The organism is Stutzerimonas kunmingensis (assembly GCF_002929225.1).
Classification (GTDB): Bacteria; Pseudomonadota; Gammaproteobacteria; order Pseudomonadales; family Pseudomonadaceae; genus Stutzerimonas.
In genome coordinates this window covers 1-115343 of record NZ_PISM01000001.1, presented here as the reverse complement: position 1 = coordinate 115343, position 115343 = coordinate 1, and the positions used below count along the sequence as shown (strand labels likewise).

Annotated in this window: 94 protein-coding genes, 2 tRNA genes, 1 other RNA gene and 9 pseudogenes; 56 read left to right on the top strand and 50 right to left on the bottom strand. The window is 58.6% G+C overall.

The genetic code is table 11. The features are described 5' to 3' along the window. Positions 1 to 104: 104 nt before the first annotated feature. Together sfsA and CW305_RS00525 are read right to left on the bottom strand one after the other, a co-directional pair. Complete coding sequence (sfsA, locus tag CW305_RS00530) at positions 105 to 812, bottom strand: DNA/RNA nuclease SfsA (protein WP_104096835.1); 708 nt, start codon at positions 810 to 812, stop codon at positions 105 to 107. Then, entirely contained in the window at positions 812 to 1984 is a 1173-nt protein-coding gene (locus tag CW305_RS00525) for a pyridoxal phosphate-dependent aminotransferase (protein ID WP_104096834.1), read from the bottom strand. The genes sfsA and CW305_RS00525 overlap by 1 nt, the downstream gene beginning before the upstream one ends. Before the next feature lie 191 nt (positions 1985 to 2175). On the opposite strand from CW305_RS00525, the gene dksA reads away from it, so the two are divergent. The 16 genes from dksA to CW305_RS00445 all read left to right on the top strand — a co-directional run bounded on the left by dksA (position 2176) and on the right by CW305_RS00445 (position 20937). Further along, positions 2176 to 2622: an RNA polymerase-binding protein DksA gene (dksA, locus tag CW305_RS00520; protein WP_003284903.1), complete on the top strand. Its 447-nt coding sequence runs from the start codon at positions 2176 to 2178 to the stop codon at positions 2620 to 2622. 90 nt (positions 2623 to 2712) lie between these two features. Continuing rightward, positions 2713 to 3618 (top strand): tRNA glutamyl-Q(34) synthetase GluQRS, encoded by a 906-nt coding sequence (gene gluQRS / locus CW305_RS00515; RefSeq protein WP_104096833.1) that lies wholly within the window; start codon positions 2713 to 2715, stop codon positions 3616 to 3618. 95 nt (positions 3619 to 3713) lie between these two features. Further along, positions 3714 to 3890 (top strand): hypothetical protein, encoded by a 177-nt coding sequence (locus CW305_RS00510; RefSeq protein WP_003284901.1) that lies wholly within the window; start codon positions 3714 to 3716, stop codon positions 3888 to 3890. Next, the gene (locus CW305_RS00505) at positions 3874 to 6828 is read left to right on the top strand and encodes a sensor histidine kinase (protein WP_104096832.1); all 2955 of its coding nucleotides are present in this window, start codon (positions 3874 to 3876) and stop codon (positions 6826 to 6828) included. Before CW305_RS00510 ends, CW305_RS00505 begins: the two co-directional genes overlap by 17 nt. A 61-nt stretch (positions 6829 to 6889) precedes the next feature. Beyond that, complete coding sequence (locus CW305_RS00500; protein WP_044315871.1) at positions 6890 to 8302, top strand: sigma-54-dependent transcriptional regulator; 1413 nt, start codon at positions 6890 to 6892, stop codon at positions 8300 to 8302. A 736-nt stretch (positions 8303 to 9038) separates the two neighbouring features. After that, the gene (locus tag CW305_RS00495; RefSeq protein ID WP_104096831.1) at positions 9039 to 10433 is read left to right on the top strand and encodes a polynucleotide adenylyltransferase PcnB; all 1395 of its coding nucleotides are present in this window, start codon (positions 9039 to 9041) and stop codon (positions 10431 to 10433) included. Between the two features lies 1 nt (position 10434). Beyond that, positions 10435 to 10962, top strand: coding sequence for a 2-amino-4-hydroxy-6-hydroxymethyldihydropteridine diphosphokinase (gene folK, locus CW305_RS00490; RefSeq protein WP_045666542.1), 528 nt, complete (start codon positions 10435 to 10437; stop codon positions 10960 to 10962). Positions 10963 to 11089: 127 nt separating this feature from the next. After that, positions 11090 to 11890: a 3-methyl-2-oxobutanoate hydroxymethyltransferase gene (panB, locus tag CW305_RS00485; RefSeq protein ID WP_014819250.1), complete on the top strand. Its 801-nt coding sequence runs from the start codon at positions 11090 to 11092 to the stop codon at positions 11888 to 11890. Next, positions 11887 to 12747 (top strand): pantoate--beta-alanine ligase, encoded by an 861-nt coding sequence (gene panC, locus CW305_RS00480; RefSeq protein WP_014819249.1) that lies wholly within the window; start codon positions 11887 to 11889, stop codon positions 12745 to 12747. The genes panB and panC overlap by 4 nt, the downstream gene beginning before the upstream one ends. Positions 12748 to 12830: 83 nt before the next feature. Beyond that, complete coding sequence (panD, locus tag CW305_RS00475; RefSeq protein ID WP_014597581.1) at positions 12831 to 13211, top strand: aspartate 1-decarboxylase; 381 nt, start codon at positions 12831 to 12833, stop codon at positions 13209 to 13211. 361 nt (positions 13212 to 13572) lie between these two features. Continuing rightward, the gene (gene pgi, locus CW305_RS00470) at positions 13573 to 15237 is read left to right on the top strand and encodes a glucose-6-phosphate isomerase (protein WP_014819248.1); all 1665 of its coding nucleotides are present in this window, start codon (positions 13573 to 13575) and stop codon (positions 15235 to 15237) included. Between the two features lie 143 nt (positions 15238 to 15380). Then, a complete protein-coding gene (locus CW305_RS00465; RefSeq protein WP_104096830.1) occupies positions 15381 to 16256 on the top strand; it encodes an oxygenase MpaB family protein in 876 nt (291 codons plus the stop codon). 64 nt (positions 16257 to 16320) lie between these two features. Further along, positions 16321 to 17337, top strand: a complete 1017-nt coding sequence (locus tag CW305_RS00460; protein WP_104096829.1) for a class I SAM-dependent rRNA methyltransferase — start codon at positions 16321 to 16323, stop codon at positions 17335 to 17337. Positions 17338 to 17422: 85 nt separating this feature from the next. Then, a complete protein-coding gene (locus CW305_RS00455) occupies positions 17423 to 20311 on the top strand; it encodes a DUF748 domain-containing protein (protein WP_104096828.1) in 2889 nt (962 codons plus the stop codon). Further along, on the top strand, positions 20311 to 20607 hold the full coding sequence (locus CW305_RS00450; RefSeq protein WP_014819244.1) for a DUF2845 domain-containing protein: 297 nt from the start codon (positions 20311 to 20313) through the stop codon (positions 20605 to 20607). Before CW305_RS00455 ends, CW305_RS00450 begins: the two co-directional genes overlap by 1 nt. Positions 20608 to 20625: 18 nt before the next feature. Then, positions 20626 to 20937 carry a DUF2845 domain-containing protein gene (locus tag CW305_RS00445; RefSeq protein WP_042924350.1) on the top strand — a complete coding sequence of 104 codons (312 nt, stop codon included), beginning with the start codon at positions 20626 to 20628 and terminating at the stop codon, positions 20935 to 20937. A gap of 73 nt (positions 20938 to 21010) precedes the next feature. Here the strand turns inward: CW305_RS00445 and CW305_RS00440 are convergent, their stop codons facing one another. From CW305_RS00440 to ftsH, 15 genes are all read right to left on the bottom strand, one after another. Further along, complete coding sequence (locus CW305_RS00440) at positions 21011 to 21379, bottom strand: BON domain-containing protein (protein ID WP_041016127.1); 369 nt, start codon at positions 21377 to 21379, stop codon at positions 21011 to 21013. 264 nt (positions 21380 to 21643) lie between these two features. Further along, on the bottom strand, positions 21644 to 23749 hold the full coding sequence (gene pnp / locus CW305_RS00435; protein ID WP_014819241.1) for a polyribonucleotide nucleotidyltransferase: 2106 nt from the start codon (positions 23747 to 23749) through the stop codon (positions 21644 to 21646). Positions 23750 to 23913: 164 nt separating this feature from the next. Beyond that, entirely contained in the window at positions 23914 to 24183 is a 270-nt protein-coding gene (gene rpsO, locus CW305_RS00430) for a 30S ribosomal protein S15 (RefSeq protein ID WP_003293213.1), read from the bottom strand. 114 nt (positions 24184 to 24297) lie between these two features. Next, positions 24298 to 25215: a tRNA pseudouridine(55) synthase TruB gene (truB, locus tag CW305_RS00425; RefSeq protein ID WP_104096827.1), complete on the bottom strand. Its 918-nt coding sequence runs from the start codon at positions 25213 to 25215 to the stop codon at positions 24298 to 24300. 2 nt (positions 25216 to 25217) lie between these two features. Then, entirely contained in the window at positions 25218 to 25607 is a 390-nt protein-coding gene (rbfA, locus tag CW305_RS00420; RefSeq protein WP_003280893.1) for a 30S ribosome-binding factor RbfA, read from the bottom strand. A gap of 101 nt (positions 25608 to 25708) precedes the next feature. Continuing rightward, on the bottom strand, positions 25709 to 28210 hold the full coding sequence (gene infB, locus CW305_RS00415; protein ID WP_044315672.1) for a translation initiation factor IF-2: 2502 nt from the start codon (positions 28208 to 28210) through the stop codon (positions 25709 to 25711). Between the two features lie 28 nt (positions 28211 to 28238). Next, positions 28239 to 29720, bottom strand: coding sequence for a transcription termination factor NusA (nusA, locus tag CW305_RS00410; protein WP_014819237.1), 1482 nt, complete (start codon positions 29718 to 29720; stop codon positions 28239 to 28241). 47 nt (positions 29721 to 29767) lie between these two features. Continuing rightward, positions 29768 to 30226 carry a ribosome maturation factor RimP gene (gene rimP, locus CW305_RS00405; RefSeq protein WP_023446161.1) on the bottom strand — a complete coding sequence of 153 codons (459 nt, stop codon included), beginning with the start codon at positions 30224 to 30226 and terminating at the stop codon, positions 29768 to 29770. Positions 30227 to 30353: 127 nt separating this feature from the next. Beyond that, positions 30354 to 30430: transfer RNA gene (locus tag CW305_RS00400), tRNA-Met, on the bottom strand. A gap of 94 nt (positions 30431 to 30524) precedes the next feature. Further along, positions 30525 to 30610 (bottom strand) — tRNA-Leu (locus tag CW305_RS00395). A gap of 7 nt (positions 30611 to 30617) precedes the next feature. Continuing rightward, positions 30618 to 31001: a preprotein translocase subunit SecG gene (gene secG / locus CW305_RS00390; RefSeq protein WP_104096826.1), complete on the bottom strand. Its 384-nt coding sequence runs from the start codon at positions 30999 to 31001 to the stop codon at positions 30618 to 30620. Positions 31002 to 31005: 4 nt separating this feature from the next. Continuing rightward, positions 31006 to 31761 (bottom strand): triose-phosphate isomerase, encoded by a 756-nt coding sequence (gene tpiA, locus CW305_RS00385; RefSeq protein WP_104096825.1) that lies wholly within the window; start codon positions 31759 to 31761, stop codon positions 31006 to 31008. A 65-nt stretch (positions 31762 to 31826) separates the two neighbouring features. Beyond that, positions 31827 to 33164 (bottom strand): phosphoglucosamine mutase, encoded by a 1338-nt coding sequence (gene glmM / locus CW305_RS00380; protein WP_023446163.1) that lies wholly within the window; start codon positions 33162 to 33164, stop codon positions 31827 to 31829. A 10-nt stretch (positions 33165 to 33174) separates the two neighbouring features. Then, complete coding sequence (folP, locus tag CW305_RS00375; RefSeq protein WP_104096824.1) at positions 33175 to 34026, bottom strand: dihydropteroate synthase; 852 nt, start codon at positions 34024 to 34026, stop codon at positions 33175 to 33177. A gap of 173 nt (positions 34027 to 34199) precedes the next feature. Continuing rightward, complete coding sequence (gene ftsH, locus CW305_RS00370; protein WP_042924365.1) at positions 34200 to 36110, bottom strand: ATP-dependent zinc metalloprotease FtsH; 1911 nt, start codon at positions 36108 to 36110, stop codon at positions 34200 to 34202. Positions 36111 to 36586: 476 nt separating this feature from the next. On the opposite strand from ftsH, the gene yhbY reads away from it, so the two are divergent. Continuing rightward, the gene (gene yhbY, locus CW305_RS00365; RefSeq protein ID WP_041016118.1) at positions 36587 to 36898 is read left to right on the top strand and encodes a ribosome assembly RNA-binding protein YhbY; all 312 of its coding nucleotides are present in this window, start codon (positions 36587 to 36589) and stop codon (positions 36896 to 36898) included. A 33-nt stretch (positions 36899 to 36931) separates the two neighbouring features. Here yhbY and CW305_RS00360 read toward each other — a convergent pair whose 3' ends face one another. The 8 genes from CW305_RS00360 to grpE form a co-directional block, all read right to left on the bottom strand. Beyond that, the gene (locus CW305_RS00360) at positions 36932 to 37363 is read right to left on the bottom strand and encodes a hypothetical protein (RefSeq protein WP_014819229.1); all 432 of its coding nucleotides are present in this window, start codon (positions 37361 to 37363) and stop codon (positions 36932 to 36934) included. Beyond that, the gene (gene greA / locus CW305_RS00355; protein ID WP_014819228.1) at positions 37341 to 37817 is read right to left on the bottom strand and encodes a transcription elongation factor GreA; all 477 of its coding nucleotides are present in this window, start codon (positions 37815 to 37817) and stop codon (positions 37341 to 37343) included. The genes CW305_RS00360 and greA overlap by 23 nt, the downstream gene beginning before the upstream one ends. After that, complete coding sequence (gene carB, locus CW305_RS00350) at positions 37814 to 41035, bottom strand: carbamoyl-phosphate synthase large subunit (RefSeq protein ID WP_104096823.1); 3222 nt, start codon at positions 41033 to 41035, stop codon at positions 37814 to 37816. The genes greA and carB overlap by 4 nt, the downstream gene beginning before the upstream one ends. 36 nt (positions 41036 to 41071) lie before the next feature. Continuing rightward, positions 41072 to 42220, bottom strand: coding sequence for a glutamine-hydrolyzing carbamoyl-phosphate synthase small subunit (gene carA, locus CW305_RS00345; RefSeq protein ID WP_090523100.1), 1149 nt, complete (start codon positions 42218 to 42220; stop codon positions 41072 to 41074). Positions 42221 to 42436: 216 nt separating this feature from the next. After that, complete coding sequence (gene dapB, locus CW305_RS00340) at positions 42437 to 43243, bottom strand: 4-hydroxy-tetrahydrodipicolinate reductase (RefSeq protein WP_014819225.1); 807 nt, start codon at positions 43241 to 43243, stop codon at positions 42437 to 42439. Positions 43244 to 43320: 77 nt separating this feature from the next. Then, positions 43321 to 44451, bottom strand: a complete 1131-nt coding sequence (gene dnaJ, locus CW305_RS00335) for a molecular chaperone DnaJ (protein ID WP_003280872.1) — start codon at positions 44449 to 44451, stop codon at positions 43321 to 43323. A 122-nt stretch (positions 44452 to 44573) separates the two neighbouring features. Beyond that, positions 44574 to 46487, bottom strand: a complete 1914-nt coding sequence (gene dnaK / locus CW305_RS00330) for a molecular chaperone DnaK (RefSeq protein WP_104096822.1) — start codon at positions 46485 to 46487, stop codon at positions 44574 to 44576. Positions 46488 to 46586: 99 nt separating this feature from the next. Then, positions 46587 to 47156, bottom strand: a complete 570-nt coding sequence (grpE, locus tag CW305_RS00325) for a nucleotide exchange factor GrpE (RefSeq protein WP_104096821.1) — start codon at positions 47154 to 47156, stop codon at positions 46587 to 46589. 201 nt (positions 47157 to 47357) lie between these two features. On the opposite strand from grpE, the gene recN reads away from it, so the two are divergent. After that, positions 47358 to 49031, top strand: a complete 1674-nt coding sequence (gene recN / locus CW305_RS00320; RefSeq protein ID WP_104096820.1) for a DNA repair protein RecN — start codon at positions 47358 to 47360, stop codon at positions 49029 to 49031. A 56-nt stretch (positions 49032 to 49087) separates the two neighbouring features. Here recN and fur read toward each other — a convergent pair whose 3' ends face one another. Beyond that, the gene (gene fur / locus CW305_RS00315) at positions 49088 to 49492 is read right to left on the bottom strand and encodes a ferric iron uptake transcriptional regulator (RefSeq protein WP_003280866.1); all 405 of its coding nucleotides are present in this window, start codon (positions 49490 to 49492) and stop codon (positions 49088 to 49090) included. A 95-nt stretch (positions 49493 to 49587) separates the two neighbouring features. Here fur and CW305_RS00310 point away from each other — a divergent pair, with 95 nt between their 5' ends. Further along, positions 49588 to 50103, top strand: a complete 516-nt coding sequence (locus CW305_RS00310) for an outer membrane protein assembly factor BamE (RefSeq protein ID WP_014819220.1) — start codon at positions 49588 to 49590, stop codon at positions 50101 to 50103. A gap of 41 nt (positions 50104 to 50144) precedes the next feature. Here the strand turns inward: CW305_RS00310 and CW305_RS00305 are convergent, their stop codons facing one another. Then, entirely contained in the window at positions 50145 to 50459 is a 315-nt protein-coding gene (locus CW305_RS00305) for an RnfH family protein (protein WP_104096819.1), read from the bottom strand. Continuing rightward, positions 50452 to 50886, bottom strand: coding sequence for a type II toxin-antitoxin system RatA family toxin (locus CW305_RS00300; RefSeq protein WP_023446175.1), 435 nt, complete (start codon positions 50884 to 50886; stop codon positions 50452 to 50454). Before CW305_RS00300 ends, CW305_RS00305 begins: the two co-directional genes overlap by 8 nt. A gap of 210 nt (positions 50887 to 51096) precedes the next feature. On the opposite strand from CW305_RS00300, the gene smpB reads away from it, so the two are divergent. Continuing rightward, positions 51097 to 51579, top strand: coding sequence for an SsrA-binding protein SmpB (gene smpB / locus CW305_RS00295; RefSeq protein ID WP_003299438.1), 483 nt, complete (start codon positions 51097 to 51099; stop codon positions 51577 to 51579). Between the two features lie 71 nt (positions 51580 to 51650). Here the strand turns inward: smpB and CW305_RS00290 are convergent, their stop codons facing one another. Continuing rightward, positions 51651 to 52436 carry a GntR family transcriptional regulator gene (locus tag CW305_RS00290; protein WP_041016108.1) on the bottom strand — a complete coding sequence of 262 codons (786 nt, stop codon included), beginning with the start codon at positions 52434 to 52436 and terminating at the stop codon, positions 51651 to 51653. 267 nt (positions 52437 to 52703) lie between these two features. Between CW305_RS00290 and CW305_RS00285 the strand changes: the two genes are divergently transcribed. From CW305_RS00285 to CW305_RS00240, 10 genes are all read left to right on the top strand, one after another. Then, complete coding sequence (locus CW305_RS00285) at positions 52704 to 54398, top strand: L-lactate permease (protein ID WP_041016107.1); 1695 nt, start codon at positions 52704 to 52706, stop codon at positions 54396 to 54398. Between the two features lie 169 nt (positions 54399 to 54567). Next, positions 54568 to 55389 (top strand): (Fe-S)-binding protein, encoded by an 822-nt coding sequence (locus CW305_RS00280; protein WP_104096818.1) that lies wholly within the window; start codon positions 54568 to 54570, stop codon positions 55387 to 55389. Beyond that, the gene (locus tag CW305_RS00275; RefSeq protein WP_104096817.1) at positions 55386 to 56846 is read left to right on the top strand and encodes a LutB/LldF family L-lactate oxidation iron-sulfur protein; all 1461 of its coding nucleotides are present in this window, start codon (positions 55386 to 55388) and stop codon (positions 56844 to 56846) included. The genes CW305_RS00280 and CW305_RS00275 overlap by 4 nt, the downstream gene beginning before the upstream one ends. Further along, the gene (locus tag CW305_RS00270; protein ID WP_104096816.1) at positions 56843 to 57514 is read left to right on the top strand and encodes a LutC/YkgG family protein; all 672 of its coding nucleotides are present in this window, start codon (positions 56843 to 56845) and stop codon (positions 57512 to 57514) included. Before CW305_RS00275 ends, CW305_RS00270 begins: the two co-directional genes overlap by 4 nt. Further along, positions 57511 to 60363 (top strand): FAD-binding and (Fe-S)-binding domain-containing protein, encoded by a 2853-nt coding sequence (locus CW305_RS00265; protein ID WP_104096815.1) that lies wholly within the window; start codon positions 57511 to 57513, stop codon positions 60361 to 60363. Before CW305_RS00270 ends, CW305_RS00265 begins: the two co-directional genes overlap by 4 nt. A 181-nt stretch (positions 60364 to 60544) precedes the next feature. Next, on the top strand, positions 60545 to 60850 hold the full coding sequence (locus CW305_RS00260) for a hypothetical protein (RefSeq protein ID WP_104096814.1): 306 nt from the start codon (positions 60545 to 60547) through the stop codon (positions 60848 to 60850). Between the two features lie 133 nt (positions 60851 to 60983). Continuing rightward, positions 60984 to 61362, top strand: a transfer-messenger RNA (tmRNA) gene (ssrA, locus tag CW305_RS00255). 98 nt (positions 61363 to 61460) lie between these two features. Next, a complete protein-coding gene (locus CW305_RS00250; protein ID WP_026006482.1) occupies positions 61461 to 63902 on the top strand; it encodes a site-specific integrase in 2442 nt (813 codons plus the stop codon). A gap of 162 nt (positions 63903 to 64064) precedes the next feature. Next, positions 64065 to 65324: a site-specific integrase gene (locus CW305_RS00245; protein ID WP_011914403.1), complete on the top strand. Its 1260-nt coding sequence runs from the start codon at positions 64065 to 64067 to the stop codon at positions 65322 to 65324. Positions 65325 to 66419: 1095 nt separating this feature from the next. Further along, on the top strand, positions 66420 to 66785 hold the full coding sequence (locus CW305_RS00240) for a histone-like nucleoid-structuring protein, MvaT/MvaU family (protein ID WP_017243953.1): 366 nt from the start codon (positions 66420 to 66422) through the stop codon (positions 66783 to 66785). A gap of 125 nt (positions 66786 to 66910) precedes the next feature. Here the strand turns inward: CW305_RS00240 and umuC are convergent, their stop codons facing one another. Both umuC and CW305_RS00230 read right to left on the bottom strand, forming a co-directional pair. Further along, positions 66911 to 68191: a translesion error-prone DNA polymerase V subunit UmuC gene (umuC, locus tag CW305_RS00235; protein WP_017243954.1), complete on the bottom strand. Its 1281-nt coding sequence runs from the start codon at positions 68189 to 68191 to the stop codon at positions 66911 to 66913. Further along, the gene (locus CW305_RS00230) at positions 68178 to 68609 is read right to left on the bottom strand and encodes a LexA family protein (RefSeq protein ID WP_104096813.1); all 432 of its coding nucleotides are present in this window, start codon (positions 68607 to 68609) and stop codon (positions 68178 to 68180) included. Before CW305_RS00230 ends, umuC begins: the two co-directional genes overlap by 14 nt. Before the next feature lie 82 nt (positions 68610 to 68691). Here CW305_RS00230 and CW305_RS00225 point away from each other — a divergent pair, with 82 nt between their 5' ends. Then, on the top strand, positions 68692 to 69405 hold the full coding sequence (locus CW305_RS00225; RefSeq protein WP_011914413.1) for an SOS response-associated peptidase family protein: 714 nt from the start codon (positions 68692 to 68694) through the stop codon (positions 69403 to 69405). 585 nt (positions 69406 to 69990) lie between these two features. Here the strand turns inward: CW305_RS00225 and CW305_RS00215 are convergent. Both CW305_RS00215 and lnt read right to left on the bottom strand, forming a co-directional pair. Beyond that, a pseudogene (locus tag CW305_RS00215) lies at positions 69991 to 70645 on the bottom strand (IS5 family transposase); the annotation flags it as partial. Positions 70646 to 70745: 100 nt separating this feature from the next. After that, entirely contained in the window at positions 70746 to 72185 is a 1440-nt protein-coding gene (gene lnt / locus CW305_RS00210) for an apolipoprotein N-acyltransferase (protein WP_017246079.1), read from the bottom strand. A 590-nt stretch (positions 72186 to 72775) separates the two neighbouring features. On the opposite strand from lnt, the pseudogene CW305_RS00205 reads away from it, so the two are divergent. Further along, positions 72776 to 72895: pseudogene (locus CW305_RS00205) on the top strand (Cd(II)/Pb(II)-responsive transcriptional regulator); the annotation flags it as partial. A gap of 122 nt (positions 72896 to 73017) precedes the next feature. On the opposite strand, the gene CW305_RS00200 reads toward CW305_RS00205, so the two are convergent. The 3 genes from CW305_RS00200 to CW305_RS00190 all read right to left on the bottom strand — a co-directional run bounded on the left by CW305_RS00200 (position 73018) and on the right by CW305_RS00190 (position 76701). Further along, positions 73018 to 74391, bottom strand: coding sequence for a heavy metal sensor histidine kinase (locus CW305_RS00200; protein ID WP_104096812.1), 1374 nt, complete (start codon positions 74389 to 74391; stop codon positions 73018 to 73020). Continuing rightward, positions 74388 to 75062, bottom strand: coding sequence for a heavy metal response regulator transcription factor (locus CW305_RS00195; RefSeq protein ID WP_008569962.1), 675 nt, complete (start codon positions 75060 to 75062; stop codon positions 74388 to 74390). Before CW305_RS00195 ends, CW305_RS00200 begins: the two co-directional genes overlap by 4 nt. Before the next feature lie 319 nt (positions 75063 to 75381). Next, positions 75382 to 76701 (bottom strand): OprD family porin, encoded by a 1320-nt coding sequence (locus CW305_RS00190; RefSeq protein ID WP_104096811.1) that lies wholly within the window; start codon positions 76699 to 76701, stop codon positions 75382 to 75384. A gap of 391 nt (positions 76702 to 77092) precedes the next feature. Here CW305_RS00190 and CW305_RS23140 point away from each other — a divergent pair, with 391 nt between their 5' ends. From CW305_RS23140 to CW305_RS00170, 5 genes and pseudogenes are all read left to right on the top strand, one after another. Beyond that, on the top strand, positions 77093 to 77482 hold the full coding sequence (locus CW305_RS23140; RefSeq protein ID WP_128119964.1) for a hypothetical protein: 390 nt from the start codon (positions 77093 to 77095) through the stop codon (positions 77480 to 77482). A 58-nt stretch (positions 77483 to 77540) separates the two neighbouring features. Continuing rightward, entirely contained in the window at positions 77541 to 78848 is a 1308-nt protein-coding gene (locus CW305_RS00185; RefSeq protein WP_014822256.1) for a TolC family protein, read from the top strand. Between the two features lie 9 nt (positions 78849 to 78857). Beyond that, positions 78858 to 80204: an efflux RND transporter periplasmic adaptor subunit gene (locus CW305_RS00180; RefSeq protein WP_021210272.1), complete on the top strand. Its 1347-nt coding sequence runs from the start codon at positions 78858 to 78860 to the stop codon at positions 80202 to 80204. Between the two features lie 16 nt (positions 80205 to 80220). Continuing rightward, on the top strand, positions 80221 to 83391 hold the full coding sequence (locus CW305_RS00175; protein WP_014822258.1) for an efflux RND transporter permease subunit: 3171 nt from the start codon (positions 80221 to 80223) through the stop codon (positions 83389 to 83391). A 269-nt stretch (positions 83392 to 83660) separates the two neighbouring features. Further along, positions 83661 to 83866 (top strand): annotated as a pseudogene (locus tag CW305_RS00170) (IS3 family transposase); the annotation flags it as partial. A 168-nt stretch (positions 83867 to 84034) separates the two neighbouring features. On the opposite strand, the gene CW305_RS00165 reads toward CW305_RS00170, so the two are convergent. Then, positions 84035 to 84364 (bottom strand): hypothetical protein, encoded by a 330-nt coding sequence (locus tag CW305_RS00165; protein WP_080950630.1) that lies wholly within the window; start codon positions 84362 to 84364, stop codon positions 84035 to 84037. A gap of 389 nt (positions 84365 to 84753) precedes the next feature. Between CW305_RS00165 and CW305_RS00160 the strand changes: the two genes are divergently transcribed. Then, on the top strand, positions 84754 to 85674 hold the full coding sequence (locus CW305_RS00160) for a cation diffusion facilitator family transporter (RefSeq protein WP_003292671.1): 921 nt from the start codon (positions 84754 to 84756) through the stop codon (positions 85672 to 85674). 215 nt (positions 85675 to 85889) lie between these two features. Here CW305_RS00160 and CW305_RS00155 read toward each other — a convergent pair. The 4 genes and pseudogenes from CW305_RS00155 to CW305_RS00140 all read right to left on the bottom strand — a co-directional run. Further along, positions 85890 to 86351, bottom strand: a pseudogene (locus tag CW305_RS00155) (methyltransferase family protein). Between the two features lie 4 nt (positions 86352 to 86355). Further along, positions 86356 to 87036 (bottom strand): DsbA family protein, encoded by a 681-nt coding sequence (locus CW305_RS00150; RefSeq protein WP_003291201.1) that lies wholly within the window; start codon positions 87034 to 87036, stop codon positions 86356 to 86358. Further along, positions 87033 to 87467, bottom strand: coding sequence for a disulfide bond formation protein B (locus CW305_RS00145; protein WP_181063838.1), 435 nt, complete (start codon positions 87465 to 87467; stop codon positions 87033 to 87035). Before CW305_RS00145 ends, CW305_RS00150 begins: the two co-directional genes overlap by 4 nt. Positions 87468 to 87673: 206 nt before the next feature. Continuing rightward, positions 87674 to 87862: pseudogene (locus tag CW305_RS00140) on the bottom strand (integrase core domain-containing protein); the annotation flags it as partial. Positions 87863 to 88754: 892 nt separating this feature from the next. Here CW305_RS00140 and CW305_RS00135 point away from each other — a divergent pair. The 6 genes from CW305_RS00135 (at position 88755) to CW305_RS00110 (ending at position 97686) form a co-directional block, all read left to right on the top strand. Further along, on the top strand, positions 88755 to 89609 hold the full coding sequence (locus tag CW305_RS00135; protein ID WP_042925935.1) for a TnsA endonuclease N-terminal domain-containing protein: 855 nt from the start codon (positions 88755 to 88757) through the stop codon (positions 89607 to 89609). Then, complete coding sequence (locus CW305_RS00130; protein WP_042925937.1) at positions 89606 to 91774, top strand: Mu transposase C-terminal domain-containing protein; 2169 nt, start codon at positions 89606 to 89608, stop codon at positions 91772 to 91774. The genes CW305_RS00135 and CW305_RS00130 overlap by 4 nt, the downstream gene beginning before the upstream one ends. Then, the gene (locus CW305_RS00125) at positions 91771 to 93231 is read left to right on the top strand and encodes an ATP-binding protein (protein WP_042925938.1); all 1461 of its coding nucleotides are present in this window, start codon (positions 91771 to 91773) and stop codon (positions 93229 to 93231) included. The genes CW305_RS00130 and CW305_RS00125 overlap by 4 nt, the downstream gene beginning before the upstream one ends. Positions 93232 to 93246: 15 nt before the next feature. Further along, complete coding sequence (locus CW305_RS00120) at positions 93247 to 94911, top strand: TnsD family Tn7-like transposition protein (RefSeq protein ID WP_042925940.1); 1665 nt, start codon at positions 93247 to 93249, stop codon at positions 94909 to 94911. A gap of 290 nt (positions 94912 to 95201) precedes the next feature. After that, complete coding sequence (locus CW305_RS00115; protein WP_104096810.1) at positions 95202 to 96878, top strand: TniQ family protein; 1677 nt, start codon at positions 95202 to 95204, stop codon at positions 96876 to 96878. A 508-nt stretch (positions 96879 to 97386) separates the two neighbouring features. Continuing rightward, positions 97387 to 97686 carry a hypothetical protein gene (locus CW305_RS00110; RefSeq protein WP_085987739.1) on the top strand — a complete coding sequence of 100 codons (300 nt, stop codon included), beginning with the start codon at positions 97387 to 97389 and terminating at the stop codon, positions 97684 to 97686. Between the two features lie 219 nt (positions 97687 to 97905). On the opposite strand, the gene CW305_RS00105 is transcribed toward CW305_RS00110, so the two are convergent. Then, on the bottom strand, positions 97906 to 98235 hold the full coding sequence (locus CW305_RS00105; protein WP_024162553.1) for a four-helix bundle copper-binding protein: 330 nt from the start codon (positions 98233 to 98235) through the stop codon (positions 97906 to 97908). Positions 98236 to 98420: 185 nt separating this feature from the next. Next, positions 98421 to 98786: pseudogene (locus CW305_RS00100) on the bottom strand (ATP-binding protein); the annotation flags it as partial. Between the two features lie 66 nt (positions 98787 to 98852). Here CW305_RS00100 and CW305_RS00095 point away from each other — a divergent pair. Both CW305_RS00095 and CW305_RS00090 read left to right on the top strand, forming a co-directional pair. Further along, positions 98853 to 99053 (top strand): annotated as a pseudogene (locus CW305_RS00095) (transposase); the annotation flags it as partial. Between the two features lie 80 nt (positions 99054 to 99133). Beyond that, positions 99134 to 100504 (top strand): transposase, encoded by a 1371-nt coding sequence (locus CW305_RS00090; RefSeq protein WP_104096809.1) that lies wholly within the window; start codon positions 99134 to 99136, stop codon positions 100502 to 100504. A gap of 37 nt (positions 100505 to 100541) precedes the next feature. Here CW305_RS00090 and CW305_RS23310 read toward each other — a convergent pair whose 3' ends face one another. Together CW305_RS23310 and CW305_RS00085 are read right to left on the bottom strand one after the other, a co-directional pair. Continuing rightward, positions 100542 to 100712 carry a hypothetical protein gene (locus tag CW305_RS23310; RefSeq protein ID WP_181063837.1) on the bottom strand — a complete coding sequence of 57 codons (171 nt, stop codon included), beginning with the start codon at positions 100710 to 100712 and terminating at the stop codon, positions 100542 to 100544. A gap of 152 nt (positions 100713 to 100864) precedes the next feature. After that, positions 100865 to 101854 (bottom strand): arsenic resistance protein, encoded by a 990-nt coding sequence (locus CW305_RS00085; protein ID WP_074857882.1) that lies wholly within the window; start codon positions 101852 to 101854, stop codon positions 100865 to 100867. A gap of 226 nt (positions 101855 to 102080) precedes the next feature. On the opposite strand from CW305_RS00085, the gene CW305_RS00080 reads away from it, so the two are divergent. Further along, complete coding sequence (locus CW305_RS00080) at positions 102081 to 102641, top strand: hypothetical protein (protein ID WP_009686162.1); 561 nt, start codon at positions 102081 to 102083, stop codon at positions 102639 to 102641. 467 nt (positions 102642 to 103108) lie between these two features. After that, a complete protein-coding gene (locus CW305_RS00075) occupies positions 103109 to 104353 on the top strand; it encodes a helicase/relaxase domain-containing protein (RefSeq protein ID WP_079328581.1) in 1245 nt (414 codons plus the stop codon). Between the two features lie 40 nt (positions 104354 to 104393). On the opposite strand, the gene CW305_RS00070 is transcribed toward CW305_RS00075, so the two are convergent. Then, on the bottom strand, positions 104394 to 105257 hold the full coding sequence (locus CW305_RS00070; protein ID WP_020307701.1) for a DUF6685 family protein: 864 nt from the start codon (positions 105255 to 105257) through the stop codon (positions 104394 to 104396). 243 nt (positions 105258 to 105500) lie between these two features. Here CW305_RS00070 and CW305_RS00065 point away from each other — a divergent pair, with 243 nt between their 5' ends. Next, positions 105501 to 106142, top strand: coding sequence for an SOS response-associated peptidase (locus tag CW305_RS00065; protein ID WP_017246258.1), 642 nt, complete (start codon positions 105501 to 105503; stop codon positions 106140 to 106142). 407 nt (positions 106143 to 106549) lie between these two features. Beyond that, a pseudogene (locus CW305_RS23610) lies at positions 106550 to 106975 on the top strand (DNA cytosine methyltransferase); the annotation flags it as partial. A 125-nt stretch (positions 106976 to 107100) separates the two neighbouring features. On the opposite strand, the gene CW305_RS00050 reads toward CW305_RS23610, so the two are convergent. After that, positions 107101 to 107994 (bottom strand): cation efflux transmembrane domain-containing protein, encoded by an 894-nt coding sequence (locus CW305_RS00050; protein ID WP_026006648.1) that lies wholly within the window; start codon positions 107992 to 107994, stop codon positions 107101 to 107103. Between the two features lie 101 nt (positions 107995 to 108095). On the opposite strand from CW305_RS00050, the gene cadR reads away from it, so the two are divergent. The 6 genes from cadR (at position 108096) to CW305_RS00020 (ending at position 112453) form a co-directional block, all read left to right on the top strand. Further along, positions 108096 to 108503: a Cd(II)/Pb(II)-responsive transcriptional regulator gene (cadR, locus tag CW305_RS00045; protein ID WP_017246254.1), complete on the top strand. Its 408-nt coding sequence runs from the start codon at positions 108096 to 108098 to the stop codon at positions 108501 to 108503. A 107-nt stretch (positions 108504 to 108610) separates the two neighbouring features. Then, entirely contained in the window at positions 108611 to 108958 is a 348-nt protein-coding gene (locus CW305_RS00040; protein ID WP_017246253.1) for a DUF3703 domain-containing protein, read from the top strand. Further along, positions 108955 to 109464, top strand: a complete 510-nt coding sequence (lspA, locus tag CW305_RS00035) for a signal peptidase II (RefSeq protein ID WP_017246252.1) — start codon at positions 108955 to 108957, stop codon at positions 109462 to 109464. The genes CW305_RS00040 and lspA overlap by 4 nt, the downstream gene beginning before the upstream one ends. Beyond that, on the top strand, positions 109461 to 110207 hold the full coding sequence (locus CW305_RS00030; RefSeq protein WP_026006647.1) for a helix-turn-helix transcriptional regulator: 747 nt from the start codon (positions 109461 to 109463) through the stop codon (positions 110205 to 110207). Before lspA ends, CW305_RS00030 begins: the two co-directional genes overlap by 4 nt. Before the next feature lie 68 nt (positions 110208 to 110275). Next, positions 110276 to 111184 (top strand): sterol desaturase family protein, encoded by a 909-nt coding sequence (locus tag CW305_RS00025; protein ID WP_023083085.1) that lies wholly within the window; start codon positions 110276 to 110278, stop codon positions 111182 to 111184. A 21-nt stretch (positions 111185 to 111205) separates the two neighbouring features. After that, on the top strand, positions 111206 to 112453 hold the full coding sequence (locus CW305_RS00020) for a cytochrome P450 (protein ID WP_038663091.1): 1248 nt from the start codon (positions 111206 to 111208) through the stop codon (positions 112451 to 112453). A gap of 157 nt (positions 112454 to 112610) precedes the next feature. Here the strand turns inward: CW305_RS00020 and CW305_RS00015 are convergent, their stop codons facing one another. The 3 genes and pseudogenes from CW305_RS00015 to CW305_RS00005 all read right to left on the bottom strand — a co-directional run. Beyond that, positions 112611 to 113195 carry a protein-disulfide reductase DsbD domain-containing protein gene (locus tag CW305_RS00015; protein ID WP_017246245.1) on the bottom strand — a complete coding sequence of 195 codons (585 nt, stop codon included), beginning with the start codon at positions 113193 to 113195 and terminating at the stop codon, positions 112611 to 112613. Between the two features lie 17 nt (positions 113196 to 113212). Continuing rightward, positions 113213 to 114403, bottom strand: a complete 1191-nt coding sequence (locus CW305_RS00010; protein WP_017246246.1) for a protein-disulfide reductase DsbD family protein — start codon at positions 114401 to 114403, stop codon at positions 113213 to 113215. 360 nt (positions 114404 to 114763) lie between these two features. Then, positions 114764 to 115343 (bottom strand): annotated as a pseudogene (locus CW305_RS00005) (IS5-like element ISPsp6 family transposase); the annotation flags it as partial.

Genomic DNA, 115343 nt, shown 5'->3' with positions numbered 1-115343 from the left:
CGTATGTGATGGATGTGGTTTCCAGCCTCGTTGAGGCCAGACGAAAGGCGCTTTGTTCCCGAGCCGGGCAGAAAAATTTTCCAACCGTCACGACCGTCCACCCATCAGCGCAATACCGGCAATCGGCCAGCAATACGCAACTCCTCGACGGAAAGATCGACGCCGTAAGCCAGTACTTCCACGCCTGCCGCCTGCGCTTCCCGCAGCGCAGCGGCATAGGCCGGATCGATCTCCTCGGCCGGCCGCACTGCTTCGATGCCGCTTAAATTGACGCAGTACAGCTGCACCGCACGCACACCGGCACGGGCCAGCGTCGCCAGCTCACGCAGGTGCCTGGCGCCGCGTGTCGTTACGGCGTCGGGAAAGGCCGCCACTGGCGTTTCGGCAAAGCCAAGGGTGACACTCTTCACCTCGACGAAGGCGGCAGTTCCGGCGTAGTCGAGACGAAAATCCACTCGGCTGTTCTCCACGCCATAAGCCACCTCGCGCTTGAGCGTCGTGAAACCGGCCAATTCGGCGATATGCCCATTCAGCAGCGCCTCCTCGACCAGCGGATTGGCCCGCGCCGTGTTCACGCACGCCAACCGCCCCTGCGGGGTTTCGACCAGCTCCCAGGTCCCCGGCAATTTGCGCCGTGGATCGCTGCTGCGCTGGAACCACACTCGCGCACCCTCGCCCATGCAATTGAGCATCGAGCCGGTGTTGGGGCAGTGGATACACAGCGCTTCGCCCTCGTCGGTGATGATATCGGCAAGAAAACGCTTGTAGCGCCTGACCAGTCGCCCCTGCTCCAGCGGTTGCGCAAAACGCATCAGGATTGCCAGCTGCGCAAGCCGCGGGCAATGCGCTCGACAGTCTGCTCCAGGCGCGGCAGGTCCTGGGTGTAGGCGAAACGCACATGATGTCCGGCCTGGAAACGACCGAAATCCAGGCCTGGGGTGATCGCGACGAACTCCGTTTCCAGCATGTGCTGGCAGAAGGCATAGGCATCGCCGCCAAAGGCGCTGATGTCGGCGTACAGATAGAACGCGCCCTGCGGCTCGACCGCGATACCGAAGCCGAGCTCCCGCAAGGCTGGCAAGAGGAAATCACGGCGGCGGGCGAACTCGCCGCGGCGTGCCTCGAGAATCTCCAGCGTCGGCGGCTGGAAACACGCCAGGGCCGCGTGCTGAGCCATGCTCGGGGCGCTGATGTAGAGGTTCTGCGCAAGCTTCTCCAGCTCCGGAACCGCTGCCGGCGGCGCCACCAGCCAGCCCAGGCGCCAGCCGGTCATGCCGAAATATTTGGAGAAGCTGTTGAGCACGAAGGCGTCGTCGTCGACTTCCAGCACGCTTGCCGCGTCCACGCCATAGGTCAGTCCGTGGTATATCTCATCGACCACCAAATGGCCGCCACGCGCTTTCAGCGCTGCCGAAAGCCCAGCCAGCTCCTCGCGATCCAGCAGCGTCCCGGTGGGATTGGCCGGCGACGCGACCAGCGCACCGACGCTGTCGCGATCCCAGTAGCGCTCGACCAGCTCCGGAGTCAGCTGATAACGAACCTCCGGGCCGACCGGCACCAGTTGCGCGGCACCTTCGACCAGGCGCAGAAAATGCCGGTTGCAGGGGTAACCCGGATCGGCGAGCAGCCAGTGCTTGCCGGGGTCCACCAGCAGGCTGGCAGCCAGCAGCAACGCGCCAGAGCCGCCGGGCGTAATCAGGATGCGTTCGGGGTCAATGGATAATCCGTAGCGCTGCGCATAGAAACCGGCAATGGCTTCACGCAGCTGCGGCAGGCCGCGCGCCGGGGTATAGCGCGTGTGCCCGGCGGCCAGCGCGGCCTGCCCTGCCGCTACGATGGGCGCCGCGGTGGTGAAGTCCGGCTCGCCGATTTCCAAATGAATGACGTCGTAGCCTTGAACTTGCAACTGGTTGGCCCGCTCCAAAAGCGCCATGACGTGGAAAGGTTCGATTGCGCGGCTGCGCGCACTGTATGACGAGGTCATCTGACCTTCCTGTTGAGAACGAAACGTGAATTCTACCCAAGGTCCCGATACCGCTGCAGTTACTGTTGGATTCGGGAGTAGCGCGCCCCGATCCGATCTGGTAAGTTCGCCCGCTTGCAGCCGCAGGGCCGGCACGGGCCGGCAAGGGACAAATCATCCTGCGCAATGGACATAGCGAGAGGCGTTCATCCATGCCCATTACCAAAGAAACACCGTCGAGCAAGCAACTGATTCGCGCCTTCGAGCCCTATAAGGAAAGCAAGGGCGAGGAATACATGAGCGACAAGATGCGCGCCCATTTCACCGGCATCCTGAACAAGTGGAAACAGGAGCTGATGGAAGAGGTCGATCGCACCGTGCACCACATGCAGGACGAGGCTGCCAACTTCCCTGATCCGGCCGACCGTGCCAGCCAGGAAGAAGAGTTCAGCCTGGAACTGCGCGCCCGCGACCGCGAGCGCAAGCTGATCAAGAAGATCGACGAGACGCTGCAGCTGATCGAAGACAACGAGTACGGCTGGTGCGATTCCTGCGGCGTCGAGATCGGCATCCGCCGACTGGAAGCCCGCCCTACCGCTACGCTCTGCATCGACTGCAAGACGCTGGCGGAGATCAAGGAAAAGCAGATCGGTTCCTGATCCCGAACGGGGCGCTTCGGCGCCCCGCTTCATTTCCAGGCTCTGCAGCGTTTCATCCGCCCCGCCATCCCAGATAGCGCCGGCCCCAACATGCCCTTTCCTGCCCCGTCCAAAGCCCATCGCTACGTCGGCCGTTTTGCCCCGACACCCAGCGGCTATCTGCATTTCGGCTCACTGGTGGCCGCCCTCGCTTCCTATCTTGACGCCCGCGCGGTCGGCGGCCGCTGGCTGCTGCGCATGGAAGACATCGACCCGCCACGCGAGATGCCCGGCGCCCAGCGAGCCATCGTCGAGACGCTGTCGAGCTACGGATTCGAATGGGACGGCGAAATGTTGCGCCAGAGCGAGCGTCAGGTCGCCTACGGCGCAGCCATCGAGCGCCTGCTGGATGAAGGCTTGGCGTATGCCTGCACCTGCTCGCGCAAGCAGCTCGAAGGCTATCCGGGCCCCTACCCGGGTTTCTGCCGCAACGCCGGCCACGGTCTTGACGACGCCGCCATCCGCCTGCGGGTGCCTGATCGCGAGTACGGCTTCAGCGACCGAGTGCAGGGCGAATTCCGCCAGCACCTGGGTCGCGAGGTCGGCGACTTCGTGATCCGTCGTCGCGACGGCTTGATCGCCTATCAGCTGGCGGTAGTGCTGGATGACGCGTGGCAGGGAGTAACCGACGTCGTACGTGGTGCCGATCTGCTCGACTCCACGCCGCGCCAGCTGTACCTGCAGGAAGTGCTCGGTCTACCCCAGCCGCGCTATCTGCACCTGCCGCTGATCATCCAGCCGGATGGACACAAGCTGGGCAAGAGTTACCGCTCGCCACCCTTGCAGCCTCACGAGGCCAGTCCGCTGCTGCTGCGTGCTTTGCGCGCGCTAGGCCAGCAACCGCCCACAGAGCTGAACGACGCACTGCCAGCCGACATCCTCGCCTGGGCGGTGCTGCACTGGGACGCTCAGCGCATCCCTCGCACACGGACACTGGCCGAATCGCAGCTGCGCTAGGCGGATTGCCACGCTGCGCCAGCTTTTGCCTGCCGCAGGTGGCTTGCCGCCCGCCGCTGCTCTACCATCGCCCCACTTCCGACACGAGACCCGGCATGTATATCTACCGACTGGTGCTGCTCCTGGTGGTGGGGATCTATCTGTTCTCCCCCGCCATCATGGACTGGTGGATCGACCCCAACGGGGCCTGGTATCGGCCCTACGTGCTGTGGCTGATTCTCATCGTGGTGACCTTCATTCTCCAGAGCCAGCGTGATGCAGACGAGCTTTAGCCTGAGCCACCTGATCCTGATCAGCGTTGCCTACCTGATCATGCTGTTCGGCGTCGCCTGGGTCAGCGAGCGCGGATTGATTCCACGTTGGGTGATCCGCCACCCGCTGACCTACACATTGTCGCTGGGCGTCTACGCCAGCGCCTGGGCCTTCTACGGCACGGTTGGCCTGGCCTACCAGTACGGTTACGGCTTTCTCGCCACCTATCTGGGGGTCTGCGGCGCGTTCCTGCTGGCGCCAGTGCTGCTCTATCCGATCCTGCGGATCACCCGCACCTACCAGCTCTCGTCACTGGCCGATCTGGTCGCCTTCCGCTTTCGCAGCACCTGGAGCGGGGCGCTGACCACGCTGGTCATGCTGATCGGCATGCTGCCGTTGCTCGCCCTGCAGATCCAGGCGGTGGCCGATGCCATCGGCATTCTCACTCTGGAGCCGCTGCAGGAGCGCGTGGCGCTGGGCTATTGCCTGATGATCATGCTGTTCACCATCCTCTTCGGCGCCCGCCACATCGCCACGCGGGAGAAGCACGAAGGCCTGGTGTTTGCCATCGCCTTCGAATCCATCGTCAAGCTGGTGACCTTCGGTGCCATCGGCCTCTACGCCCTGTATGTGGTATTCGGCGGCCCGCATCAGCTGGAGATCTGGCTGCTACAGAACCAGTCGGCGCTGCAGGCATTGCACACGCCCTTGCAGGAAGGGCCCTGGCGCACACTGCTGCTGGTGTTCTTTGCCTCGGCCATCGTGATGCCGCACATGTATCACATGACCTTCACCGAGAACCTCGATCCTCGCGGCCTGGTGAGCGCCAGCTGGGGCCTGCCGCTCTATCTGCTGCTGATGAGCCTGGCCGTGCCGCTGATCCTCTGGGCCGGACTCAAGCTGGGGGTCAGCACCAACCCCGAGTACTTCACCTTGGGCCTGGGCATCGCCGCACAGAGCGAAACCCTGGCGCTGCTGGCCTTCGTCGGCGGTCTCTCGGCATCCAGCGGGCTGATCATCGTCAGCACCCTGGCACTGTCGGGCATGGCGCTCAACCACTTGGTGCTGCCGCTGTATCAGCCATCCAGTGAAGGCAACCTCTACCGCTGGCTGAAGTGGACGCGCCGCAGCCTGATCTTCGCCATCATCATGGCCGGCTACGGCTTCTACCTGCTGCTCGGTGCCGAGCAGGATTTGTCCAACCTCGGCATCGTCGCCTTCGTCGCCACCCTGCAGTTTCTGCCGGGCGTGCTGTCCGTGCTCTACTGGCCGACCGCCAATCGCCGCGGCTACATCGCGGGCCTGCTGGCCGGCATCGGCGTCTGGGTAGTGACCATGCTGCTACCGCTGGTGGGCAACCTGGACGGCTTCTACATTCCGCTGTTCAACGTCGTCTATGTACTGGACGACACCAGCTGGCACCTGGCGGCAATCGCGTCACTGGCGGTCAACGTCCTGGCGTTCTCGCTGTTCTCGATCTTCAGTGAAACCAGCCTCGAGGAGCAGAGCGCTGCCGAGGCCTGCGCCGTAGAGAACGTCCGCCGCCCGCAACGGCGCGAACTGATCGCCGCCTCACCACAGGAGTTCGCCACCCAGCTGGCCAAGCCACTGGGCGCCAAGACCGCGCAACGGGAGGTGGAACAGGCCCTGCGCGATCTGCAGCTACCGTTCGACGAGCATCGCCCCTACGCGCTGCGCCGCCTGCGCGATCGTATCGAAGCCAATCTCTCCGGCCTGATGGGCCCCAGCGTAGCCCAGGACATCGTCGAGAATTTCCTGGCCTACAAGAACGGTGCCGACGGCTACATCACCGAGGACATCCACTTCATCGAAAGCCGGCTGGAGGAGTATCACTCGCGCCTGACCGGCCTGGCCGCAGAATTGGACGCCCTGCGCCGCTATCACCGGCAAACACTGCAGGAGCTGCCCATGGGCGTCTGCTCGCTGGCCAAGGATCAGGAAATCCTCATGTGGAACCGTGCGCTCGAGGAACTCACCGAGATCCCCGCGCTGCAAGTCGTCGGCTCACGCCTGACGACCATCGCCGAACCCTGGCGCAGCCTGCTGAGCGACTTCATCGAGCAGGCCGATGAACACCTGCACAAGCAGCGGCTGGCGCACAACGGCCATCGCCGCTGCCTCAACCTGCACAAGGCAGCCATTGCCGAGCCACTGGCACCGGGCAACAGCGGCCTCGTGCTGCTGGTCGAGGACCTGACCGAAACACAGCAGCTCGAAGACCGCCTGGTTCACTCCGAACGCCTGGCGAGCATTGGCCGCCTGGCCGCCGGCGTGGCGCACGAGATCGGCAACCCGATCACCGGCATCGCCTGCCTGGCGCAGAACCTGCGGGACGAACGCGAAGGCGACGGGGAGATCGTCGAGATCAGCGGCCAGATCATCGAGCAGACCAAACGCGTATCGCGCATCGTGCAATCGCTGATGAGCTTCGCCCATGCCGGCGAGCGCCAGCACCAGCTGTATCCGGTGAGCCTGGCGCAGGTGACGCAGGACGCCATCGGCCTGCTCTCGCTCAACCGCAACCGCACCGAAGTGCAGTTCATCAACATCTGCGATCCGACGCACTTCGCCGAGGGCGATCCGCAGCGGCTCGCCCAGGTGCTGATCAACCTGCTATCCAACGCCCGCGACGCGTCGCCGCAAGGCGGCTTGATCCGCATCAGCAGCGAAGTTGCCGAACAGACGGTGTACCTGACGGTGGAAGACGAAGGCAGCGGCATTCCGAAGGACATCCAGGACCGGCTGTTCGAGCCATTCTTCACCACCAAGGACCCTGGCGAAGGCACCGGCCTGGGCCTCGCGCTGGTCTATTCGATCATTGAAGAGCATTATGGCCAGATCGATATCGACAGCCCGGCCGACCCGGAAACACAGCGCGGCACCCGTTTTCGCATCACCCTGCCGCGGCATGTCGAAGCGTCCCATGCCGTAAGTTGAAGAGGCGACTGCCGTGCCGGCCCTTTGCCGGTTATGCCTCCAGACCGTCGAGAGAGTACTGATGTCACACATTCTGATCGTCGAAGACGAAACCATCATCCGCTCCGCCCTGCGACGCCTCCTCGAGCGTAACCAGTACGAGGTCAGCGAAGCCGGCTCGGTGCAGGAAGCACAGGAGCGCTACAGCATCCCGGGTTTCGACCTCATCGTCAGCGACCTGAGACTTCCCGGCGCCCCCGGCACCGAGCTGATCAAGCTCGCCGAAGGTACCCCGGTGCTGATCATGACCAGCTACGCCAGCCTGCGCTCGGCCGTGGACTCGATGAAGATGGGCGCAGTCGACTACATCGCCAAACCGTTCGACCATGACGAGATGCTGCAGACCGTGGCACGCATCCTCACCGACCATCAGCACAACGCAGCGACACAAGCGCAGCCCTCCCGTGGCGTAAGCGCCGCCTCAGCGACAACCGACCGAGAAGACATCGGCATCATCGGCCACTGCGCGCCCATGCAGGACCTGTTCGGCAAGATCCGCAAGGTCGCCCCGACCGACTCCAACGTGCTGATCCAGGGCGAATCGGGCACCGGCAAGGAACTGGTCGCTCGCGCGCTGCATAACCTCTCGCGCCGCGCCAAGGCCCCGATGATTTCCGTCAACTGCGCGGCCATCCCGGAAACGCTGATCGAATCCGAACTGTTCGGACACGAGAAAGGCGCCTTCACCGGCGCCAGCGCTGGCCGCGCTGGGCTGGTCGAAGCCGCTGACGGTGGCACTCTGTTTCTCGACGAGATCGGCGAACTGCCGCTCGAGGCACAGGCACGTCTGCTCCGGGTCCTGCAGGAAGGCGAGATCCGCCGGGTTGGTTCGGTGCAGTCACAGAAGGTCGACGTACGCCTGATCGCCGCCACGCACCGCGACCTGAAAACCCTGGCCAAGACCGGCCAGTTCCGTGAAGACCTCTATTACCGCCTGCACGTCATCGCGCTCAAGCTGCCGCCGCTGCGTGAGCGGGGTGGTGACGTGCTGGAGATCGCCAAAGCCTTCCTGGCACGCCAGGGTGAGCGCATGAGCAGCGACGACCTGCATTTTTCCCGCGATGCCGAGCAGGCGATCCGTCACTACTCGTGGCCGGGCAACGTTCGCGAGCTGGAAAACGCGATCGAGCGCGCAGCCATTCTCAGCGAAAGCCCGGAGATCGATGCCGAGCTGCTGGGCATCGATATCGAGCTGGACGAACTGGACGACGATTTCGACGAGCCCCTTGGCACCATTCGCGGCATTGCCACGGGCAACGAGCCGACCGAGGATCTGTCGCTGGAGGACTACTTCCAGCACTTCGTGCTCGAGCATCAGGATCACATGACCGAGACCGAGCTGGCTCGCAAGCTGGGCATCAGCCGCAAATGTCTGTGGGAACGCCGCCAGCGCCTGGGCATTCCGCGGCGCAAGTCGAGTAGCGCGGCCGGGTAATCTGTTACCGCCCGCCATGACTCGTAACAAAAACCGGGAGCAACGGTAACGCTGCCCCGGTTTTTTATTGCCCGCCTCAGTCTAGATAATCACCAAGTCGTTGATAAATAAGGATTTTCGAAAGCTGGCACGGCAACTGCTTACGTACAGGCACAACAACAATAACAAGCAGATCCCACAATAAGAACAAGACGTAACGGCTCCAGCAAAATAACGACAAGAAGGCGGAGGCGCAGCTAACTGATTCTTTTGGAGAGGACTTGCCACGGGGTTCGCCCCACGACCAGGCCGAGAACAACAAAAAACTGCATCAGCAGGGCCCGCATTGGTTGGATCGAAGATCAAGGCAAAGTCAGCGACCAAAGAAATCCGTTTGCTATTAGCTCCCAGTGTGGAGTGCTCCTGACGGCCACGGCCAGATGGAACAGGCGAACAACAAAAACAGCAACGCCTGAGCGACTAATAACAATAAAGCACGCAACAGTATTCAAAGGGGAGCTTCGGCTCCCCTTTGTGCTATCCGGGGCTTACCCATTTTCCTTCACAGCAGTCTTACTGCTCGACAATCGCGTGGCCTCCGCCCTGCGCCAAGCACTGCCTGCGTGACGCGGCGCACGATGCTTTTTGACACCTCCCTGCGCATCGTTCAACATCCAGCACTCTCGGTGCTAGAATCCGCGCAGGTTTCGCGGCCATTCGCGACACCGGCCCGTCTTCCGCCACACAGTTGCCCCCCATGCTGAAAAAGCTGTTCCAGTCTTTTCGTCTTCCTCTGCGCCGCATCCCGCATCCCCGCCGCACACCTGAAATTCTGTCCAGCCGGCAGCATTCCCTGCATCGCAACGAGATCAGTCGTTACGCGGTGAGCGTGGTCGAACGACTGCAGCAGGCGGGTTACGAGGCATATGTGGTCGGCGGCTGCGTGCGCGACCTGCTGCTGCAGCTGAACCCCAAGGATTACGACGTCGCGACCAGCGCGACCCCCGAACAGGTCCGCGCCGAATTCCGCAACGCCCGCGTGATCGGACGCCGTTTCAAGCTGGTGCATGTTCATTTCGGTCGCGAGATCATCGAGGTCGCCACCTTCCGCGCCAACCATCCGGAAGAGGATGACGACGATGCCAGCCATCTCGCTTCGCGCAACGAGAGCGGCCGCATCCTGCGTGACAACATCTATGGCACCCTCGAAGACGACGCCCAGCGCCGCGACTTCACCATCAATGCGCTGTATTACGATCCGACTTCCGAGCGCATCCTCGACCACACCCGTGGCGTACACGACATCCGCAATCGCCTGATCCGTCTGATCGGCGACCCCGAGCAGCGCTACCAGGAAGACCCGGTGCGCATGCTGCGTGCCGTGCGTTTCGCCGCCAAGCTCGACTTCGAGATCGAACGGCACAGCGCCGAACCCATCGTCGACCTCGCCGACCTGCTCGACGGCATTCCCTCGGCACGCCTGTTCGACGAAGTGCTCAAGCTATTCCTCGGCGGCAAGGCCGAGCGCACCTTCGAGCTGCTGCTCGAATACGATCTCTTCGCCCCGCTGTTCCCGGCGAGCGCCGCAGCACTCGAGCGCAACCCGGAATACGCCGGCACGCTGATCCGCAACGCCCTGGCCAACACCGACCTGCGCATTCAGCAGGGAAAACCGGTGACGCCGGCATTCCTCTTTGCCGCACTGCTCTGGCCCGCCCTGCCCGCCCGCGTACTGGAACTGCAGGACCGTGGCATGCCGCCGATCCCGGCGATGCAGGAAGCGGCGCACGACATCATCTGGGAGCAGTGCCAGCGCACCGCGATTCCGAAACGCTTCACCATCCCCATGCGCGAGATCTGGGACATGCAGGAGCGCCTGCCGCGCCGCCAGGGGCGCCGCGCCGATCAGTTGCTGGAAAATCCGCGCTTCCGCGCCGGCTACGATTTCCTTCTGCTACGCGAAAGCGCCGGAGAGAAAACCAACGGCCTCGGCGACTGGTGGACCGAATATCAGGAAGCCAGCGACAGCGAACGTCGCAACATGATTCGCGGCCTCAGCAACAAGGAAGAAGCCGGCGGAGCGAAGAAGCGTCGTCGTGGGGGGCGCCGCCGCCGTGGTCCGGGCGACAACGCCGCCAACCCGGCCGAGTAAAATGGAACGCGTCTACATCGGCCTGGGCAGCAACCTGGCCGATCCGCAACAGCAACTGCGCGGCGCCCTGCAAGCGCTGGCTGACTTGCCACAGAGCAGTCTCGCAGCAGTATCGTCACTCTATGCCAGCGACCCACTCGGACCAGCCGACCAACCACGTTACGTCAACGCCGTGGCCGCACTGGACACCAGTCTCGCGCCGCTCGATCTGCTCGACGCCCTGCAACGCATCGAGCAGGCCCAGGGCCGTGAGCGCAAGGCGGAGCGCTGGGGGCCGCGTACGCTGGATCTGGACATCCTGCTGTTCGGCGATCGCCTGATCGCCGAACCCCGCCTGCAGGTTCCGCATTATCACCTGCAAGCCCGCGCGTTCGTGCTCTACCCGCTCGCTGAAGTCGCTCCGGCGGAGTTGCTGCTGGCCGATGGTCGCCGACTCGTCGACCTGCTCGCCGCCTGCCCATTCAGCGGTCTCGAGAGGCTTGGCGATGACGGTGTCACCGCCGCGGTAACGAACGTAACGCGCGGGTAACACTCGCGATTGACTTACTCTGTCGCCGCCGGGACTATAAGCGCCCTCTGCCATCCGCGGCCCCATGCACCCAACCGGTGCGCCGCGCGGCAACCCTGACCTCCGAGGCTCGAAGAGGACGGCATTCATGCCAGACGTAACCCTGACCACGCTGCAAGGGCTCAAGCAGAAGGGCGAAAAGATCGTCATGCTCACCTGCTATGACGCCACCTTCGCCAAGACCGCCTGCGATGCGGGCGTCGAGATGCTTCTGATCGGCGATTCACTCGGCATGGTCCTGCAAGGTCACGACAGCACCCTGCCGGTCACCGTTGCCGACATGGCCTATCACACCGCCAGCGTCAAACGCGGTAATCGTGGCGCGATGATCGTCGCCGACCTGCCGTTCATGGCCAACGCCACCACCGAGCAGACCCTGAACAATTCGGCCGTGCTGATGCAGGCTGGCGCACACATGATCAAGCTGGAGGGCACCGCCTGGCTGGCCGAGTCGATCCGCCTGCTGGCCGAGCGTGGCATTCCAGTCTGCGCACACATGGGCCTGACGCCACAGGCGGTCAACATCTTCGGCGGTTACAAGGTACAAGGCCGCGAGGAAGCCCAGGCACTTCAGATGCTGGAGGACGCCAAGGCGCTGGAAGCCGCCGGTGCAGCCATGCTGCTGCTCGAGTGCGTACCCAGCGAACTGGCTGCGCGCATCACCCGGGCGGTGCAGATTCCGGTGATCGGCATCGGCGCCGGCAGCGACACCGACGGCCAGGTGCTGGTGTTGCACGATATGCTCGGGCTCTCGCTCGGTGGCCGCGTACCGAAGTTCGTCAAGAACTTCATGCGCGAGCACGGTGACATCCCATCCGCCATCGCCGGCTACGTGAAAGCCGTCAAGGCCACCGAATTCCCCGCAGTCGAACACGGTTTCTCCGCATGAACATCGTCAAGACCATCGCCGACCTGCGTGCCGCAGTGTCCCGCGCCCGTGGGGAAGGCAAGCGCATCGGCTTCGTGCCGACCATGGGCAACCTGCACGCCGGCCACATCGCGCTGGTGAAGAAGGCCGGGCAGCGCGCCGACTTCGTGGTCGCCAGCATCTTCGTCAATCCACTGCAGTTCGGCCCCAACGAAGACCTGGACAACTACCCGCGCACCCTCGCTGCGGATCAGGACAAGCTGTTCGAAGCCGGCTGCCACCTGCTCTTTGCGCCGAGCGTCGAAGAGATTTATCCGCACGGCCAGGCCCAGCAGACCATCGTTCGCGTGCCCGGCGTTTCCGAAGGTCTCTGCGGTGGCAGCCGCCCCGGGCATTTCGACGGTGTATCCACCGTGGTCAGCAAGCTGTTCAACATGGTGCTGCCGGACCTCGCCGTATTCGGTCAGAAAGACTTCCAGCAGCTGGCGGTGATCCGCACCATGGTCCGCGATCTGAACATGCCAGTGCAGATCCTCTCGGAGCCGATCGTTCGCGCCGCCGACGGCCTGGCGCTGTCTTCACGCAACGGCTATCTGAGTGCAGACGAGCGCGCCACGGCTCCATCGCTGTACCGCACCCTGAGCCAGCTGGACGTAGCGATCCGGGGCGGTCGCCGCGACTACCCGGCGCTGATCGCCGAAGGCCTGAGCGCTTTGCAGGCTGCCGGCCTGCGTCCGGACTATCTGGAGATTCGCAACGCAATCGACCTGCAACCGGTCAGCGAGCGCTCCACCGAGCTGGTCATCCTCGCCGCCGCCTACCTGGGCAAGACGCGGCTGATCGACAACCTGCTGGTGGACATCCACACATCGGCCTGATCCCAGCCATTTGCCCGCAGCCTTGATCACGTTCGAGGCTTAAGGCACACTCTGCGCCGCTTGCGCACCCGGAGGACCCCGCCATGCACGCCATCATGCTCAAGGCCAAACTGCACCGCGCCCAGGTAACTCACTCGGTGCTCGATTATGAAGGTTCCTGCGCCATCGACGGCGAATGGCTGGACCTGGCCGGCATCCGTGAATACGAACAGATCCAGATCTACAACGTCGACAATGGCGAGCGCTTCACCACGTACGCCATCCGCGGCGAGGAAGGTTCGAAGATCATCTCGGTCAACGGTGCCGCTGCTCACAAGGCCGGTGTCGGTCACCGCCTGATCATCTGCGCCTACGCCCACTACAGCGAGGCCGAGCTGGCCAATTTCAAACCGCATGTGCTTTACATGGGTGCCGACGGCGAGCTGAGCCATACCAGCAACGCAATCCCGGTACAGGTCGCCTGAGCCACCGTTCAGGTGTCGTCGAATAGAAGCCCGAAGTGTTCTGCACTTCGGGCTTCTTCGTTTGAACATGGCTGAATGGTCGATAGGTGCGAGAGTGAAAGCACGGGCTCGAGCAGAATAGAAGGCAATGGCCCGGAACGGAGTGGGGGTTTCCCCTGTCTGAGCTGACTCTGATGGCATAGGATGTGCCTTCACCGGCTCGGTGAAAGCCGGGTTCGGCCAGCATCCGCAGCATTCAGGAGGAGTGCCGGCGCGCCCGCACGGTCATACACATTACTGAATCCCGTCGCGACCAACGCGCGCCTGCGCGTGCAACTGCAGGGGTTCAGCGGCCTGTCAAAGCAAAGGAAGCCGCATCACCATGAGCTACTACCAGCATCCGCTCGATGTCACCGGCCTGCCGTCCTGGAAGGCCCTGGAAGAACACCGCCTGGCCATGCAGAACTTCAGCATGCGCGAAGCATTCAAGGCCGACCCGACGCGCTTCGATGATCTGTCGGTTTCCTGCAGCGGCCTGTTTCTCGACTACTCGAAGAACCTCATCACGCCCGAGACTCGCACCCTGCTGGTGAACCTGGCCCGCGAGGCCGGCGTCGAGCAGGCAGCCCATGCGATGTTCGAAGGCGAGCGCATCAACGCCTCGGAAAACCGTCCAGTGCTGCACACCGCCCTGCGCCGCCCGATGGGCGAATCGGTGATGGTCGACGGCAAGAACATCATGCGTGACGTGCACACCGCGCTGGCGCAGATGACCGACATCGTCACCCGCATCCACAACAACCTGTGGCGCGGCTTCAGCGACAAGACCATCACCGACGTGGTGAACATCGGCATCGGCGGCTCGTTCCTCGGCCCGCAGCTGGTATCCGAGGCGCTGTTGCCGTTCACCCAGCACGGCGTACGCACGCACTACCTGGCGAACATCGACGGCAGCGAATTCCGCGAAGTGACCGCCAAGCTGAATGTCGAAACCACGCTGTTCATCATCTCCAGCAAGACGTTCGGCACCCTCGAGACGCTGAAAAACGCCCAGGCCGCACGCACCTGGTATCTGGGCAAGGGCGGCACCGAAGAGAAGCTCTACCGCCACTTCATCGCCGTCACCAGCAACAAGCAGGCGGCGGTCGAATTCGGTATCCGCGAAAAGAACATCTTTCCGATGTGGGACTGGGTCGGTGGTCGCTATTCACTGTGGTCGGCGATCGGCTTGCCCATCGCCCTGGCGATCGGCATGTCCAACTTCAAGGATCTGCTGTCCGGCGCCTACAGCATGGACCAGCATTTCCTCAGCGAGCCGTTCGAAAGCAACATGCCGGTGCTGCTGGCGATGCTAGGCGTCTGGTACCACAACTTCTGGGGTGCACAGAGCTACGCGTTCCTGCCTTACGACCACTACCTGCGCAACTTCGTCAAACACCTGCAGCAGATGGACATGGAGTCCAACGGCAAGAGCGTGCGCCAGGACGGCACACCGGTGTCCTGCACCACCGGCCCGGTGATCTGGGGCGGTGTCGGCTGTAACGGCCAACACGCCTACCACCAGCTGCTGCACCAGGGCACACCGCTGATCCCGGCCGACTTCATCGTGCCCGTGGTCAGCCACAACCCTGTCGCCGATCACCACGAGTGGCTCTACGCCAACTGCCTGTCGCAGAGCCAGGCCTTGATGCGCGGCAAGACGCGCGAAGAAGCCGAGGCTGAACTGCGCGCCAAGGGCCTCAGCGAAGCCGAGGTGCAGCGTCTCGCCCCGCACAAAGTGATCCCCGGCAACCGCCCGAGCAACACCGTGGTGATGGAAACCATCAGCCCCGGCCGCCTCGGCGCACTGATCGCGCTGTACGAGCACAAGGTCTTCGTCCAGGGCGTGATCTGGGGGATCAACTCCTTCGACCAGTGGGGCGTGGAGCTCGGCAAGGATCTGGGCAAGGCCGTCTACAACCAGATGACCCGCTTCGATGCTGCGCCCGCAGAGGATGCCTCCACCCAGGGCCTGATCGACTTCTTCCGCGGTCGCCACCGCGGCTGATTGCGCCACCTGACCGGACAGTGCAACGCTGTCCGGTCACTCCGCCTTGCCATGCCCCCTCGTCCGAACCTGCCTGCAACCGAAAGCAATGATCGTCTCCTCAGGTACTATCGGTCGCTTCGCAAGCCAGCAGCGCCATTGCCATGGAATTCATCCGCCGCCAGATCGAAACCCGCGTGCTGAGCCTCACCGGCCTGGCAATCGGCGGTGTCGACTACGAAAACCCTCCGGGCGACCCCGGCCTGTTCGGGCCTGAGTCAGTGTGCTGGCGGGTGCATGGCGACTTCACCTCGATGATGGTCGGCGGAATCTCCGCACTCCTATTGCAGGCGCTGCACCCGCTGGCGCTGTCCGGTGTGTGGGATCACTCTAATTTTCGCGAGGACCTGCTCGGCCGCCTGCGGCGCACCGGGCAGTTCATCTCCGCCACTACGTTCGGTAGCCACGCCGATGCCGACCGACTGATCGAGCGGGTCAAGCGGATTCATGCAGGCGTATCCGGTACGGCGCCGGATGGTCGTCCCTACGCCGCGTCGGATCCCGACCTGCTGACCTGGGTGCACGTCGCCGAGGTCAGCAGCTTTCTCAAATCACACTTGCGCTACCTCAATCCGGATCTACCCGCTGCCGAGCAGGATCGCTATTACGCCGAAGTGGCGCTGATCGCCGAGCGCCTCGGCGCCGGTGACGTGCCGCGTTCGCGCGCGCAGATCGAGGCTTATCTCGAGCGCACCAGCCCCCAGCTCCGGAGCGACGAGCGTGCGCTAGAAATCCTGCAGATACTGCGTACCGCGCCGGCGCCCAGCCCCCTGCTCAGGCCCTTCGGAACGCTGATGCTGCACGCTGGTGTCGAGCTCTTGCCCGAATGGGCTCAGGAAATGCTTGGACTGACACTGAGCGAAAGCCGACGCCAGCTGATCCGCGCCGGGGTTCGCAGCACCGCGCCGGTAGTGCGCTGGGCCGTACGCAGCGGCTCGGTACACCGCGCGCGTCGACGCATGGGCCTGCCGCCACGCTAGCGTCAGGCAACCAGCGCAGCGATTCTTGATAGACTGCGCGCCCTTCTATTTCGAGTCGCCGCGCATGTCATCCCTCGTCCAGGCGCTGCGCGCCGCCTTCGATAGCCGCCGCCCACTGCTCGACGAATTGCAGCAGCAAGGCACCGATTGCTACCGGCTGTTCCATGGCAGCCAGGAAGGCGCGGCCGGCTTGACGGTCGATCGCTACGGCCCGCAGCTGATGGTGCAAAGCTTCCATCAAGCGCTCGACGCGCAAGCGCTGCAGAGCATCCATGACGAAGCCACCGACTTTCTCGGGCAACCGCTCCAGCTCATCTACAACGATCGCTCGCAGAGCAATTCACGGATCGACCGCAGCAACCAGGCGCATCAACCTGAGGACGTGGCGCTGGAAGATCAGGTCGCCCATGAGTGGGGCCTGCGCTATCGCGTGCGAGGTCGCCACAGCGGGCAGGACCCTCTGCTGTTCCTCGACCTGCGCAACGCCCGCGGCTGGGTCAAGCAACACAGCGCCGGCAAGTCAGTGCTCAATCTGTTTTCCTACACCTGCGGCGTCGGCCTGTGCGCCGCCGCAGGGGGAGCGGCGGAAGTCTGGAATGTCGATTTCGCCGAGCGCAACCTGGCAGTGGGCCGGGAAAACGGCGAGCTGAACCCTTCCCTGCCGCCAATGCAGTTCGTACATTCCGACTACTTCCCGGCGATCCGCCAACTGGCCGGTCTGCCGGTCAGCGCCCGTCGCGGACGAGCCTTGCCGGACTACCCGCGCCTGGTACAACGTCAGTTCGATCTGGTACTGCTCGATCCGCCCGCCTGGGCACGCAGCGCCTTCGGCACGGTGGACCTGCTGCGCGACTATCAGAGCCTGCTCAAGCCGGCGTTGCTGGCAACCGCTGAAGATGGGGTGCTGATCTGCTGCAACAACCTGGCGAAGGTATCGATGGATGAGTGGCGGCCCCTAGTGCTGCGCTGCGCCGAGAAGGCCGGCAGGCCGGTACGCGAATGGCAGGCGCTGGCACCGGCTGCCGACTTCCCCTCGCGCGATGGGCTGCCCCCACTGAAGACCCTGATTCTGCGGCTTTGAGCGCATTGCCCGTATCGCTCGATTCGGGGAACCGCGTACGCGTGCCATACTCCAAGGCAACCATCCGCCAGGAATACTTCCGGTCATGCCCAATGGAATGAAGCGTGCGTTCACCGGGGTGGCGCTCGTGCTGATCTGCTACAGCCTGCTTGGCTTTCTGATCCTGCCGGGTATCGCCCAGCGCATCGCCAATCAGCAGCTTGCGGCCTACGCAACCGTGCCCGCCAGCCTGCAACGTATCGAATTCAACCCCTTCAGCCTCGAGCTCTCGCTGTTCGGCCTGCGCATCGGCGAGCAGGACGATCGTCAGCTGGCCTTCGAGCGGCTCTTTCACGACCTGCAGTGGGACAGCCTCTGGCAACGCACGCTGCACCTGGCCAATGTCGAGCTGATCGAGCCGAACGTCGAGGTGCGCTTCGCCGAAGATGGCACGCTCAATCTCAGCCAGCTGTTCGAGGTGCCTGAATCAGAGCCGACGGCCAGCGAGGACGCTGACACCTTCCCGCTGCGCATGGATCGTCTGCAACTGGCAGGCGGCCGCCTAACCTTCATGGACCAGCGTCCGAGCGAACCCATTGCCCTGGTCTACGATTCACTGGATTTCGAACTGCACAATCTCGCCACCCGCAGCGACGGCAGCGCCGATGCCCGTCTAACCGCCAGCGGGCCGAGCGGTGGGCGCATCGACTGGCAGGGCGATATCAGCCTGCAACCACTGACATCCAGCGGTCAGTTGCAGATCAGCGATCTCCAGCTCAAGGACCTGTGGCCCTATGTGCGCGATGCCGTGCCGCTGACACTCAAGGATGGCAGTCTCGAGTTCAGCACGAACTATCGCCTGGACCTCAGCGATGACCTCGCGCTACGACTGAAGAATGCCAAGGCCGCACTCGGCCCACTGGCCCTCGACAGCCCCGATGGGCACAAGCTGATCCGCATGGAGCGACTCGAGCTGAGCGAAACGTCGCTGGACCTGGCCAGGCAGCAGATCAGCATTGGCAAACTGCGCAGCCGCAATCTGGAAACCTGGGCGGCCCGGGAAGCGGACGGAGAACTCGACTGGCAGAAACTGTTCGCCTCGACCAGCGACAAGACAGATGCCGACGCGCCGACCACGGACGACACAGCAAAGGGAGCCAACGCACCCTGGCAGGTGTTGTTACGCGACGCTCAGTTGCGCGACTACCGGGTCCATCTCGTCGATCGCGTCCCGGACGATGAAGTCGCGCTGGAGCTGGGCCCGCTAGATCTGAACATCCGCGAGTTCGACAGCCTCGGCACCAGCCCCTTCTCCCTCGAACTGGAAACCGGAGTCGGTAAGCAAGGCGCCATCCAGGCCAACGGGCAACTTCAGATGAGCCCAGTGAGCGGCAAGCTGGCGGTGACCACGCGAGATATCGACCTGCGCATCGCCCAGGCCTATCTCAGCCCACTGGTCCATCTGGAAGTGCGCAGCGGCCTGCTGGCCAGCGAACTCGAGGTCGAGCTGAAGTCCACCGAACCGCTGGCCTTCAGCGTTCGGGGCAGCGTAGACGCCACTCAGCTGCATACGCTGGACACGATCAACAATCGCGATTTCGTCAAATGGCAGCGCCTGCAACTCAGCGGCCTCGACTACCAGCACCCGAGCAGCCTGGCAATCGAGCGCGTCGACCTCAGCCAGCCTTATGCGCGCTTCATCATCAACCCGAACCTGAGCACCAACATCAACGACCTGCTGGTCGAGCGCAGTGAGGCTGGGGATGACAACGCACAGGCACAAGACTCCTCCGAGCCGCTGGCTATCCGTATCGGCGGCATTGCCATTGCCGACGGCTCGGCGAACTTTGCCGACTTCAGCCTGCGACCGCCCTTCGTCACCGCCATCCAGTCGCTCAACGGAGATATCGGCACCCTGGACAATCGCGAGCAGAAAGCCGCCTCGGTAAATGTCGCCGGCAAGGTGGATCAGTATGCGCCGGTCAGCATCAAGGGCAGCCTGACGCCTTTCGATCCACTGCAGAGCCTCGACATCGCCACGAGCTTCCGCCAGGTCGAGTTGACCACGCTGACGCCCTACTCCGGCAAATTCGCCGGCTACCGGATTCGCAAGGGCCGCCTCAATCTGGATCTGCATTACCGGATTGAGCAGGGTCGTCTTAACGCAGAAAACAAGGTCGTTCTGGAGCAGCTGCAGCTTGGCGAGAAGGTCGACAGTCCTGATGCCGTGGATCTGCCTGTTCGGCTGGCGGTCGCCCTGCTCAAGGACAGCAAGGGCACCATCTCCATCGAATTGCCGGTGCAGGGCAACCTGAACGACCCGCAGTTCAGCGTCATGCCGATAGTCTGGCAGACGCTGCGCAATCTGGTGGTTCGCGCAGCCCAGGCGCCATTCAAGTTCATAGCCGGACTGGCCGGCGGAAGCGACGCCGATCTCAGCCATGTCGGCTTCGAACCGGCCAGCAGCGAGCTGGATAGCGAAGCGCGCAAACGTCTGGACACGCTGGCCTCGGCCCTGAAGCAACGTCCGGCTCTACGCCTGGAGGTGGAAGGCATGAGCGCCGCTGCCGTCGATGGCGCGCTGCTGGCCGAGCAACGCCTACAGCAGGAGTTCCGCGAAACCCAGTATCGAATCCTGCAGCGTCGTGGCGACAAGGTGCCCGCGGACGCCAGTCAGATCCAGGTCGAAGCGGAAGACGAGGCCGCGTTGCTGGAAGGCATCTACCGCAGTCGCCTCAAGCAGCAGCCGCCAGCCGAGTGGCGCGAACTGGACGACGAAGAGCGCGCCGCACAGATGCGCAAGGCCGTGCTCGATTCCTGGAGGGACAGTGCAGCGTTGCTGCGCCGCCTCAGCCGCGAACGTGCGGCCGCGATAAAGGGCTATCTGGTAGACGTGGGCCTGGACTCGGAGCGGGTGTACCTGCTGGACACCGGCACAACCGAACAGGGAAGCGACGGTAAGGTCGCGACGGCGATGCACCTGGGGAGTGAATGATGATCTCGCGTAAATACGTTGTTGCTTGTGTACTGCTGGCCGCGTTTTCCGGGGCTCACGCCGATACCCTTCGTTGCGGGAGCCAGCTCGTCACCACCGGTGACCGCGCCTTCGAAGTGGAAAGCAAGTGCGGCGTGCCGCAGCACCGCGATCTTGTCGGCTACACGCTCAGCCGTAACGACCGCCAGGAGTTCGCGCTGGAGGAATGGGTTTACGGTCCGCGTAATGGCATGCTCAGCATCCTGACCTTCGAAGGCAACCGCCTGGTTCGCATTGAAACCCGCAGAGCCAACTGATCCCCTGGAGCCATACCGATGGACCGTCGCGTTCCCGCCACACTTCTGCTTTGCCTGTTGCTGGTCACCCTGCAAGCGCAGGCCTCTTCTACCTATCGCTGCAACAGCCGCCTGGTGAGCCTGGAAGCCACCACGGCCGAGGTTCGCAGCAAATGCGGCGAGCCATCCAGCGCCGCCTTGGTCGGTTACAAGGAGATCGTTGATGATCATGGCTACCAACAGGAGGTGCCTGTCGAGGAATGGGTCTACGGGCCGAACAACGGCATGCTCCATTTCCTGCGATTCGAAGGCAATCGTCTCCGGCAGATCACCAGTGAGCGAGGAAACTAGGACACAAAAAACCCCACTATAGAGTGGGGTTTTCTGATTTGCGCCCCGCCAGCGACTGGCGAGGAGAACTCTGTTACTCGGCGGCTTTCAGGCCGTCGGCAGAGACTTCACGAACGCCTTTGATGCCCTTGGCCTTGGCCACGGCAGCTTCTTTCTCGGCTTCGGTAGCTACGGTCCCGGACAGCGAGACGACGCCATCCTTGGTTTCCACTTCGATGTCCATGCCGGGAGTCGCGTCTTCGGCCAGCAGGGTGGATTTCACCTTGGTGGTGATCCAGGTATCGGAAGCAGCATCACCGGCATCGTCCATAGTGTTGGCGGCCAGCATGACGGTATCGGTCTTGTCGATGGCAGGCGTGGTATCGGCCAGAGCGGCGCCGGCGAACGGCAGGCTAAGAGCAGCGGCGATGGCAGCGGCAGTAAGTGTCTGAGTAGTCTTCATAGATGTCACTCCTGTTCTCGTGGTTTCTGGGGCATGACTCCGGCCTCAGATGCACAAATAACAGCGCAAACGTTGTGCCAACTTTCTGTTATTTTTTTATCCTTAATAATCAATAAGTTATGCATGGCAGCAATTCACGAGTTACTTGCACATTGCAAGTTTCCCCCGGCCGCTGCGTGCATCTTGCAATCTCGCACAGGCATTGAATAAATATCACGACCAAACAAAAAGGGCCCGAAGGCCCTTCTGTTCAACTGCCAGCTGTCAGACGCCAGAGGCTTCAGCGGCGGCAACGTCCTTGATGGAAAGCTTGATACGGCCGCGGTTGTCCACGTCCAGCACCAGCACCTTCACTTCCTGACCTTCTTTCAGCACATCGGTGACTTTTTCGATACGCTGATCGCTGATCTGCGAGATGTGCACCAGGCCATCCTTGCCCGGGAGGATGTTGACGAACGCTCCGAAGTCGACGATGCGCTCGATCTTGCCGACGTAGATCTTGCCGATTTCGGCTTCAGCAGTGATACCCAGTACGCGCTGCTTGGCCGCCTCTGCCGCTTCCTTGGTTTCGCCGAAGATCTTGATCGAGCCATCGTCTTCGATGTCGATCGAGGCCTTGGTCTCTTCGCAGATAGCGCGAATGGTGGCGCCACCCTTGCCGATAACGTCACGGATCTTGTCCTGGTCGATCTTCATCGCCAGCATGGTCGGGGCATTCGCCGACAGCTCGCTGCGTGACTGGGCGATGACCTGGTTCATCTGGCCGAGGATGTTCAGGCGAGCTTCCAGAGCCTGCTCCAGCGCCTGCTCCATGATCTCTTCGGTGATGCCCTGGATTTTGATGTCCATCTGCAGCGCGGTCACGCCCTTGGCGGTACCGGCTACCTTGAAGTCCATGTCGCCGAGGTGATCTTCGTCACCGAGGATGTCGGTCAGAACGGCAAACTTCTCGCCTTCCTTGACCAGACCCATGGCGATACCGGCCACCGGAGCCTTCATTGGCACACCAGCGTCCATCAGGGCAAGGGAAGCACCGCAGACGGAAGCCATGGAGGACGAACCATTGGATTCGGTGATTTCCGACACTACACGGATGGTGTAGGGGAATTCGTCGGCGCTCGGCAGCATGGCGGCGACGCCACGACGGGCCAGGCGACCATGACCGATTTCACGGCGACCGGTAGCGCCCATGCGACCACACTCGCCCACCGAGTACGGCGGGAAGTTGTAGTGAAGCATGAAGGGGTCTTTCTTCTCGCCTTCCAGGGTGTCGAGCAGCTGTGCGTCACGGGCGGTGCCGAGAGTGGCAACTACCAGAGCCTGGGTCTCACCACGGGTGAACAGCGCCGAACCGTGGGTCTTGTCGAGCACGCCGACTTCGATGTTCAGCCCGCGAACGGTACGGGTGTCGCGACCGTCGATGCGCGGCTTGCCATTGACGATGTTCTCGCGAACGGTGCGGTATTCGATCTCACCGAACGCATCCTTCACTTCGCCAGCAGACGGCTGGCCTTCTTCACCGGAGAACTTGGCAACGACCTGGTCCTTCAGCTCGCCCAGGCGCGCATAGCGGTCCTGCTTGATGGTGATGGTGTAGGCCTGGGAGATGGCTTCGCCGAACTCGGCACGGATGGCGTCCAGCAGTGCGGTATTGGCCTGCGGAGCGGTCCAGTCCCAGCGCGGCTTGCCGGCTTCAGCGGCGAGCTCTTCGACCGCCTTGATCACAGCCTGGAACTCGTCGTGGGCGAACAGGACGGCGCCCAGCATCTGATCTTCGGTCAGCTCTTTGGCTTCCGATTCGACCATCAGTACAGCGTCTTTGGTGCCGGCTACGACCATGTCCAGGCTGGAGGCCTTGAGCTGCTCGTAGTTCGGGTTCAGCAGGTAGCCGGTTTCCGGATGGAAAGCCACGCGTGCGGCACCGATCGGGCCGTCGAACGGAATGCCGGAAACAGCCAGAGCAGCCGAAGTACCGATCATCGCGGCGATGTCCGGGTCAGTCTTCTTGCTGGTGGAAACGACGGTACAGATGACCTGCACTTCGTTCTGGAAACCTTCCGGGAACAGCGGACGGATCGGACGATCGATTAGACGCGAGGTCAGGGTTTCCTTTTCGGAAGGACGCGCTTCACGCTTGAAGAAGCCGCCGGGGATCTTACCGGCTGCGTAGGTCTTTTCCTGGTAGTGGACCGAGAGCGGGAAAAAGCCTTTGCTCGGGTCGGCGTTCTTGGCGCCAGTGACAGCGACCAGTACGGTCACGTCGTCATCGACAGTGACCAGCACTGCGCCGGAGGCCTGGCGGGCGATACGACCCGTTTCCAGGGTTACGGTCGACTGACCGAATTGAAACTTCTTGATTACCGGATTCACGGTTTTTCCTTCTCTTTGTTGCCTTGGGGAAATTGGCAGAACGTTCGGGAGTCGGCCCGAAACGACCTGCAAGAAAGCCAAAAGCTGGAAGACCGAAGCTGATCGAGGGATATCCCACTTTCAACTTCAGGCTTCCAGCTTCCGGCTTCCAGCGCGGGCGCGTCTTAGCGACGCAGACCCAGACGACCGATCAGGGTGCTGTAACGAGTGGTGTCCTTACCCTTCAGGTAATCCAGCAGCTTGCGGCGCTGGTTAACCATACGGATCAGACCACGACGCGAGTGGTGGTCTTTGCCGTTGGCCTTGAAGTGGTCCTGCAGCTTGTTGATGTTGGCGGTCAGCAGGGCTACCTGCACTTCCGGAGAACCGGTATCGCCTTCAGCTTGCTTGTACTCGTTAACGATCTGGGCTTTTTCTTCAACGCTCAGTGCCATGATAGGGCTCCTTGAGTGAACAGGCCGGGAATCATCCCGTGTTTAATAAAGAGAAATGACCGTGCCTGCTGACAGCCACCCTCTGACGCAACGCGCGAACGCGCCGCGTAACGGTCATTCCGACCGAATCAACCGACGTGGCGCGATGCGCCCGTCTTCGCTCACTTCACCGATACCGATGAAGCGACCATTGTTATCCTGTACGCGAACCATGCCGTACTTGGGAGCTTCTGGCGCCCGCACCGGTTGTCCATGCAGCCAGTAGTAGGCACTGTGCTCGGACAGCTGCAACAACGGCCAATGCTCAAGCCCGCTGTCCACCGGCTGCAAGAGACTATCCAGCGCCTCGGCACCACCCTCACCATGCAACTGCTCAAGCGTTTCGAGCGTTACCGTCTGCGACAGGTCGAACGGCCCGGCCTGGGTTCGCCGCAGCTCGGCAACGTGCGCACCACAGCCGAGCAACTGGCCGACGTCTTCGACCAAGGTGCGGATATAGGTGCCTTTGCTGCATGCAACGGCCAGTCGCGCCTTGTCGCCGTCAAGCGAGAGCAACTCCAAGCGCGCAATATTAACAGAACGCGGCTCGCGCTCCACCACCTCTCCGGCACGCGCCAGTTTGTACAGCGGCTGGCCATCGCGCTTGAGTGCCGAATACATCGGCGGCACCTGCAGGATGTCACCGCGAAACTGCGGCAACAGTGCCTCCAACTGCTCGACGGTAACCGCTACCGGCTTGCGCTCCAGAACCTCACCTTCGGCATCAGCAGTGGTCGTGGTGACCCCCAGCTGCATGACCGTCTCGTAGGCCTTGTCCGCGTCCAGAAGGTACTGCGAGAACTTGGTGGCCTCGCCAAAACACAGCGGCAACACACCAGTGGCAAGAGGGTCGAGACTTCCGGTATGCCCAGCTTTTTCCGCGTTGAGCAACCAGCGGACCTTCTGCAAGGCCGCATTGGAGGTGAACCCGCGCGGCTTGTCGAGCAGGATGATGCCATTCACGTTACGGCGTACACGCTTGACCTGTGCCACACCTATTCTCCGCGCTCATCGCTGTGCTTGCGATCTTCCGCCACTGCGCGCTCGATCAGCGAGCTCAACTCGACACCACGACGAATGCTGGCGTCGTAGTTGAAATGCAGTTGCGGAACAGTGCGCAGCTTCATGCTCTTGCCCAGCTGCATGCGCAGGAATCCGGCAGCGTCGTTAAGGATGCGCAAGTTGCCCTTGACCGCCTCCTGGTCGTCGTCCTGCCCCATGATGGTGATGAAGATCTTCGCGTGGGAAAGATCACGACTGACGTCGACCGCAGTGATGGTGACCAGACCCAAACGCGGATCCTTGATCTCACGCTGAATGAGCAGCGCCAGTTCGCGCTGCATCTGATCGCCGATACGCTGGGTACGACTGAATTCTTTGGCCATAAATTTCCACCCGTTTAAAAGCCGAAAGCTGGAAGCTCGAAGCGGTAACCGTCCCAAGCGGCCACCGACTCCTTGCTCCCAGCTTTCAGACTGACGCTTGCTTACAGCGAACGCGCCACTTCGACCTTCTCGAACACTTCGATCTTGTCGCCGACCTTGACGTCGTTGTAGCTCTTCACACCGATACCGCATTCCATGCCGGCGCGGACTTCCGCGACGTCATCTTTGAAGCGGCGCAGCGATTCCAGTTCGCCTTCGAAGATGACGACGTCGTCGCGCAGGACGCGGATCGGGCGATTGCGATGCACCAAGCCCTCGGTGACCATGCAACCGGCGATGGCGCCGAACTTCGGCGAACGGAACACGTCACGCACTTCGGCGATGCCGAGAATGTTCTCGCGAACGTCGCTGCCGAGCATACCGGTGAGCGCCTTCTTGACGTCCTCAATGATGTCGTAGATGACGTTGTAGTAGCGCATGTCCAGGCCTTCGGCCTCGACGATCTTGCGCGCCCCCGCATCAGCCCGAACGTTGAAGCCGAACAGCACGGCGTTGGAGGCCAGTGCGAGGTTGGCATCGGATTCGGTGATACCACCGACACCGCCACCCACCACACGAACCTGCACTTCGTCGTTGCCCAGGCCGTTGAGAGAGCCCTGCAGCGCTTCGAGCGAGCCGCGCACGTCTGCCTTGAGCACGATGTTGAGCGTCTTCTTCTCGTCCTGACCCATGGTCTCGAAGATGTTCTCCAGCTTGCCGGCATGGGCACGAGCCAGTTTCACTTCGCGGAACTTGCCCTGGCGGAACAACGCAACTTCACGGGCCTTCTTCTCGTCGGCCACAACGGTCAGGTCGTCACCGGCTTCCGGCGTACCATCCAGGCCGAGGATCTCGACCGGAATCGACGGGCCGGCTTCCTTCACAGGCTTGCCGTTCTCGTCGAGCATCGCACGAACGCGACCGAAGTTGACGCCACACAGGACCATGTCACCCTGACGCAGGGTACCGTCCTGAACCAGCACGGTGGCTACCGGACCGCGACCCTTGTCAAGGCGCGACTCGACCACCACACCGCGACCAGGCGCAGACGGCGTTGCCTTGAGCTCGAGGAGCTCGGCCTGCAGCAGAACGGCTTCGAGCAGTTCGTCGACGCCGGTACCCATCTTCGCGGAGACCGGAATGAACGGCGTGTCGCCGCCCCACTCTTCCGGAATCACGTCGAGCGCGCCCAGGCCGTTCTTGATGTTGTCCGGATTCGCATCCGGCTTGTCGATCTTGTTCACCGCGACCACGATCGGTACGCCGGCAGCCTTGGCGTGCTGGACGGCTTCCTGCGTCTGAGGCATCACGCCATCATCCGCCGCGACCACCAGGATCACGATGTCGGTGGCCTTGGCACCACGAGCACGCATGGCGGTAAACGCCGCGTGACCAGGGGTGTCGAGGAAGGTGACCATGCCACGCTCGGTTTCGACGTGATAGGCACCGATATGCTGGGTGATACCACCAGCCTCGCCGACAGCCACCTTGGCGCGACGAATGTAGTCGAGCAGCGAGGTCTTGCCATGGTCAACGTGACCCATCACGGTCACGACCGGCGCACGCGAGACCGACTCACCTTCGAACTTCAGCAGCTCGGCCAACTGCTCTTCCAGAGCGTTGTCGCTGACCAGCTTGACCTTGTGGCCCAGCTCTTCGGCAACCAGCTGAGCAGTTTCCTGATCCAGCACCTGGTTGATAGTGACGGGCGAGCCCATCTTGAACATGAACTTGATGACTTCGGCCGCTTTCACCGACATCTGCTGGGCCAGTTCGGCCACAGTGATGGTTTCGCCGATCGACACTTCGCGCACTACAGGTCCTGTTGGGCTCTGGAACCCATGCTGATTACGCTTCTTGAGCTTGGACTTGCCGCGACCGCCGCGACGGAAACCATCGGCCTCGTCTTCACCGGTACGTACGGTACGCGCCAGCGGAGCCTTGGTCTTGAGCGAAGGACGATGCTGCGCATGCTTGCGATCACGACGCTCGTCGTCATCACTGCGTGGCTTCTCGACACGACGAGGCTCTTCCTTCTTACGCTCAGGCGCAGGAGCTACAGGCTCGACCGCAACCGGTGCAGGTTCGGCGCTCACCGCCGGCTCAACAGCTGCTGGCGTAGAGGCCTCGCCCTGAGGCTTGACCGACTCAGCCTGACGGCGTGCTTCTTCTTCGGCACGCTCGCGCGCGTCCTGCTCGGCCTTCAGGCGAGCAGCCTCTTCAGCCGCGCGCTGCTCCTCGGCTTCGCGACGCTGTTCGGCTTCGATTTCCTCGGCGCTGCGCTTGACGAAGGTCTTCTTCTTGCGCACTTCAACGCTGATGGTCTTGCTACCGCCAACCTTGAGTTTGGTAGTGGTCTTACGCTGCAAGGTGATCTTGCGCGGCTCGTCCACTTTCGCCCCGTGGCTGCTTTTCAAATGGGCCAACAGGGCCTGTTTCTCGTTATCGGTCACTACTTGCTCGGCGCTGGTGTGCGACAGTCCTGCCTCACGCATCTGCTGAAGCAGTCGCTCGACCGGTGTGGCGACCACCTGGGCCAGTTCTTTCACCGTGACTTGCGTCATGCATTTCTCTCCTCAGGCCGCTAATTACTTACTCGAACCAATGGGCTCGGGCGGCCATGATCAGCTTGCCGGCACGCTCTTCATCGATGCCGTCTATGTCGAGCAGGTCGTCTATCGACTGCTCGGCCAGGTCTTCGCGGGTGATGACGCCCCGCACGGCCAACTCGACCGCCAGTTCTTTATCCATGCCATCGAGTGCCAGCAGATCTTCAGCCGGCTGAGCATCCGCAAGCTTCTCCTCGTTGGCGATGGCCTTGGTCAGCAGGCGATCTTTGGCCCGCGTACGCAGCTCATTGACGATGTCTTCGTCGAAGCCTTCGATGCCAAGCATTTCCTCCATGGGGACATAGGCAATCTCTTCGAGGGAGGTAAAGCCCTCTTCCACCAGCACCTGTGCAAGTTCCTCATCAACGTCCAACTCATCAATGAAGTTGCGCAGGATGTCACCGGTTTCTTCCTGCTGCTTGGCCTGGATGTCCGCTTCAGTCATGACGTTGAGCGTCCAACCACTAAGCTGACTGGCCAGACGCACATTCTGACCGCCACGGCCGATCGCCTGCGCCAGATTGTCTTCGGCAACCGCGATATCCATGGCGTGAGCGTCTTCGTCGACGATGATCGCGGCCACTTCAGCCGGAGCCATCGCATTGATGACAAACTGAGCCGGGTTCTCATCCCACAGGACGATATCGACGCGCTCGCCGCCAATTTCGCCAGAGACGGCCTGAACCCGCGAACCGCGCATGCCGATGCAGGCGCCCTGCGGATCGATGCGCTTGTCCTTGGAGCGAACGGCGATCTTGGCCCGCGAACCAGGATCACGCGACGCACCCATGACCTCAATGAGGCCTTCGGCGATTTCTGGCACTTCGATGCGGAACAGCTCGATCAGCATCTGCGGCGCAGTACGCGACAGAATCAACTGCGGGCCGCGGTTCTCAGTGCGAATTTCCTTGAGCAGTGCGCGAACACGGGCACCGACGCGGAAGGTTTCACGCGCAATGATGTCTTCGCGAGCCAGCAACGCTTCGGCGTTATTGCCGAGGTCGACGATAACGCTATCGCGGGTCACTTTCTTGACCGTGCCGGAGATGATCTCACCCAGACGATCACGATAGGCTTCTACCACCTGCGCACGCTCGGCCTCGCGCACTTTCTGCACGATGACCTGCTTGGCGGTCTGCGCCGCAATACGGCCGAACTCGATGGACTCGATTTTCTCTTCGAACACATCACCAAGCTTGGCGTCGGGATTACGCGCCTGAGCCTGATCCAATGCCAACTGATGGGCCGGATCTTCAAAGTGCTCATCGTCTACGACAGTCCAGCGACGGAAGGATTCGTAGCTGCCATTGTGGCGATTGATTTCCACACGCAGATCAACTTCGTCCTCGTAGCGCTTCTTGGTAGCCGTGGCCAAGGCCAGCTCAAGCGCTTCGAAAATCACACTCGCCGGTACGCCCTTTTCATTGGACACCGACTCCACAACCAGCAGTACTTCTTTGCTCATCGTACGCCTCGCCTTTCGCAATCCATTGGGTTCCGCGGGATCCGTTCTCAGTCAAAACGGGGAATGATGTTGGCCTTATCGATCATGTCGATCGGCAGCAGGTACTCATGGTCGTCCACCTGCACCACGACATCCTGCTCTTCCACCCCACGGAGAAGACCCTGGAAATTGCGCCTGCCCTCGAAGGGCGAGCGCAGCTTTATTTTTACCTGATCACCGATATGGGCCGTGTACTGTTCGATCGTGAACAGCGGCCGATCCATGCCAGGAGAAGAAACCTCAAGGGTGTAGTCCACGCTGATTGGATCTTCCACATCGAGCACACCGCTCAATTGACGACTGACCTTCTCGCAATCGTCGATGAGGATGCCATCGGCATGGTCGATATAGACACGCAACAGTGAATGCCGCCCCTGGGAAATGAACTCAATACCCCAGCACTGATAGCCAAGCGCCTCAACCACCGGGGCCAACAAGGCCTGCAACTGTTCTAGCTTGCTCGACATCGAAGTCCCTCGCGCATGCTGTACAAATGAAAAATGGGCGAAACGCCCATCCCTTTGACCGCCTGTAAATGCCGGCGACCTGGCCTCAAGCTAATAAAAAGCCCCTGTACAGGGGCTCTTTATTGACTGGTTGCGGGGGCTGGATTTGAACCAACGACCTTCGGGTTATGAGCCCGACGAGCTACCAGACTGCTCCACCCCGCGTCAAACTGGGCACGAATTATACGACCCATGCCTAATACAGGTCAACCGAAACCCTTAAACACAAGAAAGCCCGCACTAGGCGGGCCTGCTTGTTTGGTACCGAGGAGGGGACTCGAACCCCTACAGCCTATGGCCACTACCACCTCAAGGTAGCGTGTCTACCAATTCCACCACCTCGGCAAAAACCTTATTGCCCTTCCTCCACCTCAGGGAGATCACCAGCAGCGTCCGCCGGCTTGCGCTGCTCGAGCACAGGGACGTCTTCGACTGCTGGCTTGCTGGCCGGCACTTCCAGCACAGCTGGATCCGGCAGCCCCGCCTGGGACAACTGATCAGCCTGCTGTTTCGCGAAGAACGCCAAACCCAGACTGGTCACGAAAAAAACGCCGGCGAGTATAGCAGTAAGCCGACTCAAAAAGGTAGCAGAACCTTGGCTTCCGAAAACAGTTGCCGAAGCACCCGAACCGAACGAAGCACCAGCATCTGCACCCTTGCCCTGCTGCAGCAGTACCAGCGCAACAACACCTAGAGCAACCAGCAGATGCACCACAATCACGACAGTCTGCAACATCTGTTCAGTTCCCCGCGGCGCGACAGATCGCACCAAATTCATCCGCTTTCAGAGAGGCTCCACCAACCAACCCCCCGTCAATATCCGCCATTGCGAATAGCTCAGCGGCATTCTCCGCCTTGACGCTGCCGCCGTACAGAAGCCTTACGCCTTCAGCGATGCGGCCATCATGACGCGACAACTGCTCTCGAATGGCAGCATGTACTTCCTGCGCCTGCTCAGGCGTTGCGGTCAAGCCACTACCAATCGCCCAAACAGGCTCGTAAGCAATAACCGCCGACTCGAATGCGGCGACACCACGGTCATCCAGCACTCGCGCCAACTGTCGCCCAACCACTTCGAGCGTCTTGCCTGCCCGTCGCTCTTCAAGCGTCTCACCCAGGCACAACACAGGCTTAAGACCACCCACCTGCGCTGCCGAAAACTTGCGACTGACCACTTCGTCCGTCTCACCCAACAACAGGCGACGTTCTGAGTGACCAACCAGAACCCACTTACAACCGAAATCAGCGAACTGCTCAGCCGAAACCTCACCGGTCAGCGCCCCGAAGCCATTCTGCGCCGCACAATCCTGGGTACCGACGGCAACATGCTCACCATCAACACCATCCAGAACCTGAGAGACATGCACAGCGGAGGGAAACACCGCAATCTCGACATCCGCAGGCAAAACCTGCATCCGGAGAGACTCGACAAGCTCTGCGACGCTAGCGCGGGTACCGTTCATTTTCCAGTTACCAGCTACTATGGGGCGACGCATGCTTTACCTCATCGGTCAAAGTGGGCGCAGATGTTACTCAACAGCAAACGCCCTGGCAAGCGCGATTACGCACAAACTTCGGTAACGATCTTCGCCAGCTCCTCAGCCATGCCACGCACCTGACTTTCGTCATCGCCTTCAACCATGACACGCACCAGCGGCTCGGTCCCGGACTTGCGCAAAAGCACGCGGCCACGACCACCCATGCGCTCGGTAACACTGTCGCAAGCAGCTTGCACGCTAGGATGCGAAATTGGATCGCGCTCGCCAGAAAAGCGCACGTTGATCAGAACCTGAGGGCACTTGTGCCAAGCCAGTCGCTCCTGCGCGAGCGTCTGGCCGCGCCGACGAAGCGCCAGCACCACCTGCAACGCCGCGATGATCGCATCGCCCGTGGTGGTGTGCTGCGCACAGACAATATGCCCGGAGTTTTCACCACCCAATGCCCAGCCACGCTCAAGCATCTCCGCGATCACGTAGCGATCTCCCACCTTGGCGCGGGTGAACGGTATCTCCCGCGCTTTCAAGGCAAGCTCAAGCCCCAGGTTACTCATCAGCGTGCCGACAACGCCGCCAGCCAACCGATCTCGCTCCTGCAAATCAGTCGCGATGATGTAAAGCAGTTCGTCGCCATCCACGACCGCACCGGTATGGTCGACCATCATCACCCTGTCACCGTCGCCATCGAAGGCTATGCCCAGATCCGCGCCATGATCGACAACCGCCTTCTGCAGCTGCCCGACATGAGTGGAGCCGACATCGGCATTGATGTTCAGACCGTCCGGCTGCGCACCTATAACCACCACCTCTGCGCCCAGCTCACGGAACACGCTGGGTGCAACCTTGTAGGTCGCGCCATGCGCGCAGTCGATCACCAGCTTCAACCCGGAGAAATCAGTGCTGGTTGGCACGCTGCTCTTGCAGAACTCGATATAACGGCCAGCCGCGTCATTGATGCGGGATGCCTTGCCAAGCTGTGCCGAGTCGACCACGGTCATCGGCGCATCGATCAACTCCTCGATCATCAGCTCCACTTCATCAGGAAGCTTGGTGCCGCGACCGGAAAAGAACTTGATTCCGTTATCGTGATGCGGGTTGTGCGAGGCGCTGATCACAATACCCGCCTCAGCATGGAAGGTACGCGTCAGATAGGCGACTGCGGGCGTCGGCATAGGCCCAAGCAACAGTACGTCCGCGCCAGCCGCCGACAAGCCCGCCTGCAATGCTGACTCGAACATGTAGCCCGAAATACGCGTGTCCTTACCGATCAGAATCCGGCACTTTCCCTGCTTGCGAAAGGCCATGCCAGCCGCCCAACCCAGCTTGAGCATGAAGTCCGGGGTGATCGGAGCCTGCCCGACGTGCCCACGGATGCCATCGGTACCGAAGTATTTTCTAGTCATGGTGCCTTCCCTATTGCGCCGCCTGCACTGCAGCAATCATTCGAACTACATCAACCGTCTCGGCAACGTCATGGACACGCACAATTTGCGCGCCCTTGCCTACGGCGAGCGCCGCCAAAGCCAGACTGCCGTACAAGCGCTCATCAACTGGCCGACCCAGCACGGCCCCGATCATGCTCTTGCGCGAGACACCGACCAGCAATGGCCGACCCAGCCGATGCAGTACCTCCATACGCCTGAACAGCACAAGATTATGGTTCAGCGTCTTGGCGAAGCCGAAGCCGGGATCTAGGACGATGCGATCGAGCGGGATTCCCGCCGCAGCACACGCACCCATTCGCCGGTCAAGAAACGAACAAACCTCCTCCACAACGTCGTCGTAGCGGGGATCCCTCTGCATATCACCTGGCTCGCCGCGCATGTGCATGAGGCAGACCGGCAGGCCAGCGTCAGCCGCGGCATCCAGCGCACCGTCGCGCTGCAGCGAGCGCACGTCGTTGATCAGCCCAGCGCCCAGCCTCGCACACTCGCGGATGACTGCGGGCGTGGACGTATCCACCGAAACGACCACGTCGAGCTCCCGCGCGATCATCTCTACGATCGGTGCGACCCGCTCCAGCTCCTCGGTCGGCGAGACGGCGCGCGCGCCAGGGCGCGTAGACTCGCCACCAACATCGATCAGCGTAGCCCCAGCCACGGCCATTGCTTCGGCATGCCGCAGGGCTGCCTCGCGCTCGGCAAAGCGACCACCATCAGAGAAAGAATCGGGTGTGACGTTGAGAATCCCCATCACATGAGGACGGGAAAGATCGAGAACCCGGCTGCCACATACCAGCCGAGCGGGGGAAAGAGATTCGGTCATTTACGAGCCTTGAGCCTTCAGGCCGGACACCCTGAACAGGCGCCCACCCACACCAGCTGCACCACCATGGCGCAGCGGGCTGGACAATTTACACCAGAAGGGGCGCCTATGCGCCCCCTCTGGTGTACTCCGATTTTCACGCGCCCAATACAGCCACTGGCTTGCGCATGCCCTCAATGCTCGCCGGCAGGACCACCGATCGGGGTTTGCGGGCGACTATCATCCGGCACGACTGGCGTACCGGACGCGCCCGAGCCACCTTCCCAATCACGCGGCTCCCGAGGTGTGCGCCCAGCCATGATGTCGTCGATCTGCGGCGCATCGATGGTCTCGTACTTCATCAAGGCTTCGGCCATCACATCCAGCTTGTCGCGATTATCGGTCAAGATCTGCTTGGCCGTTCCGTAGCAGTGGTCGATGATGCTGCGGACCTCTTCATCGATCAGCCGCGCGGTTTCACCGGATACATTGGAATGCTGGCTGCCGGCACTGCGACCGAGAAACACCTCGCCTTCTTCTTCGGCATACATCAACGGGCCAAGCTTCTCCGACAAGCCCCACTTGGTCACCATGTTCCGCGCCAACTGCGTGGCGCGCATGATGTCGTTCGACGCACCCGTGGTGACACCCTCGAAGCCCAGTGTCATCTCTTCCGCAATCCGTCCTCCGAACAAGGAGCAGATCTGACTGATCAGCGCCCGCTTTGACAGGCTGTAACGATCCTCCTCCGGCAGGAACATCGTGACGCCTAGCGCTCGACCGCGAGGAATGATGGAAACCTTGTATACAGGATCATGCTCGGGGACCACGCGCCCGACGATGGCATGACCTGCTTCGTGGTAAGCAGTGTTGAGCTTCTCCTTCTCGGACATGACCATTGACTTGCGCTCGGCGCCCATCATGATCTTGTCCTTGGCCAGCTCAAACTCACGCATTTCGACGATGCGCTTGTTGGAGCGCGCGGCAAACAACGAAGCCTCGTTGACCAGATTGGCGAGATCCGCACCGGAGAAGCCCGGAGTGCCCCGCGCAATTACACCCGGCTCGACGTTCTCGCTGATCGGCACCTTGCGCATGTGCACCTTCAGGATCTGTTCGCGACCACGAATATCCGGCAGGCCGACTACAACCTGACGGTCGAAACGCCCTGGACGAAGAAGCGCAGGATCGAGCACATCGGGACGGTTGGTCGCCGCAATGACGATGATCCCGTCGTTCATTTCGAAACCGTCCATCTCCACCAGCAACTGGTTGAGGGTCTGCTCGCGCTCATCGTGCCCACCACCGAGACCTGCGCCACGATGACGGCCGACTGCATCGATCTCATCGATGAAGATGATGCACGGCGCGTGCTTCTTCGCCTGCTCGAACATGTCGCGGACACGACTGGCACCGACACCGACGAACATCTCGACGAAATCCGAACCGGAAATGGTGAAGAACGGCACCTTGGCTTCACCTGCAATCGCCTTGGCCAGCAGCGTCTTACCAGTGCCGGGCGGGCCGACCATCAGCACACCACGCGGAATGCGACCGCCGAGACGTTGAAACTTGCCAGGATCACGCAGGAACTCGACCAGCTCGTGGACTTCTTCCTTCGCCTCATCGCAGCCGGCGACGTCAGCAAAGGTCGTCTTGACCTGATCTTCGGAAAGCAGGCGCGCCTTGCTCTTGCCGAAACTCATCGGCCCACCCTTGCCACCCGCACCGCCCTGCATCTGCCGCATGAAAAACATGAATACAGCGATGATCACCAGAATCGGGAAGCTGGCAACGAGAAGCTGGGTCCAGATACTTTGCTGCTCAGGCTGCTTGCCCTCGATCAGCACGTTGTTGTCGAGCAGATCGCCGATCAGACCATTGTCCTGAATCGCCGGGCGAATGGTCTTGAAGGTATCGCCTTCGCTGCGCTTGCCGATGATCACGAAACCATCGACCGTCACACGCTCGACGCGCCCTTCCTTGACCTGCTCGAGGAAGTCGGAATAGCTCAGCGTCTGCGGCTCGCTGGGGCTGGAGAAGTTGTTCATCACCGTGACCAGGACGGCGGCGATGATCAGCCACAGAATCAGGTTTTTTGCCATGTCGTTCAAATTAACTACCCTCTGGAGCAAACCCGTTGTCTGCGGGCCGCATGACGGCCGGTTGGTTGCTCGGCCTAACTTACTACACAACGTACTGGAACTGGCAGCCGGTCTGTAACCCTATGAAACAGCCTAGCCCTTGTAACACCGAGCCGTCCATTCAACTGAAGCCTGCACGATAGACCGCAAGATATGGCATTTTGCACCGAGCACTATTCGCTAGCGCCCCCCGCGACGCAACTCTGCAACCCATATTGGGGCCGCATGGACAATCACAAGGCCGGCATGATTTTTCGTCAGCTGATATCTGACGCGTATCCAGAGACATTCGACGCACGATCCCAGCCACCGAAGAAGAACTTTTCGTCGGTACGGACGGATACAGCATGCCCCAAGCTGACGCCTCATCTGTGCGGTCATGCACCTCTCGGTTACACTAGCCGCCGTTTCCAAGGTTCTGACGCAAGGGTCGACATATGCCGCTCACCAACGAGCAAAAGAAGCAGTACAAATCCATCGGCCACCATCTGAAACCGGTCCTGATCGTAGCCGAGAACGGACTGACCGAAGGCGTTCAAGCCGAACTCGAGCGGGCCCTGAACGACCATGAGCTGATCAAGATCCAGTTCCGCCTCGCAGAGCGTGAAGACCGCCGCGCGCTGATGGAAGAACTGTGCAAGGTCGGCAAGTGCGAGCTGGTACAGACCATCGGCAAGATGGCCCTGGTGTACCGCAAGAATCCGAAGCCGAACAAGCAGCTTTCGAATATTCACCGCTTCCAGGCCTGAGATCGTGCGCGACAGACTCAATCTGCCGCGCGCTCAGTACTCGCGTCCCGGAGCGGGCTGCAAGACCAGCATCAGGCCACACAGCGCCATCACCAGAAAGCTGAAGCTGGCCCAGTAGAGCGAGTCGAACCAGCCCGCCCGCATCAACAACTGGCTGCCCGCGAGCATCATTACTGTCAGCAAAAGCTGGCCGCGAACGTCACGCCACAAGCCGCGCAGCCCCATCACCTGAACCAATACCAGCGCCTGCAGCGCGCTACAGAATGCGGCAAAGCCGACCAGCAGCGGCTTCAGGCTGCCAGCGATCTCATCGACCAATAAAGGTGCCAGCCCGACGCGCCCAAGGGCAGGCAAGACCAGAAATTGCAGCAGCCACAAGCCGCCGACCCAGAATGTCTGGGCCAGCTGCCAGGTGATGATGCCAGCCCGCGCCGGCTGTCGGTCAGACGTGGCGGACTTCGACAATCTCGTACTCGATCAACCCACTGGGCGTTTTGACGGCTACGACATCACCTTCTTCCTTGCCGATCAATGCGCGGGCAATCGGCGAACTGACCGAAAGCTTGCCCTGCTTGATGTCAGCTTCATCGTCGCCGACGATCTGGTAGGTCACCTGCTCGTCGGTCTCGACATTGGCGATATCCACAGTGGTACCGAAGATTACCTTGCCAGTCGGCGTGATGTTGGCGATATCGATAACCTGGGCGTTCTGCAGTCGACCCTCGATGTCGCGGATACGCGCCTCAACCATGCCCTGCTGCTCACGCGCAGCATGATACTCGGCGTTCTCCTTGAGATCGCCCAGTTCGCGCGCCTCGGCGATCGCCTGGGTGATCTGCGGACGCAAAACGGTCTTCAGATGCTTGAGTTCGTCTTCCAGGGCGCGAGCGCCCTGGATGGTCATTGGAAATTTTGTCATGCCTTGATTCCTGCATGGAGATCCTGCAGCCGGCGCACAGTCTTCTCGGGACCGAACTTGAGCGCCTCACAGATCGCCTGGCCACCCGCGATGGTGGTGGTGATGCAGATCTTGTGCTGCAGGGCGTTGCGCCGAATGGAATACGAATCGGCGATGGACTGGCGGCCTTCGGTAGTGTTGATGACCAATGTGACTTCGTCATTCTTGATCATGTCGACCACGTGCGGACGGCCTTCGGTCACCTTGTTCACACGGCGCACCGGCAGTCCGGCCGCCTCGATGATCCGCGCGGTGCCGGCGGTGGCCACCACCTCGAAACCGAGCCCGACCAGATCACGAGCGACCTGTTCGACGTAAGGCTTGTCGTCTTCGCGCACGCTGAGGAACGCGCAACCCGAGGTCGGCAGGATTTCGCTAGCGCCCAACTGGGCCTTGGCAAAGGCTTCGGCAAAGCTGTCGCCCACACCCATTACCTCACCGGTTGACTTCATTTCCGGCCCGAGAATGGTATCCACGCCGGGGAACTTGGCGAACGGGAATACCGCTTCCTTGACGCTGTAGTAGGTCGGGATGATTTCGCGAGTGAAGCCGATTTCCTTCAGTGTCTTGCCAGCCATCACGCGCGCCGCAACCTTGGCCAACGACTCGCCAATGCACTTGGAAACGAACGGCACCGTACGCGAAGCACGCGGGTTGACCTCGAGCACGTAGATATCTTCGCCCTGCACGGCCATCTGTACGTTCATCAGGCCTATCACGTCGAGCTCCAGGGCCATCTTGCGCACCTGGTCACGAATCTCGTCCTGAATATGCTGCGGCAGCGAGTAGGCCGGAAGCGAGCAGGCCGAGTCACCGGAGTGGACACCGGCCTGCTCGATGTGCTGCATGATGCCGCCGATGACGACGTCAGTACCGTCGCAGACCGCGTCGATATCCACTTCGATGGCGCAGTTGAGGAAGTGATCCAGCAGCACCGGGCTGTCGTTGGACACCTGGACCGCTTCTCGCATATAGCGCTTGAGTTCCTCTTCCTCGTAGACGATCTCCATCGCCCGGCCGCCCAGCACGTAGGACGGGCGCACCACCAGCGGGTAGCCGATCGCCTTGGACGCAGCGATGGCTTCCTCCTCACTACGCGCCGTGGCGTTCTGCGGCTGACGCAGATTCAGACGCTGCACCATCTGCTGGAAGCGTTCACGGTCTTCGGCGCGGTCGATTGCATCCGGACTAGTGCCGATGATCGGTACACCCGCCTCCTCCAACGCACGGCAGATCTTCAGCGGGGTCTGCCCGCCATATTGCACAATCACGCCCTTGGGCTGCTCGACACGGACGATTTCCAGCACGTCTTCCAGGGTTACCGGCTCGAAGTACAAGCGGTCGGACGTGTCGTAGTCGGTGGAGACGGTTTCCGGGTTGCAGTTGACCATGATGGTCTCGTAGCCGTCTTCGCGCATCGCCAGCGCGGCGTGCACACAGCAGTAGTCGAACTCGATGCCCTGTCCGATACGGTTGGGGCCGCCACCCAGGATCATGATCTTGTCGCGGCTCGACGGGTTGGCCTCGCACTCTTCCTCGTAGGTCGAATACATGTAGGCCGTGTCGGTAGCGAACTCGGCGGCGCAGGTGTCGACGCGCTTGTAGACCGGCAGCACCTTGAGCTTGTGACGGTGGCTGCGCAGGTTCTTCTCGGTGACGCCTAACAGCTTGGCCAGACGCGCGTCGGAAAAACCCTTGCGCTTGAGCTTGTACATCATGTCGCGGTCGATGCTGGACAGGCCCAGCGTCTTGACGTGCTCTTCATCCTTGACCAGATCCTCGATCTGCACCAGGAACCAAGGATCGATCTTGGTCAGCGCGAACACATCTTCGACACTCTTGCCGGCACGGAAGGCGTCGGCGACATACCAGATGCGATCGGCGCCCGGCACCGTCAGTTCGCGCTTGAGGGTGCTCTCGGCCTCGGCGTCAGCCAGATTCAGTTTCGGATCGAAACCGGTTGCGCCGACCTCCAGGCCGCGCAGGGCTTTCTGCACAGACTCCTGGAAGGTCCGGCCGATGGCCATGACCTCGCCCACGGACTTCATCTGGGTGGTCAGGCGGGCGTCGGCCTTGGGGAATTTCTCGAAGGCGAAACGCGGAACCTTGGTCACCACGTAGTCGATCGCCGGCTCGAAGGAAGCCGGCGTGCGGCCGCCGGTGATGTCGTTCGACAGCTCGTCGAGGGTGTAGCCGACCGCCAGCTTGGCGGCGATTTTGGCGATCGGGAAGCCGGTGGCCTTGGAGGCCAGTGCCGACGAACGCGACACCCGCGGGTTCATCTCGATCACCACCATGCGGCCGTCGACCGGGTTGATGCCGAACTGCACGTTGGAGCCGCCGGTTTCCACGCCGATCTCGCGCAGCACCGCCAGGGAGGCGTTGCGCATGATCTGGTATTCCTTGTCGGTTAGCGTCTGGGCCGGCGCGACGGTGATGGAGTCGCCGGTGTGTACGCCCATGGGGTCGAAGTTCTCGATCGAGCAGACGATGATGCAGTTGTCCTTCTTGTCGCGGACCACCTCCATCTCGTATTCCTTCCAGCCGATCAGCGACTCGTCGATCAGCAGCTCACTGGTCGGTGAAAGGTCCAGGCCGCGGGCGCAGATCTCTTCGAACTCTTCACGGTTATAGGCGATGCCGCCGCCGGTGCCACCCATGGTGAACGACGGGCGAATGATGCAGGGGAAGCCGACCTTGTCGAGCACGCCGTAGGCTTCTTCCATGTTGTGCGCGATGCCGGATACCGGACAGGCAAGACCGATGTCCTTCATCGCCTTGTCGAAGCGCGAACGGTCTTCGGCCTTGTCGATGGTGTCGGCGTTGGCACCGATCATCTCGACGCCGAACTTCTCCAGAATGCCGTGCTTTTCCAGGTCCAGCGCGCAGTTCAGCGCGGTCTGGCCACCCATGGTCGGCAGCAGTGCGTCTGGACGTTCCTTCTCGATGATCTTGGCCACGGTGGCCCATTTGATCGGCTCGATGTAGGTGGCGTCAGCCATGGCCGGGTCGGTCATGATGGTCGCCGGGTTGGAATTCACCAGGATGACGCGGAAGCCTTCCTCCTTCAGCGCCTTGCAGGCCTGAGCGCCGGAGTAATCGAACTCGCACGCCTGGCCGATGACGATGGGGCCGGCGCCGAGGATGAGGATGCTTTTGATATCTGTACGTTTTGGCATTTTCTTACTCTCGAATCCTTTGGTCAGTCGGCAGGCTTAGCGGCGCTTGGCCATGGCTTCGATGAAACGGTCGAACAGCGGCGCGACGTCATGCGGCCCCGGGCTCGCTTCGGGGTGACCCTGGAAGCTGAAGGCAACCTTGTCGGTGCGCTCGATGCCCTGCAGGGTGCCATCGAACAGCGACTTGTGTGTCGCACGCACATTGGCCGGCAGACTAGCTTCGTCCACGGCAAAGCCATGGTTCTGACTGGTGATCATCACCACACCGGTCTTCAGATCCTGAACCGGGTGGTTCGCACCGTGGTGGCCGTTGGGCATCTTCACGGTCGTGGCGCCGGAGGCGAGCGCCAGCAACTGGTGACCAAGGCAGATGCCGAACACCGGGATGTCGGTTTCGAGCACTTGCTGGATCGCCTTGATCGCGTAGTCGCAAGGCTCGGGGTCACCCGGGCCGTTGGCCAGGAAGATACCGTCCGGGTTCAGCGCCAGGGCTTCGCTGGCAGGCGTCTGTGCCGGAAGCACGGTGACGCGGCAACCGCGGGCGACCAGCATGCGCAGGATGTTGTACTTCACGCCGTAATCAAAGGCGACGACATGGTAGGACAGCTCGCTGGCGGGAATCTCGGCATGGCCGTCATCCTTCAGGCACCAGACACTGGAGCGCCACTCGTAACGCTCCTTGACGCTGACTTCCTTCGCCAGATCCATGCCCTTGAGGCCGGGGAAGCTGCGCGCCAGCTCCAGCGCTTTCTCTTCTGTCGCGTCGCTACCAGCCAGGATGCAGCCGTTCTGCGCACCCTTCTCACGCAGGATACGGGTCAGGCGACGAGTATCGATGCCGGCGATGGCAACGGTGCCATTGGCCTTGAGGTAGTCAGGCAGGGGTTGCTTGTCGCGCCAGTTGCTGGAAATCAGCGGCAGGTCGCGAATAACCAGACCCGCAGCCCAGACTTTCCAGGACTCGGCATCCTCCGGCGTAGTACCAGTGTTGCCGACATGAGGATAGGTCAGGGTTACGATCTGCTTGGCGTAGGAAGGATCGGTGAGGATTTCCTGATAGCCGGTCATGGCGGTGTTGAACACCACCTCACCAATGGTTTGCCCATCGGCGCCGATGGATTCGCCGCGAAAGATGCTGCCATCGGCAAGAGCCAGAATGGCTGGCGTAAGGGCTGGCTTAGTCAAGAGACCTCCCGTAGATCAAGGCTGGAGCAGACGCAGATTGTAAAAAAGCGGGATGACGTGTGAAGGTCATCCCGCTTTTTGTTTGATTCATTTCTGCGCAACTTTTAGTGGACACACTAAAGCGGGAAGCTTACATAAAACCGCCTTTCGGGTCCAGCCAAAATAGCCGGCAAACGCACTCGAACGGGGCGCGACGCTGCCAGCCGACGCAGCGAATCATTTCAGACCGAGCACATCCTGCATGTCGTAAAGACCTGCCGGCTTCTCGTCCAACCATAGCGCGGCACGCACGGCGCCCTTGGCGAAGGTCATGCGGCTGGAGGCCTTGTGGGTGATTTCCACACGCTCACCATCGGCGGCGAACAACACTGTGTGATCACCGACCACGTCGCCGGCACGGACGGTAGCGAAGCCGATGGTATCGCGCTGACGCGCACCGGTTTGCCCCTCACGTCCATATACCGCAACCTTCTGAAGGTCACGCCCGAGCGCCTCGGCGACGACTTCACCCATGCGCAGTGCGGTACCAGAAGGTGCGTCCACCTTGTGCCGGTGATGCGCTTCGATGATCTCGATATCCACGTCGTCACCTAATACCCGCGCTGCCGTATCCAGCAGCTTGAGGCACAGATTGACGCCAACACTGAAGTTGGCGGCAAAGACGATCGGGATGTCCCTGGCCGCCGCAACGAGACGCTCCTTCTCGTCAGGCGAGAATCCGGTGGTACCGATCACCATCGCCTTGCCGGCGCGCCGGCAGACTTCCAGATTCTTCAGGGTCACCGAAGGATGGGTGAAATCGATCAGCACGTCGAACTCATCGATGGCCCTGACGAGCTCACCGGTCAGCGGCACACCCAGACGACCGATGGCTGCCAGCTCGCCGGCATCGGCACCCACCAGAGTGCTGTCCGGACGATCGATGGCCGCCGTCAGGCCGGCGGCACCACTGGTCTGCTGTACCGCCTCGATCAAGGTCTTGCCCATACGCCCGGCGGCGCCGGTCACTGCAATACGTCGCATCAATTCAGCTCCAGGCTGCAGGCTTCAAGCGAAGGACGCAGGCACGAAGCCTGTCATCCTCCACCCATAGGCCCTTGTCATACATCACCGAAAAAGCGCTTCACACCTTCGAACCAGCCACTGGCCTTGGGGGAATGCGAGGTGTCACCCTGCAGCGTGCCGCGAAACTCCTCGAGCATCTCACGCTGACGCTTGCTCAGGTTGACCGGCGTCTCCACCGCGACCCGACACAGCAGATCGCCCGCCGCACCACCGCGCACCGGCGCGACCCCCTTGCCACGCAAGCGGAACTGCTTGCCGGTCTGGGTACCCTCAGGAATCTTCAGTTTGACGCGGCCATCCAGGGTCGGCACTTCCAGCTCGCCACCCAACGCGGCATCGGCAAAGCTGATCGGTACTTCGCAATACAAATGTTTGCCATCGCGCTGGAAGATCGCGTGCTCGCGCACATTGACCACCACATACAGATCGCCGGCCGGGCCACCCTGAGTGCCCGCCTCGCCTTCGCCAGACAGACGAATGCGATCACCGGTATCGACACCCGGCGGCACCTTGACCGAGAGTGTCTTCTGCTCCTCCACGCGCCCCTGCCCATGGCAGCTGCCGCACGGATCGGAAATCATCTTGCCGCTGCCGTGGCAGCGCGGGCAGGTCTGCTGTACCGAGAAGAAACCCTGCTGCATGCGCACCTGGCCGATACCGCCACAGGTGGTACAGGTCACCGGGCTGGTGCCCTTCTTCGCACCGGAGCCATCGCAGGTCTTGCACTCGACCAGCGTCGGCACGCGGATAGTCACGGTGGTGCCGCGCACCGCCTCTTCCAGGTCGAGTTCGAGCGTGTAGCGCAGATCGCTGCCACGCTGTGCGCCGCCACGGCCGCCGCCGCGGCCGCCACTGAAGAAATCGCTGAACACGTCGCCGAAGATATCGGAGAAGTTCGCACCACCGTAACCGGCACCGGCTGCCCCAGCACCCATCTGCGGATCGACACCGGCGTGGCCGTACTGATCGTAGGCAGCTCGTTTGCTCGGATCGGAAAGTACTTCGTAGGCCTCATTGGCCTCCTTGAAGGCGTCTTCAGCCGCCTTGTCCCCCGGATTGCGGTCCGGGTGATGCTTCATCGCAAGGCGCCGGTAAGCTTTTTTCAGCTCTGCCTCGCTGACGCCGCGCTCGACGCCCAGCACCTCATAAAAATCGCGTTTGGCCATAACTATCCTGAACCCTCAAATTCATGCCTTCCAGACACGCCGACGCGGGAGCAAGCCCCCGCGCAGCGGTCGGGCCCGCCCGAACGATGTCGGCGCGGGCTGGAGCGGAAGCAAGCCAGGGCTTACTTGTTGTCCTTGACCTCTTCGAACTCGGCGTCGACCACGTCGTCGCCCGGCTTGCCCTGCTCATCTGGCGACTGACCTTCACCAGCCTGGGCCTGCTCGGCGTACATCTTCTGCGCGACCGGGGTTGAAGCCTGGGAAACCGCCGCGATCTTCGCTTCGATCTCAGCTTTGTCGTCGCCCTTGATGGCCACTTCCAGCTCGCCAAGCGCCTTCTCGATGGCCGCCTTGTCATCGTCGCTGGCCTTGTCGCCGGCTTCGGTGAGCATCTTGCGAGTGGCGTGCACCAGCTGGTCGCCCTGGTTACGTGCGGTGGCCAACTCCTCGAACTTGCGGTCTTCCTCGGCATTCGCCTCGGCATCGCGGACCATCTGCTCGATTTCTTCCTCGGACAGACCCGAGTTGGCCTTGATCACGATGGATTGCTGCTTGCCAGTGGCCTTATCCTTGGCAGACACGTGCAGGATGCCGTTGGCGTCGATGTCGAAGGTGACCTCGATCTGCGGCATGCCACGCGGTGCCGGCGGGATCTCGGCCAGATCGAAGCGACCCAGCGACTTGTTCTGCGCAGCCTGCTTGCGCTCGCCCTGCAGCACATGAATGGTCACGGCGCTCTGGTTATCGTCCGCAGTGGAGAACACCTGCGACTTCTTGGTCGGGATAGTGGTGTTCTTCTCGATCAGCGGCGTCATCACGCCACCCAGGGTTTCGATGCCCAGGGTAAGCGGCGATACGTCGAGCAGCAGCACGTCCTTGACGTCACCGGCCAGGACCGCGCCCTGAATGGCAGCACCCATGGCCACGGCTTCATCCGGGTTGACGTCCTTGCGTGCTTCCTTGCCGAAGAACTCGGCGACTTTCTGCTGCACCAGCGGCATACGGGTCTGACCACCGACCAGGATCACGTCGTCGATCTTCGAAACGTCAACGCCGGCATCCTTCAGCGCAATGCGGCAAGGCTCGATGGTGCGCTGCACCAGATCCTCGACCAGCGCTTCCAGCTTGGCGCGGGAAATCTTCACGTTCAGGTGCTTCGGACCAGACGCGTCAGCGGTGATGTACGGCAGGTTGACGTCGGTCTGCTGGCTGGAGGACAGCTCGATCTTGGCCTTCTCGGCAGCTTCCTTCAGGCGCTGCATCGCCAGCGGATCACCCTTGAGGTTCATGCCGGTTTCTTTCTTGAACTCGTCGACGAGGTAGTCGATCAGGCGGATGTCGAAGTCCTCACCACCGAGGAAGGTGTCGCCGTTGGTAGCCAGCACTTCAAACTGGTGCTCACCGTCGACTTCGGCGATCTCGATCACCGAAACGTCGAAGGTGCCGCCACCCAGGTCATAAACGATCACGGTGTGGTCGCCCTTGGCCTTGTCCATACCGTATGCCAGCGCAGCCGCGGTCGGCTCGTTGATGATGCGCTTGACGTCCAGACCGGCGATACGACCGGCATCCTTGGTGGCCTGACGCTGGCTGTCGTTGAAGTAGGCCGGAACGGTGATCACCGCCTCGGTCACCGGCTCACCGAGGTAGTCCTCGGCGGTCTTCTTCATCTTCTTCAGGATTTCAGCGGAGATCTGCGGCGGCGCCATCTTCTGGCCATTCACCTCGACCCAGGCGTCGCTGTTGTCTGCCTTGACGATCTTGTAAGGGACCATCTGAATGTCTTTCTGCACGACGTCTTCGTCAAAGCGACGACCGATCAGACGCTTTACCGCATACAGGGTGTTGTGCGGGTTGGTCACTGCCTGGCGCTTGGCCGACTGACCAACCAGGATTTCGCCGTCGTTCGCGTACGCGATGATCGACGGAGTGGTACGGCCGCCTTCGGCATTTTCAATTACCTTGGCCTTGCCGTTTTCCAGAATCGAGACGCAGGAGTTGGTGGTTCCCAGGTCGATACCGATGATCTTACCCATTTAATTCGCTCTCCAAATTTCGATTGGTCCGCGCCTGTTTTACCGGCTGCGGGTAACACAAAAACGCTTGGCTACCAGATGGGGGTCGGCAACCGGATTTCAAGCCTTCTCATCAATCGAAGGCGGCACATCGGCAGGCGCCTTGCTGACGACGACCATCGCCGGACGCAGCAGGCGACCGTTGAGCAGGTAACCTTTCTGGAACACCTTGAGCACGTTGCCCGGCTCGACATGGGTGCTTTCTTCCATGGCCATGGCCTGGTGATGCTCAGGATTGAACGGCTCGCCATGCGGATCGAGCTGCTCGAGCTGGTGACGCGCCAGCGTGTCCTGAAGCAGCTTGAGGGTCAGCTCGACGCCCTCACGCATGGGCTTGACCGCCTCGTCATCAGCACTGGACAGCTCAAGGCCACGCTCGAGACTGTCGGCAACGGCAAGCAAATCACCGGCGAACTTTTCCAGGGCGAACTTGTGCGCCTTCTCGACATCCTGCTCGGCGCGCCGGCGGATGTTCTGCAGCTCAGCCGCAACGCGCAGTGACTGGTCCTGCGCAGCGGCCAGCTGCTCTTCCAGCGACTGCACGCGGGCGGCCAGATCCTCGGCTACGTCCGCTTCCGAATGCTCGGGCGCTTCCGGGTTCTGGTTATCCAGGTTCTGCTCGTCGGCCATAGGTCCTCCTCTCTATACGATCAGCGGGCAGCAAACCCGCGCTTGTGCCGCTATATGGGGGCGCGAAAACAGGCTTCAAGGGCGGAAAGCGAAGAGCGCCCAGCGAAATGACGAGCAACCGCACATTCATCCTTCAACGCTTGTAGCGCCCAGGAAAACCACTGTATAAATACCCAGCCACGCAAATCGGGAGCCCTTGCCATGCTGGTTCATCTATCGGTCCACAACTACGCCATCGTCGAGCACCTCGACCTCGAGCTGAAACGCGGCATGAGCGTCATCAGCGGAGAAACCGGCGCAGGCAAGTCGATTATGCTCGACGCCCTCGGCCTGACGTTGGGCGACCGGGCCGACAGCAGCGTGGTGCGCATCGGCGCCGACAAGGCCGACATTCTTGCCAGCTTCGACCTGGACGATATTCCCGACGCCCGCGCCTGGCTCGCCGAGCGCGACATGGACCATGACGGGCCCTGCATCCTGCGCCGTGTCATCACCGCCGAAGGTCGTTCCCGCGGCTACATCAACGGCACCCCTTGTCCGCAGGGCGACCTCAAGTCGCTGGGCGAGCTGCTTATCGATATCCACAGCCAGCACGAGCATCAATCCCTGCTGAAGACCGACACCCATCGGCGCCTGCTCGATGAGTACAGCGGCAACCAGGAGCTGGCGCGACAGGTCCAGCTGGCCGCCCAGCGCTGGCGGCAGACGCGACAGACCCTGGAACGTCTGAGCAACAGTGGCGACGAACAGCGCGCACGCCACCAATTGCTCAGCTACCAGCTGGAAGAGCTGGAGAACCTGGCGCTGGGCGAGAACGAACTGGAGCAACTCGAGCGCGAACACAAGAACCTGGCCAATGCTGAGCAGTTGCTCGGCGCCTGCCGCCAGGTCATGGAGCTGTGCAGCGAGAGCGATGCCGGCAACGTGCTGTCGGCACTGACCAGCAGCCTGCAGCGTCTGAGCGCCTTCCAGAACCAACCTCAAGCCCTGAGCGAAGCAGTCAATCTGCTGGCAAGCGCGCAGATTCAGGTTGAAGAGGCGATCGGCGAGCTGAACCGCTTCGTCGATCACTTCGACGCAGATCCGGAGCGCCAGCAGATGCTGGAAGAGCGGCTGGATACCATCTACACCCTCGCTCGCAAGCACCGCGTGCAACCGACCGAACTGCCCAACCTGCACCAGCAGCTGCTGGAGGAGCTAGAAGGGCTGAACGCCGACGACGAAGCAGTCGAGCGCCTCGGTGAAGAACTGGCGGCCTACGCTCGGCACTACGAAGAAAAAGCCGGCGAACTCAGCCGCATGCGCCAGGCCGCGGCCGAACAACTGGCCAGCGCTGTCGAGGTAGAGATTCAAAGACTGGGTATGCCAGGCGGCAGATTCAACGTGCAACTCAAGCCTGCAGCCGAAGGCGAACTGATGCCCTACGGCCTGGAGCAGGTCGAGTTCCTGGTCAGCGCCAACCCGGGCCAGCCCCTGCGCGCCCTGGCCAAGGTCGCATCCGGGGGTGAACTATCACGCATCAGCTTGGCGATTCAGGTGATCACCGCGCAGACATCCCGCGTACCGACACTGGTGTTCGATGAAGTCGACGTGGGTATCGGCGGCCCCACCGCGGAGATCGTTGGCCAGCTGCTGCGCCGCCTCGGCGAGCGCGGCCAGGTGCTGACCGTCACCCACCTGCCCCAAGTCGCCGCCCAAGGACATCACCACCTGTTCGTGCACAAGGCTCGCGGGGCGGATGAAACCCGCACTGCCGTCGCAGAACTGGATCAGAACGGCCGCGTCGAGGAAATCGCGCGAATGCTCGGCGGCGTCGACCTGACCGAGCAGTCTCTGGCACATGCCCGACAGATGGTCACCTCCGCACAAGCCTGAGCCCGGCAGCCAGGCACAAAAAAGGCGGCCTTGGCCGCCTTTTTCATATGTCTGGATCAGTCTTTTTTGCGCACGTAGAGCACCAGATTGTGATCCACCAGCTCGTAGCCGTGACGCTTGACGATTTCTTTCTGCAACTTCTCGATCTCGGGATCGAAAAACTCGATGACGTCGCCGCTATCGACGCAGACCATGTGGTCGTGATGCCCGCCGTCGGCCAGCTCGAAGACGGCATGACCACCATCGAAGTTGTGCCGAACTACCAGACCGGCCGCCTCGAACTGGGTCAGCACGCGATAGACCGTCGCCAGACCGACATCCTCACCCGCTTCCATCAACGCCTTGTAGACGTCTTCGGCGCTCATGTGGCGGCGATCGGTAGTGTCCAGCATCTGCAGGATCTTGACCCGCGGCAGAGTTACCTTGAGACCAGCTTTACGTAGTTCGCTATTTTCAACCATGGTTGGCTTTCTCGCTGCTGCTGTTTCGCAGCCTCCTTCAATACGGGTATGATCCGGGTTCTTTGCCCAGCCAAGATAGTGGAAGTCACCCACCGATGCAAAACACCAAGCTCATGCTGGCCAGCCTCTCCTTCGCAGGTCTGGTCGCACTCGCCGGTTGTTCATTCCCCGGGGTTTACAAGGTCGACATTCAACAGGGCAATGTCGTCACGCAGGACATGATAGACCAGTTGCGCCCCGGAATGACCCGCCAGCAGGTGCGGTTTATCATGGGCAACCCGCTGATCACCGACACCTTCCATGCCAACCGCTGGGACTACCTGTACAGCATCCAGCCGGGCGGCAGTCCGCGCCAGCAGGAGCGCGTCAGTCTGGTATTCAATGCCAACGACCAGCTGGCGGGCCTGGCCGGCGACTTCATGCCCGGCGTAAGCCGCGATGAACAGATCCTTGGCCGCGACGCCCAGGCGCCTGACGCGGCTCCTGCCGCCCAGCCAAGCCAGCCTGAAGAGCGCCCTGCGCCTGGCTCGCTGCTGGAGCAGATTCAGCGTGAAGTGGATGAAGCAGAGCCGGTTCCGGTGCCGATTCCCGAACCGCTGGAAACCGAATAAAGAAACGCCCGGCTAGCCCGGGCGTTTTTGTTTCAGCATATTCAAGCGTCTTCGGCCTTGTTCTTTGCTGCCCGTGCGGCGCGCTGTTTGCGCACCTCTTTCGGGTCGGCAATCAGCGGCCGGTAGATCTCCACGCGCTCACCCTCCTCGAGCACGCGCTCATCGGGCTTGGGCACGGCCTTGCCGAAGATACCCAACGGAGCTGCGGCCAGATCGAGCCCCGGGAAGTGCGTATCCATTCCCGAACGCAAGGCCGCGTCGCGCACGGTGGTGCCCGCGGGCACGGTCATCTGCAGCAGCTTCTGCTTGTCGGCCAGGGCATAGACCACTTCGACCGCAATCGATTGCTTATCCATATAGCTGCTTCGCCCGCTCGCAGAAGGCATCGACCAAAGTGTTGGCAGCCTGGTTGAACAGCGGCCCGAGCGTTGCCTTGACCAGCGGCCCGGCGTAATCAAAGGTCAGATCCAGGCTTATCTTGCAGGCCTTTTCCCCCAGGGCCTTGAATTCCCAGATGCCATGAAGATGGCTGAATGGGCCTTCCTCAAGCGTCATCTCGATACGCTTGCCGAGGTCCAGGGCGTTGCGCGTCATGAAGCGCTGGCTCAACCCGGCCTTCGCCACCGTCATGCTGGCGTGCATTTCGGTCTCGCTGCTGGAAAGCACCTCAGTCGCTGAACACCAGGGCAGGAACTGCGGGTAGCTGGCTACGTCGTTGACCATGTCGAACAGCGCCTGGGCCGGGTACGGCAGCAGCGCGGAACGTTGAATGTGCGTCGTCATGCGGACCTTCTACGTCGTCGTTTCATTGCGCGCCATCCAAAAGTTGGCGCAGCCAGCCCGCAACCGCGGCTTCCGGGCGACACCCGGGAAGCGGCTCAGCGCAAAGCGGGGCACATTGTCGGGGATTAACGGCTGCCCCTCAAGTTTCTGCCGCCAGCGCTCTTGCAGGCTGTCGCCAGCCGCAGCGGGACTCCCTATAATGCGGCCCCTATGGCCAAACAGAAGAAACAGTCCCCCGGGACCATCGCGCTGAACAAGAAAGCGCTACACGACTACTTCATCGAACAGAAATTCGAGGCGGGCCTCGTCCTGGCCGGCTGGGAAGTGAAGAGCATGCGCGCCGGCAAGGCTCAGCTGGTCGACAGCTACGTCCTGCTCAAGGATGGCGAAGCCTGGCTGATGGGTGCGCACATCACGCCGCTGACCAGCGCCAGCACACACGTCATTGCCGACCCGACCCGCACCCGCAAGCTGCTGCTGAACAAGCGCGAGCTGGGCAAGCTGTTCGGCGCCGTACAGCAGAAAGGCTACGCCTGCGTAGCGCTGTCGCTGTACTGGAAGAAGCACATGATCAAGTGCGAGATTGCCCTCGGCAAAGGCAAGAAGGAGTACGACAAGCGCCACACCGAGAAGGAACGCGATTCCGATCGGGAGATCCAGCGCGCAATGCGCACCAAGGGCAAGGACGACTGAGCCACGCTCAGCGTTTGGCCTGATCAGCCTAAGCAGTGATACCGAGCCGGCAGGCAGTGCCGGCTCCGCTCTCACCCTTCCTTCTGCATCCGCTCTCCCTGCCTGCGCTGCGCGCGCGCCAGACGCTGAGCCTCCTGCTGACCTTCAGCCAGCACTTCCTGCACGTAATTGATATGCCGATGAATAACCTCCCGCGCCTCGGTCGCTCGCCTGGCCATGATCGCCTCGTACAACTCGCGATGCTGGCTCATCAGCATGTCCCGCGTTTCGTCACGCAGGGCGTACATGCCGCCGATATTGGTCACCACGTTGCGCTTGAGCAGGTCGAACAGGCCACGAATGGTATGCAGCAGCACCGCGTTGTGGCTGGCTTCGGCAATGGCGAGATGGAACTGGGCATCGGCTGCGCCCTCTTCTGCCCGAGAGACCTTGCCTTCCCGGGCGTAGCAGTCCTGCAATGCAGCAAAGGCTTCGGTGAGCCGCTTCCGATCCACCTCGGTCGCACGCAGCGCTGCGTAGTAGGCGCAGCTGCCCTCGAGCGTGTGGCGAAACTCCAATAAGTCACGCTGCGCATCGCTGTTGTTTTCCAGCAGATGCAGCAACGGATCACTGAACGTCGAGCCCAGCGACTCGGCGACGAACGTACCTCCGCCATGCCGACTGACCAGCAGCCCCTTGGCCGCGAGCTTCTGAATCGCTTCGCGAAGCGAAGGCCGCGAGACGCCAAAGCTTTCAGCCAGGGCGCGCTCCGCAGGCAGACGCTCACCCGCCTTGAGCGTGCCCTCGAGAATCATGGTTTCCAGCTGCGCGACGATATCGTCCGCTAGCCGCCGCTGCCGCACCATCCCCACGTCCATAGCCACCCCGAATGGTCATACCAATCCGAAAATGCTAGCCATGACCGCGCATCTGCACAAGGCCGGTTGTTGCGACCAAAGTCTATAGCTAGCTAATTGACGCCCCTATACGCAGCTCTTACGCTGGCCATTCACTTCTGTTAATTGGTATTACCACTTTACAGAGTGGTCTAAAAATAAGAGGACTCAGCATGAGATCTGCGCACAAAAACTACTCCACGGTCCGCTCAGGGCCCCATCTGAACCGAACCGCAGGGGAAGCCTGACATGTCCAACGGACTGCTCGCACTTTTCGCCTTCACACCCATTCTGCTCGCAGCAATCATGCTGATCGGTCTGCGCTGGCCCGCCAGCCGCGCCATGCCGCTGGTCTTCCTGTTCACCGCAGCCATCGGGTTGTTCGTCTGGGACATGAGCGTCAACCGCATCATCGCCTCGACGCTGCAAGGCCTGGTGATCACCCTGGGCCTGCTGTGGATCATCTTCGGCGCAATCCTGCTGCTGAACACCCTCAAGCATTCCGGCGGCATCACCGCCATTCGTGCCGGTTTCACCACCATCAGCCCTGACCGCCGCATCCAGGCCATCATCATCGCCTGGCTGTTCGGTTGCTTCATCGAAGGCGCTTCCGGCTTTGGCACTCCGGCCGCCATCGCCGCACCGCTGCTGGTTGCGGTCGGCTTCCCGGCAATGGCTGCAGTCCTGCTCGGCATGCTGGTGCAAAGCACGCCGGTGTCTTTTGGCGCGGTCGGTACGCCGATCGTCGTGGGCATCAACAGCGGCCTGGATACCGCCACCATCGGCGCGCAACTGGTTGCGCAGGGGTCCAGCTGGAACGCCTACCTGCAGCAGATCACCAGCAGTGTGGCGATCACCCACGCCATCGTCGGCACAGTAATGCCGCTGGTCATGGTGCTGATGCTGACGCGCTTCTTCGGCAAGGAGAAAAGCTGGAAAGCCGGCTTCGAAGTGTTGCCGTTCGCGATCTTCGCCGGCCTGGCGTTCACCCTGCCCTACGCTGCCACCGGCATCTTCCTCGGTCCGGAATTCCCGTCGCTGCTCGGCGGCCTGGTGGGCCTGGCGATCGTTACCACTGCCGCTCGCTTCAAGTTCCTGACGCCGAAGACCACCTGGGACTTCGCCGACGCCAAAGAATGGCCAGCCGAATGGCTGGGCACCATAGAAATGAAGCTGGACGACATCGCGGCGCGCCCGATGAGCGCCTTCCGTGCCTGGCTGCCCTACGTGCTGGTCGGCGCGATTCTGGTGATCAGCCGCGTGTTCCCGCAGGTCACGGCCGCGCTGAAATCGGTATCCATCGCCTTTGCCAACATCCTCGGTGAGACCGGCATCAATGCCGGCATTGAACCGCTGTATCTGCCAGGCGGCATCCTGGTCATGGTGGTGCTGATTACGTTCTTCCTGCACGGCATGCGCGTTTCCGAGCTCAAGGCTGCCGTGAAGGAATCCAGCAGCGTGCTGCTCAGCGCCGGCTTCGTACTGCTGTTCACCGTGCCGATGGTGCGCATCCTGATCAACTCCGGCGTCAACGGCGCCGAGCTGGCCAGTATGCCAATCGTCATGGCGCGCTATGTCGCCGATAGCGTCGGCAGCATCTACCCGCTGCTGGCACCGGCCGTCGGTGCGCTCGGTGCGTTCCTGGCCGGCTCCAACACCGTCAGCAACATGATGTTCAGCCAGTTCCAGTTTGGCGTTGCGCAGTCGCTCGGAATTTCCGGGGCGATGGTAGTTGCCACCCAGGCTGTTGGCGCTGCGGCAGGCAACATGGTTGCGATCCACAACGTGGTGGCGGCATCCGCTACCGTTGGCCTGCTCGGTCGCGAAGGCTCCACGCTGCGCAAGACCATATGGCCTACGCTGTACTACGTGCTGTTCACGGGGGTGATCGGCCTGATCGCCATCTACGTGCTAGGCGTGACCGACCCACTGGTCGGAGTGTAAGAAACAGGAATCGTGCCCCCGCTTGGGGGCACGGTTGCATTCCAGAAACCGCACCTGACAGGCGCATTGAAAAACGTAGGCGAGGCTGCTTTTAACGACGTCTTGCCAACGCAGATAGTTTTTCAAAAGCCTGTTTGCGGATAACCGGGCTAACCCGGAGACCAAGCCGATGAGCGAACTCTTCTACGATGCTGCGCCGAACGCTACCCGCGTCGCGCCGCCGCTGCCAAAGCCGCGCGAATACCCCGCCAAGCCGAGCCAGGTTTATCTGTTCGGTACCTGCGTGGTCGACCTGTTCTATCCCGAGGCTGGCCTGGATGCCATCCGCCTGCTCGAGCGCGAAGGATTGACCGTGCACTTCCCGCAGGGTCAGACCTGCTGCGGCCAGCCTGCCTACACCAGCGGCTACACCGACGAGGCACGCAACGTCGCACGGGCGCAACTGAATCTGTTCGCCAACGACTGGCCCGTGGTCGTCCCGTCCGGTTCCTGCGCCGGGATGCTGCGCCACCATTATCTGGACTTGTTCAAGGACGAGCCGGCCACGCTGAAGAAGGCGCAAGCGCTGGCCGAGCGCACCTTCGAGCTGGCCGAGTTCCTGCTCAACGTCTGCAAGGTCGAATTCAAGGACGCCGGCACGCCGACCAAGGTTGCCCTGCATACCTCCTGCTCGGCCCGCCGCGAGATGAACACCCACCTGCACGGCCGCGCCCTGCTTGCCCAGCTGGGCCAGGTCGAGCGCGTCGAGCATGACCACGAAAGCGAATGCTGCGGCTTCGGCGGCACCTTCAGCGTACGCATGCCCGACATCTCCGGCGCCATGGTGCTGGACAAGACCCGCGCACTGAAGGAATCCGGCGCGCATCAGGTGATCAGCGCCGACTGCGGCTGTCTGATGAACATCAATGGTTCGCTGGAGAAGCAGCGTGAAGCCCTGCGCGGTCAGCATCTGGCGACCTTCCTCTGGCAACGCACCGGAGGTGCCCGATGAACGCCGAACAGCGTATTCCCGCGATACAGATCGAGAACGCCGGTGACCCGGATTTCCGCGCCCGCGCTCGCAAGTCCCTGAAGGACGACCAGCTGCGGCGCAACTTCCGCACCGCCATGGACTCGCTGATGACCAAGCGCGCCGTGGCCTTCAGCGATGCCGACGAACGCGAGCGGCTGCGCGAGATGGGCAACCGCATCCGCGCCCGCGCACTGTCCAAGCTGCCCGAGCTGCTCGAGCGGCTGGAAACCAACCTGACCCGCAATGGTGTGAAAGTGCACTGGGCGGAGACGGTTGAAGAGGCGAACAACATCGTCCTCGAGATCGCCCGCGCCCACGAGGCGAAGCAGGTGATCAAGGGCAAATCGATGGTCAGCGAAGAGATGGAGATGAACCATTTCCTCGAAGGCCATGGCATCGAATGCCTGGAATCGGACATGGGCGAGTACATCGTCCAGCTCGACCACGAAAAGCCTTCCCATATCATCATGCCGGCAATCCACAAGAACGCCGGCCAGGTCGCGTCCCTGTTCCACGAGAAACTCGGCGTGGAGTACACCAAGGACGTCGACCAACTCATTCAGATCGGCCGCCGCACGCTGCGCCAGAAGTTCTTCGAGGCCGATATCGGCGTCTCCGGTGTGAACTTCGCAGTGGCTGAAACCGGCACCCTGCTGCTCGTGGAAAACGAGGGCAACGGGCGTATCTCCACCGGTGTGCCGCCGGTACATATCGCCGTCACCGGGATCGAGAAGGTCGTGGAGAACCTGCGCGACGTGGTCCCGCTGCTCTCGCTGCTGACTCGCTCGGCGTTGGGCCAGCCGATCACCACCTACGTCAACATGATCTCCAGCCCGCGCAAGGCCGACGAGCTCGACGGCCCGCAGGAAGTGCATTTGATCCTGCTGGACAACGGCCGTAGCCAGGCCTTCGCCGACAGCGAGCTGCGCCAGACCCTCAACTGCATCCGCTGCGGCGCCTGCATGAACCATTGCCCGGTGTACACCCGCGTCGGCGGCCACACCTACGGCGAGGTCTATCCCGGACCGATCGGCAAGATAATCACGCCACACATGGTCGGCCTGGACAAGGTGCCGGATCACCCCAGCGCTTCGTCGCTGTGCGGCGCCTGCGGCGAAGTCTGCCCGGTGAAGATACCGATCCCGTCCATCCTGCGGCGCCTGCGTGAGGAGAACGTCAAGGCACCGGACGATCCACACAAGGTCATGCGCGGCCAGGGCAGCAAATATTCGAAGCAGGAACGACTGATGTGGGCTGGCTGGCGGCTGCTCAACACCAGCCCGACGCTGTACCGCGTGTTCGGCTTCTTCGCCACCCGTCTGCGCGGCCTGACGCCATCGAACATCGGCCCCTGGACGCAGAACCACAGCGCACCGAAACCTGCCGCCCGCTCGCTGCACGAGCTGGCCCGCGAGCACCTGGAGGGCAAGCGATGAGCGCCAAGGCCAATATCCTCGCCAAGCTGAAAAAGAGCCTGGAAGGCACCACGCCTATCGTCGATGACTACGACGTATCGCTGGTCACCCAGCCCTGGAGCTACGCGCCCGAGCAGCGCATCGCCCGTCTGCGTCAGTTGATGGAAGCAGTGCACACCGAGATTCACCTGACCACCGACGCCGGTTGGCCCGCCCTGCTCGAACAGCTGCTGCACGACCGCCAGCTGCCGAGCCTGCTGATTGCCCCAACCACGCCGTACGGCCAGCGCTTCACCGAGCATTGCGCCGGCCGTGAAGGCCTGCCGACGCTGAAGGCCTACGACCGCCCGGTCGAGGAATGGAAGGACGAGCTGTTCAACGACACACCGGCGAGCCTCACCGGCACACTCGGCGCCATCGCCTCCACCGGCAGTCTGATCATGTGGCCGACCCGCGAGGAGCCGCGCCTGATGAGCCTGGTGCCACCGGTGCATTTCGCCATCCTCAAGGCCAGCGAAATCCACGACAACTTCTACGAGATCCAGCAGAAGTTCCAGTGGGCCGCCGGCATGCCGACCAATGCGCTGCTGGTTTCCGGCCCGTCGAAAACCGCCGACATCGAACAGGTGCTGGCTTATGGCGCCCATGGTCCGAAGGATCTGATCCTGCTGATCCTGGAGGACGCATGAACGCGCCGGCCCAAATCGAACGCGCGCCTTTGCCGGCAGTGTTCCTCGGCGAAGTCGAACGCCTGATCCCGGTCGAGCGGCGCTTCGACGACCCGCTCTCCACCCTCGCCTTCGGCACCGACGCCAGCTTCTACCGGTTGATTCCCAAGCTGGTGGTGCGCGTCGAATCCGAAGCCGAGGTGATCGCGCTGCTCAAGCTGGCCCATGCGGAAAACGTCCCGGTGACCTTCCGTGCCGCGGGCACCAGCCTGTCCGGCCAGGCGATCAGCGACTCGGTGCTGATCGTGCTCGGCGACAACTGGAACGGCCGCGAGATTCGCAACGGCGGCGAGCAGATCCGCCTGCAGCCCGGCGTAATCGGCGCCAATGCCAACGCCGTGCTTGCGCCATTTCAGCGCAAGATCGGCCCTGATCCGGCCTCGATTAACGCCGCCAAGATCGGCGGCATCGTCGCTAACAACTCCAGCGGCATGTGCTGCGGCACTGCGCAGAACACTTACAAGACCCTCGCCGGGCTGCGTGTCGTACTGGCCGATGGCACCGTGGTCGACAGCGAAGATGCCTCCAGCGTTGCCGCCTTCCGCCGGAGCCATGCAGCGCTGCTCGATCAATTGGCCGAACTCGGGCGCGAGACCCGCGCCAACAGCGAACTCGCGGCGAAGATCCGTCACAAGTACCGACTGAAGAACACCACCGGTTTCTCGCTCAATGCGCTGGTCGACTACGACGAGCCGCTGGACATCCTCAACCACCTGATGGTCGGTTCCGAAGGCACGCTGGGCTTTATCAGCGCGGTGACCTACGACACCGTGCCGGATCACCCGCACAAAGCCAGCGCGCTGGTGGTGTTCCCTGACGTGGAAACCTGCTGCCTGGCCGTACCGGTGCTCAAGCAACAACCGGTGTCCGCCGTGGAGCTGCTGGACCGCCGCAGTCTGCGCTCGGTCGAACACAAGGCCGGCATGCCCGAGTGGGTGAAGGAACTATCGCCGACCGCCTGCGCACTCTTAATCGAATCGCGCGCCGCCAGCCAGTCGCTGCTGCACGAGCAGATCAACCTGATCATGACCTCCATCGCGCATTTCCCGGTGGAAAAGCAGGTCGACTTCAGCGAAGACCCGGTGGTCTACAACCAGCTTTGGAAGATCCGCAAGGACACCTTCCCGGCAGTCGGCGCCGTGCGCCAGACCGGCACCACGGTGATCATCGAAGACGTCACCTTCCCGGTCGAGCGCCTGGCCGAGGGTGTCAACCGCCTCATCGAGCTGCTCGACAAGCACCGCTACGACGAGGCGATCCTCTTCGGCCATGCGCTGGAGGGCAATCTGCACTTCGTCTTCACCCAGGGCTTCGATGATCCGGCGCAGGTCGCCCGTTACGAAGCCTTCATGGGCGAAGTGGCGCAGCTGGTCGCCGTCGAATTCGGCGGCGCGCTCAAGGCCGAACACGGCACCGGCCGCAACATGGCGCCCTTCGTCGAGCTGGAATGGGGCAGCGAAGCCTACGCGCTGATGTGGAAGATCAAGCGCCTGCTCGACCCCACCGGCATCCTCAACCCGGACGTAGTGCTCTCCGAAGACCCGGACATCCACCTGAAGAACCTCAAGCCGATGCCCGCCGCCGACGAGATCGTCGACAAGTGCATCGAGTGCGGCTTCTGCGAGCCGGTCTGCCCATCCAACGGGCTGACCCTGACGCCGCGCCAGCGCATCGTCATCTGGCGCGATATCCAGGCGCGCAAGCGCGCCGGTGTCGACACCACGGAAATCGAGCGGCTCTACCACTACCACGGCGTGGAAACCTGCGCCGCCACCGGCCTCTGCGCCCAGCGCTGCCCGGTCGGCATCAACACTGGCGATCTGGTGCGCAAGCTGCGCGGGCGTGAAGCGAGCAAAACCGGAACCGCCAACTGGCTGGCCGATCACTTCTCCACGGCCGTGCAGGGCACTCGCTTCATGCTGCATGCCGCCAACGGCGCGCACATCATCCTCGGCACCAAGCGCCTGGCCAAGCTGTCCGCAACCATGAGCAACGTCAGCAAGGGCCGCGTTCCGCAGTGGACACCGGCCATGCCGCAGCCCCTGCAGCGCCTGCACCTGCCCCAGCCCGCCGCTCAGGATGAGCGCCCACGTGTGGTCTATCTGGCGGCCTGCGTTTCTCGTGCCATGGCGCCGGCCGCACGCGATCAGGAGCAGGAGCCGCTGCTCGACAAGACCCGCAGCCTCCTGGAAAAGGCCGGCTACCAGGTGATTTTCCCCGAGCAGCTGAACGATCTGTGCTGCGGCCAGCCGTTTGCTTCCAAGGGTTACGCTGAACAGGGCGAGCGTAAGCGTCAGGAAATGCTCGACGCGCTGCTCAAGGCCAGCCGCGGCGGGCTCGACCCAATCTACTGCGATACCAGCCCCTGCACGCTCCGCCTGGTCCAGGGCCTGACCGATCAGCGCCTCGACCTGTACGATCCGGTGCGCTTCATCCGCACGCACCTGCTCGACAAGCTGGACTTCGTCCCGCAGGAAAAGGCGATCGCCGTGCACGTTACCTGCAGCACCCAGCACCTTGGGGAATCACAGGCACTGATCGATATCGCTCGTCGCTGCGCCAGGGAAGTCGTGGTGCCCGAAGGCATTCATTGCTGCGGTTTCGCCGGAGACAAAGGCTTCACCACCCCGGAGCTCAACGGTCACGCCCTGCGCAGCCTGAAGGATGCGGTGCAGATCTGCGATGAAGGCATATCCACCAGCCGCACCTGCGAGATCGGCCTGTCGCGTCATGGCCAGATCGACTATCACGGCCTGGTCTATCTGGTTGACCGTGTAACGCGAAGCAAAACAGCCACGCAGCCGCTCTAGAAAGGGCACTACGGCCCCGCTCAGCGAAGCGGGGCCGTTTCGTTTGTGTCGCTTCGATGAACGCTCACGCGCAATCGCAGTCGGAATTTTAGAGCCCCTGACGGGTTCGATTCGACTCGGCGCCGCCGTTTCAGCAGTTATCAGGCAGGCCCGGGAAGTCCACAAGACTGGAGGACCCACAATGAAAGTTCATGCACTGCTCGCATCCGCGGTACTGCTAGCCAGCCCCGCCGTCTTCGCCCAGAACGACCTGTGCCAGACCAACCTGCAGGAAATCGATGACAACATGGCCACCAGCACCGCGACCCTGGGTGAGCCGGCCAAGAGCAAAGTCGAGGAGTACGTCCAGCAGGCGCGCCAAGCCCAGCAGTCCGGCGACACCGAGGCCTGCATCGCCCACTCCACCAAAGCCCTGCAAGAACTGAAAGGCCCTGGCAGCTCCGGTAGCGGCGGCACCGCAGGCTCCGGCTCCGGCGGCGGCAACTGAGCCGAGGCGGCGGGATCGTGAAAGCGATCCTGCCGCAGCTGCCTGTACACTTTTTAACCAGCATGATTAAAAAGTGATCGACATCCCGAAAGGATCGCCGTACACTCCCGCCCCAGCACCACAAGCGTCACCAGGGGCCGATTAGGATTCGACGCCGGTAACAAAACTTGAGGGGCATGCCGAGTTGGTAACAGAACTCGTAAATAAACTGTTGCAAACTTATAGTTGCCAACGACGACAACTACGAAGGGTACGCGCTAGCCGCCTAACCTTCATCTGGTAGCTTCGGCTCCAGCGGTCACTAGGGGATGCCTGTAAACCCGAAATGACTGTCAGACAGAACAGGATCGCCGCCAAGTTCGCTGTAGACGTAACGGCTAAAACTCATACAGCTCGCTCCAAGCACCCTGCCAATCGGGCGGCGCGGAGTTAACTCAGTAGATCTGGCTAAGCATGTAGAACCGATAGCGGAGAGCTGGCGGACGGGGGTTCAAATCCCCCCGGCTCCACCATTTCAACACTGAAACCCGTCTAGAACGCGGGTTTCAGACCAGATTTGATGGCATTGGATTACTCACAGTCCGTCTGTGAATCCAAAAGGTATGCCATCATGTCCCAGCGCCAAAGCAAAACAGGTGTTCCGCACCTCGTCTATCAAGCCAAAACCGGCTTCCAGTACTACCTGACTTTCCCAAAGCATTTCGCAGCCAACCCCAAGCTGCCCGCGCAAATCCGGTGGGCGCTAAGTCACGACGAAGCCCTAGCCCGCGATCTCGCTAAGTACCTGAATGCTTCTTTCGAGCAGTTCCTTGCCAAGGCAACCGAGCACTACGTCGAGCTCTTTTCTGACCGCCTGCTGGTTGACCTCCAAAGGTTTCACCTTGCGGTAGCGGAAGCACTTAAATTCGCCGACCGAGTTTGGAAAGTCCGCCCGTCGCCAATGAAGCTCGCGAACCAAGACCTTTCGGTCGCCGACGCTCGCATGATGAAAGAGAGTGCCGAGCGTGTAGTGCTCTATAGCCACGAGCCAGGGGGCGAAATTTTCTTCGCACTGACACCAACGCCCGCACTGGTAAAAGCGCTTGGCGTTGGGTTCGTACGCTTCGACTGGCCGCTCGGAACCTGCAATCACAACGTCGCCAGCGACGCTGCCCGGTACATTTACGCCGCCCTTGATGTGCTTGAGACTGTCCCACCCTCTCCAGGTCGCTACTCGAAAGAATCTCCTGCGTTTGCAGCGATGACGCTTTATGAATACCTGTGCCATGCCCGCCCAGACCAGGGTCGGAATCTCATGCACATCCCCCCAGCACTACCGCAATCTCGGCAAGCTTTGCATTTTCATCTTCAGCAAGCCAACGCGATGCATCTGAAGCTCCGCATCATTGATCGAGCGCTCTTGGTGCAGGAGGGATCGGGGCTTTATGTGATGCTTATCGAACTCGATCCGCTGTGCATGAAAGCGCATCTGAGAGAAAAGAAAAGCTTTCGGGTTGAGCTGCTCACTAGCTCCATCATCATTGCGGTCCTCATGCTGACGTATACGCTGCAGAAGGTTGATAAGGTGCTGTTGCGTTACTTTCAGGAAGACGATCACCAAGATCCTTACGCCCAAGCCATGCAGGAAATCGGTGACCTGGTTCGGCGGATGTTGGGTTCTGCTGCAACCGCCGAGCCTATGCAGACGATTCCGGAGCTGAACTCGCCGACAGATGCTGTGGCACCGCCACAGGATCCAGGCACGCTCGCGTTGCTGAATGCGCTCGGGAGCGTTCTGCCCGACGCGCAGAAAGCCAAGCTTGAAACCCTCTTTACGCAACCCTCCGTCAACGATCGCATTGTCTCGCCGGCGCGTGGTTCAAACGCAGGGTTGAGCCTCGCAGCTTTGGTAAAGGAATACGAAGAACGGCAAATTCGTGAAGGCGCCTGGGCTAACCCGCGGACTCGCATTACCGCAAAGGCCCGCCTGGAAGGCCTGTGCGAGCTGCTTGGCGGGCACCGGCAAGTCGAGACGCTGACTCGCGCTGAATTCAACACGCTACGCGATCATCTGCGTAGCTATCCGAAGAACCGGCATCGCCTCCGTGCCACGCGTAACCAGCCGCTAAGTAAGATCATTAGCGACGGTAAGTTCGAGCCAATCAACCCTCGCACTGCGAAAAAGTTTTTTGAGCTGGCAAGGGCCCTTGTCACCTACGCTCATGATCAGGGTTACATCACCGAAAATATCGCGGCCGGATTGGCATTCAGCACCAAAGGAGCCGAGGCGCCGAGGAAGCGCACGTATAGCCCAAGCCAGATCGAGAAACTTCTTCACGGTCCGGCCTACACACTGACCACGCCGCCGCGCTGGCGCTTGGATGACTACAAGTTTTGGCTGCCGCTGCTTGGCCTTTTTACAGGCGCAAGGCTAAGTGAGCTGTGCCAGCTACGGCTCGAAGACATTCGGCAAGAACTCGGCGTCTGGCTCATCAGCATCAATCGAAGCGGGTCGAAACAGCTGAAGACGTCCGATTCGGAAAGGTTGGTGCCGATTCACCGGCAGCTTATCGAGTCGGGCTTCCTGGAGTTTCATCAAGCACGCCTGGAAGCTGTCGAGCGAGACGGCAAGGCTCCGCTTTTCGACAATATTCGGGTATACGGCGACCTTTCTCCCGGGCATGTTGCGAGCCGTTGGTTTCTCGGCTCAAGCCAGATTAGCCGGGGTTACCTTGGGCTTTGCGGCCTGGGAGATGACGGCCTGACGTACCACGGTCTGCGCCACACCTTTATCAATCAATTTCGCAGACAGAACCTTGACCTGGCGAAAGCCAAAGCGCTTGTAGGCCACTCGGATAAAAGTACCACCGGTGGGTACGGCGACTGCTATCCGTCTGACGTGCTCAAAGACGAGCTCGACAAGCTCGATTTCGGGCTAGGGCTGGGACACATCCATTACCGGCACTATCAAGAGTTACGAGAACGCCAGGGCGTTTTCAATGTCGGTCGCCCGGTTGGCACCCCCTTCCCCAGCGTGCGGGTTGCTAAGCGACACTGGAAAACGTACGCATAATATTCAGCTAATAAAAGGTAGGGGCTCGCTCTTACCTTTTGCTCATCTTGCGATTATTGACAAGTTGTCAATAAAAACTATCGCATGGTAAATCCTAATAGATTATCTTGACTGTTTATCCATCCAGTAATAATCTCAAGCCTCACCCACTGTGAGGTATATATGAATGTAACTGCCCCCCTCTCCATTCCTTTTTACAAAGGCCTGAGTCTTATCGTCGAACCCGGCCATGAAGAACACTTGCGAATCGCGTTGGCAAACATTTCAGCGATTACGGATGCGATAAACCGCTTTCAGTCTTCTCCTTTGCTTACCGAGTTCATGGACATAACGCTGTCCCGCTTTCTGCGAGAAAACAATTACGCAGGGAAATCCGAGCACATGCTTCGAGCGCGGATGGAGAAACTAAAAATCGCTCTGACGCAAGATAATCCTACCCGCCGAGTTGCTGAGCTTGATCGGGCCGACGTACAGCGTCTGAAGGATCAGCTACCGTCGTTACTCAAGCAGAACGCTGCGTCGGGTAGCAAAGGCGCAAACCTCACGACCTACTATCAGTTGTTCAATCGAATGCTGGACGAAGCACTTGAGAGCAAGCTGATTACCGAGGCGATCAAAGTCGCGACCTGCAATACAAAACACGCCGAAATCACCAAGCCATTTCTGGATAGCAATCTGAATCAGATGTTCTCAGGCTGGCCCTACAGAAAGTATCTCGCAGGCGACCTGCCGAAAATCAACCAGGACGCCAAGCCCTATCGGTTTTGGTTGCTCCCGCTTGGGCTCTATACCGGCGCGCGGCTTAACGAGCTCTGCCAGCTACGTGTGCATGATGTGATCCAGGATGTCCACGGCGTAGACCTTATCGATATCAACGATAATGGCTACAACAAGTCGTTGAAGACGGGGCCGTCGGCTCGGCAGATTCCAATCTGCTCGAAGCTAGTGGAGATGGGCTTTCTAAATTTCGTAGAAGAACGGCGCCAGGCCGATGGCAATGACGCTCTGCTTTTCAACGAGCTGAGCTTCGATCCAAAGCACCTATACTCCCGCGACCCAAGTCGGTTTTTCTGCGGGCCGTGCACGGGTACAGGATACATCGGTCAGCACTGTCCGCCGGCGGTTAATGGCGGGCTCAATTTTAAAAGTCTCCGTCGCTCGTTTGCCGTTCGGCTGGAACGGTCAGGCATATCTCCATCCACGATCGCCTATCTGCTCGGCCATGAGGGTGGTGCACCAGAAGTCACAGCAGACCATTACCTGGAGCAGCCACTGAGTCTGAGATTACTGGAGCAGATGGAACGGGGACTGACATACAACGCACAGACCGAGCAGATCCGCTGGGAGCATTTTAAAAAGCTGCTCGCAAACCAAGCCGGACGCGGAAAGCGAGGAAGGAGAACTAAGCAAAAGCCTTGCTAGCGCGTAGCGTTCAAAACAATCATCGCCTGGAGATGATTATGAGACAGGATGAATAAAAGGCCGCAGCCAATCTGCGGCCTTTTTCGTTCTGAACACAACAGGAAAGAAACCGAATTTTCACGCAACTCCGGGCATCGCTTGCGGCGACGGTTGGCACGCCCTATCGCTGAGCACAGTCCACCATCGAAGAACTTGCATCCGCTGCGACGAGAATTCCGTGACAGTCGGCTGCTGCCACACAAATTTCAGTTGAAGCGTGGGCGCTTTGGCATCAGACCGGACACCGCTTCATAACGCCACTGTGACAGACACACGGCACGGTCACCCGGCGCATCGACACTCACTAACTGCCGCAAGCCCTACGAGTGACACGGCGAGACTGCAGCACTCGAGTCATGTGACATGGCGGTCGTAAGACAAGTGTGCCGCAGTGATCGGGCTTATGATTGAGGCCGGGGCGGCAGCGCCCGCGAATGGCGCAGCTCACGTCTGTGCACAATCGCCATTTCGGCCAGGCAACGCCTGGCGGCTATGATTTGACAACAAAATTGCGGGGGCATACTTGAAGCAGCGAAGCGTTCCTTCAAGTATGCCCCCGCGCCCCATACTTGAAACCTTCAAGTATGGGGCAGTTGAGCATTTTGGGCGTTTGCAGGTAAGCGAAACGAATGTGGAGCGAGACCGAGCAATAAGACCAAAATGATCAACTGCCTTCGCGAAGCGGCTGCCATTGTTGTCAAAAAAGGCAGCTTTCTTCATTTGCCGCAGGTAAATGGCTAGCTCCAATTTCGATGCTATGCATGGCTACCTCTGCTAAAGCAGAAGAAGCCTGCTCACGTCCGCTTCCTCTACGGGATGCGCGACGTTTCTATGCAACGGCCGCCGCTTGGTCACCTCCCATTTTGCTAACCCACCACTTCATATGTCAGGAAGTACGCACCTCTCTGGCTGACAAACACTCCGCAGCGCCATCCCTGTACCAGCCTTCTCGATGACTGAATTACTCACGAAATCGGTCGGTCCTTAGTTTTCTCCCTCCGTGCCCAAGCGGTAGACTGAGACACACAAAGCAGTTTCGTTCTCCGAAGGTTACCCATGTCCAAACTCGCCGAATTCAAAGCTCTAGAAGCCCAGCTCGCAGCCCAGCTCAAGCAGCTTGATGCTCTTAAGAATGACGACAAACTCAAGCGCGAAATCGAGTTCGAGGAAAAACTCCGCAATTTGATGGGGCAATATGACGTAGGCCTGCGCGAAATTATTTCAATATTGGATCCGCAGCCCAGCCGCACCAGCATCAGCGCCACCCCGACGTCTCAAGCGCCTCGTCGGCAGCGCCAAGTTAAGGTTTACAAAAACCCAGAAACTGGAGAGGTGGTAGAGACGAAGGGTGGCAATCATAAGATTTTGAAAGCTTGGAAAGAAAAGCACGGCGCCGAAAAGGTAGAGGGTTGGCTTCAGTAAGCTATCCGACCAACACAAGAGCCAGGCACTGCCTGGCTTTTTCTTTACGCTTTCAGCGGTCAACGGATGCAAGCGATCGCACTACAACCAGTACCTGGAATTCATCGGTCCTCGCATGCACTCGCCTAGTTGCACCGCACCACCCACAACTGATCCAGCCTGGTCGTGAAACTTTGGCTCATCATCTCCCGTCGCATGCCCCAGTCCGGCGCGGTGGTTACGCGGCCGGGCCGGAGGGTATTGCGGCCCCACTTGGCGTTGATTGCATCGAGCACGCCCATAACGCGCTCCGACGCGGCGGGCTGGGTTTGGGCGAATAGATCGTCGGTGTACTCGCCGCGCTGGCAGAGGTCCATCAGCAGGACCTCTGCCTTGCTGAACGAAAAGCCATCGCGATAGATGTGTTCCAACCCAGCGATCGCCGCCCGGATGATGTAGCGGGTGTCGTTGGTGGGATACGGCAGCTCACACACGACGCCTTTCGCGAACTTGGGCTCGTCGGGATTAAACATGCCGGTACGGATGCTGATTCGGACGCGCTTGCACATGGACTGCTGTGCCCTCAGCTTCTCGCTGGCCCGAGCGGCATATGCCGCCACTGCGTCCTTGATTGGCTCAAGCTCGCGCAGGCGCTTGCCGAACATCCGCGAGCAGCAGATCTCCTGTTTGGGTGACGCGACCTCCTCCAGATCGAGGCACGGCGTCCCGCGCAGTTCGCGTGCGGTTTTCTCGATGACCACGCTGAATTTTTTGCGCAGGGTCCAGGCATCCGCGCTAGCTAGATCCCAAGCAGTACGTATGCCCAACCTGTTCAGGTGCTCGGTCATCCGGCGACCGACACCCCATACATCGCCGACGTCAGTCACGCGCAGCACCTTGTCGCGCCGCACCGGGTCGAGAAGGTCCACTACCCCACCCGTCTGCTTCTGCCAGCGCTTCGCTGAATGGTTCGCCAACTTGGCGAGCGTCTTGGTCCCCCCAATGCCCACCCCGACCGGGATACCTGTGCTGCGCAGTACCTCAGCGCGGATCCGCCTGCCGAGCACTTCGACGTCTGGCACACCGGTAAGGTCGGCAAACGACTCGTCGATTGAGTACACCTCAACCGCAGGCACCAGGCTCTCGATGACCGTCATGACGCGCTCGCTCATGTCGCCGTACAGCGCGTAATTGCTGGAAAACACCACAACGCCCCAACGCTCCAGGTCGCGCCGGATCTGAAAATACGGCACGCCCATTTTGATACCGAGCTGCTTTGCCTCGGCCGAGCGCGCGATCACGCAGCCGTCATTGTTCGAAAGCACGACGATAGGCGTACGGCGCAAGTCTGGTCGAAAGACACGCTCGCAGCTGGCGTAGAACGAGTTGCAATCAATGAGGGCGATGGCCCGCTCAGTACTTGCCATGGATTCGGATGCTGTATGACACCACGCCCCATACGTAGAGTTCTTCGCTTTCGAGGAGGTACCGCGGCGGGAACTTCGGATTAGCCGAGCGCAGAATGACCTGGCTGCCGGCTCGGTCGAAAATCTTGACCAGAGGCTCATTATTCAGCGCTGCGATTATCACCTCCCCCTTCTCGGGCTCTCGTCCCCGGTCGATGATCAGAATGTCTCGGTCGAAAATGCCGACCTGGATCATGCTCTCCCCGTCTGCGCGCGCCAGGTAGGTATGCGGAGCTCGGATGTTCATCAGCTCGTCGAGCGAGATGCTCCCCTCCATGTGGTCCTGCGCTGGGCTCGGGAATCCGGCGGGCACGCAGAAACTGAAAAACGGCAGTGCAATTGTGGCGGGAGCAGCAGGTCCCAACATATGGACGGGCATGGCACAGACCTCATAACTGTATGCATATACAGTATTCTGAAGCTAGAGTCCGGTCAATTGAACCAGATGTGCGGGGGCACCCATGTGTGGACGTTTCGCTCAGTACCGAATCGCCTATGAGTACCTGGACAAGATCGCGATGCAGCTGCCCTTGCCATTGCGTGGCAGCGTGAATCCTGAGCCAATCGGACGCTACAACGTGTGTCCGCAATCACTGGTTCAGCTCCTGCACCAGGACGATGATGGCCTGCGCATGGAGCCGGTCAAGTGGGGTTACGCCCCATTGTGGGCACAGGGGAAGCGACCACCAGCGATAAATGCCAGGGTGGAAACGGCCGCGACTAGCAAGTTCTTTCGCGATATCTGGCAAACCGGCCGCGCAATAGTGCCCGCTGATGGTTGGTACGAGTGGAAGAAGGACGCGGCCAACCCGAAGATCAAGCAGCCCTACTACATCACGCTCCGTAGCGGCGAGCCGATGTTTTTCGCTGCGCTCGGGCGGTTTCAGCGAGGCGCCTCGCTGGAACCCCGAGACGGCGACGGCTTTGTTGTCATTACGTCATCTAGCGCTGCCGGCATGCTCGATATTCACGATCGGCGTCCTCTGGTTCTATCGCCAGAGTACGCTGCGCTCTGGATGCAGCAGGAGCTTTTGCCGCTCAAGGCTGAGGAGCTAGCACTGGCGCATGGTTTATGCGTCGAGGAATTCGAGTGGCATCCGGTGGGTAAGGACGTCGGGAACGTGCGGAATGATGGGCCGGAACTTATCAATAGGATCGCCCAGCCGCTGGTATAAAGGCATTTCGCTTCAATGACCGTTGGTGACAACCTAAATCAAGTGCGAGCTTTGCTTTCAGGCCCGCCACTGTATGGGCTCGCGCGACGGTGAGTCGTCAGTTTAGAAAAGTGAGCCAGGGAAATTCGCTAAAGCTCAAACGACGAGCTTGAACACACCTCTTAGGGGCAGATAGCACCGCTTCCGCTTACGGCCCAGAGTGTGTAAAAACGTCTGATCGAACCCTTGCTATGCTTTCGGGCGATTCCATCGCAAGGGTCACCCATGAAGCGCTTCATTCAAGGTGAGCATCGAGGCCAAAGTACGTTGCTCCCCCGGTATATTCGAGTTCGGAGAAGGTCTTCTGCACGCGCGTAACAAAGCTCATGGAGGGGGCTGGTTGAGGGGGCTCAGTGTGCCAAGGGTGGGGGCGGCTGGCTATTTATGCAGTGTCTCCCTAGGGATGGTCTGAAGTAGCCATGTATTTCTGGCTGACTTCAGCTTCCGCCGATTTTGAAAGCGGAAAATCGACCAAAAATGATCAGATCACCGCTCATTTCTGTGTTTTTAGCCGCCGCGAGCACCTCGCGGCGGCCATTCCCCGCATTACAGGCGCACCTCTCCCGCGTTGGTCAGTAACCGTCGGCGCGCCTTCCACAGATTCGACAGCGCGAACAGCGTGACCAACTGAGCGGTGTTCTTCACCAGCCCGCGGAAGCGCACCTTGGTATAGCCAAACTGCCGCTTGATCACGCGGAACGGGTGCTCGACCTTGGCGCGTACTTGGGGCTTTGGCCTTCTCGATCTTGCGCTTGGCTTTGTATAGCGCGCTGCGCTTATCGAGCTTCTTGTAGGTGATGCGGCGTGCCGCAACCTGCCAGATCACCTGACGCCCCTCATGCTCGGGACGCTTCTCAACGCCGGTGTAACCAGCGTCGGCGCAAACCACATTCTCGTCGCCGTGCAGCAGCTTATCGACCTGGGTGACATCCGCCACGTTGGCCGCCGTGCCCACCACGCTGTGCACCAAGCCCGATTCGTCATCCACGCCGATGTGCGCCTTCATGCCGAAGTAGTATTGCTGGCCTTTCTTGGTCTGGTGCATCTCCGGGTCGCGCTTGCCGTCCTTGTTCTTGGTTGAACTCGGCGCGTTGATCAGTGTGGCATCGACGATAGTGCCTTGGCGCAGCGACAGGCCGTGGTCACCCAGGTGGCCGTTGATCACAGCCAGGATGCCGGCAGCCAGCTCATGTTTCTCCAGCCCGGCTTTGGAGCTTTTTCCTGCGAGCCAATGCCATATGTAGACAAATCCCTTCCTTCTCACCCGATACAGAGTCTGCTCGCTGTGAGAATGGCAAGCGTTATGTATCCAACCGATGATACTGCCGAATTCGACGAAGCAGGAGCAAACCGAGTCCGAGTGCGATCACGCCAAGGATAGGCCAATCCCGCCAGCGCACATAAGGGGTCGCGCCAGTTCGGGGGGTCACTTCGGCGCTGAGGGTGGCTACGCGGAATTGAGGAGCGCGTGTAAGGACCTTTCCCTCATAGCTGACAGTTGCTGTGATGCCCGTGTTCGTGGCTCGCAGTAGGTCACGTCCGGTTTCGATGGCACGCATGCGGACCATCTGGAAGTGCTGGAGAGGGCCGATTGAGCTGCCGAACCAAGCATCGTTGCTGACATTCACCAGTAACTGCGCTTCGGGCAGAAGTTCCGTGACTTCAGCACCAAAGACCGCCTCGTAGCAGATGAGTGCTCCGACGGGCACACCCGCTGCGTTAAGGACGTGCGCTTCCCGTCCTGGTGTGAAATCGGACATAGGCGCCCCGAGCACGTCGAGGGCCGAACCCAAGAAGTTCCGGAGCGGAACATATTCACCGAATGGCACCAGGTGGCGTTTGTAGTAGTACCCTGCGGGATCTGAGAGGCTTATCACCGCGTTGTAGGTGCGACCGTCCGTCTCGCGTATAGGGACGCCAATCATTAACGAGGTGCCGGCCTGATCGGCTAACGCCTCGAGCTCAGCAAGATATTCTCTAGCCTGGTCATGCCACATCGGGATTGCCGCTTCTGGCCAAATCACGATGTCGGCCCCGAGATGCTGCTTCGTAAGCGTCTGATAGCGGTCAAGCGTGATTTCCCGGGAATCCGGGTCCCATTTTTTGTCTTGCGTGATGTTTCCCTGCAAGAGGGCAATATTGATAGGGCCAGCGGCTGGCTGCGTCCACTCACGATCCAGAATCTGCAAGCTGGCGAGAGTAGCGATTAACACGGCACCGGCTACCGTCGCACGGTGCAGGCTTAAGCCCAAGATAACCCACGCAAGCCCGCCAGCGAGCAAGGCCACCAGAAAACTCACGCCAAGCACACCAAAGACAGGAGCGATAGTGGCAAGTGTGGTGTCGGTCTGGCTGTAGCCGATAAAAAGCCAAGGAAAGCCGGTTAAGAACCAGGTGCGCATCCATTCACTCAACACCCATGCCGCTGGTAGCCCTAGCCAGAGCGCCGTCGCATCGATCTCAGGGTGCAGGCGGCGTACGAGATACGCGACGCCCCATGGGAAGAGAGCTAGCAGCGAGACAAAGGCCGTTGTGGCTAACACTGCCACCACGGGGCCATTGCCGTACTGGCTGATGCTGATGTAGACCCAGGAGACACCTACGCCGAAGTAACCAAGGCCAAATATGTAGGCCGACCATAGCGCCTGACGCCTTGAAGATTGCGCGACCAGGACAAATAATGCGGCAAGAGCCATCACCGCAATCCATGCCCAGCCCACAGGGGCAAAGGCAAGCGGCATGGCGCCTCCGGCTAGTAAAGCCATCACCCTTGTCAGAAACGTCTTGTAGCGCATTCCCGAGGTTAAGTCGGACGGTAGAGCGCACTTATCACCCAATGCTCTCGCCTCCTAAGCCAAGATCAACCCTGTAGCTCATGCTTTCTTGCTCCGCTCAACTCACACCCATCAACCCATTCGACGGGCTGACCAGAGTAGCAAAGTGAACTTTCTGAACTCGACAAGGTGCGCCGTAAGCTGGGAGCTGCTCCGTATTCGGGGCCATGCCGAGATAACGGGAAAATTCACTCACATCCATCCTAACTGATTGATTTATCAGAACATTTCCATGACGGGAATTTTTATGGAATCATAACGAGATCACGGAAAATTAAGACATTCAAACCATAAATGTTTGATTTCTAGGCTTTGTGTTGCTCTCACATGCTTGCGCATGTTCGCCCACCTTCAATTAGTCTCAAATGTGGGCTCGATGGCAGCTGTAAACTTTCCTCCCCTCGGAGGTGATGATCATGCGGCACGTTGCAATGCAGCCAACGGAAACGACTTCAGACGTTACCTGTGACGCTTGTTGCCAAAGCACAAGTATTGAAACCGCTCTGCAATCACTCGAACGACAACTCGTTTCACTGCGGGCTAATTGCAACGATGGGCGGGAAGTTGAGGCTTGCGGCATTCTCGCCGGAATTAGCGAGGACGCATGCATTAAATGAACGGCGTTGGGGCTTGCGGGCCTGGTTACCCGGCCAACGCGCATGCCCTCGAAATGGTTGTTTGTCCCTGTGGTTTTTGCCCCTTCGTAGTGATGGCTGTCTCCGTGCGGTATCACTTTGAGTCAGGCCTGCCGAGGAAACGTGAGTTCAAACGTGGTCCGACCGTCTTTGCTGGCGACGGCCACGTGGCCTTTGTGGAGGTTCATCACTGAGCGGACAATCGCTAGCCCCAATCCTGCCCCGTGAGGTTGTATGCCGTTAACGCGGTAAAAGCGGTCGAACAGATGTGGGAGATGATCCGATTCGATAGTCGCGCCATGATTGGTGACAGCCAGCGAGACGATGTCTACGTCCTCCTCAAGGATCTTAAGTTCGACCGTACTGCCAGTATTTGAATGCCGCAGCGCGTTGGATAGCAGGTTGGAAATGGCCCGCTGGACCATAAGTCGATTTCCCAAAATCATGGCATCGCCCGTTACTGTCGTAGCGACTCCCGCTTCTTCGGCAAGGACTTCGAAGTATTCACATACGCGCCTCGCCTCGCTTCCTAAAGATAATTGTTCGAGCTTCAGTGCTGGGCTGGCGTGGCTGGCCTGGGCGAGAAACAGCATGTCTGACACGATTCGATCCATGCGTTCGAGTTCTTCAACCGACGACTCGATCACCTCCCGATAATGCTCCTTGCTTCGCTCACGCACCAAAGTCACCTGCGCCTTGCCTATCAGGTTGTTCAGCGGAGTTTTTAACTCATGAGCCACATCGTCCGAGAATTGTGACAGTTGCTGAACGCCGTCATCGAGTCGATGAAGCATTACGTTGAGGCTGTGCGCCAATGCCTGGAGCTCTTGCGGAAGCCGATCGGTGCGGATTCGGGGTGATAGGTCCTGTGTCGATACCTTAGTCGCCAAGGCCCGGAACTTGCGCAGCGGTCGCAAACCATTTTGGGCGATTAGCCATCCAGCCAATCCGATCAATATCAGTAGCATCGGCACGGTCACTAAGGCCGAGCGCAGAAATGCAGCCACTAGCCGTTGATCGGCACTGCGATCTTGCGAAAGTAAAAGCGTCATTGGAGCCAGTCCCGGGACTTGGATTTGCTTGCGCCCGGTTAGCATCTGCACGCCATCTTTCGTTGTCCAGCCAAGATAGTCGCCGTCCCTGCTCACGAGATCCAGCTGCTGCGGCGCATTGGCGAATCGGCCGATACTGAAAATGGGTGATTTCGCTGTATCGCCGATGACCGTAATCGAAAGGTTGTCATGGCCGAGTACGGTATCGCTCAATGCGTGTTGCCAGGAGCGGCCCATACGGGCTTTGGTGTCTTCGAGGAGTCCATGATCGATCTGAGAGAGCTTGGCCGTCACTTCCTCCTGGGCGCGCAGTTCCAGTTGGCGCACCAGTACCCAGTAGCTCAGTGCAATCAGCAGCGCGACCAAAGCGGCGCCGGTCAGTGTGATTTGAAGCGCGAGACGCGATGCGAGGCTGAGTGGCTTCAAGGCCGCGCCTCCAGCACGTAGCCCACACCCCGGATGGTGTGTATCAGGCGATCGCCGAAGGGTTCGTCCACTTTCATCCGCAGGCGACGAATCGCAACATCCACCACATTGGTATCGCAGTCGAAATTGATGTCCCACACCATGGCAGTTATTTCCGTACGCGTGAGGACTTCGCCAGTCCGGCGCATGAGCAGATGCAATAACGCAAATTCTTTGCTGGTGAGGTCGATACGCTGACCGCTCCGGTAAGCCCTATGCCGGGCCGGGTCCAGTTCGAGGTCGGCTACACGCAGGTTGCTCGGAAGTGTGACTGCCTCGCCTCGCCGCAACAGTGTCCGGATACGGGCAAGCAGCTCGGGGAACTGGAACGGCTTGACCAGATAGTCGTCGGCGCCCGATTCCAAGCCGCGGACTTTTTGCTCTAAGCGGCCATTGGCAGTCAGCATGATGACGCGTGTCTGCTTACGCCGCCTGATGAGTTCGAGAACCTCCCACCCATCCATGGTTGGCAGATTCACATCTAGCAGCACGATGTCATAGTCGTTCTGCAGTGCCAGGTGAAACCCATCGAGGCCATCACTTACGCAATCGACCAAGTAACCACATTCGATAAGACCCTGCTGCAAGTATTCCGCAGCTTTGATCTCGTCTTCGACAACCAGGATGCGCATGTTTTCAGGTAACTCGGCAAGGAGGTGCGCGGTAAGCGGAACCAAAAAAATCCATGTAGTAACTAGGTCAAGACGAAAGCGGCTTGGCTCTAGCGTGAAAGGCAGAGGCGAAAAGATCTGCCCAGGGAAGCGGGAAGCACTTTAACGCGGTAAAAGCCCTGTGAGGGCTATCTTGCGAATTTGTAATCTACCGGTCATTTGGTTGACCCGCAGCGCGAGCGGGTGCACCAAACGAAAAAAGGCGCCCTGATGGGCGCCTGAAACACATCTTCAAACCAAGGGAGCAAACTAAAGAAGATGTGGTGTTGCTCATGGTGTTTCACAAGATCGAGAGAGGGTACTCGGCGATGAATCGGACCTCATCGAGGTCGGACTCGAAAGCAGTCGCCCGCGTGGTAGCCTGGCGCACCCGCAGAGACAAATCCTTGAGAGAGCCAGTCTGTACAACGTAGCGGGCTTCGACGTCGCGTTCCCAGCGGTTCTGTCCGGTCAGCGGCGCACCGTTATCGTCTTGGCGCATGTACACCTCGTTCGCGTTGCTGTAATCGGCGCCCCAACCGCGGGCGTAGCGGGTCATGAAAGTAAGCCCAGGTATGCCGTACCCCGCCATGTTCAGGTCGTAGCGCAGCATCCAGGACTGTTCTTTAGGTGAGTTGAAATCACTGTACTGGATGGAGTTGTTCAGGTAGATCGAGTCCGCCTGGCGCAGGTAGTCAAAGTCGTTGTTACCGTTGTTTCGCTGATACGACGCCGTGACGGTGTGCGCGCCGAAGGCGACACCCAGGCTGGAGCTCCATATGTTGTTGTTGAGTTCGCCCAACAGCTCGCGGCCTTCATCGGTTGCCTTGTAGTAGTTGAAGGTGCCCAGCAGCGCGACGACATCAGAAAGCGGGTAAGTGGCCGATACACCAAAGTAATGCTGATTCCATGCATCTTTAAGGCGGCTGGTATACAGGCTAAGACTGAGATTTTCGTTGACGCTATAGTCGCCGCCTGCGTAGCCGAGCCAAGGGGCGTCGACGGCACCGCCATAAAACGTGACGAAGTCATCGTTCGTGTTGCTGGTATTGGGCTGGCTCATCGCGTGTAGGCGCCCGGCCGCAAGCGTAAGACTGTCCAGCGAGTTGTTCACAACGGTGAACCCCTTGAAAGACTCCGGCAGCAGCCGAGAGTCGCCGAAGTGCACGACAGGTGTAGTGGGAAATACATCGCCGGCCTTGATCTCGGTGTCCAGCAAGCGTGCTTTCACCGCGCCCCCCACCCGTGTGAAGTCATCCTCAGGATCGCCAGCGCTGTCGTGGGGAAGCAGGTCGATGCTGCCGCCCACACCGGAGCGCCCCGAACCGGAGTCGAGCTTGAGGCCGAGCATGGCGAAAGCGTCGAAGCCAATCCCTACCGAGCCTTGGGTATATCCGGACTCGAAGAAGGCCATCAATCCGTGGGCCCATTCCTCGGAGTAGCCATTGCCGGCGGCACTCTCACCGTCGCGAAAATCCCGATTGAAATAGAAGTTGCGATTTATCAGCGATAGCGTGCTGCCTTCGATGAAGCCCTCGGCTGTTTCCGATTGGGCAAAGACCGGGGCGCTGCCCAATGCCAGTGAAAGGGCTGTCAGCGAAAAAACGGCCTTTTTGCTCATGATGATGCTCCTTATGTACGGCAGGTCAGTGCTCGAATGACGCCTTTCGCCTTTTTGTTTTTAGCGCTTGGCCATGTTCTTCCCCTAGAGATGACGGCAGGATTAGCGGCAAATGACTATTTTGTAATCTGAGGAAGCCCAATCGCGCACTCCTTCGATTACAGATTTGTAATGTTGCGGTCACCAGGTCGTTATCCACACTTATTTAAAGTCACCACCCCATAGCCATCAGCTATCTCGCCGGCTTGGCAAGGCTGATAAAAACGCTTTCGTGTATTTGTCTACTAAATTCAGGGCGAATCACTATCGCAGTAGAGGCGCATGTGTTTCGCGTCTTGGCGGGGGTAGTTCTTATGATTGGATTCGACATCTAAACCAGGAAGTCATCGTTTTGTCTTGGATGAGAAAAATAGTTTTGCTGATGTTGCTAGCCTTGTTTCCATTGCAATCATCATGGGCAGTTGTTAGCACGAGCTGCAGTCATGAGGATGGTTCGGCAGCAAATCATTTTGGACATCACGAACATCCGCACGAGTCTCTGGGTACTGACGAGGAAGGATCGTCAAAAGCCGCAAAAAAAATCAGTTTGGATGGAGACTGTGTCTTTCATGGCGACCATATCAAGCCGCTTATAACGAAAGGGATTTCTCCTGGTTCGGTATTATCAATAAGCTTGAAACCGTTTTTTTCTGCTAGCTACGCATCGGCTGAAGCCGGGCGTCCTGAAAAACCTAATTGGCGCATCGGTGCAAAGCCGGTGAGACGCCAGATTAACCAGTAGGACGCCATTTATCTGTATCTGAGGTCTCACCGAACCTTCCCTTTTCTAGGAGATTTCGGTGCGAAAAGTTATTTTACCGCTGGGGTTGACGATGTTGTCGTGCAACCTCGCCTTTGCGCAGCCTTTAGAGTTGCCGACCTTCACACAGACCTTACCTGCCAGTGTGGCAAATACCTTCCCCGTTGAGTCTGTCGACTCCATAAGCTTTCTACGCGCCTTGGAGCTCGCTAGCTCTGCAAGCCCTGAATTGGCTGCTGCAAGACGTGAGCTGGCTGCTTCTCGCGCATTGATTAGCCAAGCCGGAGCGCGTCCGAATCCAATATTGTCCGCTAGCCAGGAGGGAATCCGAGGTGATGCCCCCGAGACGACGCTTGAGCTGAGCCAAGAAATAGAGCTGGGTGGTAAACGTTCGGCTCGTATTGAGGCAGCGCAACGCGCCATGGACGTAGCGGCCGCCGACCTACAGGACGCTCAAGCTCGACTGAGGGGGGCAGTGATGGGCGCATACTACGATGTGCTTACTGCTCAAGAACGGCTGGAGCTCGCTCAGGCTGCTTCAAAGCTTGCGAAGCAAGCAGTGAACGTGGCCAATCGGCGTGTGAGGGCCGGCATGGTTTCTCCCGTAGAGGAAACCCGGGCGCGGGTTGCGGCTACTGGAGTGCAAGTGGAGCTTGCCCAGGCCACAGCTGAACTCGAAGCTGCGCGCACTCGTCTGGCGGCCAACTGGGGAAACCCACAGCCACGCTTTGAGCGAGTACTAGAGCCGGCAGAGGCAGTACCTCCGCTTCCCGAACTAGCTGAGCTTTATAGCCGCTTGAGCGATTCCGCTCAACTAACCCGCGCGCGTCGGGAAGCAGAAAGACGTCGGGCTGCGTTGGAGCTGGAAAGGACGAATCGCTTTTCTAACGTGACGGTTAGCGTAGGTGCCCAACGCTCAGATGAATATAACGGCACGCTGGGACTGGTGAGTATCTCGATGCCCCTGCCGTTGTTTGATCGAAACCAAGGCAACATCGGAGCAGCGCAGGAACGGGCCTACCAGGCGCAGGACGAGCTCAACGCCGTCCATATACGCCTGAAAAGCGAACTTTCCCAAGCGCACATGCGGCTGCGCACTGCCCGCCAGCAGTTTGAACTGTTGCGCAACGACATGCTCCCCAGTGCCCAAAGCGCTTATGAAGCTGCCAGCAAGGGGTTCGAACTTGGAAAGTTCACGTTCCTTGACGTACTGGATGCTCAACGCACGCTTTTCCAAGCCCGATCTCAGTATCTGTCTGCGCTATCACAAGCTAACCAGGCGGCGGCAGAAATCTCGCGAATTGTCGGCGATGGGTCGGCCGTTATCACCTCGGCCACTCAGCCATAAGGAATCCATATGACAAGTAAATCGAACACATCTTCCTTGGCTGTTCACAAAAAACAGATTTTTTGGATCGTCGTCATATTAGGCGTGGCACTGGTGCTTGGTGGATTACTTCTTAGCAGTAGTCCTGCCGTGCCCAATGCGAGCGACGCGCATGGCGAGCATGGTGGCGCTTCGGAGCATGAAGATGAAGGGCATTCGGATGAGAATACCGAAGCCGAAGGAGGTCATGGCCATGATGAAGAAGGCGCCGATAGCGATCACGAGGTCGGTGCGGCAGAGAAAGATGAGCATGACGATGGCCCTGAGGGAGCGGCGCACGCTGAAGCAGCAGAGGTTGAACTCTCTGAGACCCAAATCCTAGCCGCGGGCATCTCGCTAGCAACCGCTCAGCCTGCGCAGATAAAAAGCGCAATCGAGCTGCCTGGCGAAATTACATTCAACCAAGACCGCACAGCGCAAGTTGTGCCTCGTCTCTCAGGTGTCGTTGAAGCGGTCAAAGTCGATTTGGGCGAACAGGTGAAACAGGGGCAAGTGCTTGCTGTGATCGCGAGTACCGACCTGTCGGAACGTAGAAGCGAGTTCTACGCGGCACAAAAACGTCTTGCATTGGCTCAGAAAACCTATCGACGCGAAAAGGAGCTGTGGGAAGAGCGTATTTCTGCAGAACAGGATTATTTACAGGCACAACAGGCTCTACGGGAAGCAGAGCTGACGGTTGCGAATGCAAAAGCACAGCTACAAGCGCTTGGTAGTGATGCTGGCAAGCCAGACGCATTGAGCCGCTACGAACTCAGGGCGCCGTTCGATGGGATGATCGTTGAGAAGGACATCACGCTCGGTGAGTCAGTCAATACCGACGACCAGATATTCATCATTTCCGATCTCTCTACCGTTTGGGCAGATATCAGCGTTCCTGCCAATGCACTCAGCGCGGTACGAGTCGGCAGCAACGCGGTTATCGAAGCCACAGCATTCGAGTCCAGTGCCAATGGCACCGTTTCTTATGTCGGCTCACTTGTTGGTCAGCAAAGCCGCGCCGCTACCGCCCGGGTCACGCTTCCGAACCCGGAAGGTGTTTGGCGTCCCGGCCTGTTCGTCAAAGTGCGGGTAGGCTCTGGCGGAGTGTCCGTGCCGGTTGCAGTCAAGCCCGATGCGATCCACACGTTGGAAGATAATCCGGTGGTGTTTGTACGGACCGACCATGGCTTTGCTGCTCAGCCAATCGTGACTGGTCGCGGCGATAGTGAAGCGGTTGAAATCAAGGAAGGTCTTCAGGCCGGAGTGCGCTATGCCTTGGCCAACAGTTTCATCATTAAGTCCGAGCTTGGCAAAGCCAGCGCCTCGCATGCTCACTGATACGGAGTTATAGACTGTGTTCGAACGTATCATTCGCTTTTCTATAGAGCATCGCTGGCTGGTTTTGCTAGCCGTGCTTGGCATGGCAGCGTTAGGAGCTTACAGCTACCAAAAGCTGCCTATCGATGCTGTCCCTGATATCACCAACGTACAGGTGCAAATCAACACTGCGGCCCCAGGTTATTCCCCGCTGGAAGTGGAGCAGCGCATTACCTACCCGCTCGAGACGGTAATGGCCGGGTTGCCCAAGCTCGAGCAGACCCGTTCCTTGTCTCGATATGGACTTTCTCAGATCACAGTTATTTTTGAGGAAGGCACTGACATCTATTTTGCCCGCCAACTTGTGAATGAGCGCTTGGGAGGGGCCAAAGATCAGCTTCCGGAAGGCGTCACTCCAACACTTGGCCCTATTTCCACTGGGCTTGGCGAAATCTATTTTTGGACGGTTGAAGCTGAGGACGGTGCCACCAAATCGGACGGTACGCCTTATACCTCTGCTGACTTGCGTGAGATTCAAGATTGGATCATCAAACCGCAAGTCCGCAATGTACCAGGCGTAACTGAGATCAATACGATCGGAGGATATGCAAAGGAATATCAGATCGCCCCCAATCCAGACACTTTGCGGTCGTTTGGACTGACATTACAAGATCTGATCGAAGCGGTTGAGCAAAACAATAACAATCTAGGTGCCGGATATATTGAAAAACGCGGCGAGCAGTATCTTGTTCGTGCTCCAGGACAAATGCAATCAGTAGAGGACATCCGCAATACCCTTATTAGCAACGTTGACGGTACCCCAGTACGTATCCGCGACGTTGCGACGGTAGAGGTTGGAAAGGAGCTCCGTACTGGCGCAGCCACCGAGAATGGCCGCGAAGTGGTTCTAGGTACGGCTTTCATGCTTATCGGTGAAAATAGCCGGGTAGTTTCTAGGGCTGTCGATGACAAGATGAAAGAGATAAACCTTTCGCTTCCAGAGGGCGTAAAGGCGATTACTGTCTACGATCGAACTGTACTCGTAGACAAAGCTATATCCACCGTTAAGAAGAACCTCACTGAGGGTGCCATTCTTGTTGTGGTTATACTTTTTCTCTTCTTGGGCAATATCCGTGCGGCGATCCTAACCGCACTTGTTATACCGCTGGCGATGCTCTTTACGTTCACCGGCATGGTAGCCAACGAGGTCAGCGCCAACCTGATGAGCTTAGGCGCATTGGATTTCGGCATCATTATCGATGGTGCCGTGGTGATTGTTGAGAACTGCGTGCGTCGACTTGCTCACGCTCAGTCCCATCACGGGCGGGCATTAACGCTGTCCGAACGGCTTCATGAAGTGTTCGCTGCGGCAAAGGAAGTGCGTCGGCCTCTACTCTATGGGCAGCTGATCATTATGATCGTATATCTGCCGATATTCGCCCTTACAGGGGTAGAAGGTAAGATGTTCACGCCCATGGCGTTTACCGTAGTGACAGCGCTATTCGGGGCGATGATTCTCTCGGTGACGTTCGTCCCGGCAGCCGTTGCGCTCTTTATCGGCAAGCGTGTTACAGAGAAGGAAAACTTTCTAATCCGCAATGCTAAACGGGCCTACGCACCTGCATTCGATGCGGTGATGTCCAACAAGCCAGTAGTGCTCACCTTTGCCGTTGTTGCAGTTGTACTTTCCGGCCTCGTAGGGGCACGTATGGGCAGTGAATTCGTGCCTAGCCTCAACGAGGGGGACTTCGCTATCCAAGCCCTTCGTGTACCGGCTACCAGCCTTAGTCAGTCTGTCGAGATGCAGCAGCAGCTGGAGCGAAAGCTCATGGATGAGTTTCCGGAGATCGAGCGGATTTTTGCGCGCACAGGCACTGCGGAGGTGGCATCCGATGCCATGCCTCCAAACATCTCTGACGGGTACGTCATGCTGAAGCCACAAGAGCAGTGGCCGGATCCAGGCAAGTCGCGCGACGAACTCTTAAGCGAGGTCCAAGCATCCGCCGCTGAGTTACCGGGCAATAACTACGAGTTTTCCCAGCCTATTCAGCTGCGTTTCAACGAGTTGATTTCCGGTGTTCGTGCCGCTGTAGCCGTGAAAATCTATGGTGATGACATGGAGGTTCTTAACAGCACGGCGGCGGAAGTGTCCGAGGTGCTAGGACAAGTACCAGGCGCCTCCGAGGTTACGGTCGAGCAAACGACTGGCCTTCCTATGCTCACGATTGATATCGATCGCGATCAAATCGCACGATACGGCCTGAGTTTAGATACCGTCCAGCAAGCGGTTGCAGTAGCCATCGGGGGCCGAGAGGCAGGCACCTTGTTTCAAGGAGACCGGCGTTTCGATATCGTAGTTCGTTTACCGGACGAGATACGAAGCGATCTCGCCGCAATTGAGAGGCTCCCAATTGCCCTTCCAAGGGAATTAAACAGCGCCATAAGTTATATCCCCCTCGGCGAGGTGGCCACTCTGGATTTGGCCCCCGGTCCGAATCAGATCAGTAGAGAGGAAGGGAAACGGCGAATTGTCGTTAGTGCAAACGTCCGTGGTCGGGACATTGGATCATTCGTATCTGAGGCAGAACAGAAAATCCAGGCCCAAGTAGATATCCCGGCAGGTTATTGGATCGACTGGGGCGGTACCTTCGAGCAGCTTGAATCGGCAACGAAGCGGCTGCAGATCGTCGTCCCCGTGGCGCTGCTCCTGGTGTTCATTCTGCTTTTCATGATGTTCAACAATGTCAAAGACGGCTTATTGGTCTTTACAGGGATTCCATTTGCGCTCACCGGAGGCATTGTTGCGCTGTGGCTGAGAGATATCCCGTTGTCCATTTCAGCAGGAGTTGGCTTTATTGCTCTGTCAGGCGTCGCCGTTCTAAATGGCCTGGTAATGATCTCCTTCATCCGTAGCCTACGGGAGCAAGGTTTACCTCTGGACACCGCGATCCGCGAGGGAGCTCTGACCCGGCTACGGCCGGTATTGATGACAGCCTTGGTGGCTTCACTCGGGTTCGTTCCGATGGCCTTGAATGTGGGTACCGGTGCAGAGGTACAACGTCCCCTTGCGACAGTGGTAATCGGAGGGATTCTCTCCTCAACGGTGCTAACGCTATTAGTGCTACCGTTGCTCTACCAGCTGGCTCATCGGCGCGAAGACGAATTGGAGGAGCAAGAAATTGCGCTAGCCGCTGACAGAACTAGCTAGAAAATCGAGTGGCGGCACACAACGCCCCGTTCTTGCTAGCTAGCGAGAACGGGGCGTGTTGGTTTCGGAGTGCTAAGATTCAGCTGCGGCGCAGCGGGCAGCAAAGCCTTTATAGCGTAGGTCTAATGCATCTAAGCGGTGAATAGAAAGGGTGCTCAGCGCTTAGTGCGTATGACTCCGCGCTACATACGCCTCCTCGGCTGATGGCTTTCACCCACGGTGAGCTGACGAAAAAAGATTATGCAAGCAGCGGCTGAGCTGCCCCGGGCGGCAGCACGGGCGATAGCTACGAAAACGCCCTGGCTGGACCGATCAGCGGGCTTTACAAGGCCGAGCTGACACCTTCAATCATGGACGAACCGCGAGGCCGTTGAGATGGCGACCCTGACGTGGATGCGTTGTACGCCACCAGCGTCTGTTCAGCTCAATCGGATATGCTCTTGCGAACGCTAATAACAGACAGATCAGGCGATAGCGGCCTGACTTAACGAAACGGCCTATAAAGGCCGGGGCGATTCGCTGGTAGCGATGTTGCGGGCAAGTGATGGACACAAAAAAGCGCCCCGAAGGGCGCTTAGAGTACAACTGCTTCCAACGGTGCTTGGAAGCTGCCGGCGGCGGATATCGTTCAGATATTAAGCGGTTAGTCAGCTTTGGTTTCTTTCTTAATTTCCGTGTTGTTCTGATCTTGGCGAATATCATTAACCTTCAACTCGTTTGCTTTTTTTTCGGCGGATTCGGTTCCGTGAATTCGCTTTTGATCTGCTCGGAATTTTTCATTAAATTTCATTGAACGGTCGTATCCATCTCCTGCATAAGACGATGCGGAGCCGAAAATTACCAAACCAACAACAATAGCTTTCAACAGATTCATAGGGCAGTCCTCGCTAAATTCAAAGGTGGCTTGCTGAGCTTTCTCGCTGAGCCCTGCAGGTTCGAATGAATTTTGCGTGATTGAAGCTAACAGCAGCATGAGCCAAGCATTACATTATTGAAATGTAATGCTTCCATTGCGCGGTGACATGAGCGCCTTGCTTCGTCATGTCAGCACCGAGGCGCACCAATCTGCAAGGGCCTATCCTACGAAAAGAATGATTGGAAGATTACAATTTTGTCATCCTCGGATTGACGCCGTATCATCTATCATTAGCGAGCAACGTCGTTTAACGTTTGAGAGGGATCGACCTGTTGTCGGCGAGTTAAAGACGATAACGCACGAACTCGCTCGAGGGTGGTCGCATTTTCTGTCAGTGTGGCTTGGAGGGCCAGATGGTATAGGCGCTAGTATTTTTATTATCTCTTATGGGCGGTCGTTTGGCTCCCCTATTTTTCTTACGCTAGTTTTTAAGGAGCGGTAAAAATATGGCTCACGAACATAACCATAACACCGAAGCCATGGGTGATAAGCGTTTAATCGCAGCTATTGGCGTTAATACTGCACTAACTCTGGCACAAGTTGTTGGCGGGATACTTTCTGGGAGCTTATCGCTCATAGCGGATGCACTACACAACTTGAGCGATGCTGCATCACTGGTTATTGCGCTCATCGCACGTAAGATCGGCCGCAAACCGCCAGATGCTTTTAAAACCTTTGGCTACCGACGCAGTGAAACCATAGCGGCTTTGATTAACTTGGTCACGCTGATTATCGTTGGTCTCTACCTCATCTACGAAGCTATAGGTCGGTTTTTTTCCCCACAGCCCATTGAAGGATGGACAGTGGTCGTGGTGGCGGGAATAGCCTTGATTGTAGATATCGCTACGGCCTTGCTCACCTACACAATGTCTAAGAATAGCATGAATATAAAGGCGGCATTCTTGCACAACGTGTCGGATGCGTTGGCCTCCGTCGGCGTTATTATTGCCGGAACATTGATCCTCCTGTATGGCTGGTATTGGACAGATACTGTCCTGACGCTGATGATTGCTGGTTACGTGCTATGGCAGGGCTTTAGCATGCTACCTAAAACCATTCACTTGTTGATGGAGGGCGCGCCAGAAGGAGTTTCCATCGCCGACATAATCAATATCATGGAACATGTAAACGACGTTGTGAGTGTTCACCACGTACACGTATGGGAAATCGCTGAGCATACAATCGCACTGGAAGCACATGTTGTCATCAAGAAGGCTAGCCTGCCCGATATTGAACGAGTAAAGACTGATTTAAAACGAGTACTTCATGAGCAATTCAAAGTCAGCCACTCGACACTTGAAATGGAGCTAGACGGCAGTGTTTGTATCGACACCAGGCAGGCCGACAGTCATCGCAGCGAAGCATAAGCCTGCTTTGCGCTCAACGCTGTTGCTAGACAGTTAGCTCGATATCAACGGAGTGAACTTGTGACATCACTCGTTGCCGCTATGTCATCGACCAGAGACATGCTAGCGGCATGTGGCCAAAGCAGTTCTTCACAAGGAGATCAGGCTAGGTCGTGGGCATCTTCGGCATGCTGATGTGACGAGTAAGCCCCGGCAGACGCTAACGCCGCCGAGGCTCAGAGCCAGCGGCGGACTTGTGCGCGGTAGCGGACGAATGATTCGCCGAACAGTGCTTCCAGCGCCCACTCTTCGGGTGCTACTTGGAAACGGTTCATGTACAGCACGAAAGCAACCACGCCCAGCAGGGTCAGAGGCGAGGCCAAGGCCAGCGCCCAAGCCGCAAGGATAATGGCGAAGCCTAAGTACATGGGATTGCGGCTGTATTGCTAGATGCCAGCCTCCACTAATGCCGAAGCCTGCTGCGGCATTAGTGGATTGACCGTAGTGCGAGCGCGGCGAAACGACAGTACGCCGGCGAGGCACACGCCGAGCCCCAGGAGCAGTACCGGCAAAGCGAAGGTCAGGCGCGCGGTCCATGCCAGTTCGAAGCCCGGCAATTTGGTTCCCGACAAACCCATCAGCACAGCCATCAGGCCCGCCACGAGCAGCGGTGGCACGCGGTTTTCCAGCGCGCTCATAGTGTTATTCCCGTGCCTTGGCCACTTCGCTGTTCACCAACTGGCGCAGCGGCTCCGGGCCAAACTCGCTGAGCGCACGACCATTGACAAAAAAGGTCGGCGTGCCACGAACCCCAACGGCCTTAACGTCCTGCATGTCCGTTTCCAGCACGGCGTTGACGCCAGGCGTATGCATCTCCTGGCGGGCCTGCTCCAAGTTCAAACCGACGCGCTCTGCAGCAGCCCATGCCTGCGTTACCTTGGGGTCGTCGTGCCAACCGGGTTGGGCCTCCAGCACAGCCTCCAACACTTGTTCATGGAGATTTTGCTTACGCGCCGCCTCCAGCATTCGCGCCACCTCTTCGGAGCCTTGATGGAACAGTACATAGCGCAGCACCAAACGCACGTCTTCCGGGTTCTCGGCGAGGATCTGCTTCACATAGGGGTGAAAGGCGCGACATGCCTCGCAGGAAGGATCAAAGAATTCGACGATGGTTACTGGAGCCTGCGCCGGGCCGAACACCGGTGAGTGGAAGCGAACCAACTGGCCGCCGCCTTGTTTGGTTTGTGTCGCGGCCTCTTGGGCGGTCGAACCGGGAGCCTGGGCCTGTTGAGGCGACTGGGAGGGGGAATAGAAGAATGCAGCGGCAGCAAAGACGGCCAGGATCACGACACTGACGATCAGGACCACGGAACGGCGATTCATGGAGTTGTTCTCCGACGGATGAGAATGAGCAGGATGGCGATCAGGATAAAGCTGAACAAGGCGAGTGCCGGCAGGGGCACCACGCCGAAGAGGGTCATTCCGGCGCCTGAGCAGGATGGACCAGTGGCCGTGCAGGGCTGGATCGGCTGCGGAATCAGCCCTGCATAGAGCAGCGTGTGAACAAATGCCAGCGCCGCACCGATAACGGTCAGCGGTAGGGCATAACGCCAGACTGTAAAATCCGAGCGGTAGCAGGCTATGGCCAGGATCACCGCCAGCGGAAACATGAAGGCACGCTGGAACCAGCACAACACGCAGGGTGCCTGGCCCATTACCTCACCAATGAACAGCGCGGACAGGGTCGATACCAGTGCGAACAGCCAGGTTAGCAGCAGCAGGTTCCAGGTCATATTGGAACGTTGAGGGATCATTGCGGTGAACTCTTGGCGTTGGCGAACACTAGCGTCAGAGCCCCCATCCGATGGATTTGAAACATCATGCTCCCTCTTATCCGAAAAACTTGTTAGGAGTGTTGCAGACTTCGCCCAACGACACACTAGAAGCTGAAAGCAACTAGGCAGGTCTGTCCCGGGGTTGGCGGACAGATAGTTGAGAGCTACTGCTCGCGTTTGCCCGCTCAAACCTCGATCGGACTAAGGTAGCCCAGCGTCGAGTGGCGCCGAGGGTGATTGTATAAGCGGATGTAGTCGAGCAGGTCGGTTTTCGCTTCATAGCGAGTCAGGTACACCAGTTCGGCGTTAAACGAGCTGAAAAAGCTCTCTATCGCCGCATTATCCCAACAGCTCCCTGCCGCAATCCGAGTACAGCGGCATCTCCGATCGTGGCTGCGGGCATGCGACGGCCATCACCAGCGCGGCATGTACGTTGGCTTATTGAGATCGTTGCAAAAAACTGCCGCGCGATATTCGCAACGGCCGGCACATTGGCGCTACGAGGTAATGACCGGCTAACGCCTCGATAGCGCGAGCCTTACATCGCGGGCTGCGAAAAATCGCGCTCCTAGGATCTGGATAGACCAAATATCTCATGCCTTTTCCGCTTTTTCACCTCAGTGGCAAGCATGAACAAGGTGCTCTAGCACCGTGGAGATGGCGGTTCGACGAGGCGCTGCTCCGTGGAGGCAGTGTATTGTTGTTCCTACGCGCCTCTTGAGCAGGGTCTGCAGGTCAACGGAGTGAGGCGCGGCAAAGGTTTTATGTGCTGTAGAGTTGCAGCAGTGTGATGCCAAAGCCTAAGTTGCAGCAGCAATCTTGGGCTCCACAGCATGCACGTTGTATGTACGGTGAAATTGTCAAAATATTTTGGCAAAAATCGTTGTTCTAGTCAGTTCTCTACACGTTGATTGTCGAAATATTATTATTTGAAAGCTGACTCTAATCGACCTCAGCCCCCGATTTATAGCTCTGAAATTGTCAGAATTATTTGTAAGCCACCACGTGTTGGCTGCACGGAATAAAGATTGACACAATATAATAAAGTCTGACACAAGCTATTAAAGTCTGACACAATGCCTAAACCCCTGTATCTACAGGGGTTTTCCGTTTATGGGCTAAGCCGTTTGTCAGCGACCGCCACGTTAGATTTTAGTAGGAGTAGTCTGGAAAGCCCTTCGACATGGCTGCTTGGCAGCCCTGCGTTTTCCTAGAACTATACTTTTGCCGTCTGAGGGAACGGTCCGGACGGACTGAGGAGGGAGGGTGCGAGGTCGTAGGTTTGCTTCAAGTCAGGATATTGAACGGCACATTGCCAATGGTTTTGGAGCAGGTGCCGGAGCTGAGTACGTGCCTTGGCTGCGTGTTCAAGATGTTCCTTCAAGGGGTCGTTCCTGGAAAATCCCAGGCGTTAAGATTGACCGGATTCATCACCTCCTATCCGATCTTGAACGAGCGTACTTTTTACTCTCTGAGTTTTCAGAGGACGTAGTCGACATCCGCGAGCAATATCCCCTGCTGCCGTTGGAAAGCACCCAGGCTATAGCCAGAGCAATCGGTGTTCGGTACCCAAGGTACAGACCCACTTCTGTTCCTATGGTAATGACCACTGACTTTCTGCTGACCGTTCAGCAGCCAAACGGGGATCTCAAGTCGGTTGCTCGGACGATCAAATATCAGGAAGACCTTAAAGGTAGAGACTGTGCTCGAACTTTGGAGAAGTTGGATGTCGAGAGACGATTCTGGATCAGCCAAGGCGTTGATTGGAGCATCGTAACGGAGGAGCTATTTACGCCCGACTTAATCCAGAATCTTGGATTCCTTCGAAAATACGCAAAATTGCCTCGTGCCCTGATGGATGTCTCGCTGCATTCGGAATTTATCGAGATTCTTGAATCGGTAAGGATTTGCCCTTGGTCAACCTCAGAAAGCTTGAGAAAAATTGGCAACCGATTATCTATACCGTATAGCGAAGCTCGCGACATTTTCTTTAATTTGATCTGGCGGAAGATTATAAGACTCGACTTAAGCGGTGCGCCGTTACATCTTAAGTCGCCCTTACCAGATTTCAAAGTTGTTCCCGCCACCGAAATGATAAAACTTAGCGAGAGGTCGTCATGAATATTTCAGTCAATGATGTCTTCGAGCCGCTCACAGAACTCTCCGTGCTCTATACTACGGCGAGAGCACTTCACCTTGATGAAAAAAACGATGCACTGGTCATAATCGATCTGACTGAACCTCCCAGGAAGCCCTATTCCATTGGCCTGGAGGAGCTCAGGGCGTCATTGGCATCGGGCCATACAAAGCCTGTAGTTACGGCGGTGCCAGAATTTCTTTTGGTTTTGGAAGATGATCTAGACGAGAGTGCTAGGCGCGATAGGGACGAAAAATGGGCTTTGATTGCGCCACTTTTGGATCCGGCGTATCCAGGACAGATATTCTCTCAAGGCGAGATGGGCCGGCTGGTCGGAAATCGTGCTGCTGAGGTAGGCGTGCAGCGAAAGACGATCTATCGCCTGTTGTATAGATACTGGTTCTATGGCCAGGTAAGAAATGCGCTTCTAAAAAACTATTCTGCTGTAGGTGTTGGGAGTCGCAATTATTCCGTTGATAACCCGCCAGGACGAAAGCCTAAGTATCAAGGGGTGCTAGTCTCACGTGCCAAATTACTAAGCGAAATCGACAAACGATGCATTCGGCTGTCTTACGCACTTTATGCGCAGAACAAGACATCAACGATCCGCAGCGCTTACGACAAAATGCTGAGCAACTTCTACTCGGAAAAAGAGCTTTCAAAATACGCCGAGAATCGAGTTCGCTTGCTTCCTGAATCTGAGATTCCCACATTCAACCAGTTCGATTACTGGGGCAAGCAATTCTTTGATGAGATCGACACCGATCGTGGCCGTATGGGCATGAGGAGGTGGCTGAAGGACTGCCGCCCGTTGTCCGGTACCGTCCGCGATTGGCTTAGAGGGCCAGGTCATCAATTCGAAGTAGACGCGACCATTGCTGACATTTACTTGGTCAACAGCTACTCCCGACGGATGCTCATCGGGCGGCCCGTGGTGTACATCGTGGTTGACAGTTTCTCGGGGATGATTGTTGGCCTGTATGTCGGCCTTGAGGGGCCTAGCTGGAACGGGGCTCGACAGGCACTGTTCAACGCATTCACCTCCAAGGTGGAATTTTGCGCGCAGAACGGCGTGGATATCAGTCCTGAGGATTGGGATTGTCATCACCTGCCACATCAGATCTACTCCGATAGAGGTGAAATGTTGGGGTTAGCAGCTGAGGGTCTCGCGGCTGGCCTGGGTATCGATATGGGGACGGCTCCTCCGTATCGACCGGATTGGAAGCCCATGGTCGAGAGCCGCTTCGGCATCCTGAATGACTTGACCGGTATTAGGTGGCTCCCCGGCGGGGTTGCGGCCCGAGAGAAGGAGCGCGGCGAGCGTGATTATCGGCTCGATGCGACGCTGACTCTGAAGGAGTTCACCCAGATCATGATCGAGTGCATTCTTCACTACAACCGTCATCACCGGCAGCCTGATCGGCTCACCCAAGCGATGATGAACGATGGCGTTCAACCCACCCCGATGGAGATCTGGAGGTGGGCTTTGGAAAATGACCTTATCCAGGCTAACAAGCGTCCTGACGAGCTGATTTATCTCAACTTGCTGCCTCGAGAGCGAGCCACCGTCCAGAAGGGGGGAGTTTTGTTCCGCGGTATGCATTACTCCTGCGAGATGGCTGTCCAGGAAAACTGGTTCGCAAAAGCGCGTCGCAATGGCGTTTGGTCTATTGATTGCTGGTTTGATCCGAACTCCGCAGCGCACATCTGGATCAAGGGCGAGAACAAGGAATTCCTGCGCTGCGACCTCAGACGGTCGGATGCCAAGTATGCAAATTATCGTTCGGACGAGATCTACGATCTTCTGGAGGCCTATCGGCAGATGCCTCCGGCTCATAAGCGCGCTGAACTCGAAAGCCGAGTGGGCTTGGCCGACACCGTGGGGCAAATTATCAGTAATGCATTGGCCGAGCGGAAGCTTGAACCAGCTGCTAGCACCAAGGCTGAAGCGGTATCGAACATACGCGAGAATCGTGTTGAAGAGCGACTGCTTGAGCGTGAGAACGCTACTGTTCCAGACGGCGTACGCGCAGAACCCGTTCAACCTGATGCGCAGGGTCCCGCCATTGCCCGAGATTCGTACGCTGGACCGCGTACCGCGCAGGTTATCGACTTGCTCAACAGAGTTCGACCGGGGCAGACTAAATGAGAGGTGCCAAAGCTCTTGCGAGCTATACGAAGCAAGTCATCACTGAATACGCTGGAAACCCGCTGATCGAAGCGCTGCCTCCTATTCTTGACGAAACGGCGGCTGCCGAGCTGATATCTAATTTTCCCCAGCCGGTAACTCCTGAAGAGCTTGAGCTCGACGGGGCAACGCGGATTCACTGTATTGATCGCTTGAGGACGGTCGTGCAGCCGTTTCTGCTGCATTTGGAACTAGAGTCCCTGTTATCTCTGCTGATCCGCCGCGGATATGTTGGCCGTAATCCAACTAGTGCCTCAACTGTCAGGCACCTTCATTCCTTGTCAGGGGCTCAGCGCTATCACGATGCTTTCAAATCAACAGCTGACACCTTCAGCGTTGTGGGCCTGAGTGGTATTGGGAAGTCCACTGCACTGCATGCCATTTTAAGCCTGTACCCTCAGACGATCCGGCATGAGCATTATGAGGGCCAGCAATTCGTCCACACCCAGATCACCTGGCTCAAGCTTGATTGTCCACGAGATGGCTCGTTGGCTGGTTTTTGTCAGCAGTTCTTCCACGCGGTCGGCCAAGCACTGGGCGACAAGGACTACCACAAGCGCCATCGGCATCGAAACATCAACGATGCGCTTCAGCAGATGGAACAGGTAGCCAGCACGTTTTTTATCGGCGCCTTGCTCATTGATGAGCTGCAGAACCTTCACCTGGCCAAGACCGGGGGTAAGGAAAGCATGCTGAATTTCTTCCTTCACTTGGTGAACAACATCGGTATCCCGGTCGTGTTCATAGGGACGAATTCGATGATCAGCCTGTTCTCGGACGTAATGCGTGTCGCCAGGCGCAGTTGCGGTGGGGGGATGATAGAGTTCAAGCGCTTCGAGAAGGAGGATGACGAGTGGCGTTTTCTGGTCGAGAACCTTTGGAGCTATCAGTGGTGCAAGCAGACGGCTGAACTGACACCGGAGATTTTTGAAGCGCTGTACGAGCACACCCAGGGAGTGACCGACTTCCTGGTTAAGTTATTGGTGCTGAGCCAGCGCTATGCCATTCAGAGCGGCTCCGAGCGTGTGACTGCCGAGACGATCGTCAAAGTAAGCAATTCCAAGATGCAAATACTCAGGCCAGCGCTATCAGCTCTGCGTAGTCGTGATCTTAATCGCATGCGCAAGTTCGACGACCTGCTTCCCATAGAGGAGCAGCTGATGGAAATGATGGCGTTCAGTGGGCTTGGGCGAGCTGACCGTCTTGCTTTGCTTCGAGGTGTCACCCCTCCTGCACGCGCAAACACTGCAGTACCAGAAGCCGCTGTTAAGAAAGCCGGTACGCCTGTAGCAGTCGCCGTTGAGGCGTCGCAAGCAAAGGCGTTCAGTGAGCATCCTGACACCCTTGCAGAGTTGAAGTCAGCTGGCTGGGTCACCAAGGATATCTTCGAGTTCTCGCCGACCTACCGTCGATCATGATTCGAGGGTCGCGTAATGGAACTGAAATTCCATTTCTTCCCTGCAGCACTACCCGACGAGACGCTACACAGCGTTCTCTCTCGCTATGCCCGGCTTTGTGGCGGGCATAGCCGCAAAGCTGCGTTCACCGGCAACAGAGCTGCGGTCTCGTTCACGCAAAATGTAGCGTTTCCCTGTCGGTTGGATGATTTGGCCGAGTTGCTTCCCCCAGGCACAGATCTCTCGGTATCCAAAATCATCACGCGCCATACCGTTCTGCCCTATTACGCGCCTTTTCTCACCGATGAGCAGATGCAGCATGCCCGCACCTCAATGGCCGGGGACGGCAAGTGGCTAATGCTGAAACTAGGAATCAATGCCAGTCGGATCGAAGGAGCTTCGAGGGTACGGTTCTGTCCGGCCTGCCTCAATGAGGACGTCGTTCGGGTTGGAGCAGCGTACTGGCACCGCGTTCACCAGCTTCCCGGTGTGTTGGTATGCCCTCACCACGGCGATTCGCTCAGGACGGTGGATCCGAGCTGGTATAGCCGTAATTCATGGCAGCTCCACCTGCCTGACGATGCCGAAGTACAAGCTCATTCACATCAGGTCACTGTTGGTCTGGAGGCTTTTCCAACGCTGCATCAGATCGCGCTACGATCGATGCAATTGCTTACGCTAGACCTCGATCCCCTTTCACCCATTGCCTTGCGCGCTTGCCTGATGCGGAGAGCTGCTGAGTCAGGCCTAACCCGGGGTAAATCGCAGCGGCTGGATCTATGCCGTTTGGCCGCACATATGGACGGCGTTTTCAACGCTCTGCCTGCAGCTTGGGAATACTCGATTCTCGGAGATTCACCCTCAGATCTGCCCGCGACTTGGGTCACCAAGCTGCTACGGAGGCCAAGGCATACGCATCATCCACTCAAATACATTGTGCTGGCCACCGCCCTGGGGGTTGATCTGGCTCATCTCCAGTGCAGCGACAAGCCATCAACGCAAGCTGTTAAGCGACCATCGCCAACTGGTGTTGGCTATCCAAAAGCGAAGCTTTCTGAGGTCCTGCTAGATGGACTGGAAGGCTTGCCTGCTGCGGTTTGGAAACTAGCTATTGCCGGGTGCGAGGCTCGGCAGATCGCCTCTGCGCTTGGAGTCACCCGAGTGTATGTTTATCGAACCATCCGTGCCGTCAACGGCGGTTCGCAGGCCTGGAGAGATGCAAGATTTCAAAGCGAGCGTCTCAGGCGCCGAGCAACCTTCGAGGTTGAATATGGGGGCCTGCTAGCTCACCAATGCAAAGGATACATGTGGCTGTATCGTTGTGATCGACCCTGGCTCTCAGGCTACATCGCCAAACATGCGGGTGCTCATACAAACCGCGTTGATAACACTGATACATTCGCTACTCTCGATGCGAAACTTGCTGAACAGATCAGGTGCTATGCACAGCGCCTTCTAACCGCGTCGGGTAAGCCTGTCTTGATCTCGCGCGCTAGGATAGGGCGGGATCTACATGTCCTCTCACGTCTTGAGAAACAGCTCTCCAAGCTACCTCTGTGTGCCCTGGCATTGGAGCAGGCGTGTGAGTCTATCGAGCAGTTTCACGTTCGGCGCCTACAGTGGGCCAAGGCGAAGCTGGAAGACGAGCAGCGAAGCGTAACTCGATCAGCGTTGTATCGAACTGCTTGCATCAGGCCGTAGTCATGTTTCCTCTGGGCGGAAACTATTCCACTTTTTCGTGCATATTTCTAATAAAGTGTGAGCCTCCGTATGACATTTTTTTGGGTGTAGCCCGCGATATTGCTAACGTAAACCTGATTTATATCAGCTAATTGCTTTGCAAAAAAAATGTGTGGGAGTGCCGAATTGATACAGCGCTCGTCCGCCATATATTTTCAATATCCCTGCCTGAAACACGATATGGTGTGTTAGAAATACACCGCACTGCAGAGTGCGTGTACTTTCAAGTCTTATATCTCTAGCTAATATCCATGTCTGATCTGCTATTTTTTCCCATGTCCATGCCGGACGAGATGTTGCATTCTCGTATCACGCGCTACCACTTCCTGTCAGGTAACAGAACTGCAGCTGAAACTTTCCGGGATCTGTTTGGGTCCGCGCCGTTCAGCGTAGGGATTCTGCCAAAGCAGATTGAAGTGCTTGCTACCAGACTACCTGGTGACACAGAGAGCAATCTCGACGATCTGATCAGCACGAATACTATGTTTCCAGCATACAGGCCTTTTCTGGGGCTAGGCCAAGGCGTGGAAAATGCTCCTACAGGCTCCAGTATATCGGGGGTGGCTCGTATTCCCCGTCGTGAGGCAGCTGTCCACGGTAAGGCTAAGCTCTGCTACACCTGCGTGCAGCAGGATCTGCTTGAAACGGGCTATGCATACTGGCATCGCTCACACCATTTGCCAGGTGTGTCTGTCTGTTGGCGTCATGGTGAGTCGCTGATGCATGCGTGCCCCAAATGCTCTCATCCGTTCTTCCGTAAGCTTCGGTTACTTCCGAATCCGACTGATCCGTGCATATGCGGTTGGAGCGCCCTAGATCCCGCGACAGGAAAGCAGGGCACTGTGCTTGAAAAGACATTTGCGGAGTTCGCCTACGAATTACTGCAGCGTAACTTACCGCCAATGAGTTGTGAAACGTTAGCCGCAAGCTATGTACGACAATGCAGAAAACGCGGTTTCATACACGGAAAATTTGTCGGTACTGCAAAACTATTTGACAGCATCCGTTCAAAGTATGGAGATGAAGCCCTGTCGCGAATGGACAAAGCTTATGAAGCAGGTAAACACGACCAATGGATACGGTTTAGTTTTTACAATGGCCAGATGGATATGCCACTCGCCCGGCATATGATCATTGCACAGCATTTATTTGGGGGCGCGGATGACTTTGAGGCTGCCTTGCAGAAAGAGCTCATTCTTCGGCACGCGGCAGGTGCAAAATTACGTTTAAAGCTGGAGAGGCCGAAAGTTGGTAGGAAGGCGCAACACCGTCAGAAAATAGCCACCATTTTAGCTGTTCGAGCGAATGTCGATTTGGAGTACCTCTGGGATAACGCTTATCAAGCCACCCGCTGGCTAGCGGAGCATGACAACGCATGGTTGATGGGAAAGCTCAGCACGCCAAAGCGCTTACCTGAAGTAGTCGAGGAGGTTAGTGATCTCCGAGACAGCGCTTATGCTGCCATTCTCCTATCGGGTGCTGAGAATCTCTATCGGATTTCCAAAGGACAGAAGCGGGTTAATCTCAACAACCTGCAGAAACTCCTACCCGTGCGTTTACCGCGGTGTCCAAAGTTACGTAAGCGTAGATTTCCCTTGGCGTCCCAGCAGGCTGAACTTCTTATGGAGTCTGTCTGGCACTTTAGATTGAGACGGCTAATTTTCGCTCTTGCCAATATGAAAAGGCTAAACCTTCCGATGAACACTGGAAGTCTGGGTATGGTTTCCAGTGTTCCGAATACTGTTTTTCAAGCCCTTGTTAGCTTTTTCGAGTGGGACCTAGAGGACTTTGCGAGAAATGGAGTGGACGCAGAAACTCTGCTTAAGTCCACCGGTTTACCAAGGAATTGGCAGGGACCACCTGGTTTCAACCAAGTCCTGGGAGGCACTGCGTACTATCGGAATAAGTCTGTAGCTGAGAGCACCTGAAAAAAACGCGCTGAGTGAAGCCTGTAACGCTTCCGTTGGATTAAAGTAATTTGCAATATGTTCACTCACCGACGCCGCGCGCTTTTTCAGAGCCTGTGCCATTCAACCGGACGCGGTTCTCCACAGCAATTACCGCTACGCGGTCGGATGCATGTGCTTTTTGCATCCAGATGTCATGGCCGGCCACAGACGGTATTACATCTGATTAATCTAGGAGAAATTATCTAGAATAAATTGGCTCACGGCATAAATGCTAGTGTTGTCTTGAGATTCTGTTGCGCTTGGGGGAACTACGCCTTGTTCGAGTATCCGCTTCTTGCTGCCGGAATTTGAAGACCACGAGCAGCAGCCATCGAACAAAAATTTCTGCTGTTTTTCAGTGCAAGTGATGAGGTTAAGAGCACATCACACGTAAGCTCCGCTTAGCATTAATGTAATATAAGACTCAGCTTTGTGTAAGGTTGACACCTTTAAACTATCCAACATCAATGACCAAGAGGTGTTAACGATGAAAAAATTTGCGGCAGTTCTTGCTGTTGGCATAGCCGTAAGTTCCTCCTTCGCAATGGCTGAGGTTGATAGAAACTCAACGATGCAGCATGACTATGCTGCAGTCGAGGGTAGACAGGCTTTAAAGGTTCTTCTTGAAAGCGGTGATGTACTAAGTGTGACGCCAATGGGCGAAGATAGTATTCTAGGCTGGCCAAGCTATCGTGCGCAGCCATACGAAATCAAAATTCGTACTCCTGATGGAGTTGTCCACTCAGTGGAGTTCCGTAGCGCGCCAGTTGGCATCAATAACGGTTAATTATTTATAAGGGAATTAATACGATATAAGCCAATTGTATGATCGTTACGATTGGCTTATGACTGATTTTTCAAATGGCATTCTTTTTTTTGCACAAGAGTAACAATAGAAGCCAAGGCGTCATTTCAGTGGGTAGAGCGTAGGTGTCCTGCCACTGAATAAAAGCGCTTTCCTACCAAGTCCATAAGATACCATCTTGGCAGGAAAGCGGCTTGCTGGTTATACAGCCATACGTTCACATTCCTCAGCGCACTTCATACAGGCTTTCGCGCACTCTTGGCAGTGATCCATCTGATGCTTGGCACACTCTTCACCGCAGGCTCGGCAAATTTTTGCACACAATGCACAGAACTCTTTAGCCAACTCGCTCTGGCGACTCATGAGTCTGGCTGCCAGAGCACATATGTCAGCACAATCTCTGTCGAGCTCAATGCAACGGGCCATCGTTTGTACGTCGTCTTCAAGTAAACAGGCAGATGCGCATGCTTCGCAAACTAGAGCGCAGTTAGAACAAGCTTGAATGCAGCTATTGAACATTGTTTCAGTCATGACTTCCTCCAAAGTTCGTATTTTAGCGTATAGTCTTGAGCTGGCCTGAGGTGATCCTCTAGCAGCTCATAAATCCGACATATTCAGAGTTCGTCCGTTCCAATGGTTAACATTACAATCGTGTAAGGTCCCTTATGATCGCTATGCGGCTGATTTTAAAATATTTACCTTTATTCGATATTTTATTATTGGCGGGGAAATTCCATGTGAAAGCCCGTCACGCCGTCTAATGAGGTGCACCAGATTCTGCCTTTATGGGCCTCAACAATAGATCTGGTAATAGCCAAGCCGAGGCCAGCGTTGCTTGGACTACCCTCGCGCCGGGCAGGATCGACCCGATAGAAGCGATAAAAGAGCTTGTCCAGGTGCTCGGCCTCGATCGTCCCTCCGGGATTCTCGACGCTGAGGGTTACCGTTCTTTCCGCCTCGTGAATCGTTACAGAAATAGTTTCCCCTACCGGGGTGTAACGCAGCGCGTTGGATAACAAATTGGAGACCGCTCTATCAATCATTAATTTATCTCCCAGCACATTTCCTGCGCCTGAGACTGAGGGAAACTCTGAAGAAGACTTCCAGATTTTGGCAAAATACCCGGATTCCACCCGCTGAGTTTCCCCATGAAGCAGATGACCTTCGCTGACGCCGATTACGCCGGTAAGCGCAAACAAACCCGCAAAGAGTTGTTCCTGATCGAGATGGATCGGGTGGTGCCGTGGAAGGGTTTGATTGCCTTGATCGAGCCGCATTATCCCAAGGGTGAAGGCGGTCGTCCGGCCTATCCGCTGATGGCGATGCTGCGCGTGCACCTGATGCAAAACTGCCGATTCTGTTGAAAAAGTAGCTGCTTCCCCATGCCTTCGGCAGAATTGCCCTGTCAGCGGGCGTGGAGGCGAACAGCATGATGGGACAGTTACCGGGAGGACAGCAGCGCCTGTTCTACTCGTTCAATCTCGAAGATCACGTCCCGGCCCAACATCTCCTGCGCAGCATCGACCAGTGCCTGGATCTCAGTGATCTGCGCGCCTATCTGGCGGATTTCTATAGCCCCATCGGGCGTCCCTCGATTGACCCGGAATTGATGGTGCGCATGCTGGTCGTCGGCTACTGCTATGGCATTCGTTCCGAGCGGCGATTGTGCGAAGAGGTGCACCTGAACCTGGCCTATCGCTGGTTCTGCCGGCTGGGTCTGGAAGACGAAGTACCTAATCACTCGACCTTCTCGAAGAATCGCCATGGCCGTTTCCGTGACAGCGATCTGTTCCGCTGGTTGTTCAATGAAGTGCTGCGGCGCTGCATGGCAGCCGGCCTAGTCAAGGGCGAAGGTTTCGCCGTCGACGCCAGCATCATCAAGGCGGATGCCAGCCGGCAACGTGGGGTGGTGGGAGATGAAGTCGATTGGAGCGATCCAAAGCTCAGCAGCCGCGCCGTGCGCGAGTACCTCGAAGCACTTGATGAAGATGCGTTGGCTGAGGCTCTTCCCAAGAAGATTTCGCTCACCGATCCTCAGTCCCGTTGGACAGCAGCACCAGGCGGCCCGGCCTTCTTTGCCTACTCCACAAATTACCTGATCGACACTGAGCACGGTGTGATCATGGATGTGGAAGCGACCCCGGCGCACCGTACCACCGAAGTCGACTCGACCAGGACGATGGTCGAGCGTGTCGAAGCGCAGTTCGACCTCACACCGGAACGCCTCATCGGCGACACCGCCTATGGCACTGCCCCGATGCTGGCCTGGATGGTCGAAGAGAAGGACATCGAGCCGCATGTGCCGGTGTGGGACAAGACTGAGCGCAAGGACGACAGTCTCTCCAGTAACGACTTCCACTGGAATCAGGAAGCCAATGAATATCGCTGCCCAACCGGCAAACCGCTACGCAGTGAATGGCGCGCCTTCACCCAGAAAAGATCGCGGGTAACCAAGGCCAACACCATCATCTACCGCTCCAGCCAAACCGACTGCGTCACCTGTCCGTTGAAAGCGAAATGCTGCCCCAACACACCGAATCGGAAGATCGTTCGCAGCATCCATGAGGCTGCCCGTGACGTGGCGCGATGCATCGCCAAGACGCCGGAATTCCTCGTCTCTCGTTGCGAACGGAAGAAGGTGGAGATGCTGTTCGCCCACCTCAAACGGATCATGAAACTCGACCGTTTACGACTGCGTGGACTGACGGGGGCGACTGACGAATTCACCTTGGCGGCGACTGTGCAAAACCTGAGACGTATGGCCAAGCTGCTGCCTAACGGGCCACCGATCACGGGATAGGTGCGCCTGCGGCGAGCAGAAACCTTCGAAATAACCCTCAGACCTGGGCAAGGAAGCTCAGTGAAACGCCGAAAGGCAACTTGAAGTGGCTTCCAGCCACTTCGACAGCAGGCACATCCGACCGGCCGGCTGCCGCTGAACCTACTTTTTCAACAGAATCGAACGAGTAGAACAGGCGCTGCTGTCCTCCCGGTAACTGTCCCATCATGCTGTTCGCCTCCACGCCCGCTGACAGGGCAATTCTGCCGAAGGCATGGGGAAGCAGCTACTTTTTCAACAGAATCGGCCAAAAGCAGACATCCGCAACAAGATGTTGTCCTACGTCCGCTATCGATGTCACGTGACCAACCCGGAGCAGGTTCAGCCGTTGAGCGGTTCGCTAGTCTCGGCACGATCACGGCAAAGAAACGCTGGCACAGCCCGGACATAGACCAGTTCAGCAACCAGCTCGACAAGGGTCTGGGTAATCACCGCAGCGGCGGCGAGCCCCCGCAGCTGTTCAGGCAGCGCTAATGCAAGGGGCAGCACCACCAGTGAGTTGCGCGTCGAGCTGCTGAAGATCACAGCCCTTGCCGACCGCACAGGCAGCTTGCACACCTTGGAGACCAGTGCACCGATTACGGGAGCCAAGAAGGCAAAGGCGATGTAGATCGGCAGTACGGGAGCAAGCCTGCCGATCTCATTCACTACGGGAGCAATCTGCGAGCCGACCACGGCTATGAGCACCGCCGCCATGGCCGGCACAGGTAACCAGGCCCAAGCATCAGCCCATGTCTTCACCGCTGCGGAGCGCTTTACCAATGCTTCTGTCAGCAGTGCCAGGATCAGCGGGGCCATGATGAGTGCCAGAAAGGCTTCGACAAAGGGGCCTATCGACACGACCACCCCCGAAGTATCACTCAGCATAAGCCCCAGGTAGAGCGGTAAAAGAGCAAGCTGAAGTAACAGCAAAATCGGCGTCGCCGAAAGGATCAGGCGTGAGTCACCCCGGCCAATGTGGGTGAACACGACCACGTAATCGATGCAGGGCGTCAGTAGCACCAATAGCACGCCAATCAGGATGGCGGGATGTCCATCCAGGAAGCGGGTCAGCCCCCAAGCCAGGAGAGGAATCAAAACAAAGTTGGCGACTAGGAGCGCAGCCATGAAGGGCTTGTTGTGCAAGCCATCTTTAAGGTTCAGCAACGGAATCTGAAGAAACATCGCATACATCAGAACAGCGATGGTGGGCGTGACCAAGACCGACAATCCCTGGGCGGTATTCGGAGCCAGCAATCCGCCAATCGCCGCGACAATAACCGCTACGAAGTAGATCGGTACTTGGTTCTGCTCTAGTGCATCTCTTGTCATGGTTCACTCAAAGTCATGGTTTGCTCTCCGCGTTAGGGAGGACAAGGATGGTTAGCTAGGGATAAGGCAAGCAGCGCTAACGGCCAATGGTCATTCATCAATGGCTGCTTCAGGCCTGTACTTTCAGGTTAATTTGACCTGCATTAGGCTACACCCGTCTTCGAGGTCTATATTGACTACTGGTGACTCACCCCACGACCCACTTTCACCTGCAAGGAACTGAGCAATGAAAGCACCAAAACTCGCCACCTTCGCTTTGGCGGCTGCGCTTTTTCCGGCCTTAACCTTTGCGCAGCAGGACTCCAGTACCACCAGCCAGGCTCAACAGCAGCCAATGAGCGTTGAGCAATTTGATCAAGAGATGGCGAAGGCACAAGAAAACCTGAAGAGAATGCAGGAGCAAATGAGCCAAATTCAGAAAGCAAGCGACCCTGCACAGCGTCAGAAACTGATGCAAGAGCACCAAACCATGATGCAGCAAGGAATGCACATGATGAACGGAATGCGTGGCGGCGGAATGATGGGGTGCTGCGGAGGGGGCATGCAGGGCGGCCATATGATGGGTGACGGTCAGATGATGGGCGGGGGCCACATGATGGGTAACGGTAAGATGATGGGTGGGGGCCACATGATGGGCTGGGATCAAATGGGCAGCCACTACTCCCAGATGACGCCTGAGCAGATGAAGCAGCATCAATACATGATGGACAGGTACATGGGCATGCAACAGATGATGATGGATCAGATGATGCAGCATCAGCAGCATATGGGCATGCCACAGCGCTGAGACTTCACACTTATTCCACGGGCAGCATGCTGTTCCCGTACGGTATGAATACTCTCATGCGCCAGCCCAACTCACGCTAGGGGCGTTGGGCTGGCGCCCACCGATTCAATTTTTGGCTCACCTGAAGATTCAGCGCTAAAGCTCCTGTGAATGGTGACTTTTTTGTGCGCTCCGTCGACGCATCAACCAATAGGGGGCACGAATACGTCAACTCTGTATCAGCGGACACCTACATGTCTGGCTGGCTAATGGCTGCTTTTGGCCGATTGCCGCCGGTGACGACTGGCAGCTACCGGGCCAGAGCGGCGTTTCGGTTCACGTGCTTCAGCACGGCGCCGGCTCTTCGAGCAGGCTCGCTGAGCACTCTTAAACCCCGCAGCGCTGCTTCACCAATGAATGCCCTCTCTCTGCCGCTCACGAATCAACGCACACACGAATTCCGCGTATGCGTTCTATGGGTACATTGATTGAATGGTATCGGATGGATCTCATCCAATCCAGAGCTCTGGGGTGCTTTGCTGTACGTACTGGCTGGCCAGTTTGAGCACGCTGGGGTTCTTGGGGACATCGTTGTAAGGTCTGACCAGGCGTCGGTCGCCCATGAGCTTGGCGGCAATCCAGACAGAGCTGTGGCAGCACCGCGTAACACTCTTCAGCGTCAGCTCCTCGATGGGCTGCGCTACCTGGTGAAGAACGAGCTCAAGTTGAATCAGCCAGACGCTTCCGATGGCTGGATCACGGCCGATGCGATCTGGCTGGTCAGCAAGACCGTTTCGGATCGGCTGCGTGCTCACCTCCTCAGCCAAGGGATTGAGGGTGTTCCGGACCGCAACTCCACTCTCTTCAATGTCTTTCAGGATAACGGCCTGATTGTTGCGAATCCTGCTGGCAAAGCTATTTGGGATGCCGAAATCCTGAGCCCTACGGGATGGAAGAACGCATTCACGTTCTTGAGAGTTTCACCTTCACTCATATGGGCAGCTGGCGAAGACCGCCCGGAGCCTTTTGGCGGCTCGGTGCAAGTCCTCAACGAAGAAGCAGCCCCTGCCGCAGCTTCCGAAGCGCAGGAGGAAAAGCCCAGCCTTACTGCCGGGGGCGGCGATGCCGTTGCGGCAGAGCCTCAAGGGGACGAACCCGCAAGTGACCATGGACCGCAACCCGATGAGGTAGATGATACGGACTACCTTCTGGATCTGATGGATATGCGTGACGCGCCGACCAATTCGGTACCCGCCCCGGCGATGCCGGCGGCGTCCGAGGTCGAAGCTCAGTCAGACACTGCCGCGACCGCTACCATCGCTGGCCCGATCGGCGACACGCTAGGTCACCTTTTCATGCACTGGCTAAAAGTGGGTGTAGGAACCCACAAGATCATTATCAATGATGCAAAAGCCAAGGTTCACACCGTCAACGGCACGGCTTTTCTGGTGACTCCTGAAATATTCAGAAGGTATGCCCAAGAGCATCCGACCCTCTTCTCAGCGAGGGCTGGCGAAGGACAGCCATGGCTGCAGGTCCAAAAGTCGTTCGAAAAGCTGAAGCTTCACGTTAAGAAGAGCAACGGACATAACATCTGGACGTGCGAAGTCTTTGGACCTCGTAAAACGAAAACACTGAAGGGTTATATGCTCAAAAAACCCGGCGACGTATTCACAACTGAGATGCTGGATAATCCCAATCTCAAACTTTGTGAGAGTCAGGATGATCACTAGCTATCATTGGATAGTTGCGCTGAGGTCTGGACTACCCTAATTATGGCGGATTGACTTTGTTGATGACCGCTTGTGACTGGGCAGCTAGGCCAGCCAAGTAAGCGCCTAGGTCCTGGAAATTGTTTTCCTTGAGAATCCTCGCAACCATGGCAGAGCGCTTCTCCTTTAGCGGTAAAAAAATTGCGCAACGCTGGTGGTTGTGCGGGCGGGGCAATGTCTTCCAATAATACGTTGCCTTGAAGCGAGCCATAGCTTCGTTGAACCCCAACCAAGCATCAGGCTCATGCGACAACACGAACATGCCGTATTCACGCCTGAGTTCTGTTATAGCCTGCTCACATAACCCGTAGATCTTATAGGTTCCGGTCAGCTCAACCGGCTGTTCAAGCCGCGCCGCGATGTACTTGGCAGCTGCGAAGTGATGCGAACCGCCGGAGTTCATCAGAAAGACGCGTCCGTCCCAAGCCCAAGTGGCGAAATAATCGTGATCGACGTGGCTGATGATCCGAATTTCATCCCAGGCCAGATTCTTCGCCAGCTTCGCCGGAGATATCTCGTCGATCATCTCGGGTGAGTTCCTTACCACCATGTCATCCATGGTGGCGAACTCCTTGAGTTCGGATTTCGACGCGGAGAAGCCATCTACCTGTTGGATATCGCACCGCCACCGTTGGATCTGCATCTCGCTGCCAACGCGCAATAGTGGGGCGCATTCGATGCTAGTCGAGCCATACCGACCATAGGTGCGGCAGTGGGTCCATCCATTCAGCTTGTCGCGATATATCCCGCGCTCATAAATAAGAGATCCGAAGTCGTGCCACCTAACAACCGCTCCTGCGCCAATACCTTTTGCTGTTTCCTGGATGGGCGAATTAAGTTTGACTGGGCTCTTAATCAGCTTCATGAGCGTTGCAGGATACCCACAGTCCTCACGCACTGAGTCCCATAGAAATGTTCCTGCTCTGCGCCAGAAAGGGAGGGGCTGATCTATCGACATGCATTCACCATCGTCGGAGGCAGGCGTTCAGTATAAGGATGTACTCAGTAAGCGGGGTGCCGCGAGAGATAGTCCTAATCATAGATCCCACTCGCCAAGGCGTTGCGGGCCGCAACACCGAGCAGCACAGTGACGAATGAGAGGTGTGTTATGTGCAGTCGTTACGAAGCCCCTACCCCAGAGCGTCTCCAAGAAGAGTTTGGTGTCGAGTTCGACGCTCAGGAGAAGCTCGAATTGTGGCCAGGTTATGCCGGGCCGTTCCTGCGCAAGCCTCGCAATGTCGACCCGTACGATGACGCCGTGTTGCCATTTGAAGCTGAGGTGGGAGTGTTTGGGCTCCTGCCCTTCTGGGCCGACAAAAAGCTGGCACGGTCCACCTACAACGCCCGTTCTGAGACGGCCTCGGTCAAGCGGTCATTCAGGGAGGCATGGAAGAAGGCACAGCACTGCATCATCCCTGCGGTGGCGATCTATGAGCCCGACTGGCGAACAGGCAAGGCTATTCCTACTCGAATTTCCCGTGCCGATGGGCGGCTGCTAGGGATAGCGGGCCTATGGGAGGAGAGGAAAACTGCTGCAGGTGATAGGGAGCTGTCGTTCTCAATGCTGACGGTGAATGCCGATGACCATGCGCTGATGCGCAACTTCCATCGCCCGGGGCATGAGAAGCGCATGGTGGTGGTGCTCCCTCAGGCGCTGTACCAGGACTGGCTGACAGCTCCCGCTGAAATCAGCAGTGAGTTCATGACCCAGTATCCAGCCGATAGGCTGGTTGCCTATCCCCAGCTTTGAGTTGACGCCAAGTACAATAAAACCTCTTGCCCCTTGTTGAATCACAGTTCAATGTTGGCCTGCTGCCGATAGCTTGGCAGCGCCGCGGCCAGATAGAGATCACTATGACTGGAAAAATTATGTCTGACGGCGAGGCCGATAGGCCGGCACGCATGACTCCTGCCGAGTTCAAGGCTGCTTATAAGAGCAAAGGTTGGACAGGCAGGCTGCTCGCTGAGCGGTGGAGCTACTCAGTAGCTTGGATCAGCAAAGTGGGTAACGATCCCGAGCGTGATCAGATTTGGGATGATGCAGTCCGCGGGTTACCGTCCGTCAAGTAATTGAACCACAGTTCAATTATTGTGTTGCCATAAGTTGAACTGTAGTTCAATGTCGCGCATGCAAACATATCCGTTAGAGGATCTAGCATGTACGACAGCTCCCGCGATTCCAGCTCTGCTCACCTGAAACGCACCCTGTACCATTTCCATTTCTGCTGCGGCCTTGGGGGTGGGGCTCGAGGGTTCAATAGAGCGCGCCCCGTTGTCGGGAATGTAGAGGCCCAATGGGAGTGTCTTGGAGGTGTAGACGTAGACCCAGCTGGGCTCCGTGACTTCGAGCGACTAGCTGGCGTTCCCGGCACCCTGTTAGACCTCTTTACCCGCGAGCAATACACCCGTTTCCATGGCCAGCAACCGCCTGCTGGCTGGACCGAGGCGACTGCCGAGGACATACGCCGCGCCGCGCAGAATCTGCGCCCCGACGCCGTATTCATCAGTTCGCCATGCAAGGGCGCCAGTGGGCTGCTGTCCGAGGCCACCAGCAAAACGCCCAAGTATCAGGCCCTTAACGAGCGGCATGCCCTTCGGCAATTTTGCCGTCCAATCCAGCCATCAGCTGTTCTATCTCAGCCGTCTCAACGTCACTCACAAGCTACGCGTCTCTGTTTGGAAAATGGGGGTGCTGTCGATCCGGTTGGTCAGGCTTTCAATGCCAGGATTCGGCGCGCACCGTTGAGTACGATGAGGCCAACTACCGTACCAATCACCAAATCTGGATAGGAAGAGCCTGTCCACGCAACCAGAGCTCCAGCGGCGATAACACCAATATTCGCGATCACATCGTTGGCCGAAAAAATCCAACTCGCTTTCATGTGTGCACCGCCTTCACGATGGCCGTAGATCAATAAGAGACAGCTGACGTTCGCGACGAGTGCAACTAAGCCAATCCCCATCATCAGCATCGACTCAGGTTCGCTGCCATAGATGAAGCGCCTAACCACCTCCACGAGTACCCCCAGAGCCAACACGATCTGGATAAAACCCGCCAGGTGCGCAGCGCGAACCTGCAGCTGCGCAGCCCGACCGACCGCAAAGAGAGCCAGACCATAGACGGCAGCATCAGCAAACATGTCCAGCGAGTCGGCGATCAGACCCGTCGACTGAGCAATCAAGCCTACGCCCAACTCGATGACAAACATCGTGGCATTGATACCGAGCAGGATTTTGAGCGAGCCAGCCTCCTTGGAAGCAGTCAGCTCTTCACTGGCGCTATTGGCCGAAGCTGCTTCCTGGCTGGCCGGTTGAGTACCGAGCAATGTTGCCCCCAAACCAAGTGATTCCAGCTTGGTTGCGATCTGGTCAACCGGACCGTCATGGAAAGCGCGTACCTGTCTGCTGCTCAGATCAAAGGACAGCGAATTGAGTTCAGAAAAGCCATTGAGCGCGAGCCGAATCATTCGCTCTTCTGACGGGCAATCCATCTTGGGCACAGAAAAACTGCTGACCCAAGTCCCTTCATTCGAAGGCGCGGCTGCCGCTTCAGTGCTTACCGGCTCAGGGCCACAGCCACAGGATTTATCACAAGAAGTCATGACTCGCCTCTCCTATAGGACTTGATTCTACCGATTAAAAACCATGTAGTGGCTATAGGGTCAAGCCTGGATATACTGGCTTTTTTACCAAGGGACAGACCATGCGCATCGGTCAACTTGCACAGCGGACAGGAGTGGACACTCAGACGATTCGTTTTTATGAACGTCAGGGACTGCTTCCACCGCCCGAACGCGAGGACAATGGCTATCGAACCTATAAAGCAGACCATGCGGACAAACTGCTGTTCATTCGCCGATGCCGCTCTTTTGGCATGTCACTGGAAGAAATTGGTGTTTTGCAGAGCTATCAGGAACAGCCGCAGCAACCCTGCGTTGCGGTCAATGAGCTCCTTGATAGACATATCGCACAGGTAAGGGCTCAGATCGCATCCTTACATGCTCTCGAAAACCAGCTGGTGACGTTGCGAGGTTGCTGCGATAACGAACGACAAAGTCTGGACTGCGGGATACTTTCGGGCCTGCTGGGGGGCGACAAACCTCTTTCGTAATTCCGACATAAAGTCATTTTTGCGTCGTCTTGAATCGCCCATAGCGCTTGACCCTATAGCAGCTATAGGGTGTTCACTCGGGCATCTACTGCGTAAGTGAGATCCAGATGAATACCACCCTCAGCATTGCCATTGATGAGGCCTTCTTCCAGGCTAGGAAAGCACTTAATGCAGAGGCGCCAACCGAGGCTTTCTCCTGGCTGGAGCGAGCCCACATATTGAGCCAGCGAATGCCTATTCTTCATGCTCAGAGCCATTGGCTGATGCTGAGGGCCGACTGGCAGTTGCGCGACTTTCGAAAGGTGCTCAGCCAAGTACCGCGAATCATGGCGGCCCTGCTGTTCTCGAAGATCTGGGTGCCGCTCGGAAACAGCGGGCGCGCCAGGGTTAGTGCTTTTGCGCCGATGCCTATTTCACCGGAGCTGCAGCGACTTCTTCAAGGAGAAATGCAATGAGGTCGTCTCCTAGATCACCTCTTGTTGCTCCTGGGTTCTGGTGGATGCTATCGCTAGCCATTGCCTCGGCCGACCTAGCGTTGAAAAGCGCAATTACGGGTTCGCTCCCGGTCGGCACCGTGATTCCTCTCACCCCGTTCTTCAACCTGGTTCACTTCTGGAATACCGGTGCAGCGTTCAGCTTCCTGGCTGACGCGGGTGGTTGGCAGCGTTACTTCTTCATTGTCATAGCTTTGGTCGTTTCGATCGTGCTGGCTCTGATATTGCGTAAACGCAGAGCCAAAAGCGAAGCCCTAGGCTATAGCCTTATCTTGGGCGGGGCAGTTGGGAATCTGATTGATCGCGCATTTCGAGGCCATGTAATCGACTACCTGGATTTTTACTGGCAGTCCTGGCATTGGCCTGCGTTTAACCTGGCGGATATTGCTATCGTCGGTGGCGCCGCCATGTTGATCCTGAGCAGTTTGCTAAGCCCAAATGCGGAAGCCGACCGAGTCAACGAATGAAAGGCTCGCTCTCAACGGATACCGTACGCTGGGCAGGCCAGGCCTGGATAGGGCCCGGCATCGGCATCTTTCATGGCCGTGCCGGCCACCAGGAGTGGCACCACCATCAGGCGCATCAGATTTCAGTGGGCCTCGATTCACCTGTATCGGTTGAAACTCCGTTGGGCATTCAAACAGGGGCTGCCATCTTCATCGCCGCGGGCCTGAAACACCGGATCAGTGCTGGTCGAGTGCTGTCGATCTATCTGGATGCACTATCCGATGAAGCCCCAACTATGCGGGGTACCGAAGAAGCAAGGGTAGTCGTGATCGCCCCGGCGGACGTAGTAGCGATTATCGATATGCTGCGCGAGACAGGACATACCGCTCTCCAGGTTAGGACGGGGGTGCGCCAGGCACTGCGGCTACCCGATCCACCGATTCCAGATCCTCGCTTGACAAAGGTGATTGAAGCGCTGCATAGAGGCCAAATGAGGCGCGAAGAAATGGCCGCGTTGGTGCATTTATCCCCTACACGGTTTTCCCATTGGTTCGTGGAACAGACAGGCTTGCCGCTGCGCAGCTATGCGAAATGGTTACGTCTCACACAAGCCCTACAGCACCTAGCCAAAGGGGGTCTACTCACCGAAGCGGCCCATGAGGCGGGCTTTTCTGACTCGGCACATTTCTCCCGGACATTCCGGGCACTGCTGGGCATCGATCCTTTCTCCGCCCTGGCTGAAGTCGATCTTCAGGGGTCGTAGCTCTTTCGTTCAAGCCGAAAGCGGACCTTCCCACATACAGTCATGGCTCCCTACTCAGGAGCTGAGCGATGTCTATTCCCTTGCGATTCGCCATAAGGTGGCTGAGCTATCCACTTGTGTTTGGCGGCTGTGCCTCCTTCATGATTTGGGCGCTGTATGCAGGTATACCGTATTGGCCCACCACACCCATAGTCGCCGCGGCGGGGCTGCTACTCATTGCTGGCTTGGAGCGCATCCAGCCTTTTCGGCGAGCCTGGCTGGAAGATCATCAGGACACCCTGACGGATCTGCTGCACATGCTGGTGAACCTGTCTGTCATTCAATTTACTGCAGAATTCCTGGCTAAGTTAGGCGATGCGGTACCGGCTTCGGTTCGGCTCTTTCCGATCGAGAGCCCATTGTGGCTGCAATTGCTACTAGTCGCCGCCGTGCTCGACTTGAGCCTGTATGTAATGCACCGCATCAGCCACCGGGTGCATTGGCTGTGGCGCTTTCACATGATCCATCACAGCGCTGAGCGGCTCTACTGGATGAACGGAGAACGTCGACATCCTCTGCATGCGGCGTTGATGGCCGGGCCGGGGCTGGTGGTTTTGCTCATATCTGGAGCTCCGTCTGCCGTAGTCGCAACGTGGTTTGGGATCCTAACCGTCCATCTGGCCTTTCAGCATTCGAACCTGGACTACAGCGTGGGTTGGCTGCGGCATGTGCTAGGGGTTGCTGAGGTCCATCGTTGGCACCATAAGCGCGACTTCGAAGACGCTCAGGTCAACTTCGGTGAGTTTTCAACTGTGTGGGATCAGATGTTTGGAACCTTCTACGACAGCGCCGGGAAGCTGGGCGAGGCTGAGGTTGGATTGCATGAAAAGGACTACCCCAGAAATTATTTCGGGCAATTTATTGATCCTGTTCATCCAACATCTGCTTACCCGGCCGGTCACAATTCTTCAGAGCAGGATGAAATCCGCAACACGTAGCTAGAACGGGTGGGGTCAGCAATGCCAAACATACCGCGTGACACCGGATTGGACAGTACTTGGGCCTTTTTGCGAGATCCCTACCGATTTATCTCCACGCGCAGTAAGTTTCATCAATCGCCTGTGTTTCAAACTCGCTTGATATTACAGAAAACTCTGTGCCTAACAGGTGCCGAAGCTGCTCGCTTGATTTGCGACCCTGACCGATTCGTTCGCCAGAACGCTGCGCCCAAGCGACTGCAAAAAACCTTATTCGGACAAGACGGTGTCCAAGGTTTGGACGGTGATGCGCATCGTCACCGAAAGGCCCTCTTCATGGGAGTGCTCACACCCGCGAACGTGCAGGAACTAGCAGAGTTGAGCGAGGTTCGTTGGAGGGAGTATGCGCGAACTTGGCGTCCCGGTGAGTCAATCGTCCTCTACGAGATTGCTCGCGAAATTCTATGCCGCACCGTATGCGACTGGGCCGGTGCTCCAATCGCTGAAAGAGATGTTCAACAATGGACTCAAGATCTTGCAGCTCTCTATGAGCACGCCGGCGCGATCGGTCTGCAGCACTGGCAGGCACGGAAGGCACGTCGCCGATTGGAGCAATGGGCGGCAGAGCTCGTCGAGTCCACTCGCGCCGCTCCCCCTACACCCGAGCAATCGCCTCTCGAACGCATCGCCCATTACAAGGACCAGCACGGACAGCCGTTGGATCTACATACCGCATCAGTGGAACTACTAAATCTGCTGCGGCCGACGGTAGCCGTCTCTGTATTCATAACCTTTGCAGCGCTAGCGCTGCACAAGCACCCGTTCTGTCTGAGAAACCTGCAGTCGGGAGATGAAAGAGATATAGGTTGCTTTGTGCAGGAAGTGCGGCGTTTCTACCCCTTCTTCCCAGCGATCAGCGCTCGCGTGAAAGAAGATTTTCTATGGGAAGGATTTTCCTTTGGCAGGGGCACCTTAGTCCTGCTGGACTTATACGGAACCAATCACGATTCCCAGCTCTGGGAGGAGGCAGATCGTTTCAAGCCTGAGCGCTTTCGATCCAACTCTCCGTCGCCATACTGCTTCATCCCACAAGGACCAGGCGACCCGCATGTTAACCATCGCTGTCCAGGTGAAGGCGTCGCCGTCGCATTGATGAGCGTTGCTGTTCGCTTCCTGGCTCGCTCGCTCCAATATGAGGTTCCCGAACAGGATCTATCAATCACCTGGGACCGATTGCCGGCACTGCCCCGAAGCCACTTCGTCATGCGGAATGCGCGAATCACAATGTAAGTTTGGTGTTTAACGAAGCGAGTCTCGCCCATCTCAAGATATGAACGGTGGGGCATGGCGTTGAGCTGCCCAGCGCAACCACGGCAATCGGGGAATACTCAGAATAAGCTGTTCACAGTCATTCCCCAATTGAGTCATTTCCGAGGGCCGTTCTGACTTATTGTCGCTTGGTATCGTCCAGATTCAGCGCAACGGGCAGGTCAGTCGGTGCCAGACAAATGCCCTCGTCACTGCAGGCCTGCACCCGTACAATCATTTCGAGCCTGCCTACCTTTTCCAGCACGGCGGTCTGTTTTTCGTCGGGCCGCAGCCGAATACTTGCACCGTCGTCATACACCTCTAGGGCGGTGTCACTCAGCACAATGTCACTGACCCGGCCGCGCGGGTACTGCGTCGGGATTATAAGCGCCTGGCCGTTGACTGAAGAGCTGACGACGGTGGGAATCAGGAATTCCATGGAGGCCGGATTTGCATTCACATGCCAGCCCGGTTGAATGTTCAGTGTTAAAACGAAATCACCCGTCTTTCCCGCCATTGCTGCGGCGCCTCCCGCAACAGTGAGGCGGACCTTATCAGCGGAATTTGCCAACCCTGCTCGGGTCGGCACCGGGACTTCAAGACCGGCACGTTCAGTCTGGGCAGCGTCGAGGTTGTTTCCGTTGGTGTCGATCAACATGAACGCAGCGATCGCGATCGCAAAAACCACTACTCCAGCTAGCAATCCTTTTTGTCGAATCACCATGATTGGGTCTCCAGTATCTAAGGTTGTGGGTTTCCGGTGCGATTGATAGCTTCGACCAAGCTGTCGGTGTCAAAAAGCCCCGTGAAACGGGCGATAACGGTGTCGTCACGGTCAACAACCACTGCGAAGGGTAAGGCCTGCCCGCCGGTCGCAGTTAATAGCGCATCTTTTTCTGGGTTGCTCGCTGTCACGTCAACTTGTATGGGCACCATCTTGGTGCGCCGCACGGCTTCGGCCACAGCGGCCTCCTGGTAGACCGTGCGCTCAAGTATCTTGCAGTTGATGCACCAGTCGGCGGTGAACTCCAGCAAATAGGGTGTGCCCTGGGCTTTTGTCTCCGTCAGTAGTTTTGCGGAGTAGGGTTGCCAGACGAGTTCGTCTTCGCTGTTGCCCAGCGGGGATGCGAATTCCACAGTCATCGCAAGGGCAAGGCCTGCCGCCGTTGTGGTGATCACACGCACGGTACCATTACCCTGGACGAAACGGCGGGCACCCCAGGCCAGCACCAGGGCCAGCCAAGACCACCATAGCCAGGTATAAACCGCTTTGGGCACCAGGCTCGCGCTGAAAAAGACGGCTGCGGCCAGCAAGACCAACGCGAGCACTTCTCTAATGACCAGGGTCCAGGGCCCCGCCTTGGGCAACCGGCTCAGCCAATCGGGTTTGAGCATCAATGCTGCGTAGGGCAGCGACAACCCCAGCCCGATACTGCCGAATATCCCCATACTTACCGGCGTCGGCTGGGTAACGGCAAAGGCTAGGACTCCACCAAGGAAAGGACCGGCGCAGGGTGCGGCCAAAACCGCACTCAATAACCCAGATACGAATGCTTCAAAGTAGCGCCGGCCATGGACCGAGGCGGCGAACGCCGGGATCGGGATGGGCAAATCCAGCCAGGTGACCACCGCAAACCCGACCATCAAGGCAACAAGGACACCAACGAACACCGCAGACTGAAACAAAGTGCCCCAGCTCCACTGCAGAAGTGCGGTCAGTCCGCCCAACGTCAGGAAAAACGCGAGCGTTCCTGCGGTGAACGCCAATGCCGCCAGCACGCGGTGCGATCGTTGGCTGCCCGCCTCTCGTAAGATGGTCCGGACCTTAATGGGAATTGCAGGCAAAACGCAGGGCGTCAGGTTGAGCAGCAAACCTGCCACTATCGCCATTAAGAGCTGGCCGGCGATGAGTAAAGAGGGAATTTGATCCATCACTCAGCTATTCCCAGCCCCTTCCCACCCTTCCTGGCCGGAACGTCCGGTCTGACCCCGCCATTGGCTGCTTGCATACTTAAACAGCAGATTTTTTGAGTGCTCATATCTCTTCTCCATATAGACCCCGTCCTTTGAGTTATTGGCAAACGTCAGCTATCGGTAACGATTATCGCATCGGCTTCAGGCATCGCGAAGAGCTGAGATGACATTAAGGAGACGCTGAACAATTAGCCAATTCTCACCGTCCCCCTTTTTCAACCCGGTTTTTTCAACCTACCGGCCTTATTCTGCGTTTCTTGGGCCGATTTCTACCCTGATTTTGCTGATTAGCGGGCCAGCCCCGCCTTTCGGACGGACTTATCCCGCCGTCCGTTGCAAATACCGCTTGGCCAGTACCAGATTGGCCAACCCAAACAGACTGAACAACTGCGCCGTATTCTTTTCCAGTCCACGGTAGCGAACCTTACGATGATTGAAGCGCACCTTGATCACCTGGAAGGGATGCTCGACCTTGGCACGCAGCTGCGCCTTGGCGTATTCGACTTTGCGCTTGACTCGGTACAGCACGCTGTCTCTGCCGTGATGTTTGTAACTGCTTGGCCGTGCTGCAATCGACCAGACAACGTCCCGTTCAGCATGCTCCGGTCGCTTGGCCGCACCAGTGTATCCAGCGTCACCCGAAACATAGGTTTCGGCGCCGTGCAGCAACTGATCGACCTGGGTGACATCCGCCACGTTGGCGGCAGTCCCTACCACGCTGTGCACGAGTCCCGATGTGGCGTCGACACCAACGTGGGCCTTCATCCCGAAGTGCCATTGATTGCCTTTCTTGGCCTGATGCATCTCAGGATCACGCTTACCTTCTCGGTTCTTGACCGAGGGCGGCGCGGCGATCAGGGTAGCGTCGACGATAGTGCCTTCCTTGAGCAGCAGACCC

What these genes read in the sequence shown, in the direction of transcription:
- CW305_RS00270 (WP_104096816.1), top strand. Translation starts at nt 56,843, where the DNA reads ATGAGCGCCAAGGCCAATATCCTCGCCAAGCTGAAAAAGAGCCTGGAA.
- CW305_RS00465 (WP_104096830.1), top strand. Translation starts at nt 15,381, where the DNA reads ATGGAATTCATCCGCCGCCAGATCGAAACCCGCGTGCTGAGCCTCACC.
- CW305_RS00010 (WP_017246246.1), bottom strand. Translation starts at nt 114,403, where the DNA reads ATGGATCAAATTCCCTCTTTACTCATCGCCGGCCAGCTCTTAATGGCG.
- CW305_RS00115 (WP_104096810.1), top strand. Translation starts at nt 95,202, where the DNA reads ATGTCTGATCTGCTATTTTTTCCCATGTCCATGCCGGACGAGATGTTG.
- rbfA (WP_003280893.1), bottom strand. Translation starts at nt 25,607, where the DNA reads ATGGCCAAAGAATTCAGTCGTACCCAGCGTATCGGCGATCAGATGCAG.
- CW305_RS00180 (WP_021210272.1), top strand. Translation starts at nt 78,858, where the DNA reads ATGACAAGTAAATCGAACACATCTTCCTTGGCTGTTCACAAAAAACAG.
- CW305_RS00050 (WP_026006648.1), bottom strand. Translation starts at nt 107,994, where the DNA reads ATGACTTCTTGTGATAAATCCTGTGGCTGTGGCCCTGAGCCGGTAAGC.
- dapB (WP_014819225.1), bottom strand. Translation starts at nt 43,243, where the DNA reads ATGCGACGTATTGCAGTGACCGGCGCCGCCGGGCGTATGGGCAAGACC.
- dksA (WP_003284903.1), top strand. Translation starts at nt 2,176, where the DNA reads ATGCCCATTACCAAAGAAACACCGTCGAGCAAGCAACTGATTCGCGCC.
- CW305_RS00195 (WP_008569962.1), bottom strand. Translation starts at nt 75,062, where the DNA reads ATGCGCATCCTGGTTGTCGAAGACGAGATCAAAGCTGCGGAATACTTG.
- CW305_RS00290 (WP_041016108.1), bottom strand. Translation starts at nt 52,436, where the DNA reads ATGGACGTGGGGATGGTGCGGCAGCGGCGGCTAGCGGACGATATCGTC.
- grpE (WP_104096821.1), bottom strand. Translation starts at nt 47,156, where the DNA reads ATGGCCGACGAGCAGAACCTGGATAACCAGAACCCGGAAGCGCCCGAG.
- CW305_RS00145 (WP_181063838.1), bottom strand. Translation starts at nt 87,467, where the DNA reads ATGATCCCTCAACGTTCCAATATGACCTGGAACCTGCTGCTGCTAACC.
- CW305_RS00280 (WP_104096818.1), top strand. Translation starts at nt 54,568, where the DNA reads ATGAGCGAACTCTTCTACGATGCTGCGCCGAACGCTACCCGCGTCGCG.
- CW305_RS00030 (WP_026006647.1), top strand. Translation starts at nt 109,461, where the DNA reads ATGAAAGGCTCGCTCTCAACGGATACCGTACGCTGGGCAGGCCAGGCC.
- ftsH (WP_042924365.1), bottom strand. Translation starts at nt 36,110, where the DNA reads ATGGCAAAAAACCTGATTCTGTGGCTGATCATCGCCGCCGTCCTGGTC.
- folP (WP_104096824.1), bottom strand. Translation starts at nt 34,026, where the DNA reads ATGACCGAATCTCTTTCCCCCGCTCGGCTGGTATGTGGCAGCCGGGTT.
- CW305_RS00240 (WP_017243953.1), top strand. Translation starts at nt 66,420, where the DNA reads ATGTCCAAACTCGCCGAATTCAAAGCTCTAGAAGCCCAGCTCGCAGCC.
- panB (WP_014819250.1), top strand. Translation starts at nt 11,090, where the DNA reads ATGCCAGACGTAACCCTGACCACGCTGCAAGGGCTCAAGCAGAAGGGC.
- CW305_RS00285 (WP_041016107.1), top strand. Translation starts at nt 52,704, where the DNA reads ATGTCCAACGGACTGCTCGCACTTTTCGCCTTCACACCCATTCTGCTC.
- lspA (WP_017246252.1), top strand. Translation starts at nt 108,955, where the DNA reads ATGAGGTCGTCTCCTAGATCACCTCTTGTTGCTCCTGGGTTCTGGTGG.
- CW305_RS00165 (WP_080950630.1), bottom strand. Translation starts at nt 84,364, where the DNA reads ATGCTGCTGTTAGCTTCAATCACGCAAAATTCATTCGAACCTGCAGGG.
- recN (WP_104096820.1), top strand. Translation starts at nt 47,358, where the DNA reads ATGCTGGTTCATCTATCGGTCCACAACTACGCCATCGTCGAGCACCTC.
- secG (WP_104096826.1), bottom strand. Translation starts at nt 31,001, where the DNA reads ATGTTGCAGACTGTCGTGATTGTGGTGCATCTGCTGGTTGCTCTAGGT.
- dnaJ (WP_003280872.1), bottom strand. Translation starts at nt 44,451, where the DNA reads ATGGCCAAACGCGATTTTTATGAGGTGCTGGGCGTCGAGCGCGGCGTC.
- CW305_RS00525 (WP_104096834.1), bottom strand. Translation starts at nt 1,984, where the DNA reads ATGACCTCGTCATACAGTGCGCGCAGCCGCGCAATCGAACCTTTCCAC.
- CW305_RS00445 (WP_042924350.1), top strand. Translation starts at nt 20,626, where the DNA reads ATGGACCGTCGCGTTCCCGCCACACTTCTGCTTTGCCTGTTGCTGGTC.
- CW305_RS00495 (WP_104096831.1), top strand. Translation starts at nt 9,039, where the DNA reads ATGCTGAAAAAGCTGTTCCAGTCTTTTCGTCTTCCTCTGCGCCGCATC.
- CW305_RS00440 (WP_041016127.1), bottom strand. Translation starts at nt 21,379, where the DNA reads ATGAAGACTACTCAGACACTTACTGCCGCTGCCATCGCCGCTGCTCTT.
- CW305_RS00450 (WP_014819244.1), top strand. Translation starts at nt 20,311, where the DNA reads ATGATCTCGCGTAAATACGTTGTTGCTTGTGTACTGCTGGCCGCGTTT.
- CW305_RS00230 (WP_104096813.1), bottom strand. Translation starts at nt 68,609, where the DNA reads ATGCCCGTCCATATGTTGGGACCTGCTGCTCCCGCCACAATTGCACTG.
- CW305_RS00265 (WP_104096815.1), top strand. Translation starts at nt 57,511, where the DNA reads ATGAACGCGCCGGCCCAAATCGAACGCGCGCCTTTGCCGGCAGTGTTC.
- CW305_RS00275 (WP_104096817.1), top strand. Translation starts at nt 55,386, where the DNA reads ATGAACGCCGAACAGCGTATTCCCGCGATACAGATCGAGAACGCCGGT.
- CW305_RS00015 (WP_017246245.1), bottom strand. Translation starts at nt 113,195, where the DNA reads ATGGTGATTCGACAAAAAGGATTGCTAGCTGGAGTAGTGGTTTTTGCG.
- pgi (WP_014819248.1), top strand. Translation starts at nt 13,573, where the DNA reads ATGAGCTACTACCAGCATCCGCTCGATGTCACCGGCCTGCCGTCCTGG.
- CW305_RS00310 (WP_014819220.1), top strand. Translation starts at nt 49,588, where the DNA reads ATGCAAAACACCAAGCTCATGCTGGCCAGCCTCTCCTTCGCAGGTCTG.
- fur (WP_003280866.1), bottom strand. Translation starts at nt 49,492, where the DNA reads ATGGTTGAAAATAGCGAACTACGTAAAGCTGGTCTCAAGGTAACTCTG.
- CW305_RS00130 (WP_042925937.1), top strand. Translation starts at nt 89,606, where the DNA reads ATGAATATTTCAGTCAATGATGTCTTCGAGCCGCTCACAGAACTCTCC.
- CW305_RS00090 (WP_104096809.1), top strand. Translation starts at nt 99,134, where the DNA reads ATGATGGGACAGTTACCGGGAGGACAGCAGCGCCTGTTCTACTCGTTC.
- CW305_RS00120 (WP_042925940.1), top strand. Translation starts at nt 93,247, where the DNA reads ATGGAACTGAAATTCCATTTCTTCCCTGCAGCACTACCCGACGAGACG.
- CW305_RS00225 (WP_011914413.1), top strand. Translation starts at nt 68,692, where the DNA reads ATGTGTGGACGTTTCGCTCAGTACCGAATCGCCTATGAGTACCTGGAC.
- panC (WP_014819249.1), top strand. Translation starts at nt 11,887, where the DNA reads ATGAACATCGTCAAGACCATCGCCGACCTGCGTGCCGCAGTGTCCCGC.
- glmM (WP_023446163.1), bottom strand. Translation starts at nt 33,164, where the DNA reads ATGACTAGAAAATACTTCGGTACCGATGGCATCCGTGGGCACGTCGGG.
- CW305_RS00160 (WP_003292671.1), top strand. Translation starts at nt 84,754, where the DNA reads ATGGCTCACGAACATAACCATAACACCGAAGCCATGGGTGATAAGCGT.
- CW305_RS00190 (WP_104096811.1), bottom strand. Translation starts at nt 76,701, where the DNA reads ATGAGCAAAAAGGCCGTTTTTTCGCTGACAGCCCTTTCACTGGCATTG.
- panD (WP_014597581.1), top strand. Translation starts at nt 12,831, where the DNA reads ATGCACGCCATCATGCTCAAGGCCAAACTGCACCGCGCCCAGGTAACT.
- CW305_RS00260 (WP_104096814.1), top strand. Translation starts at nt 60,545, where the DNA reads ATGAAAGTTCATGCACTGCTCGCATCCGCGGTACTGCTAGCCAGCCCC.
- CW305_RS00110 (WP_085987739.1), top strand. Translation starts at nt 97,387, where the DNA reads ATGAAAAAATTTGCGGCAGTTCTTGCTGTTGGCATAGCCGTAAGTTCC.
- tpiA (WP_104096825.1), bottom strand. Translation starts at nt 31,761, where the DNA reads ATGCGTCGCCCCATAGTAGCTGGTAACTGGAAAATGAACGGTACCCGC.
- CW305_RS00300 (WP_023446175.1), bottom strand. Translation starts at nt 50,886, where the DNA reads ATGACGACGCACATTCAACGTTCCGCGCTGCTGCCGTACCCGGCCCAG.
- folK (WP_045666542.1), top strand. Translation starts at nt 10,435, where the DNA reads ATGGAACGCGTCTACATCGGCCTGGGCAGCAACCTGGCCGATCCGCAA.
- CW305_RS00065 (WP_017246258.1), top strand. Translation starts at nt 105,501, where the DNA reads ATGTGCAGTCGTTACGAAGCCCCTACCCCAGAGCGTCTCCAAGAAGAG.
- CW305_RS00245 (WP_011914403.1), top strand. Translation starts at nt 64,065, where the DNA reads ATGAATGTAACTGCCCCCCTCTCCATTCCTTTTTACAAAGGCCTGAGT.
- CW305_RS00505 (WP_104096832.1), top strand. Translation starts at nt 3,874, where the DNA reads ATGCAGACGAGCTTTAGCCTGAGCCACCTGATCCTGATCAGCGTTGCC.
- yhbY (WP_041016118.1), top strand. Translation starts at nt 36,587, where the DNA reads ATGCCGCTCACCAACGAGCAAAAGAAGCAGTACAAATCCATCGGCCAC.
- CW305_RS00305 (WP_104096819.1), bottom strand. Translation starts at nt 50,459, where the DNA reads ATGGATAAGCAATCGATTGCGGTCGAAGTGGTCTATGCCCTGGCCGAC.
- CW305_RS00070 (WP_020307701.1), bottom strand. Translation starts at nt 105,257, where the DNA reads ATGAAGCTGATTAAGAGCCCAGTCAAACTTAATTCGCCCATCCAGGAA.
- smpB (WP_003299438.1), top strand. Translation starts at nt 51,097, where the DNA reads ATGGCCAAACAGAAGAAACAGTCCCCCGGGACCATCGCGCTGAACAAG.
- CW305_RS00455 (WP_104096828.1), top strand. Translation starts at nt 17,423, where the DNA reads ATGCCCAATGGAATGAAGCGTGCGTTCACCGGGGTGGCGCTCGTGCTG.
- rimP (WP_023446161.1), bottom strand. Translation starts at nt 30,226, where the DNA reads ATGTCGAGCAAGCTAGAACAGTTGCAGGCCTTGTTGGCCCCGGTGGTT.
- infB (WP_044315672.1), bottom strand. Translation starts at nt 28,210, where the DNA reads ATGACGCAAGTCACGGTGAAAGAACTGGCCCAGGTGGTCGCCACACCG.
- sfsA (WP_104096835.1), bottom strand. Translation starts at nt 812, where the DNA reads ATGCGTTTTGCGCAACCGCTGGAGCAGGGGCGACTGGTCAGGCGCTAC.
- rpsO (WP_003293213.1), bottom strand. Translation starts at nt 24,183, where the DNA reads ATGGCACTGAGCGTTGAAGAAAAAGCCCAGATCGTTAACGAGTACAAG.
- CW305_RS00125 (WP_042925938.1), top strand. Translation starts at nt 91,771, where the DNA reads ATGAGAGGTGCCAAAGCTCTTGCGAGCTATACGAAGCAAGTCATCACT.
- nusA (WP_014819237.1), bottom strand. Translation starts at nt 29,720, where the DNA reads ATGAGCAAAGAAGTACTGCTGGTTGTGGAGTCGGTGTCCAATGAAAAG.
- greA (WP_014819228.1), bottom strand. Translation starts at nt 37,817, where the DNA reads ATGACAAAATTTCCAATGACCATCCAGGGCGCTCGCGCCCTGGAAGAC.
- CW305_RS00250 (WP_026006482.1), top strand. Translation starts at nt 61,461, where the DNA reads ATGTCCCAGCGCCAAAGCAAAACAGGTGTTCCGCACCTCGTCTATCAA.
- cadR (WP_017246254.1), top strand. Translation starts at nt 108,096, where the DNA reads ATGCGCATCGGTCAACTTGCACAGCGGACAGGAGTGGACACTCAGACG.
- dnaK (WP_104096822.1), bottom strand. Translation starts at nt 46,487, where the DNA reads ATGGGTAAGATCATCGGTATCGACCTGGGAACCACCAACTCCTGCGTC.
- CW305_RS00105 (WP_024162553.1), bottom strand. Translation starts at nt 98,235, where the DNA reads ATGACTGAAACAATGTTCAATAGCTGCATTCAAGCTTGTTCTAACTGC.
- lnt (WP_017246079.1), bottom strand. Translation starts at nt 72,185, where the DNA reads ATGCCGCTTGCCTTTGCCCCTGTGGGCTGGGCATGGATTGCGGTGATG.
- CW305_RS00025 (WP_023083085.1), top strand. Translation starts at nt 110,276, where the DNA reads ATGTCTATTCCCTTGCGATTCGCCATAAGGTGGCTGAGCTATCCACTT.
- gluQRS (WP_104096833.1), top strand. Translation starts at nt 2,713, where the DNA reads ATGCCCTTTCCTGCCCCGTCCAAAGCCCATCGCTACGTCGGCCGTTTT.
- CW305_RS00510 (WP_003284901.1), top strand. Translation starts at nt 3,714, where the DNA reads ATGTATATCTACCGACTGGTGCTGCTCCTGGTGGTGGGGATCTATCTG.
- carB (WP_104096823.1), bottom strand. Translation starts at nt 41,035, where the DNA reads ATGCCAAAACGTACAGATATCAAAAGCATCCTCATCCTCGGCGCCGGC.
- CW305_RS00085 (WP_074857882.1), bottom strand. Translation starts at nt 101,854, where the DNA reads ATGACAAGAGATGCACTAGAGCAGAACCAAGTACCGATCTACTTCGTA.
- CW305_RS00040 (WP_017246253.1), top strand. Translation starts at nt 108,611, where the DNA reads ATGAATACCACCCTCAGCATTGCCATTGATGAGGCCTTCTTCCAGGCT.
- CW305_RS00080 (WP_009686162.1), top strand. Translation starts at nt 102,081, where the DNA reads ATGAAAGCACCAAAACTCGCCACCTTCGCTTTGGCGGCTGCGCTTTTT.
- CW305_RS00500 (WP_044315871.1), top strand. Translation starts at nt 6,890, where the DNA reads ATGTCACACATTCTGATCGTCGAAGACGAAACCATCATCCGCTCCGCC.
- CW305_RS00150 (WP_003291201.1), bottom strand. Translation starts at nt 87,036, where the DNA reads ATGAATCGCCGTTCCGTGGTCCTGATCGTCAGTGTCGTGATCCTGGCC.
- CW305_RS00460 (WP_104096829.1), top strand. Translation starts at nt 16,321, where the DNA reads ATGTCATCCCTCGTCCAGGCGCTGCGCGCCGCCTTCGATAGCCGCCGC.
- CW305_RS00020 (WP_038663091.1), top strand. Translation starts at nt 111,206, where the DNA reads ATGCCAAACATACCGCGTGACACCGGATTGGACAGTACTTGGGCCTTT.
- umuC (WP_017243954.1), bottom strand. Translation starts at nt 68,191, where the DNA reads ATGGCAAGTACTGAGCGGGCCATCGCCCTCATTGATTGCAACTCGTTC.
- CW305_RS23310 (WP_181063837.1), bottom strand. Translation starts at nt 100,712, where the DNA reads ATGATGGGACAGTTACCGGGAGGACAGCAGCGCCTGTTCTACTCGTTC.